This window comes from Kineococcus gypseus (assembly GCF_050871305.1).
In the GTDB taxonomy this organism is placed as follows: domain Bacteria; phylum Actinomycetota; class Actinomycetes; order Actinomycetales; family Kineococcaceae; genus Kineococcus; species Kineococcus gypseus.
In genome coordinates this window covers 1-95,886 of sequence record NZ_JBJLRD010000010.1, presented here as the reverse complement: position 1 = coordinate 95,886, position 95,886 = coordinate 1, and the positions used below count along the sequence as shown (strand labels likewise).

General features: G+C 72.2%; 112 protein-coding genes and 3 pseudogenes. 54 read left to right on the top strand and 61 right to left on the bottom strand.

Annotation, left to right across the window (positions count from 1 at the left end; genetic code table 11):
• Positions 1 to 208 precede the first annotated feature (208 nt).
• The 5 genes from ACRYMN_RS05905 to ACRYMN_RS05885 all read left to right on the top strand — a co-directional run bounded on the left by ACRYMN_RS05905 (position 209) and on the right by ACRYMN_RS05885 (position 3,108).
• Positions 209 to 388: a hypothetical protein gene (locus ACRYMN_RS05905; RefSeq protein WP_432492954.1), complete on the top strand. Its 180-nt coding sequence runs from the start codon at positions 209 to 211 to the stop codon at positions 386 to 388.
• A 76-nt stretch (positions 389 to 464) separates the two neighbouring features.
• A complete protein-coding gene (locus ACRYMN_RS05900; protein WP_432492952.1) occupies positions 465 to 1,496 on the top strand; it encodes a hypothetical protein in 1,032 nt (343 codons plus the stop codon).
• 23 nt (positions 1,497 to 1,519) lie between these two features.
• Positions 1,520 to 1,939, top strand: a complete 420-nt coding sequence (locus ACRYMN_RS05895; RefSeq protein ID WP_432492950.1) for a hypothetical protein — start codon at positions 1,520 to 1,522, stop codon at positions 1,937 to 1,939.
• Positions 1,940 to 2,190: 251 nt separating this feature from the next.
• Positions 2,191 to 2,676, top strand: a complete 486-nt coding sequence (locus ACRYMN_RS05890; protein ID WP_432492948.1) for a GNAT family N-acetyltransferase — start codon at positions 2,191 to 2,193, stop codon at positions 2,674 to 2,676.
• 27 nt (positions 2,677 to 2,703) lie between these two features.
• Positions 2,704 to 3,108, top strand: coding sequence for a hypothetical protein (locus ACRYMN_RS05885; protein WP_432492946.1), 405 nt, complete (start codon positions 2,704 to 2,706; stop codon positions 3,106 to 3,108).
• A gap of 233 nt (positions 3,109 to 3,341) precedes the next feature.
• On the opposite strand, the gene ACRYMN_RS05880 is transcribed toward ACRYMN_RS05885, so the two are convergent.
• From ACRYMN_RS05880 to ACRYMN_RS05845, 8 genes are all read right to left on the bottom strand, one after another.
• On the bottom strand, positions 3,342 to 4,016 hold the full coding sequence (locus ACRYMN_RS05880) for a hypothetical protein (RefSeq protein ID WP_432492944.1): 675 nt from the start codon (positions 4,014 to 4,016) through the stop codon (positions 3,342 to 3,344).
• Between the two features lie 424 nt (positions 4,017 to 4,440).
• The gene (locus tag ACRYMN_RS05875) at positions 4,441 to 5,394 is read right to left on the bottom strand and encodes a DUF1963 domain-containing protein (protein WP_432492942.1); all 954 of its coding nucleotides are present in this window, start codon (positions 5,392 to 5,394) and stop codon (positions 4,441 to 4,443) included.
• A 359-nt stretch (positions 5,395 to 5,753) separates the two neighbouring features.
• Positions 5,754 to 6,986, bottom strand: coding sequence for a hypothetical protein (locus ACRYMN_RS05870; RefSeq protein ID WP_432492940.1), 1,233 nt, complete (start codon positions 6,984 to 6,986; stop codon positions 5,754 to 5,756).
• A gap of 438 nt (positions 6,987 to 7,424) precedes the next feature.
• Complete coding sequence (locus ACRYMN_RS05865) at positions 7,425 to 7,655, bottom strand: hypothetical protein (RefSeq protein ID WP_432492938.1); 231 nt, start codon at positions 7,653 to 7,655, stop codon at positions 7,425 to 7,427.
• A 265-nt stretch (positions 7,656 to 7,920) separates the two neighbouring features.
• The gene (locus tag ACRYMN_RS05860; protein WP_432492936.1) at positions 7,921 to 8,289 is read right to left on the bottom strand and encodes a hypothetical protein; all 369 of its coding nucleotides are present in this window, start codon (positions 8,287 to 8,289) and stop codon (positions 7,921 to 7,923) included.
• Positions 8,290 to 8,491: 202 nt separating this feature from the next.
• Positions 8,492 to 9,064: a hypothetical protein gene (locus tag ACRYMN_RS05855; protein WP_432492934.1), complete on the bottom strand. Its 573-nt coding sequence runs from the start codon at positions 9,062 to 9,064 to the stop codon at positions 8,492 to 8,494.
• 394 nt (positions 9,065 to 9,458) lie between these two features.
• Positions 9,459 to 10,886, bottom strand: coding sequence for a hypothetical protein (locus tag ACRYMN_RS05850; protein ID WP_432492932.1), 1,428 nt, complete (start codon positions 10,884 to 10,886; stop codon positions 9,459 to 9,461).
• On the bottom strand, positions 10,883 to 11,461 hold the full coding sequence (locus tag ACRYMN_RS05845; RefSeq protein ID WP_432492930.1) for a sigma-70 family RNA polymerase sigma factor: 579 nt from the start codon (positions 11,459 to 11,461) through the stop codon (positions 10,883 to 10,885). Before ACRYMN_RS05845 ends, ACRYMN_RS05850 begins: the two co-directional genes overlap by 4 nt.
• Before the next feature lie 314 nt (positions 11,462 to 11,775).
• Between ACRYMN_RS05845 and ACRYMN_RS05840 the strand changes: the two genes are divergently transcribed.
• From ACRYMN_RS05840 to ACRYMN_RS05830, 3 genes are all read left to right on the top strand, one after another.
• Positions 11,776 to 12,300, top strand: a complete 525-nt coding sequence (locus ACRYMN_RS05840) for a SigE family RNA polymerase sigma factor (RefSeq protein ID WP_432492928.1) — start codon at positions 11,776 to 11,778, stop codon at positions 12,298 to 12,300.
• Positions 12,297 to 13,376 carry a hypothetical protein gene (locus ACRYMN_RS05835; protein WP_432492926.1) on the top strand — a complete coding sequence of 360 codons (1,080 nt, stop codon included), beginning with the start codon at positions 12,297 to 12,299 and terminating at the stop codon, positions 13,374 to 13,376. Before ACRYMN_RS05840 ends, ACRYMN_RS05835 begins: the two co-directional genes overlap by 4 nt.
• 286 nt (positions 13,377 to 13,662) lie before the next feature.
• Positions 13,663 to 14,193, top strand: a complete 531-nt coding sequence (locus tag ACRYMN_RS05830) for a GNAT family N-acetyltransferase (protein ID WP_432492924.1) — start codon at positions 13,663 to 13,665, stop codon at positions 14,191 to 14,193.
• Here the strand turns inward: ACRYMN_RS05830 and ACRYMN_RS05825 are convergent.
• On the bottom strand, positions 14,093 to 14,740 hold the full coding sequence (locus ACRYMN_RS05825) for a GrpB family protein (protein ID WP_432492922.1): 648 nt from the start codon (positions 14,738 to 14,740) through the stop codon (positions 14,093 to 14,095). The two genes, ACRYMN_RS05830 and ACRYMN_RS05825, sit on opposite strands and share 101 nt — an antisense overlap.
• Positions 14,741 to 15,120: 380 nt before the next feature.
• On the opposite strand from ACRYMN_RS05825, the gene ACRYMN_RS05820 reads away from it, so the two are divergent.
• Positions 15,121 to 15,615, top strand: coding sequence for a hypothetical protein (locus ACRYMN_RS05820; RefSeq protein ID WP_432492920.1), 495 nt, complete (start codon positions 15,121 to 15,123; stop codon positions 15,613 to 15,615).
• Between the two features lie 239 nt (positions 15,616 to 15,854).
• Here ACRYMN_RS05820 and ACRYMN_RS05815 read toward each other — a convergent pair whose 3' ends face one another.
• The 5 genes from ACRYMN_RS05815 to ACRYMN_RS05795 all read right to left on the bottom strand — a co-directional run bounded on the left by ACRYMN_RS05815 (position 15,855) and on the right by ACRYMN_RS05795 (position 19,723).
• The gene (locus ACRYMN_RS05815) at positions 15,855 to 16,244 is read right to left on the bottom strand and encodes a hypothetical protein (RefSeq protein ID WP_432492918.1); all 390 of its coding nucleotides are present in this window, start codon (positions 16,242 to 16,244) and stop codon (positions 15,855 to 15,857) included.
• 306 nt (positions 16,245 to 16,550) lie between these two features.
• Entirely contained in the window at positions 16,551 to 16,994 is a 444-nt protein-coding gene (locus ACRYMN_RS05810) for a hypothetical protein (RefSeq protein ID WP_432492916.1), read from the bottom strand.
• 321 nt (positions 16,995 to 17,315) lie between these two features.
• Positions 17,316 to 18,320, bottom strand: a complete 1,005-nt coding sequence (locus ACRYMN_RS05805; protein WP_432492914.1) for a hypothetical protein — start codon at positions 18,318 to 18,320, stop codon at positions 17,316 to 17,318.
• Positions 18,317 to 18,886, bottom strand: a complete 570-nt coding sequence (locus tag ACRYMN_RS05800) for an RNA polymerase sigma factor (protein ID WP_432492912.1) — start codon at positions 18,884 to 18,886, stop codon at positions 18,317 to 18,319. Before ACRYMN_RS05800 ends, ACRYMN_RS05805 begins: the two co-directional genes overlap by 4 nt.
• A 342-nt stretch (positions 18,887 to 19,228) precedes the next feature.
• Positions 19,229 to 19,723, bottom strand: a complete 495-nt coding sequence (locus ACRYMN_RS05795; protein ID WP_432492910.1) for a WapI family immunity protein — start codon at positions 19,721 to 19,723, stop codon at positions 19,229 to 19,231.
• A 333-nt stretch (positions 19,724 to 20,056) separates the two neighbouring features.
• Between ACRYMN_RS05795 and ACRYMN_RS05790 the strand changes: the two genes are divergently transcribed.
• On the top strand, positions 20,057 to 20,188 hold the full coding sequence (locus tag ACRYMN_RS05790) for a hypothetical protein (protein WP_432492908.1): 132 nt from the start codon (positions 20,057 to 20,059) through the stop codon (positions 20,186 to 20,188).
• A gap of 86 nt (positions 20,189 to 20,274) precedes the next feature.
• On the opposite strand, the gene ACRYMN_RS05785 is transcribed toward ACRYMN_RS05790, so the two are convergent.
• On the bottom strand, positions 20,275 to 20,505 hold the full coding sequence (locus tag ACRYMN_RS05785; RefSeq protein ID WP_432492906.1) for a hypothetical protein: 231 nt from the start codon (positions 20,503 to 20,505) through the stop codon (positions 20,275 to 20,277).
• 3 nt (positions 20,506 to 20,508) lie between these two features.
• On the bottom strand, positions 20,509 to 20,631 hold the full coding sequence (locus ACRYMN_RS05780; protein ID WP_432492904.1) for a hypothetical protein: 123 nt from the start codon (positions 20,629 to 20,631) through the stop codon (positions 20,509 to 20,511).
• Positions 20,632 to 20,761: 130 nt separating this feature from the next.
• Between ACRYMN_RS05780 and ACRYMN_RS05775 the strand changes: the two genes are divergently transcribed.
• On the top strand, positions 20,762 to 21,280 hold the full coding sequence (locus ACRYMN_RS05775) for a hypothetical protein (RefSeq protein ID WP_432492902.1): 519 nt from the start codon (positions 20,762 to 20,764) through the stop codon (positions 21,278 to 21,280).
• Between the two features lie 56 nt (positions 21,281 to 21,336).
• Here ACRYMN_RS05775 and ACRYMN_RS05770 read toward each other — a convergent pair whose 3' ends face one another.
• From ACRYMN_RS05770 to ACRYMN_RS05735, 8 genes are all read right to left on the bottom strand, one after another.
• A complete protein-coding gene (locus ACRYMN_RS05770; RefSeq protein ID WP_432492900.1) occupies positions 21,337 to 21,669 on the bottom strand; it encodes a hypothetical protein in 333 nt (110 codons plus the stop codon).
• 228 nt (positions 21,670 to 21,897) lie between these two features.
• Positions 21,898 to 22,572 (bottom strand): hypothetical protein, encoded by a 675-nt coding sequence (locus ACRYMN_RS05765; RefSeq protein WP_432492898.1) that lies wholly within the window; start codon positions 22,570 to 22,572, stop codon positions 21,898 to 21,900.
• Positions 22,573 to 22,898: 326 nt separating this feature from the next.
• Complete coding sequence (locus ACRYMN_RS05760) at positions 22,899 to 23,378, bottom strand: hypothetical protein (protein ID WP_432492896.1); 480 nt, start codon at positions 23,376 to 23,378, stop codon at positions 22,899 to 22,901.
• Between the two features lie 135 nt (positions 23,379 to 23,513).
• The gene (locus ACRYMN_RS05755; protein WP_432492894.1) at positions 23,514 to 23,804 is read right to left on the bottom strand and encodes a hypothetical protein; all 291 of its coding nucleotides are present in this window, start codon (positions 23,802 to 23,804) and stop codon (positions 23,514 to 23,516) included.
• An 89-nt stretch (positions 23,805 to 23,893) separates the two neighbouring features.
• The gene (locus ACRYMN_RS05750) at positions 23,894 to 24,211 is read right to left on the bottom strand and encodes a hypothetical protein (RefSeq protein ID WP_432492892.1); all 318 of its coding nucleotides are present in this window, start codon (positions 24,209 to 24,211) and stop codon (positions 23,894 to 23,896) included.
• A gap of 198 nt (positions 24,212 to 24,409) precedes the next feature.
• Positions 24,410 to 25,090, bottom strand: a complete 681-nt coding sequence (locus tag ACRYMN_RS05745; RefSeq protein WP_432492890.1) for a hypothetical protein — start codon at positions 25,088 to 25,090, stop codon at positions 24,410 to 24,412.
• 95 nt (positions 25,091 to 25,185) lie between these two features.
• The gene (locus ACRYMN_RS05740) at positions 25,186 to 26,046 is read right to left on the bottom strand and encodes a hypothetical protein (protein ID WP_432492888.1); all 861 of its coding nucleotides are present in this window, start codon (positions 26,044 to 26,046) and stop codon (positions 25,186 to 25,188) included.
• Between the two features lie 141 nt (positions 26,047 to 26,187).
• Positions 26,188 to 26,880 carry a hypothetical protein gene (locus ACRYMN_RS05735; RefSeq protein ID WP_432492886.1) on the bottom strand — a complete coding sequence of 231 codons (693 nt, stop codon included), beginning with the start codon at positions 26,878 to 26,880 and terminating at the stop codon, positions 26,188 to 26,190.
• Between the two features lie 247 nt (positions 26,881 to 27,127).
• On the opposite strand from ACRYMN_RS05735, the gene ACRYMN_RS05730 reads away from it, so the two are divergent.
• Positions 27,128 to 27,433: a hypothetical protein gene (locus ACRYMN_RS05730; RefSeq protein ID WP_432492884.1), complete on the top strand. Its 306-nt coding sequence runs from the start codon at positions 27,128 to 27,130 to the stop codon at positions 27,431 to 27,433.
• Between the two features lie 145 nt (positions 27,434 to 27,578).
• Here the strand turns inward: ACRYMN_RS05730 and ACRYMN_RS05725 are convergent, their stop codons facing one another.
• Both ACRYMN_RS05725 and lgt read right to left on the bottom strand, forming a co-directional pair.
• Positions 27,579 to 28,070: a hypothetical protein gene (locus ACRYMN_RS05725; protein ID WP_432492882.1), complete on the bottom strand. Its 492-nt coding sequence runs from the start codon at positions 28,068 to 28,070 to the stop codon at positions 27,579 to 27,581.
• Between the two features lie 127 nt (positions 28,071 to 28,197).
• Positions 28,198 to 29,070, bottom strand: coding sequence for a prolipoprotein diacylglyceryl transferase (gene lgt, locus ACRYMN_RS05720; RefSeq protein WP_432492880.1), 873 nt, complete (start codon positions 29,068 to 29,070; stop codon positions 28,198 to 28,200).
• A 212-nt stretch (positions 29,071 to 29,282) separates the two neighbouring features.
• Between lgt and ACRYMN_RS05715 the strand changes: the two genes are divergently transcribed.
• Positions 29,283 to 29,579, top strand: coding sequence for an antibiotic biosynthesis monooxygenase family protein (locus ACRYMN_RS05715; protein ID WP_432492878.1), 297 nt, complete (start codon positions 29,283 to 29,285; stop codon positions 29,577 to 29,579).
• Positions 29,580 to 29,732: 153 nt separating this feature from the next.
• Here the strand turns inward: ACRYMN_RS05715 and ACRYMN_RS05710 are convergent, their stop codons facing one another.
• Positions 29,733 to 30,296, bottom strand: coding sequence for a GNAT family N-acetyltransferase (locus tag ACRYMN_RS05710; RefSeq protein ID WP_432492876.1), 564 nt, complete (start codon positions 30,294 to 30,296; stop codon positions 29,733 to 29,735).
• Positions 30,297 to 30,477: 181 nt separating this feature from the next.
• Between ACRYMN_RS05710 and ACRYMN_RS05705 the strand changes: the two genes are divergently transcribed.
• From ACRYMN_RS05705 to ACRYMN_RS05695, 3 genes are all read left to right on the top strand, one after another.
• Positions 30,478 to 31,068 carry a GNAT family N-acetyltransferase gene (locus tag ACRYMN_RS05705; RefSeq protein ID WP_432492874.1) on the top strand — a complete coding sequence of 197 codons (591 nt, stop codon included), beginning with the start codon at positions 30,478 to 30,480 and terminating at the stop codon, positions 31,066 to 31,068.
• A gap of 139 nt (positions 31,069 to 31,207) precedes the next feature.
• Positions 31,208 to 31,897 carry a YdcF family protein gene (locus ACRYMN_RS05700; protein WP_432492872.1) on the top strand — a complete coding sequence of 230 codons (690 nt, stop codon included), beginning with the start codon at positions 31,208 to 31,210 and terminating at the stop codon, positions 31,895 to 31,897.
• A gap of 51 nt (positions 31,898 to 31,948) precedes the next feature.
• A complete protein-coding gene (locus tag ACRYMN_RS05695) occupies positions 31,949 to 32,449 on the top strand; it encodes a hypothetical protein (protein WP_432492870.1) in 501 nt (166 codons plus the stop codon).
• A gap of 286 nt (positions 32,450 to 32,735) precedes the next feature.
• Here ACRYMN_RS05695 and ACRYMN_RS05690 read toward each other — a convergent pair whose 3' ends face one another.
• The 8 genes from ACRYMN_RS05690 to ACRYMN_RS05655 form a co-directional block, all read right to left on the bottom strand.
• Positions 32,736 to 33,281, bottom strand: a complete 546-nt coding sequence (locus ACRYMN_RS05690; RefSeq protein WP_432492962.1) for an MOSC domain-containing protein — start codon at positions 33,279 to 33,281, stop codon at positions 32,736 to 32,738.
• A gap of 220 nt (positions 33,282 to 33,501) precedes the next feature.
• The gene (locus tag ACRYMN_RS05685; RefSeq protein WP_432492868.1) at positions 33,502 to 33,945 is read right to left on the bottom strand and encodes a hypothetical protein; all 444 of its coding nucleotides are present in this window, start codon (positions 33,943 to 33,945) and stop codon (positions 33,502 to 33,504) included.
• 181 nt (positions 33,946 to 34,126) lie between these two features.
• Positions 34,127 to 34,861: a hypothetical protein gene (locus tag ACRYMN_RS05680; RefSeq protein WP_432492866.1), complete on the bottom strand. Its 735-nt coding sequence runs from the start codon at positions 34,859 to 34,861 to the stop codon at positions 34,127 to 34,129.
• 227 nt (positions 34,862 to 35,088) lie between these two features.
• A complete protein-coding gene (locus tag ACRYMN_RS05675; RefSeq protein WP_432492864.1) occupies positions 35,089 to 35,865 on the bottom strand; it encodes an RNA polymerase sigma factor in 777 nt (258 codons plus the stop codon).
• Positions 35,866 to 36,347: 482 nt separating this feature from the next.
• A complete protein-coding gene (locus ACRYMN_RS05670) occupies positions 36,348 to 37,031 on the bottom strand; it encodes a hypothetical protein (protein ID WP_432492862.1) in 684 nt (227 codons plus the stop codon).
• A 201-nt stretch (positions 37,032 to 37,232) separates the two neighbouring features.
• The gene (locus tag ACRYMN_RS05665; protein WP_432492860.1) at positions 37,233 to 37,946 is read right to left on the bottom strand and encodes a hypothetical protein; all 714 of its coding nucleotides are present in this window, start codon (positions 37,944 to 37,946) and stop codon (positions 37,233 to 37,235) included.
• Positions 37,947 to 38,022: 76 nt separating this feature from the next.
• On the bottom strand, positions 38,023 to 38,202 hold the full coding sequence (locus ACRYMN_RS05660) for a hypothetical protein (protein WP_432492858.1): 180 nt from the start codon (positions 38,200 to 38,202) through the stop codon (positions 38,023 to 38,025).
• Between the two features lie 21 nt (positions 38,203 to 38,223).
• Positions 38,224 to 38,436 carry a hypothetical protein gene (locus tag ACRYMN_RS05655; protein ID WP_432492856.1) on the bottom strand — a complete coding sequence of 71 codons (213 nt, stop codon included), beginning with the start codon at positions 38,434 to 38,436 and terminating at the stop codon, positions 38,224 to 38,226.
• Positions 38,437 to 38,661: 225 nt separating this feature from the next.
• Between ACRYMN_RS05655 and ACRYMN_RS05650 the strand changes: the two genes are divergently transcribed.
• Positions 38,662 to 39,075, top strand: coding sequence for a PadR family transcriptional regulator (locus ACRYMN_RS05650; protein WP_432492854.1), 414 nt, complete (start codon positions 38,662 to 38,664; stop codon positions 39,073 to 39,075).
• A complete protein-coding gene (locus ACRYMN_RS05645; RefSeq protein WP_432492852.1) occupies positions 39,072 to 39,782 on the top strand; it encodes a hypothetical protein in 711 nt (236 codons plus the stop codon). Before ACRYMN_RS05650 ends, ACRYMN_RS05645 begins: the two co-directional genes overlap by 4 nt.
• Before the next feature lie 37 nt (positions 39,783 to 39,819).
• On the opposite strand, the gene ACRYMN_RS05640 is transcribed toward ACRYMN_RS05645, so the two are convergent.
• Positions 39,820 to 40,137: a hypothetical protein gene (locus tag ACRYMN_RS05640; RefSeq protein ID WP_432492850.1), complete on the bottom strand. Its 318-nt coding sequence runs from the start codon at positions 40,135 to 40,137 to the stop codon at positions 39,820 to 39,822.
• A gap of 328 nt (positions 40,138 to 40,465) precedes the next feature.
• Between ACRYMN_RS05640 and ACRYMN_RS05635 the strand changes: the two genes are divergently transcribed.
• On the top strand, positions 40,466 to 40,768 hold the full coding sequence (locus tag ACRYMN_RS05635) for a hypothetical protein (RefSeq protein WP_432492848.1): 303 nt from the start codon (positions 40,466 to 40,468) through the stop codon (positions 40,766 to 40,768).
• A gap of 65 nt (positions 40,769 to 40,833) precedes the next feature.
• Here ACRYMN_RS05635 and ACRYMN_RS05630 read toward each other — a convergent pair whose 3' ends face one another.
• A complete protein-coding gene (locus tag ACRYMN_RS05630) occupies positions 40,834 to 41,130 on the bottom strand; it encodes a cold shock domain-containing protein (protein ID WP_432492846.1) in 297 nt (98 codons plus the stop codon).
• 125 nt (positions 41,131 to 41,255) lie between these two features.
• Here ACRYMN_RS05630 and ACRYMN_RS05625 point away from each other — a divergent pair, with 125 nt between their 5' ends.
• The gene (locus tag ACRYMN_RS05625) at positions 41,256 to 41,525 is read left to right on the top strand and encodes a hypothetical protein (RefSeq protein ID WP_432492844.1); all 270 of its coding nucleotides are present in this window, start codon (positions 41,256 to 41,258) and stop codon (positions 41,523 to 41,525) included.
• 134 nt (positions 41,526 to 41,659) lie between these two features.
• On the opposite strand, the gene ACRYMN_RS05620 is transcribed toward ACRYMN_RS05625, so the two are convergent.
• Entirely contained in the window at positions 41,660 to 42,148 is a 489-nt protein-coding gene (locus tag ACRYMN_RS05620; protein ID WP_432492842.1) for an SRPBCC family protein, read from the bottom strand.
• 166 nt (positions 42,149 to 42,314) lie between these two features.
• On the opposite strand from ACRYMN_RS05620, the gene ACRYMN_RS05615 reads away from it, so the two are divergent.
• The 4 genes from ACRYMN_RS05615 (at position 42,315) to ACRYMN_RS05600 (ending at position 44,331) form a co-directional block, all read left to right on the top strand.
• Entirely contained in the window at positions 42,315 to 42,764 is a 450-nt protein-coding gene (locus ACRYMN_RS05615) for a hypothetical protein (protein ID WP_432492840.1), read from the top strand.
• Positions 42,765 to 42,922: 158 nt separating this feature from the next.
• Positions 42,923 to 43,378: a hypothetical protein gene (locus tag ACRYMN_RS05610; protein ID WP_432492838.1), complete on the top strand. Its 456-nt coding sequence runs from the start codon at positions 42,923 to 42,925 to the stop codon at positions 43,376 to 43,378.
• 176 nt (positions 43,379 to 43,554) lie between these two features.
• On the top strand, positions 43,555 to 43,902 hold the full coding sequence (locus ACRYMN_RS05605; protein ID WP_432492836.1) for a hypothetical protein: 348 nt from the start codon (positions 43,555 to 43,557) through the stop codon (positions 43,900 to 43,902).
• A 96-nt stretch (positions 43,903 to 43,998) separates the two neighbouring features.
• Positions 43,999 to 44,331 (top strand): hypothetical protein, encoded by a 333-nt coding sequence (locus ACRYMN_RS05600; RefSeq protein WP_432492834.1) that lies wholly within the window; start codon positions 43,999 to 44,001, stop codon positions 44,329 to 44,331.
• An 88-nt stretch (positions 44,332 to 44,419) separates the two neighbouring features.
• Here the strand turns inward: ACRYMN_RS05600 and ACRYMN_RS05595 are convergent, their stop codons facing one another.
• A complete protein-coding gene (locus tag ACRYMN_RS05595; protein WP_432492832.1) occupies positions 44,420 to 44,782 on the bottom strand; it encodes a hypothetical protein in 363 nt (120 codons plus the stop codon).
• 338 nt (positions 44,783 to 45,120) lie between these two features.
• Here ACRYMN_RS05595 and ACRYMN_RS05590 point away from each other — a divergent pair, with 338 nt between their 5' ends.
• The gene (locus tag ACRYMN_RS05590) at positions 45,121 to 45,675 is read left to right on the top strand and encodes a recombinase family protein (RefSeq protein ID WP_432492960.1); all 555 of its coding nucleotides are present in this window, start codon (positions 45,121 to 45,123) and stop codon (positions 45,673 to 45,675) included.
• Between the two features lie 206 nt (positions 45,676 to 45,881).
• Here the strand turns inward: ACRYMN_RS05590 and ACRYMN_RS05585 are convergent, their stop codons facing one another.
• From ACRYMN_RS05585 to ACRYMN_RS05565, 5 genes are all read right to left on the bottom strand, one after another.
• Positions 45,882 to 46,580 carry a hypothetical protein gene (locus tag ACRYMN_RS05585; protein WP_432492830.1) on the bottom strand — a complete coding sequence of 233 codons (699 nt, stop codon included), beginning with the start codon at positions 46,578 to 46,580 and terminating at the stop codon, positions 45,882 to 45,884.
• A gap of 254 nt (positions 46,581 to 46,834) precedes the next feature.
• Entirely contained in the window at positions 46,835 to 47,056 is a 222-nt protein-coding gene (locus tag ACRYMN_RS05580; RefSeq protein WP_432492828.1) for a hypothetical protein, read from the bottom strand.
• A gap of 351 nt (positions 47,057 to 47,407) precedes the next feature.
• The gene (locus ACRYMN_RS05575; protein WP_432492958.1) at positions 47,408 to 47,755 is read right to left on the bottom strand and encodes an anti-sigma factor antagonist; all 348 of its coding nucleotides are present in this window, start codon (positions 47,753 to 47,755) and stop codon (positions 47,408 to 47,410) included.
• Positions 47,755 to 47,907 (bottom strand): hypothetical protein, encoded by a 153-nt coding sequence (locus ACRYMN_RS05570; RefSeq protein ID WP_432492826.1) that lies wholly within the window; start codon positions 47,905 to 47,907, stop codon positions 47,755 to 47,757. Before ACRYMN_RS05570 ends, ACRYMN_RS05575 begins: the two co-directional genes overlap by 1 nt.
• A gap of 202 nt (positions 47,908 to 48,109) precedes the next feature.
• A complete protein-coding gene (locus ACRYMN_RS05565) occupies positions 48,110 to 50,422 on the bottom strand; it encodes a SpoIIE family protein phosphatase (protein ID WP_432492824.1) in 2,313 nt (770 codons plus the stop codon).
• 29 nt (positions 50,423 to 50,451) lie between these two features.
• Between ACRYMN_RS05565 and ACRYMN_RS05560 the strand changes: the two are divergent.
• From ACRYMN_RS05560 to ACRYMN_RS05550, 3 genes and pseudogenes are all read left to right on the top strand, one after another.
• Positions 50,452 to 50,646 (top strand): annotated as a pseudogene (locus ACRYMN_RS05560) (hypothetical protein); the annotation flags it as partial.
• 140 nt (positions 50,647 to 50,786) lie between these two features.
• The gene (locus ACRYMN_RS05555; RefSeq protein WP_432492822.1) at positions 50,787 to 51,464 is read left to right on the top strand and encodes a hypothetical protein; all 678 of its coding nucleotides are present in this window, start codon (positions 50,787 to 50,789) and stop codon (positions 51,462 to 51,464) included.
• A 208-nt stretch (positions 51,465 to 51,672) separates the two neighbouring features.
• Positions 51,673 to 52,140, top strand: a complete 468-nt coding sequence (locus tag ACRYMN_RS05550; protein ID WP_432492820.1) for a hypothetical protein — start codon at positions 51,673 to 51,675, stop codon at positions 52,138 to 52,140.
• An 84-nt stretch (positions 52,141 to 52,224) separates the two neighbouring features.
• Here ACRYMN_RS05550 and ACRYMN_RS05545 read toward each other — a convergent pair whose 3' ends face one another.
• Positions 52,225 to 52,527: a hypothetical protein gene (locus tag ACRYMN_RS05545; RefSeq protein WP_432492818.1), complete on the bottom strand. Its 303-nt coding sequence runs from the start codon at positions 52,525 to 52,527 to the stop codon at positions 52,225 to 52,227.
• Positions 52,528 to 53,103: 576 nt separating this feature from the next.
• Between ACRYMN_RS05545 and ACRYMN_RS05540 the strand changes: the two genes are divergently transcribed.
• Together ACRYMN_RS05540 and ACRYMN_RS05535 are read left to right on the top strand one after the other, a co-directional pair.
• Positions 53,104 to 53,607 carry an alpha/beta fold hydrolase gene (locus tag ACRYMN_RS05540; RefSeq protein WP_432492816.1) on the top strand — a complete coding sequence of 168 codons (504 nt, stop codon included), beginning with the start codon at positions 53,104 to 53,106 and terminating at the stop codon, positions 53,605 to 53,607.
• A 131-nt stretch (positions 53,608 to 53,738) separates the two neighbouring features.
• Positions 53,739 to 54,080: a hypothetical protein gene (locus tag ACRYMN_RS05535; protein ID WP_432492814.1), complete on the top strand. Its 342-nt coding sequence runs from the start codon at positions 53,739 to 53,741 to the stop codon at positions 54,078 to 54,080.
• A 453-nt stretch (positions 54,081 to 54,533) separates the two neighbouring features.
• On the opposite strand, the gene ACRYMN_RS05530 is transcribed toward ACRYMN_RS05535, so the two are convergent.
• From ACRYMN_RS05530 to ACRYMN_RS05520, 3 genes are all read right to left on the bottom strand, one after another.
• On the bottom strand, positions 54,534 to 55,652 hold the full coding sequence (locus tag ACRYMN_RS05530; RefSeq protein WP_432492812.1) for a PDDEXK nuclease domain-containing protein: 1,119 nt from the start codon (positions 55,650 to 55,652) through the stop codon (positions 54,534 to 54,536).
• 113 nt (positions 55,653 to 55,765) lie between these two features.
• The gene (locus tag ACRYMN_RS05525) at positions 55,766 to 56,131 is read right to left on the bottom strand and encodes a hypothetical protein (protein ID WP_432492810.1); all 366 of its coding nucleotides are present in this window, start codon (positions 56,129 to 56,131) and stop codon (positions 55,766 to 55,768) included.
• A gap of 742 nt (positions 56,132 to 56,873) precedes the next feature.
• On the bottom strand, positions 56,874 to 57,587 hold the full coding sequence (locus ACRYMN_RS05520) for a nuclear transport factor 2 family protein (RefSeq protein WP_432492808.1): 714 nt from the start codon (positions 57,585 to 57,587) through the stop codon (positions 56,874 to 56,876).
• A gap of 1,467 nt (positions 57,588 to 59,054) precedes the next feature.
• On the opposite strand from ACRYMN_RS05520, the gene ACRYMN_RS05515 reads away from it, so the two are divergent.
• The 3 genes from ACRYMN_RS05515 to ACRYMN_RS05505 all read left to right on the top strand — a co-directional run bounded on the left by ACRYMN_RS05515 (position 59,055) and on the right by ACRYMN_RS05505 (position 62,775).
• A complete protein-coding gene (locus tag ACRYMN_RS05515; RefSeq protein WP_432492806.1) occupies positions 59,055 to 60,041 on the top strand; it encodes a helix-turn-helix domain-containing protein in 987 nt (328 codons plus the stop codon).
• A gap of 14 nt (positions 60,042 to 60,055) precedes the next feature.
• On the top strand, positions 60,056 to 61,051 hold the full coding sequence (locus ACRYMN_RS05510) for an alpha/beta hydrolase (RefSeq protein WP_432492804.1): 996 nt from the start codon (positions 60,056 to 60,058) through the stop codon (positions 61,049 to 61,051).
• A gap of 191 nt (positions 61,052 to 61,242) precedes the next feature.
• On the top strand, positions 61,243 to 62,775 hold the full coding sequence (locus ACRYMN_RS05505) for an MFS transporter (protein WP_432492802.1): 1,533 nt from the start codon (positions 61,243 to 61,245) through the stop codon (positions 62,773 to 62,775).
• Between the two features lie 42 nt (positions 62,776 to 62,817).
• Here the strand turns inward: ACRYMN_RS05505 and ACRYMN_RS05500 are convergent, their stop codons facing one another.
• Positions 62,818 to 63,522: a TetR/AcrR family transcriptional regulator gene (locus ACRYMN_RS05500; RefSeq protein ID WP_432492800.1), complete on the bottom strand. Its 705-nt coding sequence runs from the start codon at positions 63,520 to 63,522 to the stop codon at positions 62,818 to 62,820.
• Between the two features lie 269 nt (positions 63,523 to 63,791).
• On the opposite strand from ACRYMN_RS05500, the gene ACRYMN_RS05495 reads away from it, so the two are divergent.
• Positions 63,792 to 64,538, top strand: coding sequence for a 3-oxoacyl-ACP reductase family protein (locus ACRYMN_RS05495; protein ID WP_432492798.1), 747 nt, complete (start codon positions 63,792 to 63,794; stop codon positions 64,536 to 64,538).
• Between the two features lie 146 nt (positions 64,539 to 64,684).
• Here the strand turns inward: ACRYMN_RS05495 and ACRYMN_RS05490 are convergent, their stop codons facing one another.
• Positions 64,685 to 65,530, bottom strand: a complete 846-nt coding sequence (locus ACRYMN_RS05490) for an alpha/beta hydrolase (RefSeq protein WP_432492796.1) — start codon at positions 65,528 to 65,530, stop codon at positions 64,685 to 64,687.
• Between the two features lie 267 nt (positions 65,531 to 65,797).
• On the opposite strand from ACRYMN_RS05490, the gene ACRYMN_RS05485 reads away from it, so the two are divergent.
• Complete coding sequence (locus ACRYMN_RS05485; RefSeq protein WP_432492794.1) at positions 65,798 to 66,481, top strand: NADPH-dependent F420 reductase; 684 nt, start codon at positions 65,798 to 65,800, stop codon at positions 66,479 to 66,481.
• 910 nt (positions 66,482 to 67,391) lie between these two features.
• On the opposite strand, the gene ACRYMN_RS05480 is transcribed toward ACRYMN_RS05485, so the two are convergent.
• Together ACRYMN_RS05480 and ACRYMN_RS05475 are read right to left on the bottom strand one after the other, a co-directional pair.
• Positions 67,392 to 68,186 (bottom strand): hypothetical protein, encoded by a 795-nt coding sequence (locus tag ACRYMN_RS05480; protein WP_432492792.1) that lies wholly within the window; start codon positions 68,184 to 68,186, stop codon positions 67,392 to 67,394.
• A gap of 1 nt (position 68,187) precedes the next feature.
• Positions 68,188 to 68,973, bottom strand: coding sequence for a hypothetical protein (locus ACRYMN_RS05475; RefSeq protein WP_432492790.1), 786 nt, complete (start codon positions 68,971 to 68,973; stop codon positions 68,188 to 68,190).
• Positions 68,974 to 69,487: 514 nt separating this feature from the next.
• Here ACRYMN_RS05475 and ACRYMN_RS05470 point away from each other — a divergent pair.
• Complete coding sequence (locus tag ACRYMN_RS05470) at positions 69,488 to 69,733, top strand: hypothetical protein (RefSeq protein ID WP_432492789.1); 246 nt, start codon at positions 69,488 to 69,490, stop codon at positions 69,731 to 69,733.
• 39 nt (positions 69,734 to 69,772) lie between these two features.
• Here ACRYMN_RS05470 and ACRYMN_RS05465 read toward each other — a convergent pair whose 3' ends face one another.
• Positions 69,773 to 69,964: a hypothetical protein gene (locus ACRYMN_RS05465; protein ID WP_432492787.1), complete on the bottom strand. Its 192-nt coding sequence runs from the start codon at positions 69,962 to 69,964 to the stop codon at positions 69,773 to 69,775.
• A 314-nt stretch (positions 69,965 to 70,278) separates the two neighbouring features.
• Here ACRYMN_RS05465 and ACRYMN_RS05460 point away from each other — a divergent pair, with 314 nt between their 5' ends.
• Positions 70,279 to 70,659: a hypothetical protein gene (locus ACRYMN_RS05460; RefSeq protein ID WP_432492785.1), complete on the top strand. Its 381-nt coding sequence runs from the start codon at positions 70,279 to 70,281 to the stop codon at positions 70,657 to 70,659.
• 2,988 nt (positions 70,660 to 73,647) lie between these two features.
• On the opposite strand, the gene ACRYMN_RS05455 is transcribed toward ACRYMN_RS05460, so the two are convergent.
• Positions 73,648 to 74,337, bottom strand: coding sequence for a hypothetical protein (locus ACRYMN_RS05455; RefSeq protein WP_432492783.1), 690 nt, complete (start codon positions 74,335 to 74,337; stop codon positions 73,648 to 73,650).
• A 1,338-nt stretch (positions 74,338 to 75,675) separates the two neighbouring features.
• On the opposite strand from ACRYMN_RS05455, the gene ACRYMN_RS05450 reads away from it, so the two are divergent.
• The 6 genes from ACRYMN_RS05450 (at position 75,676) to ACRYMN_RS05425 (ending at position 79,286) form a co-directional block, all read left to right on the top strand.
• Positions 75,676 to 76,788, top strand: a complete 1,113-nt coding sequence (locus ACRYMN_RS05450; protein WP_432492781.1) for a replication protein RepA — start codon at positions 75,676 to 75,678, stop codon at positions 76,786 to 76,788.
• Between the two features lie 451 nt (positions 76,789 to 77,239).
• Positions 77,240 to 77,377 (top strand): hypothetical protein, encoded by a 138-nt coding sequence (locus tag ACRYMN_RS05445; RefSeq protein WP_432492779.1) that lies wholly within the window; start codon positions 77,240 to 77,242, stop codon positions 77,375 to 77,377.
• A gap of 348 nt (positions 77,378 to 77,725) precedes the next feature.
• Positions 77,726 to 78,304 carry an Lsr2 family DNA-binding protein gene (locus ACRYMN_RS05440; protein WP_432492777.1) on the top strand — a complete coding sequence of 193 codons (579 nt, stop codon included), beginning with the start codon at positions 77,726 to 77,728 and terminating at the stop codon, positions 78,302 to 78,304.
• A gap of 373 nt (positions 78,305 to 78,677) precedes the next feature.
• Positions 78,678 to 78,968, top strand: a complete 291-nt coding sequence (locus ACRYMN_RS05435; RefSeq protein ID WP_432492775.1) for a response regulator — start codon at positions 78,678 to 78,680, stop codon at positions 78,966 to 78,968.
• A 12-nt stretch (positions 78,969 to 78,980) separates the two neighbouring features.
• Complete coding sequence (locus tag ACRYMN_RS05430) at positions 78,981 to 79,142, top strand: transcriptional regulator (RefSeq protein WP_432492773.1); 162 nt, start codon at positions 78,981 to 78,983, stop codon at positions 79,140 to 79,142.
• Between the two features lie 12 nt (positions 79,143 to 79,154).
• Positions 79,155 to 79,286, top strand: a complete 132-nt coding sequence (locus ACRYMN_RS05425) for a hypothetical protein (protein WP_432492956.1) — start codon at positions 79,155 to 79,157, stop codon at positions 79,284 to 79,286.
• Between the two features lie 62 nt (positions 79,287 to 79,348).
• Here ACRYMN_RS05425 and ACRYMN_RS05420 read toward each other — a convergent pair whose 3' ends face one another.
• Positions 79,349 to 80,599 (bottom strand): threonine aldolase family protein, encoded by a 1,251-nt coding sequence (locus ACRYMN_RS05420; protein WP_432492771.1) that lies wholly within the window; start codon positions 80,597 to 80,599, stop codon positions 79,349 to 79,351.
• 429 nt (positions 80,600 to 81,028) lie between these two features.
• Between ACRYMN_RS05420 and ACRYMN_RS05415 the strand changes: the two genes are divergently transcribed.
• The gene (locus ACRYMN_RS05415) at positions 81,029 to 82,636 is read left to right on the top strand and encodes a hypothetical protein (RefSeq protein WP_432492769.1); all 1,608 of its coding nucleotides are present in this window, start codon (positions 81,029 to 81,031) and stop codon (positions 82,634 to 82,636) included.
• Positions 82,637 to 82,916: 280 nt separating this feature from the next.
• Here ACRYMN_RS05415 and ACRYMN_RS05410 read toward each other — a convergent pair whose 3' ends face one another.
• The gene (locus ACRYMN_RS05410; RefSeq protein WP_432492767.1) at positions 82,917 to 83,591 is read right to left on the bottom strand and encodes a nucleoside/nucleotide kinase family protein; all 675 of its coding nucleotides are present in this window, start codon (positions 83,589 to 83,591) and stop codon (positions 82,917 to 82,919) included.
• A 103-nt stretch (positions 83,592 to 83,694) separates the two neighbouring features.
• Here ACRYMN_RS05410 and ACRYMN_RS05405 point away from each other — a divergent pair, with 103 nt between their 5' ends.
• Positions 83,695 to 84,141, top strand: coding sequence for a cytidine deaminase family protein (locus ACRYMN_RS05405; protein WP_432492765.1), 447 nt, complete (start codon positions 83,695 to 83,697; stop codon positions 84,139 to 84,141).
• A 102-nt stretch (positions 84,142 to 84,243) separates the two neighbouring features.
• Here ACRYMN_RS05405 and ACRYMN_RS05400 read toward each other — a convergent pair whose 3' ends face one another.
• Both ACRYMN_RS05400 and ACRYMN_RS05395 read right to left on the bottom strand, forming a co-directional pair.
• Positions 84,244 to 84,720, bottom strand: a complete 477-nt coding sequence (locus tag ACRYMN_RS05400; RefSeq protein ID WP_432492763.1) for a VOC family protein — start codon at positions 84,718 to 84,720, stop codon at positions 84,244 to 84,246.
• The gene (locus ACRYMN_RS05395; RefSeq protein ID WP_432492761.1) at positions 84,705 to 85,115 is read right to left on the bottom strand and encodes an NUDIX domain-containing protein; all 411 of its coding nucleotides are present in this window, start codon (positions 85,113 to 85,115) and stop codon (positions 84,705 to 84,707) included. The genes ACRYMN_RS05400 and ACRYMN_RS05395 overlap by 16 nt, the downstream gene beginning before the upstream one ends.
• 78 nt (positions 85,116 to 85,193) lie before the next feature.
• Here ACRYMN_RS05395 and ACRYMN_RS05390 point away from each other — a divergent pair, with 78 nt between their 5' ends.
• The 5 genes from ACRYMN_RS05390 (at position 85,194) to ACRYMN_RS05370 (ending at position 89,798) form a co-directional block, all read left to right on the top strand.
• Complete coding sequence (locus ACRYMN_RS05390; protein ID WP_432492759.1) at positions 85,194 to 85,958, top strand: hypothetical protein; 765 nt, start codon at positions 85,194 to 85,196, stop codon at positions 85,956 to 85,958.
• Positions 85,959 to 86,067: 109 nt separating this feature from the next.
• Positions 86,068 to 86,652, top strand: coding sequence for a Uma2 family endonuclease (locus tag ACRYMN_RS05385; protein WP_432492757.1), 585 nt, complete (start codon positions 86,068 to 86,070; stop codon positions 86,650 to 86,652).
• Between the two features lie 74 nt (positions 86,653 to 86,726).
• The gene (locus ACRYMN_RS05380; RefSeq protein ID WP_432492755.1) at positions 86,727 to 87,026 is read left to right on the top strand and encodes a hypothetical protein; all 300 of its coding nucleotides are present in this window, start codon (positions 86,727 to 86,729) and stop codon (positions 87,024 to 87,026) included.
• Positions 87,027 to 87,191: 165 nt separating this feature from the next.
• Positions 87,192 to 87,635, top strand: coding sequence for a DMP19 family protein (locus ACRYMN_RS05375; RefSeq protein WP_432492753.1), 444 nt, complete (start codon positions 87,192 to 87,194; stop codon positions 87,633 to 87,635).
• Between the two features lie 420 nt (positions 87,636 to 88,055).
• Positions 88,056 to 89,798, top strand: coding sequence for a diguanylate cyclase (locus ACRYMN_RS05370; protein WP_432492751.1), 1,743 nt, complete (start codon positions 88,056 to 88,058; stop codon positions 89,796 to 89,798).
• A gap of 107 nt (positions 89,799 to 89,905) precedes the next feature.
• Here the strand turns inward: ACRYMN_RS05370 and ACRYMN_RS05365 are convergent, their stop codons facing one another.
• The gene (locus tag ACRYMN_RS05365) at positions 89,906 to 90,358 is read right to left on the bottom strand and encodes a hypothetical protein (protein ID WP_432492749.1); all 453 of its coding nucleotides are present in this window, start codon (positions 90,356 to 90,358) and stop codon (positions 89,906 to 89,908) included.
• A gap of 190 nt (positions 90,359 to 90,548) precedes the next feature.
• Between ACRYMN_RS05365 and ACRYMN_RS05360 the strand changes: the two genes are divergently transcribed.
• The 4 genes from ACRYMN_RS05360 to glpX all read left to right on the top strand — a co-directional run bounded on the left by ACRYMN_RS05360 (position 90,549) and on the right by glpX (position 94,919).
• Entirely contained in the window at positions 90,549 to 91,301 is a 753-nt protein-coding gene (locus tag ACRYMN_RS05360; RefSeq protein WP_432492747.1) for a SigE family RNA polymerase sigma factor, read from the top strand.
• On the top strand, positions 91,291 to 92,289 hold the full coding sequence (locus tag ACRYMN_RS05355; RefSeq protein ID WP_432492745.1) for a hypothetical protein: 999 nt from the start codon (positions 91,291 to 91,293) through the stop codon (positions 92,287 to 92,289). Before ACRYMN_RS05360 ends, ACRYMN_RS05355 begins: the two co-directional genes overlap by 11 nt.
• A gap of 761 nt (positions 92,290 to 93,050) precedes the next feature.
• On the top strand, positions 93,051 to 93,377 hold the full coding sequence (locus tag ACRYMN_RS05350; RefSeq protein ID WP_432492743.1) for a hypothetical protein: 327 nt from the start codon (positions 93,051 to 93,053) through the stop codon (positions 93,375 to 93,377).
• A 498-nt stretch (positions 93,378 to 93,875) separates the two neighbouring features.
• The gene (gene glpX / locus ACRYMN_RS05345; RefSeq protein ID WP_432492741.1) at positions 93,876 to 94,919 is read left to right on the top strand and encodes a class II fructose-bisphosphatase; all 1,044 of its coding nucleotides are present in this window, start codon (positions 93,876 to 93,878) and stop codon (positions 94,917 to 94,919) included.
• Positions 94,920 to 95,504: 585 nt separating this feature from the next.
• Here the strand turns inward: glpX and ACRYMN_RS05340 are convergent.
• Positions 95,505 to 95,760, bottom strand: a pseudogene (locus ACRYMN_RS05340) (transposase); the annotation flags it as partial.
• A gap of 12 nt (positions 95,761 to 95,772) precedes the next feature.
• Positions 95,773 to 95,886: pseudogene (locus ACRYMN_RS05335) on the bottom strand (IS5/IS1182 family transposase); the annotation flags it as partial.

Here is a 95,886-nt window from a genome sequence, read left to right as displayed (position 1 = left end):
CCCGTGCGACGACCCGGCCCGTGCGACGACCCGGCCCGTGCGACGACCCGGCCCGTGCGACGACCCGGCCCGTGCGACGACCCGGCCCGTGCGACGACCCGGCCCGTGCGACGACCCGGCCCGTGCGACGACCCGGCCCGTGCGGCGGCAGGAGCCGCCAGGCGGCGGGCGGGCTCGCCGCCGCTTGCGGGGGCCCTACGGTCCCGGCATGGCCGAGGATCGATCACAGGTGCGGCGATCACGGGTGCGGCGGGCGACGGACTACCTGGTCCTGATCGAGGACCGTGCTGCGAAGCCGCGGGCCGGCACGGGTGCGTGGTGGCGCCGCGCGGGATGGATGCTCGCGCTCATCGTGCTCAGCGCCGTGCTGGCCGCCCTGGTGCGCTGAACAGCACACCGCACGGTGCAGTGAGCGGTGCACGGAAGTTCGCTCGAAGGGGCGGGCCGGAGGGCACCATGGGCCCGTGCCCACAGTGCTGCAGGTGCCGTGCGTGCTGGAGCAGGAGCTGAGCGATCCGATGCTGGCGCAGCAGGTGTGCGCCATGCTGCTGCAGCACCTCAGCTTCCGGATCGAGCGGGTGCACGTCGACGTCCGCCCCGATCGCCGCGAGGAGCTGGGAGCGGTGGTCGTGCAGGCGCTGGTGCAGCTGCGCCTGGCCGGCGGCCGCGGGGTCCGGCACCGCAACGACACCCGCGTGGCGCTGGAGGACCCGCAGGCGCACTGGCTGGCGCTGCTGGTCTACGCCGGCTCCTGCCGGCACATGGAGGCCTTCGACGCGGCCGGTGCCCGCCTGCTGCTCCTTCGCGACGCCGGCAGCGCCGTCCTCGCCGAGCTGGAGCCGCAGGAGATCCAGGCGCTGAACGAGCAGATCGCACCGCTGAGCCTGGCGCCGCTGCAGGAGGCTGACCTGGTGGTGCTCGAAGAACGCCGCCGCCGGCACCAGGCGTGGCGCGATGAGCAGCGCCGTGCGCTGGAGGAGGCGATCGCCGCAGCGGCCTCGACGCGCGAGCTCGACCCGCAACTGCACCCGCGGCCGGACCCGCAGCCGCAGCCGGTGCACCCGGCGGCCGCTCTGGCCGCGCACCTCAGCGTGGTCCTGGAGCCCTCTCAAGGGGAGAGCGTGCGGCTGCAGAGCGGCACGCAGAGCGTGGACGAGGGCTCGGCGAGCGCGCAGCTGCCCGCCCTGCCCGACGGCTGGCTGGTGGCCGAGGTCCCCGGCCTGCACCGCTGGGGCCTGGGCGACGGTGAACCAGAACGGCTGGTCCTGCACGACGGGCAGACGGAGGTGCTCGTGCAGCGCGGCGTCAACGGGTTCGCGTGCCCGGTGGGGGAGTCCGAGCCCACCCCACCGGCCGGGCGCACGCGCTGGCGCGTCGACGTCCGCACTGCCGCACCGGGCACCTTCACCTGGAGCAGCCAGCTGGACCCCGCCCGCACGATCACCTTCACCCTCGTCCTGTCGCCGGCGACCCCGGTGCCTGACCTGACCGCGTGAGTGGTGGGCGACGTCCAAGCGTCGTGCGCACTCGTCTCGTGGCCGCCGGCGCCGGCGTCGGCCTGCTGCTGCTGGCCGGCGCCTGCTTCGGCTTGGGCTCGGCGAAGGCGTGCACCGAGGTCGGCCCGCCCTTCGGGCTGACCTTCGTGCAGATGCGGGCGCTGAACGAGCCGCCCCTGGCGCCCGATGACCCCCTGGTCGTGGACTACTGCGCCGACGACGTGTGCCGGGGCGCCTACGTGCGCTCCTTCAGCACCGACCCGGCGATCACCGGGGGCGAGGAGGTGGGCGATGCGTTCATGTTCGACTTCTACATGGGGTCCCACTCCTACCGCGCACCTGCGCCTGCACGACGAGGGCGCTCCGGTGGTGCGGGAGGTGAGCGTGCCGGTGGCGGCTCTGGCGGTCAGCTCCGACATCAACGGACCGGGCTGCATCGATGAGGGGTACTGGGGGGCGGTGCGCGTGCAGCCCGACGGCACGTTGATCGACGTCACCGCCACCACGCCGCTGCCGGCCTCGCTGAAGCCACGCTGAGGCCGACTCGCGCGGGTGTGCGCGCACCTCCGCCGCCCGGCCGGGCATCTTATAACCCACCGTTTTTGAGATAATGACCGCGTCTGGACGGCGCCATGACTGTGATGTCGTCGCAGGGGCGCGACGACTGTGTGCTGCCCCGCGAGAGGCTGCTCCGGTGAGCAGCGCGGGCACCCCCACCTGGACCACCACCCCGGCCACCGATGCCGACCGGACCGCGTGGCAACGGCTGTACCTGGCCTACGGCGAGGTCGCCGGTGAGACCTTAAGTGACGAGCACCTCTCGCGCGTGTGGTCCTGGATCGTCGACCCGCAGGCCCAGACACGCTGCCTACTCCTGCGCGAGCACCAGCGGCAGGAGGTGGTCGGCCTGGCGCACTACCGCCTGTTCGAGCGGCCCCTGGCCGGCTCGGTCGGGTGCTGGCTGGACGACCTGTTCGTCGATCCCAGCCAGCGGGGGCGTGGCGGGGCTCGTGCGGTGCTGGAGCACCTGCGCGCGATGGCCGCGGGCGAGGGGTGGAGCACGGTTCGGTGGACGACGGGACAGGCCAACACTGCTCGGAAGCTCTACGACCGGCTCGCCGACCGCAGCCCGGTGATCACCTACAACATGGTCCCGCGCTCCTCCTCAGGCGCGCACTGAGCGCGGGATGACCGTGAGGTCGGAGCCATGATCAATCGCATGGCGCAAGCTCCGCTGGGCAGGGAACAGATCAGCAGGCCACAGCGTCCGAGGGGCGTGTGGCGTCGTCGAGCCTTCGCGGTCACCGGTGCGGTGGCTGCTGTGGCCGTGCTGGGTGGCTGTGCCAGTGGGACTGCCTGCGCTGAAGCCTTCACCGTCGACTTGCCCGCGGACACACCTGGCGCGTCCGACCCGCTGACCGCGCTGCAGGAGTGGCTGGACGGCACGTCGCCGGTGGGCCGAGCGCCGGAGGAGGCGCCGCCAGGCAGCACGTGGACGGAGGATGCCGGCGGCGACTCGAGCAGAGTCCTGTTCAAGAGCGGCGACTGGCAGGTGACCGCTTCGCGGACGACCAATGACGAGTGGATCGTGACCACCCTGGAGTGCCTCTGAACGGAGCTTCCAGTCCCCGATGAGGCTCGCGCGGGTCCGCAGAGCAGTGCAACGTCGGCGAACGCGATGTGCTGGTCATCGACATGACCGTGCGGTCAAGGCCTAGCCAGGCCATCTCAGAAGCGACCGTTTCTGAGACGGCGACCATGCCTGCACTACGCCGTGTGCGCACGCCGGTGAGGCCGTTGAGCTCCCCAGCCGGCGAGCGTGTGCTGGTGGCGGTTGGAGCGTGTTCAGCGGGGGGCTGCGTGCAGGTGCCGGCGGGTGCCGCGAACGGCGGCGACCGCGCCGACCGTCACCAGGCACACCAGCGCGGCGCCGAAGGTCAAGACCAGCCACGCGATGAACCACAGCGCGTCCGAGGTCGACAGCGGCGGCACGGCCAGCAGTGCTGCCGGCGCCAGCGCGAACACAGCGCCGCGCCACCTGCCGAGGGTGACCTCTCCCAGGGCGGTGGCGGTGATCAGCGTGCCGACTGCTGCGGCGAGCAGGGCGCCGGGGTGGGCCGGGCCGCTGTCGTCCAGCGGCCACCAGCCCAGCCACGCCACCCACGCCGCAGCGCCCAAGAGCGCGACCGCCCCGGCCCAGGGGCGTTCAGAGCGCGGCAGGCGCGCCAGGAGCAGGTGCAGGGCGCTGAACGCGGCGGCCAGCGCGGCGGCGGGGAAGGCGACGTAAGTGACGTCGAAGGCGCTGGAGGCGCCCAGCGCCCCGCGCTCACCGGTGAGCAGGTCCGCCAGGACCGCTGCCGCGGCCGTGGTCGCCACGCCCGTGAACGGGCGGGTGAGGCGGTCGGTGGCGATGGTGGCGGTGGCCGCGATCAGGCCCAGCAGCGTCCAGGGCAAGAAGGTGCCTTCACCGACGACGGGGGAGAAGCCCCAGCGCCATCCCGCGAACGCGGCCGTGCTCAAGGCTGCAGCCGCTACTGCCCGTGGCCACGTGCGCTGCTTCACCGGCGCAGTGTGGCGGCCCGAGTCGGTGCTGCGGGTGCTGACGGGTGGACTGCTGCCCGCTCGGGTGCAGGAGCGCACGCAGGGCCACAGTTCGTCAGCGCTGCGCTGCGCTCAGCGCAGCCGCGGATGGGTCCAGGGCTTGTCGACTCTGTAGCCATCGCCATGAATGGGGAGTCATCGCGGGCCTGGGTGCTCTCGGGAGCCAGCGATTGCGGATCGGTACACGGCAACGGTCGAAAGGCCGCGATACGCCGTCTCGCGACTGGTCCCTACAGCGTCCTTCTCACCGGTGGCCGGTCAGTGGCCCTTGAGCTGCTCCTGCTCGCAGCGGACCTGGCCCACGCCGGTGGCGCCCGCTTCGGGCATCGAGGTGGTCACCGGCTCAGTCCGTGCGGATCATGCACCAGGCGGCGTCGAAGCGGCGGGCGTGCAGGTCGCTGCGGCGCATCCACACCTGCAAGGTGCCCGCATCGCCGAACCAGCCGTTCAGGTGCGTCCAGCTCTCGACCTCCAGGACCAGGCGGTGGCTGTCGTCGCTCTGCAGGGGCAGGGCTTCGCGCAAGGTCGTCAGGGCCAGATCGGTGCCGTGTTGGCTGTGTCCGTACAGGTGGGTGGTGGGCAGGAGGTACTCGCTGCTCGGCAGGGCGCGCTGGAGCATCCACGCGCGGCGGTATTCACCGGTGAGCGCTTCGGCGGCGGCGAACTGCTCCTCGGGCGCGTGCAGCAGGTCCTCGGGGGAGGGGGTGCTCCAGCCGGGCTGGAACAACCCGGCCTGGCAGACGGACCCGGGGGTGTCCAGGTCGTCCGGTTCGGTGGCGAAGGCGCTGCGGTCGGGTTCGGGCAGCCAGCGCACCAGCCAGGCGGCGCTGTCGCCGTCGGCGGGGTCGGTGCCGAAGGTGCTCAGGTCGTGGAAGACCTCCAACGCGCCGGTGGTGGGCAGACCCTCGGCGTGCTGGGGCCAGCCGGCCTTGGTCTCGGCGTCGCCGGCGCGGTGGGCGTCGGCCAGGGCGATCGTGATGACGTGGGACAGTGCGGTACCTGCGCTGCTGCGCGGCCACGCTGCTTCGCTGCTGGCTGCTTCGCTGTGCGCCGCGGCGGGGGAGGTGGCTGATGGGCGCAGCGCTGGGCCGCCGAGCCAGGACAGGTCCGCGCCGGTGCTCCACAGCTGGTGCACCTCGGCGATGCCCGCAGGGAAGGACTGCTCGGAGAACGTGGGCGACCACGCCGCATCCCGGGTGAGGAAGGCCAGGTCATGGGGCTGGCCGGCGGCCCAGTCCTGCAGGGCCGTGAAGGGGGCGTTGACGGGCGCGGGTGCCGGCGCCTTCTTGCGACCCATGTCGGTCTCACTCCTCGATGTGCTGGTCATCGGCTGACGCCCTGAGCTGGCAGCTGCATTCAAACGCTCTTGCGCGGTGGGGACCGACCCGGCACGCCGGGTCGCGCCGATCGAACGCGCCGGGCTCGTGGCGCGCCGGGCTCGTGGCGTGCCGGGCTCGTGGCGTGCCGGGGTGTGGGTGCGCTGGAGGCATGGGCGCTGCCCTCAGCTCCAGGAAGCCACCCGAGAGCTGTGACTTGCTCCGGTGCCGGGGAGGGGCATCTTCGGCACCGGAGCGCTGTCTCAGCTGGTGCAGCGCGGCACCGGTGTCCTCGCACGCCTGTCGTTCAGGTGCCCGATCGCGCTGCGGGCTGGCTCGGTCAGATCTGCACCCCGCAGAAGCGCAGCAGCTCGACACCGATGCGGTGCTGGGTCGAGAAGGACGTCTGCCGGTGCACGGCGTCGCGCATCGTCTCACCGGCGCGGGTGCTGATGCCGAACTGGTTGACGTTCTTGCGGGCCATCCAGGAGTTGACGCACTTCTGGTGCACCTGGGTGGGGATCTCCACGAGGTTGTTCGGGTTGTGGATGCCGCGCGGGTCCCAGCCGCGCTTGGTGCCCGCGGACTGCTCGACGATGTGGTGCCACTGGTAGCCCGAGCGCGGGCCGCCAACAGCGCGCTTGAACGCCGTGAAGGTGGCGTGCCCGCCGCGGATGGTGAAGGCGGCGCCGGCGCGGATCGTCTGGACGGCGAAGGCGCGCACGAGGTGGGGCACCAGCGCGCGAGCGGCCACCCCCAGAGCGATCGCCACCAGCGGCAACGGGTCGGAGACGACGGGGAACGTGGCGCCGGTGGTGTCCACGACCTGCACCAGGGACCCGTCGTTGACCTCGTAGCGCGAGGGCAGCTGGGTGCCGTCGGCGTCGACCGCCCACGGTGCCTGGAACGCGCCCACGACGACCGGTGCCTCACCGGCGAGGGTGCCGCTGCCGGCGTCCAGGACCGCCTGCGCTTGCGTGGCCCTGTCGGTCTCGCTGACCTCGGGCAGCAGCGCGTCGAGGTCGACGGCCGCGATCTGCTCCGCGCTGAGCGTGTCCGGCACCTGCGCGCCCTGCTGCACCAGGTCCACGCCACCATCGGCGTTGGGCACCAGGCTCGCCCCTGCGGGCAGCGTCAGCTCGTAGGCGTACTCGTGGGTCGCGGACTGGCTGTAGGACTCCTCCGCCACGGTCAGCACGCGTGCGGTGCCACCGGCGATGCCCTGCACCTGCACGTGCAGGCCCGTCTCGGTGGAGGGGAAGACCAGCGTGCCGTCCGGCGCCAGCGTGGCGCTGTCGTTGGTCGCGATCGGCAGGGCGATGGTGATGTCGTTGCCACCTGCCAGGGTCAGGGAATCGCCCTGAACGCTGACCCCGTCGCGCGTGCCGACCTCGGCCTCAGCGCCGGCACCTGTGTCGGCGAAGGGGGTCGTGGCCAGTCCGGCCGCACCGGCGTCGATCAGCGCGTCACCGGTCAGTTCGCTGACCTCGGCGACGACCTCGGCTGTGACGTCCTCGGAGGAGGCGGGAGGGCTGGTGCTGGCGCCGGCGGGGTGCACTCCGACGGCGAGCATGCTGGCGGAAACTGCACCGATCAGCAGGCTCCGCAACGGCTTCTTGTTCAACGTTCACCCTTCTTTTGGGCTCATCTGCGACGCGGCAGTGCGCGACTCCAGCGCCGCGCCGCCACGTCACCGGGCGACACGGGCCAGGCGCGCAGAAGCTAGCAACGCACGCGGCTGCGCCGGGGCCAATCGAAGAGATTCCCCCGCTCGCAGTAGGGGTCTTGGTATTTCGATGCCTTCGTACACCAACGACTCGTGAGGGGTCGCTGGAGGCCCGGGCGCGATGGAGGTATCACCTCAATGCTCTAGCTTTTGCTCTGAGCAAGGTTCATGTGGGGGGGCTGGTGTTGAACTCCGACGCAACTTGCCTCACTCGTGCGTTCGGCGGACACCTCGGCCGGCGATTGTTACGATAGGTGAGCACTCATACTGATGAGCAGGTGGCACCTAGGGCGCGCATGTGGCCGAGGCTTCGAATAGCGGGGCGATGGCGACGTCCTCGTCCAGCCGCGCGAGCCCGAGGTGGCTGAGCTGGTCGTCATCAACGAGGAGTTGAAACACCGCTCCGAAGGTTAGGCCCTGCGGCACCACGCCCCCGCCGCTGGTCGGCGTGCGCCCGGTGGCGTCGATGAGCTCGATCGAAGGGCTGCTGCACCAATTCGAGGGCTGCTGCAGCACTGCTGAGCCCACTCGTCCCCCGTGAAGCACCACTGGTAGGTCGCTGCTGCCTGAAAGAACCGGCGTGCCGTCCTTGCGACGCCTGTCGCGTCACCGGTCCTATCATCGGCTGTGTCACCGGCTCCTGAAGCGGCCCAGCCTCCACCGAGCGGCAGCAGGCTCCTGGCGCCGGCCCTCGCGTCAGCAGCGCGAGCGTGCGCAGGCAGCACCGAGCGCGTAGCTGCGAGCAGCTCTCGGGTGCGAAGTGCAGCGCTGCCGCTCACCCTCACCAGCGCTGCCGGCGCCGACCTGTCTGCCACAGGTACAGCGTCGCGCCGATCGAGACGGACGAGGTCACCGCTGCCGGCAGCGCGACCCCGGGTGAGACCACCTCGACTTCTCTTCCCCCACCGATGCACGTCTTGCGGATGAGGGGGAAGAGCTGCTCGTCGTAGCGGGTCATCGGTGCGTGCAGTGCACGCTCGCACGCCTCGTCGATGCGCAAGGGGCCCGTTATCAGCGCCAGAAAGTACAAGCCCGCGGACAGCGGCACGCACGCCACGCAGATCAGGAGGAGGAGGATGTTGAGGCGGCGCCGAGCCCGCGAGATGGCGGGCTTGCCCGCTGCCGGTGCGTGATCGCCTTCTCGGTGCACAAGCTCATCGTGTGTCCACGCTCGTGCGCGAGCGTGCTGTTCACCGCTTCGCTGCACCATCAGGCTGGATCGCTCACCCGCACACACGAGTCGCCCATCACCGGCCGCAGCGTCTTGGAAGCCGCCACGTGCAAGACGGCAGCTGCGCCTAGACAGCGCTGTGACCGCGCGTCTCGGCGTACCTGCGGGGCGCCGTGTCAGCTCAGCCTGAGCACTGCAGGGGGACAGGGTCGTAGCCGATCGGCATGTCTTCGCTTCCCCAGATGTCCAGGTCCGCTGTGGAGCCGTTCCAGGTGAGCCGGTACGTGCCGGAGGTGATGGGGGCGTAGCCGTCGTCGGCGCTGAAGGTCGCGACCTGGCGCGGTGAGCGGGACCCGGGCGGGACGAGGAAGACGCGCCCGCTGCCGAGCAGCAAGAAGGTGTCCTCGGCGACCAGGACGCGGCACCCTTGGGCGCTGGTGGGGCTCAAGACGTGGTAGCCGGAGACGGCGTCCAGCAAGCCGATGCTCAGGGCGGCGATGCCCGAGGCCAGCAGCGTCGCCGTCGTGGCCAGGGCGAGGCCCACCGTGCGCAGCACGCGCCTCCCGGGGCGTCGAGCCGCGAGCTCGAGGGCGTGCACGCGGTGCACAGCAGCGCTGATCAGGGCGATGGTGCCGCCGATCGCCAGGGGAGCCACCAGGTGCCAGCGCCGCGGGACGTAGGACGCGAGGACGATGGGCTCGTCGACGTCGATGGTCGCCACCGCCACCGCGACGCTGGCCAGGCATGCAGCCACGCCGGCGACCCAGTGCTGTCTGGCCCGCCGAGCCAGGTCGGCGCCCGGGTCCTGGGCGTCGAGGCTGACCCGACGCCGACTCGGCCCGCGGGCGGGCACCAGGCGTCGACGCCTCGAAATCACGTCTTGACGGTAGGCGGCGTCAGGCGGCTCAGCGTGCTCGTTCATCACCCCTCACCTGGCCACCGCACGACCTCCTGACCGGCCTGCGCCACCGGTGCCAGCAGCCAGCACCCGCGCCGCATAGCAGGCCAGTGCGCCTGCATCGCGTAACTGCCCACCTGGCTGCAACACGAGCACAGGAGAGTGGTGCCTGTCTCGTAGAGCCGTCTTGAGACCGCAACCGTTTTTGAGACGGTGCCCGTGTCAGCCCCGCAGCACGTCGGCTGTGCGGTCAGGGTGCGGGCAGGGTCAGGGACGCTGCGGCGAGCTCCTCGGCGCTGCGCACGGGCTCGCCGTCCGCGTTGCGCTCCTCCAAGTGCACAGCCACGCCGTCGGCGCGCACGGTGAAGACGGTGACGATGCCGGCGCCTTCCGCGGCCACCACGGGGTGCCCCTGCACGCTGAGCACCCGGCACACCTGACCGGCGGGCGGCTCCTTCAGCGCGGGGGAGGTGGGCCACTGCGAGCACGGGTCCAGCTGCAGCCCGCTCAGCTGCGGACCCGGCGCCCACACGAAGGAGTCGAAGACGCCGGTGGAGCGGGCGTAGGAGATCTGCCCGTCGTCCCCGAGGTGCACCCCCAGCTCCTCGTTCCAGCCACCACCGAAGGTGGCCTCACGCACCTGCCGGTCCCAGGTGCTCAGCTCGCCGGGGACCTCGTCGAACTGCGCTCCCGTGGCCCAGGCACCGCCGCGGGCCGGGCCGGGCCAGGTCACGTTCGTGCCGTCCTGGTAGGTCACGGCCACCTCCGGCGCGGAGGCGCCTGTCGCGGCGGGGGTGGGCGTGTTCTCGCTGGCGGCGATGACCGCGCCGTCGGCGTCGGTGGCTTGCCAGGTGATGCCGGAGGCCGCCTCGTCGTCGGGCACGCGGGGGGTGGCCCACCACACCCCGGCGGTGACGATGGCGGGGAAGGTGCTGCCGGCGGCGGTGGTGACGGTGACGGCGGCGACCTCGGGGCTGGCGTAGCCGAAGTAGGACATCAGCACCGACCCGTCCGGCGCGGTGCCCATCCCGCCGGCCACGGCGCCTTGGGCGACCGCGCTGGGTCCGCCGTCGCCGGTGGGCACCTCACCGGAGGTCATCGACCCCGGCAGGTACGAGCACACCCAGGTGCGCCCGTCACCGTCGCGCACGGCCACCGCCTGCGAGAGCCCGCTGGAGGCGGTCATCACGGTGCGGTAGCCGTCACCTCGACCAGCGCGCCCACCCAGCCCGCCCTGGGCCGCGCAGTCGCGCGCCAGGTCCTCGAAGGAGCGCGACTGGTCCTGGCCCAGCAACGGGCCCGGCGCCGTGGGATCGCTCAGGTGCACCTGCGCGTCGGCGTCGCTGACCACGCCCTGCTCGGGCCCGGCGGGCAGCACCCGCACGCTGGAGCGGTCACCGCTGACGGCGGACCAGCTCAGCGCGGCCGCGGCCACGGTGCACGCCGCCACCAGGCTCAGGCCGATGCTCAGGCCGGCGGTACGCCGGCGCCGGCGCAGGCGGTGGTGCGCGTGCAGGTGCTGCTGGTGCCGGCTCCACTCCTCGGCGTTGGCGCGATGGTGCGCACCGGCCGCCTGGGCGGCCACGGCGTCCAGGCGCTGCTGCACGGTGTCCTCGCGCGGCGAGGGCTGTGCGTGGTGGGAGCTCGTGCCGCTCGGGCTGTCGCTGTTCGGGCTCATGCCAGGTCCTCCAATCGGGTCGCCAGGGCTCGTTGGGCGCGGGAGATGTGGGACTTGGCGGTACCGGTGGGGATGTCCAGGACGTCGGCGACCTCGGCGACGGCAAGGTCCATCCAGTACCGCAGGATCAGCACCTCGCGCTGGCGCTGGGGCAGGCGGCGCACCGCGGCCAGCAGGGCGTCCACCCGCTCGGCCTGCACGACGCTGTCCTCGGCGGAGGCGTGGTGCACCGGCCGGGAGGTGGGCGAGCGGCGCACCACCTTCAGGTGCCGCAGCCTGGAGGTGGTCAGGTTCGTCACGGTGCGCCGCACGTACGCCAGGGCCGCGGCGGGCTCGCGCAGCCGGCGGCGGTGCTCGTGCAGGCGCGTGAAGGCCTCCTGGGCCACGTCCTCGGGATCGTCCGCGCCCAGCAGGCGGGCCAGGCGCACGGTGGCGTGGAAGTGCTCCTCGAACAGGGCCCGGTAGCCGGCCTCCAGGACCTGCGCGACCGACGAGGCACCCGAGGCGCTAGAGGCACCCAGTGCACCCGCAGGGTCGCTGCGCGCCTGCCGCTGGGCGGCTTCGTCGGCTCTCATGCGTCGGCTCTCACACCGCTCAGACGCCTCACCCCACCAAACGTTGCACACCAGCGCCGACTTCTCCGGCACCGCGCACGCCGACGACGTCGGGGCCGCGCGCTTCCACTCCTCAACGCGGGCGGAAGATCGTCCCCCCGGACGTCACTGCGCGTGTCGATGGCCCGGCATCGCACAAGCCACCGTTCGTGAGGCGGTGACCGCGTTCGGACGGCGGCGTGAGCCGGCGATCCAGCACGGGTGCACGGGAGATCGAGGCAACCTTCTGCAGGGTCCAGCCGGTTGTAGCGGGTGAGGCACTGAGGAGGTCCTTGATGGATGCAGCGGAGGACTTCCGGCTGTTCGTGACCAGCAGGCAGCAGGCGCTGCTGGGCACGGCGTGGTTGCTGACCGGGGACTGGGCCACGGCCGAGGACCTGGTGCAGGCCGCGCTGGTGCGGGCCTGGCCGCACTGGCGGCGCATCGGCGGCACCCAGGGTGTGCAGGGGCGTGAGGGCGCTGACGCCTACGTCCGCCGGATCATGGTGAACCAGGCGCTGGACTGGCGCCGCCGGCGCTGGCGCGGGGAGGTCCCCACGGCCGACCTGCCCAACCTGCCCGTTCCCGCCGGTCTGGGGCGAGAGGTCCACCACGTCCTGCTCACCGCGGTGCGGGCCCTGCCCCCGCGTCAGCGGGCGGTCATCGTCCTGCGCTTCTACGAGGACCTCACCGAGGTCGACACCGCTGCCGCGCTGGACTGCTCCGTGGGCACGGTGAAGAGCCAGACCTCCAAGGCGCTGGCCGCGCTGCGCCGCCACCCCGCCCTGCACGAGCTCGACCTCCAGGAGAGTGCGCGATGAACCAGGACCTGCAGCGGTTGCTGGCCGAAGCCGTGCCGACCCCGCCGAGGCGGCTGGACCCCGACGACGTCCTGCACGCTGCCCGGCGCCGCCAGCACGCACGCCGCCGCGCCGCAGCCTTCGCCGCCACGGGCCTGCTCGCCGCCTGCACCGCCGCTGCGCTCGTCGTCACCGGCCCCGGCGTGGGAGGCGTCGTTCGCCTCCAGCCGGCGGCGCCGACTGCACCTGTCCCTCCCGCACCGGCACCTGCACCGCAGTGGCAGCCGCCGGGCATCGAGGCCACCGATCGCGGCATCAACGGCGTGGAGATCACCGCGCAGGGCTACGAGACGAGGGCCGCCTCGGCGGAGGCGGCCTGCGTGGCGCCTGGCGCGATCACCGTGGTGACCGCGCCGACGCTGAGCGTGGGGCAGGAGTGCGACCTCTCCCTCGACGAGCCCGGCGCCCTGCTGATGCCGTGGGTGGTGCGGCAGTGGACGGGAGGAGCGGGGGTCACCTCGGGGATCACGCTCATCGACGGAGTGCCCGTCCACCTCGACGACATCCCCCACGGGAAGGAGAGCAGCGCCGTCGTCAGCGTTCCCTCGCGCGGGGTGCGGGTGCAGCTGGCCGGTGACGAGGCGCAGGTGCGTGCCCTGTTGGACAGCCTCACCATCCAGCCCCGCCCCGAGGAGCGCCAAGCCCCGGCCCGCGCCAGCAGCAACCCCGTGGCGGGCGCGACGATCACGGAGACCACCGGCGCGTGGACGGGTCAGTCCCGCGACCCGGGCTTGCTCTCGCGCCTGCAGGAGGTGGTGGACGCCGCTGCCCGCGTGGACGGTGAGCCCGACTGCCTTCCCGCACCCGGGCAGCAGGCGCAGATCGACCTGCTGACCACACCGGACTACGAGCACGACCCCGACGGCACGCCCACCGAGCGGTACCTGCGCGAGTACACCTCCCTCCTCGTGGACTTCACCGGTCGCTGCGACCTCGTGTTCTCCAGCACCGGCGCCGTCCTGCAGCCCGACCCGGCCACCTTCAGCCCACTGGTGCAGCAGCTCCGCGACAGCAAGGACTTCAACGACGGCAGGTGAGGACCCGACGCGACGGCGGACGAGCGGTCTCCACGGCACACGTGAAGGCTGCTCGCCCCAGGACCACCCAACGCCCGACTTCCATGGGGCCGATCGGTGTCCCACGATCAATCAGCTTCCAGAGGATGACTGCGCACTGAGGTTGGCGCGACCGTGACGTGGCAGCCCAGCCGGGCATCTCAGAAGCGACCGTTCTTGAAATGGCGACGGCGCTTGGACGGCGTCGCGACCTGGCGCGTCGTGGAGTGCGCGGGCGACCCTAGGAGGTGATCCGTAGGGTCGTGGGGTGGCGCACCTGGTCAACCCCCGCACCGCTGTCGCGGCCTCGCTGCGAGCGGCCGCTGCTGAGCCGGGCTGGGAGGTGCGCCCCGGCTACGCCGGCGCCGCCAACCTCGACGACGACGCCTTCACCGCATGGGTCGAGGCGTTGATCGACGACGCGCGGGAGGGCTCTTCGCGCCGGGAGGGGTTCGTGCCCTCCACCAATCTGTGGTGGGTGGAGGGCGATCGGTACCTGAGCCGGGTGCAGATCCGGCACCGCCTGACCGCGCACTTGCGTGAGGCCGGCGGGCACGTCGGCTACTACGTCGTTCCCCGGGCGCGCCGACGCGGGCACGCCGGCGCGATGCTGGCCGCGGCGCTGCCGGTGGCGGCGGCGCTAGGCATCGAGTGTGCGCTGCTCACCTGCGACGTGGGCAACACCGCCTCGCGCCGGGTCATCGAGGCCAACGGGGGCCTGTTGCAGGACCAGTGGGGGGTGATGCTGCGCTACTGGGTGCCCACGGGCCCCACCCCGGCGTCGCCGCCCCAGCCGTAGCCGCACCTGGAGCGGCCGCACCTGGAGCGCCGCTGCGCGGCGCGCCGAGGACCCGCTGGATGAAGCCCGTCTTGCGCTGCGTGTAGGTGTACCGGTCTGCGGCGTGCGAGGCGGCCAGGGCCTTCTTCAAGGACTCGTACTCGTCCCGCAGGAGCGGGTCCGCTCGCAGGACGTCGCGGAAGCGCAGGTACGCCTGCCACCGAGGGCCGTCGACGACCACGACGTGGACCAGGTGCGTGCGCCAGCCGGGTTCGCGGCCGAAGACCCGCTCACCGGGGATGCCGACGTCGCCGGGGTAGTCGTAGCCGAGCCGGCTCATCTCCTCGGCCATGGCGTCGGCGTGCAGCAGGTCCTGGACGCCGAGGCAGATGTCGATGACGGGCTTGGCGGCCAGGCCGGGCACGGCGGTGCTGCCGACATGCTCGACGTGACTCGTCCAGCGGCTCAAGGCGGCCAGCAGCCTGCGGCACTCTGCTTCGCCGGCCTCAGCCCAGGCCGGCGAGTGCGTGACCAGGTGCACCTCTCCGTCGCGCAGCCCCAGCGTCATGGTGACGACGGTGCCAGGTGGGCCGGCCGCTAGGCCAGGGAGCACCAGCCGGCAGACCTGGAACGTCCATGCATCGATACGGGCGTGCAGTCCTCACTCGCTCAGGTGATCTCAGAAGCGACCGTTTTTGAGACAGCGACAGTCCCACTAGCGCCGCATCGCAGCGACGACATGTCCGTGGAGCGGCGCCTGGGCGTGGCCAGGTACCGCTCCTGACTCGACCAGCCGGCTGGCAGCGGCAGGCACATGCCGCTGCTGCCTCTAGTCGCTCGTCAGCAGTTGCCGGGAGTGCACTGTGCCGGCCGTGTCGGCGCCGGATCGATCACAGCGCCTCGTGCTGATCCGGCAGCTACCGTGGCGGGTAGGAGCGAGGAGCGTTCGTGAGCACTGCAACTACGCCAGGTCCGCGGCGGGCCGTCATGACGGTGCTCGCAGGGCTCGCAGGCCTGGCCGTGCTGGTGGCAGCGTGCTCCTCGAGCACCACGGGTGCTGCGGGCGAGGCGGTGAGCGCTTCGGTGCCGGCCGAGGATTGCGGCACGGCGATGACGATGAGCTACGGCGCCGAGTCCGGGTACGGCTCGGCCCGCGAGGCGGTCGAGGCGTTCGCGCGGTGGGCGAACGCACCGGAGACCTTCGCTGCCGTCGAAGGGGGACCTAGCGAGCAGGACCAGCACGCGCTGGCCGTGGCGGCGGCGGCGCTGGCCGCTGACCCGCGTCCTGGACCGGGCAGCAGCCTAGAGGCCCTCGACGAGCGCGGGGCTTACGTTGCCCGGGCGCTGCTGCTCGAGCACGAGAGCGGCACGGTGGACATCGCCACCTTCATGTACCCCTCGCTGCGCGACGGCTGCGATGCCATCGGCCCGTACCGGCCCTGACCGTCCCTGACCGGCCCTGAGCGCAGCCGCGTGCGTGCGGTGGGCCCGTGGTGAGCCCGTGGTGCGCGCCCGCCGGCGCACCGTGCAGCGCGTGACCTCACCGGCCTGCCACCTTCAGGACCTGCGCACCAGGACGAGCACGAGGCAGGCACCGCTGCTGCAGCGGTTGGAGCAGTCACCGTTCCCGAGGCGGTGACCATGCCTCCCGTGGTCACGGACGCGGTGCCGCTCAGTGCCGCTCAGTGACGCTCGGAGGCGAGGGTGCGGCGCAGCGCGAAGGTCAGCGCGCTGGTGCACCCCAGTCCCACGGCGGCGCCGACGACCAACACCGCCCAGGCGAACAGGCCGAAGGGGTCGAGGGTGACCATCGGCCAGAACGACACGACAGCGATGGGGGCCAAGGCGATGAAGATGCCCAGCCACTGGCGCACCAGCACGTCGGCGAAGACTTGGACGAGCAAGAGCATCGCGATCGTGGTGATGTCCTGCGTGGTGGGGCCATCGGTCGTAGGGGGCTGGTCATAGGTGAGTCCGGTACCGGCGAACCACGCCGCGGCGCTGCTGGCGCACAAGGCGGCCACCACCGCGAGCCTGCTGCTGCGGCGGCGTTGCTGGGCTTGCTGGGGCACCACGAGCTCCTCGGGTCGCTGCTGGGCGGGGCAGCGTCCTGCCCGGGGCGCCACAGTGTGCCCGCGGAAGCCGCCGGCGGTGGCCGGACGGGAGCTGGAGGACGTACTCGTGGGCGTGCACCACCCGGCTGGCCGAAGGAGGGCGATCGTCAGCGAGGCGGGGCTCACGAAGTGCTCGCTCACCGGCCGCAGGACCCGATCGCTGCTAGACAAGGCCATCTCAGAAGCGACCGTTTGTGAGACGGCCAGGCTCGTCTGAGCGCGAGCCCGACCATCACTCGCCCTCGATGGGCTGCGGCGCTGCCCTCAGCTGGTCCAGGTGCGCGCGTTCCACTCCTGCGCGGCGGCCTTGAAGGGGTGCACCAGTGTGGTGGTGGCCGCGGCGAGAAGGACGACGGCGCCCACGGTCGGCACCGAGAGCCACCACGAGCCCGGCAAGGTGGCGCTGTGGCTGCCCTGGCCGTCGTTGACGGTGCAGCGCACGCCCACCGGCAGCAGCGTGGGCGCGCTGCGGTAGCTGGCGCCCTCAGGCACCCGCCCGTAGCCGGGCAGGGAGCCGGTGCAGAGCTGGTCGTCCCACCAGCCGCCGAGCCAGCCGCTGGCCGTGAGGACCAGCACCGCCACCGGCGCCAGCAGCCGGCACCCGCGGCGCAGAGCGCGCCAGTGCGCCTGCACGGCGCGCTGGTGGATGCGCAGCACCCGGGTGGTGACCACCACGGCCAGCAGGTAGGTCAGCGCGCCAGCGATCACTGCAGCATCGTGCCCGCCGGCGGCGCCTGGCGTCGTGGCGTCCTCGGCTCCGCCCCGGTGGCGCACCGCACCTCCACGCGACCGTCACCGCAGGTGACGGTGCCGCAGGACCACGCACTTCACCACGGGGCCTGGCCATCTCAGAAGCGACCGTTTGTGAGACGAGGACCGGGCGCGCAGGGGAGTGCGCATTGTTGGCGCGTTGGGGCCAGCAACCTCACACGCATGGCTGGGCCGGTCCGCGGTGTGGTGCCCGGCTGCGCCTTCGTGGATCGCACCAGGAGCGCCTGCGGGCGGGCACACTTCGGCTCGCGCAGTGGGTCATTGCCGCTGGAACTGGCCGATGAGCGTGGTGCCCTCGGAGTCGTAGACGGGCACCAGCGAGGCGGGGCGCGCCTGCTGCAGCGCCTGCTGCTCGAGAGCCTCCTGCGGGGAGGAGGCCGGCGGTGCCGTCAGGCCCAGCTCGCTGGCGTAGGCGTAGCCGACCCGGCCGTTGGTGGCGGTGACCGCGACCAGGTCCGGAACGCCGTGCTCGTTGAGCACCCCGTAGCTCTGCCCGCGCGCGTTGATCGCCCAGGCGGTGTCCTGGCGCAGGGAGTAGGCCGTGCTCAGCGACCAGCGTGCCTTGGCGGAGGTGGTGATGGTGGTGCTGTTCTGCCCTTCAGCCAGCGGCAGGCTGTAGGTGGCGGTGCCGGTGCTGGCGTCTTGGCCTGTGCCCTGACCGGTGCTCTCGACGTCGCCGGGGGTGCAGGCCAAGCTGGCGCCGTCGGCGAAGGTGAAGGTGCCCGCGCTCAGGCAGGTGATGCTCAGTTCCACGCTGGTGGCTGTCGCCGGTCGCGGGCCCAGCTCGATGGTGGCGCTGCCGGTGCGCACCACGGTGCTGGGTGCGGACAGCACGCTGACCTGCTTCGCGCCGGGCAGGGGCAGCGCGCCGGTGGCCACCGCGACCCCGCCACCTGCCAGGGCGGCCAGCAGCACGCACCCGGCGGCGGTGGAGCGCCGCCGCCAGCGGCCCAGCGAGCCGGGAAGCACCTGCCAGCCCGAAGGGGCCTGCTGAGCAGCCGCTGCGGGAGCCAGCTGAGCGCGGGTGCTGGCCCTCGTGCCGGCCGTCGTGCTGGCCGGTGCGGCGTGCTCGACGGTGCGCACCAGCTCCGCGCGCAGCGCCTCGCGGAAGGCGGGGTCCAAGGCACCGGCGCTGCCGGCGCGCTGGAAGGGCCCGCCCGGGGCTGTGCCCAGCTGTGAGGTGGGCGCGGTGGGTGTGGCCTGGCGTCGCTGATCTTGGTGCTGGGGCGTGACGTCGTGCGCGGCGGTGGGCTTGTGGTTCATCGCTGTCCTCCAGCGGCGCCCAGCAGGCGCTGGGCCTCGGGGTGCTCGGCAAGTGCTGCGCGCAGGCGGGTGCGGGCGCGGTGCAGGCGCGTCTTGGCCGCGCCTTCACGAAGGCCCACCGCGCTGGCCGCCTCGGCCACGGAGAAGCCTTCGAGGGCGACCAGGGTGATCAGCTGCAGGTCCACCGCGCGCAGGGCGCGCAGCGCCACCGCCAACCGCTCATCGCCCACCTGCTGCGCCAGGGCGTCCTCGGCGGCATCGGGCACCTGCGCGCCGCGCGGGTGCTGGTGCAAGCGCGCCAGCAGCTCGCGGTAGCGGCGCCTGGCGCGCTGGGTGTTGCGCGCCAGGTTGGTGCACGTCACCAGCAGCCACGGCAGCAGTGAGCCGGCCACCAGGCGCACGTCCTCACGCCGGCGCCACAGCTCCAGGAAGGCCGCGGCAGTGACGTCCTCAGCATCGGTGGGCGAGTCCAGCAGGCGCCGGGCGTGCTGGTGCACGCGGGCGTGGTGGCGATCGAAGAGCACACCGAAGGCGGCGCCGTCACCGGCGCGGCTGGCGACCCACAAGACCTCCTCAGCAGCCCCCTCGAGGGCCCCGCCGTAAGCCCCGTCAAGGTCCCCGCCATGAGCCCCGTCGAGGGCCTCATCGGGGGCTGGAGGAGCAGCCTGCTGACAAGCCTCCTCGGTGTGCGCGTCCACACCCTCCAGTGTCCGCACGGGCCCGGATGGTTACACGGCAGCTGAGCGCGTCAGCGTCCTGCACCCGCTCAGCCGTGGAGACGCACGATCACCGCCTGACCCGTCGCAAAAGTCACCGTTTGTGTGACGGCTGCTTTGGCGGCTAGGGCGTGTTCGTCGGGGTAGCGGACAGTCGCTGCGGTCGTGCTTGAGCGACCGCTTGCGCAGCGCTCACCGGGCGGGGAACGGGGTGAGGTCGTCCTGCCACTGCGCTGCTGCTGCCCTCAGCTGTGCCCGCTCGAGGGTGAGGGGCACGCTGTACTCGTGCAGGGCGGGCCCGTCCCGGCCCGTCCAGGGCAGGTCCTGGGGCAGCGCCTCCAAGGACAGGTGCACGCGCAGGAGCGTCTGCGTGCCCAGCACCGCGGCCACGCTGAAGGCCAGGTTCGGCTCGGTGAAGGTGAGCAGGCTGCCGTCGTCCTCGTGCGGCTGCGCCGTCGCCTCGATCTGCCCTTGCGCTGCGCTGTGCAGCCAGCGGCCCAGCTCCTGGGCCTCCCACGTCGTCAAGCTGGGGTCGGTGAACGTCCAGGAGCGCCCGCTGGCGGTGCGCACCTGACCGCGCACGATCAGCCAGTTGGCGTCCCAGTCACCCGGCGTGCCGCTAGCGTCGAACTGGTAGCCGATCGGGCTCAGCTCGAAGGTGGCGCCGTCGGTGGAAGCCAGCTGCACGTGGTGAGCATCGCACCCGCACCGCGAGTGGGCCGCGCTTCGGGCCGGCATGTGGAGGGCGCCAGCCGCGGTGCCCCGGTGGTGGGGCACGAGATCGCGCCGTGGGTGGCGAGCGGAAGGTGATCCGGCGGCGTCACACTGCGTGGTGACGGCCCGGCATCTCAGAAGCGACCGTTTGTGCGACAGGGGCTGCGCTGATCACCAACGCTGGCGTGGCGGCACTTCCTCACCAGTGCCGCCTTGCACCGATCCCGCGTATGGACGCGCGAGGTGATCGCCACCCGGGCACGATGCCCAAGCACTGTTGACACCGCTGAGAGATGAGGAGCACCGATGCGCTGGGCCACGCCCATCAGGACCGGGCTGCGCGAGCCGGGAGCGCTGCCTGCGCTGATCGTGGCGGTCATCGTCGCGCTGGTGCTCTCCCTGCTCGTCAACTACTTGATCAAGCGCTTCAAGAGGTAGCTGCCGGCAAGGCGCACCAACAGCGGATCCGGCGGTGCGGCGCTTGATCGCGCAGGTCGATCACCGAGCGGCGCGGGACTGCGCGCTCACGAGAGCAGCGGGTGGGTGACCTCACCGACGAGCAGCGCCAAGGTGGTGCCGTCCTCGGCTTCCCAGTGCTGCAGCGTGCCGTGCGGCTCGGTGAAGCGCACGAAGCCGGCTGCTGCCAGGCGCCGGCGCGCCTTCTCACCGGCGATCGCCTTCGAGTCGCAGCGGCCGGTGCCCGGGCAGCAGTCCATCGCGTTGAGCACCACGACGTCGGCGCTAGAGAGCAGCACGCCCTAACGCTTGGCGACGTCGTCGTCGATGAGCCGGTACAGGCGCCGGCCGTCCCAAAAGCGCTCATCGTCGGTGTGCTCGGGCTCACCGCAGCGCAAGGGGGAGCCGCCGCTGTCCATCACCACGTCACCCGTGTGCGACCGGCGGTGCAGAGTCCAGTGCGGCTGGCGTCCCGCGACGCCATCTCAGAAGCGACCGTTTCTGAGACGGTGACTATGCCCGCGGCGCCGCGCGCTGCGATGGCAGGCTGGAGCAGTGGTGATGCGACTGCACGCCCCCGGCCCCCCGCACGTGGAGGCTGCACGGCTGCGTGAGCTGCTGCACGCCCTGGACGATCACGAGCACCTCGAGCAGCCGGCCGGCTTCGACGCCGGAGCGGTCAGCGCCCGCTTCGAGCAGCTGGTCCTGGACCTGGAGGCCGCGTTCGCGCACCGCTGCGAGGTGCACCGTCGCTTCCAGGACGCCAGCCACCACGGCGTGGTCATCGTCCCGGCCCAGGCCACGGCCACCGGCGAGCCGCTGCTGCTCGTGGTCAGCAACTTCGCCGACATGGTGGTGTGCGCGCTGGGCAACACCGGCCAGCGCAGCGACGAGCAGACCGATGCGCTCGTCGACGCGCGCAACGCTGAGCGGGTGCGCGGCGCGCTGGCGCACCTGGGGTACCTGCTGGTGCCCGAGGACCCGCTGTGGCAGCCCTACGACGGTGACGGCCCTCTCGGCTTCGGTGGCGGTGAGGGGCGCACCTGGTACGAGCGGTACTTCAGCCACCTGTGAGCGGCACCAGCACATGAGTGGCACCAGCACCCCCGCGACAGGCGCCGCGGTGCAGCTCAGCTGCGTGGCGCCTCAGCACCGGCGCCGGCGCCGGCTCGACGCACCCACGACAGCACGGTCAGCAGGGTGGGGAAGTCCAGCTCGTCGGCGAGCCGGTCGGCCACGGCCCGGTCGTGCTCACCGAGCACGACGCCGAGGCCCTGGAGGAAGTCCACGACATCGCGCCCCTGCAGCCCGGGGTACTTCGCGAAGCGGCGCGGCATGCCTCCTCGCCGCGCAGGAGCCTGCTCCAGGACCTCACCGGGTACCTCGAAGTCCAGGTCCACGCGCATGACGCCGTGGTCCTCGTTGCCCGCACCATCGCGCTCGGGGATGAACCCGCGCGTCATCGTTCCTCGTCCCGCTCAGCAGTCGTCACAGCTCGACAGTGGCACTACGGGCTGTTGAAGCACCTGCGGAGCGGCAGGCCGGTGTCTCGGCCGAGCCATCAACTGGTCATCTCACAACGGACCGTTTCTGAGACGGCGACCGTGCTGGCAGTGCGCTGTGTGCGCACGCCGGTGAGGCCGTTGAGCTCCCCAGCCGGCGAGCGTGTGCTGGTGGCGGTTGGAGCGTGTTCAGCGGGGGGCTGCGTGCAGGTGCCGGCGGGTGCCGCGAACGGCGGCGACCGCGCCGACCGTCACCAGGCACACCAGCGCGGCGCCGAAGGTCAAGACCAGCCACGCGATGAACCACAGCGCGTCCGAGGTCGACAGCGGCGGCACGGCCAGCAGTGCTGCCGGCGCCAGCGCGAACACAGCGCCGCGCCACCTGCCGAGGGTGACCTCTCCCAGGGCGGTGGCGGTGATCAGCGTGCCGACTGCTGCGGCGAGCAGGGCGCCGGGGTGGGCCGGGCCGCTGTCGTCCAGCGGCCACCAGCCCAGCCACGCCACCCACGCCGCAGCGCCCAAGAGCGCGACCGCCCCGGCCCAGGGGCGTTCAGAGCGCGGCAGGCGCGCCAGGAGCAGGTGCAGGGCGCTGAACGCGGCGGCCAGCGCGGCGGCGGGGAAGGCGACGTAAGTGACGTCGAAGGCGCTGGAGGCGCCCAGCGCCCCGCGCTCACCGGTGAGCAGGTCCGCCAGGACCGCTGCCGCGGCCGTGGTCGCCACGCCCGTGAACGGGCGGGTGAGGCGGTCGGTGGCGATGGTGGCGGTGGCGGCGATCAGGCCCAGCAGCGTCCAGGGCAGGAAGGTGCCTTCACCGACGACGGGGGAGAAGCCCCAGCGCCACGCCGCGAACGCGGCCGTGCTCAAGGCTGCAGCCGCTACTGCCCGTGGCCACGTGCGCTGCTTCACCGGCGCAGTGTGGCGGCCCGCCTCGGTGCTGCGGGTGCTGACGGGTGGACTGCTGCCCGCTCGGGTGCAGGAGCGCACGCAGGGCCACAGTTCGTCAGCGCTGCGCTGTGCTCAGCGCAGCCGCGGAGGGGTCCAGGGCTCATCGAACTCGTGGTCATCGGCATGAGACTGCGGTCGTCGTCTGCTCGGGTCATCTCACAAGCGACCGTTTTTGAGATGGCCACCGTGCGACGTCTGCGCCATGAGCGGTCAACGTCGGCCCCAGCTCGCCTAGTCCGGAGCACTCAGCTCTCTGCGCGCCGCCACGGTGCCCACCGGCGCCGGGCAGGCAGGTCCAGCAGGCGCAGGCGGTGCGCGCCGATGAGCGCTGCCAGGCGCTCGTGCTGCTCGCCGTCCAGGTGCAGCACGAGGGTGCCCTCATCAGACAGTGAGGCGATCTCGGTGCCGTGCGCGTCGCGGACCTCGGCGTCGTAGGCGTGCGGGGCCACCAGCACGAAGGCGTCCCACAGGTGCGGGTGGGTGCGCACGTCGGCGGCGGCGTAGCAGTAGCGCCCCGGCTCGGCTTGGGGATCGCTGTGCCGGCGCAGCAGGTCGGCGGCGGCCTCGACGTCGGCCGGCCAGGTGCCCGGCTCGTGCTCGGGCAGGTCGGTCTCGACCGTGGCCGCACGTGGCGCCAGGTGGGCCAAGACGGAGCGGTCCAGCGCCTGCAGGTCCTGCTGCGTCAGGTCACCGTGCTCGATGGCGTAGGTACCGGCACCACTCATCTGGTGATCGTCTCAGAGGGCAAGCGCCTCGTTCGCTCTTCAGCCCGTGAGTGTGTCGTCTTGCCGACTGGGTCATCTCAGAACCGACCGTTTCTGAGACGGCGACCGCGCCCGGACGGCGGCACGACCGCGAGATCACGGCCCCGCGACAACAGTGGTGATCACCAACATCGCCGGTAGCAGCAGCGTCGCGAGGGCCCCTGCCACGATCAAAGGGGTCGACCGGGCTGCACCTCCGAGGAACGAGGCACCCACAGCGAGCAGGACCGCCGCGGCACCGACGACCAGGGGCCCCATCGACCCGAGCCGGTAGGCCCACGGGAAGCAGGCCGCGCACACCAGGGCCAGCACCAAGGCGGTCACCGAGAGCCGCCCGGCAGACGATCGGCTCAGCACCTGCCCAACCTGCCACGTGCGCTCGTCCACGCCTGCCGGTGACAGGCCGTGTGATCCGCGGCCCGACCGGGCGCCCCGATCCTGGTCAGGCGGTGGGTCGGTGCCAGTTCGGTCCTGGCTCAGCACTGCCCCAGCACGCTGAGCAGCAGCAGCGGAGCGCACAGCACCGCCTGCGGAACGGCGACCAGCAGCACGCTGACGCGCACGGCGGCGCGCTGCCGCGCGGCGATGAGGGCTGTCACCGCCACCGGGGTGCACGTGGCCACGGCTGCCATCGCCACCAGGACGGCAGCGGGGACCGCGCCGGGGTCGAAGACCGACCACAGCACGGCCGAGGAGAAGACCGGCACAGCGATTACCAGCAGGCCGCCACCGACGCCGGCGGCCAGCAGCGACGCCTTGGCGGCATCGGCCGGGTGGGGGCGGTGATCGCTCACCTGGCCAGGATGCCGTCGTTACGACGACTCGCGCACCACCCTCGACGGTCGATGAGAGGACCGGACATCGACATGCGAGTGCCTGCGCTCCCTGACCGGACCATCTCAGAACCGACCGTTTTTAAGACGACTGTGGGCCGCGGCGTGGCACGGCTAGGTGCTGATCACCACTGTGCATGAGAACGGCTCTTCAGCGGGTCAGCTCCACGTCGACGTGACGACCTGCGGTGTCAGCAGCCGCAAGCTCGAGGGGGCTTCGCTCTGCGGGCCGTGGGTGCTGAGCAGCGCGAAGCCCACGTCCGCGCACGCGGCGAAGCCTGTCGTGCCGTGGTGGGTCCACATCGCGTAGGCGCGCCCCTCGATGCTCACCGCGCGGCGCGTCCAGGTCTGCGGGTCGTCCAGGCGATCGGCGGTGCGCTCAGCCAGCTCCGCGACTTCCTGCACCCACGCCTCCAGCTCCTGGTGGGCCTGCGCGGTGCCTGGGGTGGTGGTCGAGGTGGTGGTTGAGGTGGTGGCTGAGGTGCTGCGCTGGCTGTGGTGCAGGTCGCGCACCGCCGCGGCGGCCGCGGCGTGCAGGTCCGGATCGACGGTCGAGGCGCCGATGCGTGCTGGACCGGTGGGGCGCACCCCGCGCCGGAAGAGCGTGCGCACCGTCGCCCACGCGCCCTCGTGCACCGGTGCCACCGTCACGGCGGACCAGAAGTCCTCATCGACGCCCTCGCCGCTGTGCTCGTGCTGGACCTCCACGACGTGCAGCTCGCTCAGCGGCGCCTTATCGGGTACCAGCACGGCGGTGTCCAGACCGTCCAGCGGAAGGCTCATGGCCCGTGCATAGCGCACGAGGGTCAGCGGGCGCAGCTGCTCGCCGGCACGGTCCACCTCTCATCGACGCAGCGTGTGGCTCGCCACGAAGGTCCGCACATTGCCTGGTTGGGCCATCGCAGAACCGACCGTTTTTGAAACGAAGGGTTGTGTCAGCGGTGCTGGACCCAGATGCCCGGCTCGCTCAAGCGCCCGATGTCCGCGTCGAGGTCGATGTGCACCACGTCCGGTGCACCGGCGACGACGTAGGTGCCGCTGGTGGGCATCGCCAGCCCGGACCAGGACCGCCACTGCTGCACGCCGGCTTCGAAGACCTGCGAAGCGGGCGTGGTGGCCAGCACGTGCGCGCCCATGCGCTCGTGGGTGCGCACCCACGCATCCACCGCCTGCCCGTCGGGCTGGCGCCAGCGCGCGTACTGCTCGATGCCCATCGCCGGGTGCTCGTGCTTGCCGGTGGGCCGCAGCAGGGCGATCACGCGATGCAGGCCGCGCGCGGCGCCGGCGTCGATCACCGCGTGCAGCACCCGCGCGGCCAGGCCGCGTCCGGTGGCGTCGGCGCGCACTTGCGCGGCGCAGATGACCAGGGTGTCCACCGCTGCGCCTACGGCGTGGTCGGCCACGGCGCGGGCCAGGGTCTCGCTGTAGCCGGCGGGCAGGTCCGCCACGGTGCCGTTCCAGCGGATCGGCACTCCCCACGCCGCGGCGGTGAGCACCTCACCAGCGGAGTCGAAGGCGGCGCGGTCGTGGGCGCGGTCTTGAGCGGGGTCGTGAGTGGTGCGGTCCTGGGCGGCGCCGTCCTGGGTGGTGCGCTCGTCCATGAGCAGGGCCACCTGCAGGTCAGCGAAGACGGCGCGCACCGCGGGCAGGTGCTGCGCGGCCAGGGCGTCGGCGTCGATCCACGCCGGCCAGCCGCCGGCGAAGAGCGCGTCCCGCTGCTCGGGCGGGTGGGCGCGGGCGCCGAACGCCTCGATGAGCACGCGCTGCGCTGGCTGCTCATCCACGGGCTCCCGCACGCCTTCACGCTAGCCAGCGCAGCGGCCGGTGGGCCACGACGTCGACGTGGCACCGGCGGTGCGGTGAGTTGAAGGTGACCGCTTGGGTGAGGACCGCGCCTGCAGCGGCTCGTGTCTGGGTGGTGCTGAAGTGTCGGCGCCTCACAGCTGGCCGCGGGCCAGCCGCTCGCGCCGGCCGGCGTTGGCATCCAGTGCTGCCACGACGGATGCCTCCCGGTCGGCGGCCAGCACGGCCACCACGTCCTCGGGCAGCTCGTCCTCCCCGGCCAGGTACCAACGGGTGAGCGCCGAGCCGTCCCGGGCCAGGCGGCGGGCCAGCTGCGGGTCCAAGGCGGGCTTGTGCACCGGGCTGTCGACCCGCTGGATGTGCAGCTGCACCAGCCCAGGGACCAGGTGGGTGTTCACCCGCTGCTCCTCACCCTCGTACAGCGAGAGGCGCACCCGCGCGTTCGACCAGGTGCTCCAGCCGTGCTGCGCCCGGCCCGCCCGCATGGCGCCGACGCGCCCGGACTCGATCAGGGCGTGCAGCGCGGCAGTCAGGTGCAGCAAGCGTTCGAGCTCGCCGCTGGTGAAGATGCCCACGATGGGCTCGTGGGCTGCGGACTGCACCGTCCAGGAGGGGTCGGCGCGGTACGCCCACGCCCCGCTGGGCACCTGGCGCACCCAGCCGGTCTCGGCCAGGGCCGCAGCCATCGCCTCCACGCTGTCGAGCACGCCGGGGCCCACGGCGGCGTCCTCGGTGCGCCTGGCGCCCATCGCGCCCACGGCGCGCTGCAGCAGCCGCACGACACCGGCGGGCACCTCACGGGCCTCACGGGGCGAGGCGGTGCTCACGGTGCTCCTCCTGACAGCGGCACTGTCCGCACCAGCTGATCGTGCGCGAGCCCGCGCTGCGCTGTCGAGACGCTGCGGTCGTGCACCGTGAGCGTTCATGCACCCCCCAACGCAGTCGTCGTGGAAGGGATCCCACACGAGAAGGCGGTCAAGTGGCCACAAGGAGCCAGCGATCAACGTCGGTGCAGGACACGCCGTGGTGGCCGGAGGAGCCTCTGCGCCATGAACAAGTCGTCAGGATGCTGCGGTGAGCAACGCGCAGGCGGTCGAGGCCCTCTTGCACCTGGTCCGAGTGATGGAGGCTGCTGAGCAGGCTGAGCGCGCGTACCAGCAGCAGACCGTGCGCCGAGTGGCGCCAGGGGCTGGCCACTCAGGAGATCGGAGTCAGGCGGATGAGCAGGCGTGGGAGGTGCTGCAGCGCTGGCAGGACGAGATCGGGCGAGCACAAGGTGAGGTGATGTGGGAGCTGGGCTCCCGCGACGAGCGGTGGAGTCAGTGGCTAGCGCGGTGCACCAGCCTGCACGGTCTTCCGCGCAACTTCGATTACACCTGATCCGGCACCGGTGCACAGCCGGCCGCGGCATCACGGTGGTGTCCGTGGATCGGTGCGTGGGCGCAAGCGCCGTACCGCGTGGGCACCGCAGAAGCGACCGTTTTTGAGACGGGGCTTGCTTTTGGCCCGGTGTGAGGGAGGTGGCTCAGGCAGGTGGGGCTTGGGCGGTGACGGTGCTGCCCGGGGTGAAGACGGCCACTTCACCGGTGGCGCCTGCGCAGTCGGTGAGCACGGTGGCGATGCGCTCTTCGCCGTCGTAGCGCAGCGCGCTGGTGCGCTGGTAGGTGCCGCCGCCGTCGATGAGGGCACCTGGAGCAGCGCGGGTGCCGTCGGGCAGGGTCAGCGAAGCGCTCTGCTCGTCCCAGGTGGTGCCCTGCGGCCACACCGCGGGGTACGGGCCCACCGTCAGGCAGGAGCCGTCGTGCCCCAGCTCGCCGCTGATGCCGGCGGCACCTCCCAGCTCGCTGTAACCGACGGAGGTGATCACGGGGCCCTCGAGCGCCCAGGCGGCCGGCACCGACGCCACCTCAAGACCTGAAGGCGCCTGCGGTGATGTGGAGCAGGCAGCGACCTGCAGCAGCAGCAGCGCTGCGCTGGGCAGCACGATCGGCCGGTGCAGGCGCGAGGAGGTGGGCACGCTGCTTCGACGCTGCGCGCGAGGCGCTGCTCGCACCATCGTCGACGCCATGGCGCGAGCGTAGGTCCACCACCTAGCCGCGGTCGCCGTAGCGATCCGTCGGCAGATGGCGGTCACCACGTGGTGATCAGGCTCGAGCGGGGGCGGTAGACCGCTTGAGCTGCTCCGCCTGCCCATCGCGGCGCCGGCGCCGGGAGCGGATCAAGGCGGTCAACGCGATGAGGAAGATGACCGCGGCCACCCACTGGTTGACCCGCAGCTCACCGATCACGGTGGCCTCGTCGATGCGCAGGGCCTCGAACCAGGAGCGGCCGGCGGTGTAGAGGATGACGTACAGCAGGAACGACTGCCCGTGCCGCAAGCTCCAGCGCCGATCGGCCACGACGATGAGCACGGCCGCGGCCAGGCACCACAACGACTCGTACAGGAAGGTCGGGTGGAAGGTGCCCACCACTTGCGGGGCACCGTCGGCGTCCACCACGGCCCGCCCGCTCGTGGCGACCCCCTCGTAGATGGTCAGCGCCCACGGCAGGTCGCTGGCCCGGCCGTAGACCTCGTTGTTGAACCAGTTGCCCCACCGGCCCAGAGCCTGGGCCACCAGCAGCCCGGGCGCCATCGCATCGGCCAGCGGCGCCAGGCGGTACCCACCGCGACGGCAGGCGATCCACGCTCCGGCAGCTCCACCGGCGATGGCCCCCCAGATGCCCAGGCCGCCCTCCCACACGAACAGCGCCCGCAGCGGGTCGCCGCCCTGCCCGAAGTACGCCTGAGGAGAAGTGATCACGTGGTAGACCCGCGCCCCGACAACCCCCAAGGGCACGGCCCACACCGCCACGTCGAGGACGAAGCCTTCTCGACCACCCTTGGCCCGCCAGCGACGTTCAGCGACGACGACGCCGGCGACGATGCCCGCGAGGATGCACAGGGCGTAGGCGCGCACCGGGACAGGTCCCAGGTGCCAGACCGCCTGGGTCGGGCTGGGAAGGCCGGCAGGAAGCACACCAGGACCGTAGTGCGCCCACCTCGACCCAGGCAGGCGCTTGATCCCACCACCGCGCCTCAACACCCCGGCATGTGCACCAGTCCATCACCCGGCTGCCCATCTCAGAAGCGACCGTTTGTGAGACGACGATCATGCCCAGATGCGCGAGGACCGGGCGGCCGGCACACCTGCTGCGCTGGCGCCCCGGCACACCGGCGAGGATGGGCAGCATGATCCTCGAGCAGGCGGTCCTGGACGTGCGACCCGGCCAAGCCGCCGACTTCGAAGCCGCCTTCTCGAAGGCCAAGGCGATCATCTGCTCGATGCCCGGCTTCCAGGGCTTGACGCTCTCGCGTTGCGTGGAGCGCCTCGACACCTACCTGCTGCTGGTGCAGTGGGACACCCTCGAGCACCACACCGTGGGCTTTCGCGGCTCCGCGCAGTACCAGGAGTGGAGGCGACTGCTGCACCACTTCTACGACCCGTTCCCCACCGTGGAGCACTACCGGCAGGTCACCACCGCGTGAGCCGGCATGGCCCAACACCGGTCAGCGCCATGAGCGTGCGGTCCTCGTCCCCCCGCGCCACCTCAGGAGCGAGCGCTTCCAAGCCGGTGACCGCGTCTGGAGGTGTCCCGGCCGGGCGGATCAGGTCGGCGTGGCAGCGCTGGTGCGCGCCGCTCACCGAAGCGGGCTCAGCAGCTGGTGCATCACGTGGTCCTGCCACCGCCCGGCGATCTTCAGGTACTGCGGCGCCAGCCCGTAGCGGGTGAAGCCGTTCTTCTGCAGCACCCGCTGCGAGCGCACGTTGTCCACCAGGGTCTCCGCCTGCACCCGGTGCAGCCCCAGCTGCCCGAAGGCGATCTCGGTCATCTGCGCCACGGCCGCGGTGGCCGCGCCGCGTCCGCCGGCGGCCTGGGCGATCCAGTAGCCGATGCTGCACGAGAGCAGCGCCCCGCGCACGATGCCGCTGAGGGTGATGCGCCCGATCAGCTGACCGCCCTCGTCGAGGACGACGCGGGGCAGCCCGGCGCCGCGCTCGTGGGCGTCCAGCGCGGCGTGGATGTCGGCTCGCTGACCGGCGGGGGTGAAGTAGGACTGCTCGCGCAGCGGCTCGTAGGGCGCCAGGAAGTCGCGGTTGACCACCAGCAAGTGCGCCAGCGCCTCGGCGTCACGGGACTCGATCAGGCGGGTGGTGACCACGGCGGCCAGTCTTCCAGCATGGCCGGTGGTGCTTGCGGGCACGTCATGGTCACCGATCGCTGTGCGGTGGACGGAAGTGTCATCGACCTGCTGGCCAGCTCGAGGACGGTGCGACGGGCGCGTGACTGGACCATCTCAGAAGCGACCGTTTGTGGGACGGTGACCGAACACGCAGCACGCCATGTCATGAGCGGCTCTGCGGGTGAGCTGACACGCTCGGTCGGTGAGCGGAACCGATCAGGACGCACCCGCACCGTTGGACGCGCTCTCGTGGCCGGTGCGCACCGCCCGCTTGAGCCTGCGGCGGGTCAGCGCGGCCGATGAGGAGGCGGTGTGGGCCTACCGGCGCCTGGAGCAGGTCAGCCGGTGGGGCTCGTGGCGCCCTGCGGACCGACAGGACTGGCGGGCCATTCTCACCGCGCGGCTGCGCGACCTGCTGGTCATCGAGCTTCAAGGCCGGGTGGTGGGTGACGTGATGGTGAAGGTGGAGGATGGCTGGGCCCAGCGCGAGGTGCGCCAGCAGGCGCGCGGGGTGCACGCCGAGCTGGGCTGGGCGTTGGATCCGGCCTTCGGTGGGCGCGGCTACGCCAGCGAGGCGGTGCGCGAGGTGCTGCGGGTGTGCTTCGAGGGCTTGGGGCTGCGGCGGGTGACGGCCAACGCCTTCGCCGCCAACGTCGCCTCGATCCGGTTGATGGAGCGCGTCGGGATGCGCCGCGAGCTGTACACGGTGGCCGACTCCCTGCACCGCGACCTGGGCTGGGTCGACGGGGTCGGCTACGCCCTGCTGGCGCAGGAGTGGGCCGCCGGCCGCTGAGCGTGTCCGGCGCCGCCACCGCGCCGGTGGCGCCCCGGCCGAGGGCGCCGCAGTGGGCCGCGAGCAGACGCACCCGTGGGGCGGCACGACCGTGCGTGTCGCCTGAGCCAATGGCGGTGCCCGAGCGGATGCTCGCCACGTGCCCCGCTCGCTGCACCTGCCGCTCCCGGTGGCCGTCGCGTCGTCCGCTGCGGTCCTGCCCGTGGCGCTCGTCCTGATCGCCGAGCTAGTGCAGCGGCACGCCTCCCGCCACGGCTGGCCCGCGGGTTCCCGGCGCAGTGCTCAGAGCGGTGCCCCGAGGGGCGCTCAAGGTGGTGCCCGGCTGGTCCCGGGCCCGCAGGTGGTGCTGGTGCTCGGCTCTCCCAGCCGCCCCGGTGGCCGGCTGCACCCGGTGCAGCGCTGGCGCACCGACATCGCGGTGCGCTCGATGCACCCGGTGCACGGCCGGCTGCTCTTCACCGGCGGGTGCACCGGCGCCCCCGGTGACCCCAGCGAGGCGCACGTGATGGCCCGCTACGCCCGCGAGGTCTTGAAGGTGCCGCAGGAGCGCATCGAGCTGGAGGAGGCTTCGCGCAGCACGTGGCAGAACGTGCAGCACTGCCTGGAGCGCCTTGAGCAGGCCGGCAGCATCACCATCGCCTCCGCGCCCACGCACGCGCGCCGGGCGCGGCGCTACCTGGCCCGGGCGCGCCCGGACCTGGCGCAGCGGCTGGTGCCGGCCGTCGACTACCGCTTCGGTGAGCGCAGCGGGTGGAAGGTCGCCACGCTGGCCTACGCGCTGGCGCGCACCGCCGCGCGCGTCCTGACACCGAGGACCACTGCTGCATGAGGGCGGCAGGAACAGATGGTCGGGCGGGGAGACGGGCGTCTCCTGTTGGATGTGCGCACGGCGCTGATCGGGTCCTGCCACCATCGGTGGATGAGCCGGGGTGCGGTGTCCGAGGGCGCTGTGCGCCAGCGTCCCTTCGACGCGGTGTTCGGCTGGGGTCTGCTGCGCGGGGCGCTGTGCGGAGCGGCCTCGGGTGTGCTGCCGGGCGCAGCGCTGGTCGCATTGGGCCTGCGCGCCGGTGGCGGTGAGCTGGGGCTGGGTCTGGGGCTCATCGCGATCGGCGCCGTGGCCGGAGCGTTGTGCGGGGTGCTGGCAGCGGCTGGTGCGTTCGCAGTGCTCGCAGCTGCTGAGCGTCGTAAGCAGCGCCGCGCGTGGAGCTGGAGCATCGCCTCCGCTGCCGCGGCGGCGCTGGTCGCCGTCGTGGTCTTCGGTGCGGGCTGGTGGGTCGCCCAGGGCGTGGTGCTGCCTGCTGCGGTCATCGTGCCCGGCGCCCTGTTCAGCGGCGCGGTGGCGTTGTGGCAGGTGCGCCAGCTGGTGCGTCCTCTGGGTTGAGAGCGGCCAAGAAGACCGCCAACTCCGGGCGGTGATCGCTTGCTCATCGGCCTGAGCGTGCCGTCGTCGTCCGCTCGGGCCATCTCAGAACCCACCGTTTATGAGACGGCGCCTGCTCACGGACGGTGCCATGACGGGACGCGCCGCAGTGCGCTTCAGCGCGCCGTGGGCGTGACGGCGCGCCTGGCGGGATGACCGGTGCACCGGCGGGCGGCTATCCACTGGTGGGTCGTCGCCCGGGCCGGGGTGTTGAGCTTCGTGCGCCGTGGTGGTCGGTAGCCGCCGCTCAGACGCGCTGCAGGGCCTCCCACGGCTGCGCTGGCACCTCGATGCCGATGCGGTCCCCGGCGCGCACCTGACCGCCCGCGAGGACGATGCTCATGATGCCGGCCTTGCGCATCACGTTGCCCTCAGCATCGCGGGGGGTGAGCGCTTTGAGCAGCCCGGGCTGGAAGGCGTTGATCTGCGCGCACGGGTTGCGCAGCCCGGTGACCTCGAGCACGGCCTGCTCGCCCAGGTGCAGTCGCGTGCCGCGCGGCAGGTTCAACAGGTCCACGCCGCAGGTGGTGATGTTCTCGCCCAGCTGGCCGGGGCCGACCTCGAAGCCCTGCTGGCTGAGCTCGTCGTGCAGCTCGCTGTGGATCAGGTGCACCTGGCGCAGGTTGGGCTGGGTGGGGTCGGCGGCCACGCGGGAGCGGTGCTGGACCGTGGTGCCGGCGTGGGCATCGCCTTCGACGCCCTGACCGGCCAGCAAGGTGATCACGTCGGTGACGTCCTTGCTGAAGCGGTGCGTGCCGTCGCGACTGACGGCGATCACTCGCCCTGCCTGGATGCCGCTCACCGCCGCATCATGGCGCAGCGTCGGGCCGTGGGGAGGCGGAGTCTTGACCAGAAGCGGTGAGGAAGCTCCTCAGCGTGTGCCGGGATGAGGAGCGGGACCGGTGGGTGGGCACCTCGGCCAGGGTCATGAGTGTGAGGTCGGCGCCTGGCTGGGCCATCTCAGAAGCGACCGTTTATGAGATGGCGACCACGCCCGGACGGCGGCATGAGCGTTAAGTCGCTCCAGGTGGGACCAGTGCGCCGACCAGGGCGGACGACGCGCCCTCGGGGGTGCGGCCGCCGGGGCTGTCGGCGCCGCCGCACGCCTCAGCGGCTTCGGCTCCCTCACGGCCCAGCGCCTGCTCCAAGTCGGGCACGGGGGAGGAGTTGACGGTGATCGGCTCACCGATCCGCAGGCGCGCCCCCTGGGGAGACACCACCTCCTGGGTCTTCTCGTCCCAGGTGGTGCCCTTGCCCCAGACCAGCACGCCCCCGCCGGCGCCGAAGCGCAGGCAGCCGTCTTCGAGCGCGAGCACCGGGCCCGCCGTTCCTTGCATCGTGGAGCGCAGCTCGCCGGTGATGACGATGACCGGGCCGTCGATCTCGGAGGGCGGTGAGCCGCAGGCGCCCAGCAGGGCCACGCCCATCCCGAGCAGCACCAGGCGACGGGGTGTCATCGGCACTCACCTCGAACGCAGGTCACACGCTGACGGTTGCACCCGGTCAGGCGTGCAGGAGGCAACATCCGCAGATCGATATGAGTGTGCGGTCGTCGTCGGCTCGGGTCATCTCACGACCCACCGCTTTTGAGACGGTGCCGCACCGACTGAGCAGGTGTGGGGAAGTGATCGCGAGGGATCACGGCCAGGTGGTGCCACTGCCTCCGTACTGCTCCCAGGGCAGTTGGATGGTGCGTGGGTCCACTTCGTAGCTGGTGCCGTCGGCGGTGTGCACGCTCAAGGTGCTCACCCGGGCGGTGCTGACGCGCCCGGGCCACCACGCGGCCCAGAAGTCTTGGTGCACGGTGGTGGTGATGCGCGTGCCGTCGGCGAGGTTGATGTCCACCCCGCTCACTTGCGGGCCCAGGGACCCGACGAGGGAGTAGTTGACTCGCACCGGGTCCTCGTCGGCGACGGCGTAGGGACTGCCGCCCAGGACGTTGACGTCGGTGCCGGTCGGCCAGGTGTAGGGCTTGTCCCACACGGTGGCGCCCCCGCCACCACCGGCGGCGCCGTTGAGGCCGTAGAGCACGATGAGGGGGTCGTCGGCGGTGCCTGAGCCCTTGGTGATGTCCACGCAGTAGGTCCAGTCCCCGCGGCGGTCCACCAGCACGCTGCGCGCTGCGGCGTCCTCCGGGCGGGCGGACACCCCGCCGACGCCGACGGAGGCGCCGGTCAGCTCGGTGCACTTCGAGGCCTGGGTGGCGATGTCGTCCTCGGACTGGCGGGCGGCTTGGGCGGTGGTGCTGGCGCTGGCCGGGACCGCGCTCCAGCTGGCGTAGCTGGCCGGGGCGGTGGGGTCCCCGGCCAGCATCACCGCGGAGGTGACGGCCACCGCGCTCACCGAGGCCAGCGCCAGCCCCACTCGGCGCACCTTCGGGCGCTTCCACGCAGGCGGCCGGCTACTGGGCTGGCGCCCCTGGGGCCGGTGACCTGGTCGCTGGTGGCCCGCAAGGTGGCCGTCTGCTCGATCGGCACCGTGGGCAACGGATGCAGCGCTGCTCCTCGCGGCGGTGCTGGTAGTAGTTGTGGTGGCCTGCTCGATGAGCAGGGCGCGCACGGCGGCGTGCCGGCGGCGGTCCATGCCGCCCAGGGTCGAGGTCATGACAGCTCCGTAGAGGCGGTACGCGGGCGAGAGGCGCGAGAGGCGGGGGAGGACGCAGCGGTAGTAGCTACGGGTGGGTCCTCGCCGGTGTGCAGGTGGGCGCGTTGCAGGCGGGCCCGTGCTCGGGACAGCCGGGAGCGCACGGTGCCGATGGGCACGCCCAGCGCCAGCGCCGCGGAGGCGTAGTCCAGGCCCTGCCACACGCACAGCGTCAGGACCTCCTGCTCGGCTGGGCGCAGTCGGGCGAAGGCGGCTTGCAGATCGGCCAGGTGGCGCTGGTCGTCCAGGCGGGCGGCGACGTCCTCGGCGTGGTCGGGCTCGTGCGCGATCGCGGGTAGGCGCTGCAGGGCGGCGCGGTGCCGGCGGGTGGTGCGCCAGCGCCGCTGCAGGGTGCGGGTGGCGATGCCGTACAGCCACGGCAGCGCCTTGCCCTCGATCAGCTCCACGTCGCCGCGCCGGCGCCAGGCCTCGAGGAAGACGATCGAGACCAGGTCGTCGGCGGCGTCCAGGGAGCCGGTGCGCCTCGCGCAGTAGGCGTGCACCGCATCGCCGTGGCGGTCGAAAAGGACCCCGAAGCTGTCGGCGTCGCCTGCCACCGCCCGGCGCCACAGCTGCCCGTCATCGAGCTGCCCGTCATCGAGCTGCCCGTCATCGAGCTGCCCGTCGTGGAGCTGCGCGTCGTCCAGCGGCACCGCCTGACGACTCGAGGCCGTCTGGGGCTCTCGGCCGTCGGGCTGCTCGGGCCCGTGGGGGGTGCCGCTCACCTGGCTCACACCCCCTCATGCCCGAAGCGCGCCTCGAGTTCCCGATCTTGGCCAACTTTCTTCTGGTCCGTCACCGGATGCACCTGGCTGGAGCTGGCGGAAGGAGCAGCGCCGTGGATCGCGACGCAGTGATCGACTGCTCAGCGACCCGGAGCGCACGGTTGCCGGAGCATCGAGCCATCTCAGAAGCGACCGTTTTTGAGACGGTGACCGCGTCTGGACGGCGGCATGACCGGATGGAGCCGCCTCGGTCCTTGGCCAGCACTACCGTGTGAGGTAGTCGTGCGCGGCGGACATCCGGAGGTACTCGTGCCTGATACGACCAACGGCGAGAAGTGGCGCTCCGTCGGCAGTGAGGCGGCGCCGATCATGCTCGCCTTTGCCGCCATTGCAGCGATCGCCCGTCGCTTGCGCCGGCGTAGCTAGGCGCCTACGTCTAGGAGGTGAGCCCGAGCCGCGGGATGGGCGTGCGGTGGTGAGGTGCCTGCGCCTTACGGCTCGTCGCGCGTGAGGCGCCATTGCTGCTCGCTGCGCCGGTGTTCCTTGTTGGCATCTAGGGCAGCCACGACGGCTGGGTCCTCGTCGGCGGCGAGCAGAGCTACTACGTCCTCGGGCAGGAGGTCCTCACCGGCCAGGTACCAGCGGGCGATCGGTGAGCCCTGCCGGGCCAGGCGGTATGCCCGCGACAGGTCGAAGGGCAGTCCCTCTGAGGGAGTGTCAGCCCGCTCGACGGCCAGGTGCAGCAGAGCGGGCAGGCGGTACCTGCCCAGCTCGTCCAGCTGGCGCTGTGGTGTCACATTCAGCATGAGGACCACGTCGGCGCCGGACCAGCTGCTCCAGTCCGGGTCCGGCTCGCCGGGCTGCACCGCTCCCACCTCTCCGGCGTCGATCAGGGCGCGCAGTGCGCCGGCGAGGTGGAGCAGACGCTCGTACTCCTGCTGCTCGTTTCCCTGCGTGAAGATCGACAAGCTTGGGGCGTGGTCGGCGGACTCCACCGTCCAGGAGGCGTCCGCGGCGTAGGACCACGAGCCGCTAGTGGTGCCGCGCACCCAGCCGGTCTCAGTCAGCGCGGCGGCCATCGCCTCGATGCTGCTGAGCAGGCCGGCGCCGGTAGCGCGCTGCAGCAGCAGCAGCACACCCTGCGGGATCTCGTGGGTGTGGGCTGCAGTGGTCACGGTGGCCCTTCAGAACGCGGTGGCGCGCGGACCCACTGATCGTGCGCGACCTGCCGCGCAGCTGTCGAGGCACGCCCGCAGATCGGCACGAGCGTGCGGTCGTCATATCTTCGGGCCATCTCATAACCGACCGTTTTTGAGACGGTGACCACGCGTAGAGGACGGGATGTCCGAATGTTCGCCCGGCTCTGACGAGCCGACTCAGGTGGGGCCGGGGTAGCCGATGCGGGCGATGTCCTGCGTGAGGTCTGCCAGTCGCCGCTCGTGGTTGAGCCGGCGCACCAGCTCCTCGCTCAGCGGCTGCAGAGTCAGCACGTGCTCCACGTCCTGCGGGTCCACCTCGATCTCGTAGCTCTCCTGTAGGTAGGCGACGTGGGCCGCGTCGTCACCTTCGAGCTCGGCGAACAGCCAGTCCGAGCCGTCGGGGGTGTCCGCGGCGACGCCGCTGCGCAACCGCACCGGGTGCCAACCCTCGTCCTCGCGCAGCCGCCAGCACGCCACGCTCACCAGCGGCAGGTCATCGCCGGTGAAGGCCGGCTCCGCGGCGGCCTGGCGCAGCGGCTCGGGCACCGCGGTCAGCCAGTCGAAGTCGTGCTCCCCGGCCCACGGGCTCATGGGGCTCTCGTGGTCGAAGCCGCGCAGCCACACCCCGACCGGGGTGAAGGTGATCGACCAGGCGTTGCCGCTGCCGTCGTCCATCGAGGCCAGCTCCTCGCTCACGCCCCAGCCGGTGTCGAAGTCGAAGGTGCGGCTGTCACGGTCCTCGATCAGCACGGCGTCCAGCATCGCCAGGCCCTTAGCGCGTCGGCGCAGCGCCTCAGGGTCGGGCAGTCGCTGCGCCAGCTGCACCGCAGCAACCGGCAGCTCGGCCAGCGGGCTGGCGGGGACGTGTCGTCGCCACGGTGGCCACCTCACAGCGCCAGCATGCCCGAGCCCCGCCATGCCCGAGTCCCGCACGCGCCCGGGGCGCCGTGAGCGGGCAGGCGGGTGCTCAGGCCGAGGCAGCGTCGAGCAGCGCCCGGCCGTCGGCGTCGTAGACGTCGGTGCGGTGCACGTCCAGGTGGGGCGGGGGGGCCAGCACCGCCCAGCGCACACCGGCGCGGCGCGGGTCGTCCACGACGCGCAGGTCCTCGCGGGTGCCGTCGGACAGGTGCACCACCACCGCGCGCACGTCGGCGTACAGCTTGATCAGTCAGGTGGCCGGCTCGTCGGCCTCCCCGCGACTCCAGGCGCCGCCGATGACCTGCCCGAGCGGCAGCGGGGTGCTGCGCTCCGTGGCGCTCCAGCAGCGTCCCTCGGCGGTGCGCACGTCGAGCACCACGCCCGGCCCGCGGGGAGTGTCCTCGGCATGCAGCGTCCACTGCGCGCCGTCGACGGCGGTCTCGCTCAGCAGGAGGGAGTCCACCCAGCTCAGTGTGCGCTGGGACGGGTGCCGCGTCACCCACCACCTACGGGCGCCGGAACGGCCTCTGCGCTGCGGCATGAGCCTGCGGTCGTCGCCCCTTCGGACCATCTCAGAAGCGACCGTTTTTGAGACAGCGAGTGCCTTGGAGCGGTGGCGTATGCCGTGGCTCGTCAGCGTCTTCGTGGGGGGTCGATGGTCTGGTTCTCGATCGCTACTGTGTGATGCATGACAGTAGAGTCGCAGGGCACTGCGGGTGCTGAGCGGCGGGCTCAGCTGCTGCGCGGCTCGCTGGACCTGTGCGTGCTGGCCGCCTTGGAGCAGCAGCCCGGCCACGCCTACGAGTTGGCCGCCCGCCTGGCCGAGGCGGGGCTGGGGGAGGTCAGCTACGGCAGCGTCTACCCGTTGATCACCCGCCTGCGCCGCGCGGGTCTGCTGGCCGAGCAAAAGCAACCCAGCCCGCTGGGACCGGCGCGCACGGTCTTCTCCCTCACCGACGCCGGCCGCGCAGCGTTGGGCGAGTGGCTGACCCAGTGGCAGCGCAGCACCGCCGAGGTCGAAGCGGTGCTGCGCGCCACCGGCGCCTGGAGCGGTGCCTGGCCCGGTGCCCGGACAGGTGCCCAGACCGGCGAGCCGCGATGATCATCCCGTCATCCAGGGGCGGTGATGAGGTGCCCGCCGCGGTGCGCTCGGTCATCGACGCCTTGCAGGAGCACTGGCGCGCTCTGGGTGTGCCGCGGGTCCTGCGCGAGCCGGTCGCCCGCGAGGTCGGCGCCGACCTGCACGCGGCGTACCTGGACGGGCGCACCCCCGAGGCGGTGCTGGGGGTGGCGGTGGACGTCTTCGCCGAGCAGGTGGCCGGCGAGAACGGCTGGCTGGTGCCGTGGCCGATGTACGGCCGGTTGCTGGGCGCCGCGGCGATCGGGGCCGTGGGCGCGATCGCCGCCGGGCTGGTGGTGGTGCTGCCGGCGATGGCCGGTGTGCTCTGGGCGGTCGGGCAGGTCTTCGTGCGCGTCGCCGCGCCGGGCGCGGTGTACGGCGAGAGCACTCTGTACGCGGTGATCGTGTGCATGGTCTACGCGCTGTTCGGGGTGGGCTTGATCGCCGCGGTGCTGGCCGCGGTGCGCCGAGGGCTCACAGCGGCGCAGCAGCTGCGCCGCACGCTGCGCGCCGGTGCGCTGCTGCTTCCCCTCTCCGCGGCGCTCTCATTGCCCTCGGCGGTGGCGGTGGGACGTGCCAGCGGCTACAGCACCGCACCAGCGGTGGTGCTGGTGGAGGCCGCCCTGGTGCTGGGGCTGGCCGCCGTGGCCCTGCTCACCGCCCGCGCGTGGGCCCTGCGCGTGCCCTGACCTTCTCTCGCGGCGCCGTGAGCGGGCGGGTAGGTACTCAGGTCAAGGCGGCGTCGAGCAGCGCACGGCCGTCGGCGTCGTAGACGTCGGTGCGGTGCACGTCCAGGTCGCGCGGGTAGGCCAGCACCGCCCAACGCACGCCGCTGGCGTGCGGGTCGTCCACCACGCGCAGGTCCTCGCGGGTGCCGTCCGAGAGGTGCACCACCGCACGCACGTCGGCGCGCAACTTGATCAGCCAGGTGGCCGGCTCGTCGGCCTCGCCGCCACCCCAGCCGCCGCCGATGACCTGCCCGGGTGGCAGCGGGGTGCTGCGCTGCGCGGTGCTCCAGCAGCGGCGTGCCTCTGCGGTGCGCACGTGAAGCACCACGCCCGGCCCGCGGGGGGTGTCCTGAGCGTGCAGCGTCCAGTGGGCGCCGTCGAGGGTTGTCCCCGCTCAGCAGCAGGGTGTCCACCCGACTCAGTGTGCGGCTGCCTCGCGGGCCGCGTCACCCACCGCGGACCGGCGCCGGAACGGCGTGCGCGCTTCGGCACGTCAGCGCGGTCGTCGGCCGGCTCGACTCATCTCAGAACCGCCGCTTGTGAGACGGTCGATTGCGCCGGTTGTGCGGCCTGGTCGATCACGCATGCGCTCCTCGTGAGAGCCGGGTCGACCTCCTCTGGCCGGTCGGAGCACAGTCGTGGGCATGACCCCCCTCGAGGCGGAAGTCCTGGCGCGGGCACACCAGGAGTGGGTGACGATCGCCGAAGCTGCGTCCATCGCACGCGATCAAGGCGCCGAGGACCCCCTCGAAGCGGCCCTCTCGTGCGCGCTGGCTCTGGCCGGGCAGCGCGTGGCCCGGGTCGGTAGGTACGTCCCGGGGCCCGGGTTCGTGCCGTGGCCGCAGATGGGAGGGGAGCTGTCGAACCGGCTGCGCGCAGAGCTCGCTGATCCGTCTATGAGCGATCCACTGGAGGCGCAGTCCGACATCATGATCGACGCCGTCTGAACCGCGAGGGCGTCGTGCCGCCGGCTCACGCAGCAGGTGAGCAGGTGAGCAGGCCGGTGCGGCGCTCAGTCCTCGTCGAAGCTGAGCGTCAGGCTGCTGGTGTAGGCGGTGCCGTCGTGGCGGACCACCGGGTCGACGGGCTCGGTGCCGGCCAGCCACATGCGCACCGCGCGGTAGGCGAAGCCGTCCTGCTGGGCGCTCTCCCACTGCAGCAGGTACTCATCGCCAGCCTCGACGTTCCAGGGGCCGGGCCGGGCGATGCTGGAGACGTGCGCCCAGCAGCCACCGGGGGTCTGGGGGCTGTCCAGCACACCCCACGCCCGGTGGGTGTTCCAGCTACGCACCACCGCTAGGACCGCCACGCGCTCAGTGTGCCCGCCGGCGGCTCGATCGGCTGGCGCGATATACGGGCGACGAGGGCGCTGTGAGCGCACGGACGGTGGCGTGGAGGGTGCCTCCGTCAGCTGGCGCCTGGCATCGTCGCCGGATGCGCGCAGAAGCGGTGGATCCATGTGACACCAGCTGGGAGGTCGAGCGGCCGGTCTACCGCGTGCACTTCTGGTGGCGCCCGGCGCCAGGCCCGCACGTGATGTGGCACTGCCAGGAGCACCGGCTGCACGACGCCCACGACGTCGGCGAGGTCCTGCAGTGGGCAAGGGAGCACGCCGAAGGTCGCAGCGCCGTCATCTACGTCGAGGCGGTCGACGACAGCCGGCTCGGGCTGCTGCGCCTGCACGGCGAGGACCCCAACGCTTGAAGATCTCAGTGCTGCGGCGCCCGGTGAGCAGCGGGCGTGAACCGCCATCAGCGGCTGACCAGCGCACCTGGAACGCCACCGGGCACGCCAGCCCAAGGACGTCCGAAGTGCACTTGAGCGAGCACTCCGAGGGCTCAGCCGGGGCGACGGTCGCAGGAGCAGCCATCGCCTGCTTCGGCGGCGTGCTTGACGTGAGCTGCGCGCTGCCGCAGGAGCCGGCGCAGGTAGGGCGCCAGCAGCAGGTGGGTGACCGCCGTCCCCAGCGGGCCGGCGGGGGCGGTGATGCCCATGCGGTCGGTCATCCGGGTCCGCTGTGCGCTCAGGGCCTCGAAGAGGTGCTCGTGGCGCAAGGTGCGGAAGGGACCGCGCACCTGCTCGTCGACGAAGCGGTGCGGTCGCTCGTACGCGGTGACGCGGCTGGTCATGCACCAGCGGCGCCCCAGGTGGCGGGCGGAGAAGGTGACCTCGTCGTCGGGGCCGAGGCGGCGCCGCCCGGTGCTGGTGGTGGCCGTCTCACCGCTGCCGGCCAAGGAGGCGGCGTGGACGTCGACGTCCAGCTCAAGGTCGAAGACGACGGTTGCCGGGGCGTCGACGACGGTCACGATCTCGATCACCACGGGCACGCGCGCAGCCTACGAGGCGACTGGCTGACCAGCTGCTCCTCGAGACGAGCAGGCAGTCGACACCCGTCGCGCCATCTCAGATCCGACCGTTTTTGAGACGGCTGTCGCGCTCACCCAGCGGTGTGCAGGTGGTCAACGGCGTGAGTGCTCGAGCCCGCTGGTGGCCGTGCCGATGACGTTCGTCCTCATGGCCTGCTCTGGCTCTGCAGCGATGGAGCAGGAGTCCTCGATCGGCCCAGTCGCGGCGGATGGCCGCGACGCGGCGGTGGGCGTGCAGCAGCATGCTGATGTGCTCTGGATGCTGTGGCTGGTGCCGGCGGCCGCCTTCTCGGCCGTCTCGGCCTGGGGGGAGGCTCGCCGGCAGCGGTGGCGGGTCCCTGGCGCGAAGAGCTCGAGCAGGAGCGGGTGGGTCAGGCTCTTCGAGGTCGCCGCCTTGTTCTGCACGGTGATGGCGGGCATGGACTCCACGGGCTCGTCGATGCCTTGGTGGGCTCGGGTGGCGGTGATCGTGCTGGCCGTCGCCGTGCCCGCCCAGCTCGCCACCGTCGTCACCAGGCGCAGGAGGCGTCGCGCGGTGCTGAGCGAGGGTGAGGGGCGGCGTGATGCAGCCGCGTGACGCGCCAGGGAGTCCAATCCCGGTCAAGGCGGGTAGTCCGACACCCACCCGAGGGCGTGGCTGAAGCGACCGTTTGTGAGATGCGCCGACCGCAGTCCAGGGGCGGACGCCGAGCTGAAGCAGCTTTGCCGGTGCTGCCGATCGGTCACGCTACATGCATGAGCAGCAGCACAGCCGGCGCGCGGCCAGTACGCCGGTCCCCCTCGACCGCGGCGGTGCTCACCGTGGCGTTGCTGGTCTTCGCCGTGGCGATGTCGTCGTGGGTGGTCTGGCAGCTGAGCGCCTCGAACCGGGCGCCGCGGGCCTTCACCGAGCGCGAGGCGTACCCCACGTGCCCGCCGGTGGCGGTGCCGCAGGGGCAGGTGAAGCCGGCGGCGGTCCGCGAGTGCCTGACGGCCCCGGGCGCGCGGCGTCAGGGGGCCGAGGTGCGGGTGACGAGCCTGACCGACGAGGGCGACCCGATCAGGACGTACTACCGGGTGGCGCCCGCCGGCGCCGGCGTGGAGGTCTTCGTCGACGCCACCGACGCCGCCTTCGGCTCCGGGGAGTGGGAGCACCTGCACTGCCCGGACGTGGCCGCGCTGCAGACGGGGGACGGCTGCCGGCCCCGGTGAAGGATCGACCACGCGCAGCGGTGCGCGGAGTCACCAGCGCCTGGACACCTCAGCGTCCGCATGCCTCGGCTGGCTGACCTGGTCCTCACAAAACCGACCGTTTCCCAGACGGTCACAGCGATCGGACGGCGGCATGAGTGCGTGGTCCGGTGTCGGCCGCGGGGCATGCTGGTCCGATGGCTCAGAAGGTCTCGCACAACCGGGTGCACGGTGAGCGCCTGTGGGACGAGGGCGGTCAGGTCTGGCAGCGATCCCTGGGCTCGTGGCTGAGCGCAGCTGAGGTCGATGAGTTGGTCCGGGCCGGGCACCCGGTGGTGGTGCAGAGCTTCGAGGGGCCGATGCGGTGGCTGACGCCGCAGGCCGCGCGGGAGGAGTGGGCCCGGGTGCGGGGGCACTTCCAGCAGCCGGGTGCTAGTGGCGGGGGTGCTGGTGGCGCGGTGCCGGATGCGCGGGGGCGTGTGTACGCGGGCATCGCCTGGCATCGTCAGGGGCAGGTGCTGGTGGGGCTGCAGGAGAGCTGCTGAGCAGCTGCGACAGCGCCACAGCGACCGTGTGCGACGGCGATGGTGATGTCCCCCGCGGGGTGCCGGGACTGAGCAGCTCTCGTTCATGCTGGGGTGGTGCGAGCGAGCTTGGCCGAGCAGCAGTGGGACGCGGTGGGGGATGGGCAGGTCAGCAGCCCGGCCGGGGTGCGCTTCCAGCGCCGCTCCAGCCGCCTGAAGCGCGCAGCCGCCGATGCGCTGATCGCAGGTGGCGCCCCGCTGGTCCTGTACTGGTACGGCGGCCGGCAGCTGGACTACTTCGACGGCCCGGACGCGGTGCAGCAGTGGCAGGGGGCGCGCCGTGCCTTCACCAACCAGGAGCCGCAGCCGAGGGGCGACGTCGTGTGGACCGGCGGGCGCTGGGTCAGCGATGACGAGCAGGAGATGCTGCTGCTGACCGGGCAGTGCTGAGCGCTGGCCAGGCCGCGGCGCACCGGTGAGCCTGCTGCGCGCCGGGGACGCCGTGCCGCGCGCGAGGCGGGGAGGCAGGGAGGCGGGCTCAGGGCAGGCGCGGGCTGCGCACTTCACCGATCAGCAGGGCCAGCACGGTGCCGTCCTGGCTCTGCCAGCGCTGCAAGCACCCCTCGGGCTCGGCGAAGCGCACCAGGCCGGCCTCGAGGATGCGGCGCTGCTCGGCGGGGCTGGCGCGGCGCTTGGAGCCGGCGTGAGGGCTGCTGGGGGAGCAGTCCAGCAGGTTCAGCACCATCACGTCGGCTTCGCTGAGCAGGCGGGCCTGGCGCTTGCGCACATCGGGGTGCGTCAGGCGGTACAGGCGCTGCCCGTCCCAGAAGCGCCCATCGTCGGTGTGCTCGGGCTGCCCAGCCAGCAGCGGGTAGCCACCCCAGTCACGCGCCTCGCTCACCGGGCCAGTCTGATGTGGCCAACGAGGGTGGGCGGGGTGGACCAGGCGGCGTGAGCCGTTCGAGCGCTCGTGCGGCCATCGACCTGAGCGAGTGATCATCCGCTCAGGCCATCTCAGAAGCGACCGTTTTCGAGACACCCCGCGGCAGGGGCGCCAAGGCCACGACACGCCGTCTCACAACCCGTGTCCGAAACGTGCGTCTCACCAGCAGCCGGTCGGTGCCTTCTGAGACGGTCCCGTGCGTGTCCACCCGCGCACCCGCCACCGCCTCCAAGATCACAGCCACTGCTGCACCCACCCGGGCATCTGATCAACAGCCGACCCGGCGGCCCGGTCACCTGCTCGGCTACGCCCGCGTGTCCACCACCGCGCAGGATCCCGCTCTGCAGCACGACGCCCTGAGCGCGGCCGGGTGCTACCGGGTGTGGACCGACACCGCCTCCGGCGCGCTGGCCGCCCGCCCGGCGCTGGACGACGTCTTGGCCCGCCTCGGTCCCGGTGACGTGCTGGTGGTCTGGCGCCTGGACCGCCTGGCCCGCTCCCTGCGCCACCTGCTGCAGCTGATCGACGACCTCGACGGCAGGGGAGTGGGCTTCCGCTCCTTAACGGAGTCCATCGACACCACCACCGCCACCGGCCGCCTGGTGCTGCACCTCTTCGGCGCCCTGGGCGAGTTCGAGCGCGACCTGCTGCGTGAGCGCACCGCCGCAGGCCTCGAGGCGGCCGTCGCCCGCGGCCGGCGCGGAGGCCGGCCGGCGCTGATGACCCCGGCGAAGCTGGCCGCCGCCCAGTCCCTGCTGGCCACCGGGCGCCCCGCCGGTGAGGTGGCTCAGGCGGTGGGCGTCTCCCGGGCCACGCTGTACCGGGCGCTGACGACCAAGGTGAGCACCTGACGCTGATGCGGGCACCCGCACCTCGCACGTGGTGTGAGACCACTGCACGATCAAGACACCGGCCCGTCGAAGAGGCGCCGACTCGCCGTGGAGGCGCCGACTCGCCGTGGAGGCGCCGGCCCGCCGTGGACGTACCCAGCGCCGGTGGGCCGGGATCGCGCGACCCCGGCCCATCGACGCAGCACCTTCAGCGCGGCGGGCGGGCCTCAGCGCGGCGGGCGGGTCCGGTAGATCGTGACGGTCTCGAAAGAGCCGTAGACGTACTGCGCGTCTCGGTAGGGGTTGATCAGGTCGTCGGCGTCGACGGCGAAGTCGATGCCCCCCAGCGAGCCCTCGGGAACGGTGTTGGAGCTGGTCAGCAGCCGCTCCCAGGAGCGGTAGGTGATCTGCCCGTCGCTCCACGACTGATCACGCAGGAACTCCTGCATCCCCTCGGGGCTGTGCAGGCGCAGCGCCAGCGGCCAGGTGCTCGAGCGCCCGGCCTCGTCGGTGACCAGCACGTCCGCCGTGGCGGTGGCGGTGGCGCTCTTGACGTCGATGCTGAAGCGCACCTGCGTGCTGCTGAACGACACGTACCCCAGGTAGTGGGGCAGCAGCTGGCCGTCGGGCGTCTCGTCGTCCGGGTCCGTGTTGGGCACGAGGGAATCCACGTTCATCCCGCCGTTCAGGCGCGTGCCCTGCGCGTCCTCGGTGATGAAGAAGCCGCCCTCGTAGAAGTCGCCGGGCAGGCCCAGGGCATCGGTGGAGTCACCCTCGATGAAGGATACGGACGCGGAGCGGGTGGTCCGCTCGGCCTTGGAATTCTCCCGGGGCGGGGCGGCGGCCGCGGTCCCAGCGTGGGTCAGCAGCAGCGCGGGCAGCGCCAGGGCGGCGATGGCCCCCAGAGCCCGGGTGCGGGACGTCATCAGCGGTGTCTCTCCTCGGTGCCGGCAGCCGGGCAGCCCTGCCCGGCACGTGGATCGCTCGATCCAGCGCGGCGCGAGTCTTCCAGCAGCACTGCAGCAGCGTCCCCGCTTTCGCCCAGCTCACAACCCCCAGCCCCCCAGCCCGCTGCGCCCCCTACGCCCGCTGCGCCCGCACGTGCCGGGTGCGCACGACCCCACCAGACGCCCAGCGGACCGTTGCGACGAGGGACCAGGTCACCTCCAGAGGACGTGCCCTACCTCACCCCTGAGCGCTGCCGCCGGCGCTGCTGGCGCAAGCCTCGGGTGATGCCCGCCACGGCCATGGTGGGGATGGACAACAGCCCGAGCACCGCCAGGACCTTGCCTTGCGGGCGGGTGACCCACCCCGCCTCGATGGGCACGAAGAAGGCGGCGATCAGCAGCGCGGACAGCACCCACGCCGTCGTCTCCAGCGCCACGGAGCGGCGATCGCTCATGCCTGGACGCACCGGTGGTCCTCCTCGAGATCGGCGTGCGGGCAGCACCTTCCCGCAGAGGCCATCGAGGCGCCAACCGCGTGGCAGGCATCACCGCGAGACAGCATCCGCTGGCAGGCCAGCCCTGGGCGCATAACGGTCGATTACTGCCGAGACTTGAGCTCTTCCTTCCTCGATCAGGGCCGTTGTGCTCGTGCCCGTGGTGCCCACAGCAGGTGATGAAGGCACGACCGCGTCACGACGCGAAGGGAGTCCTGCACGATGTCGAACCAGCTCACCGAGCCGTCAGTGGCGTTGCCGACGTGACGTCGGAAGACCGCGACCTCCTCATCGGCGCCCTCGATGGGCTGCTCAGGCGGAGGCAGGTCGACCTAGCGCTGCGACCGCGGCGGCCACGTCGGGGTGCAGCGGCATGCTGCGGGCCAGGCCGGTGACCTCGAACATCTTGGTGATCAGGGAGCTGGTGGCGACGACCGCGTACCCCTGCTGGTGGAGGCGGGTGAGCTTGTAGCCGTGGACCAGGACCCCCAGGGCCGAGGAGTCCATGAAGGCCACCTCACGCAGGTCCAGGATCACCCCGCGCAGCCGTTGCCCGACGCCGGCCGGGTCCGGGGTGCCGGTGGTCGCTGGTTCCAGCAGGTCGGTCAAGGTCTGACGCAGCCGAGGGCTGGTGCGGATGTCGAGGTCACCGCTGACCATCACCACGACGAGGCCGTCAGCCAGACCGCCAGCCAGACCGCCAGCCAGACCGCCAGCCAGACCACCAGCCAGACCACCAGCCAGACCACCAGCCGGGCCGTCAGCGCCGCGGGCAGCGTGAGGGGTGTGGCCCTCGTGCCGCAGCCTGCCATCGGCTGGTTCCACGGCGATGTCCATCGATCTTTCCCCCGCCCCGGGCATCGGGGAGGTAGGGCCCTGCTGGCCGAAGGCCCTCCACCTGCTGCGATGCGTCCTCACCGTCGCACCCGCTGCTCGGTCCTGCACCCTGACCAGCGGCTTCCTGCCCGCAGCGTGCATCCCGGCTGCCTTGGGCCGGTCCTCGTGGACTCGTCCTCACAGGTCCGGTGAGGCGTCCTCAGCTGGCGGCAGGCCGGCCGGGACGTGAGCGGGGCCGGCTCCGGGGGGTCGGGGGGCGTCTTCGGGGTGGGCGCGCAAGGCCAGCAGCGCCACGTCGTCCTCGAGGTGCCCGGCGACCGCGGCCAGCAGGCCGTCGCACAGCTGCTCCAGGTCAGCTCCGGCGCGTGTCAGGCTCGCGGCGGTGGCCGCCAGCCAGTCCAGGCCGTCGCTCAGGTGCGCGCCGCGGCGTTCGACGAGCCCGTCGGTGAACAGCAGCACCGCAGACCCCGGCGCCAGCAGCTGCTCGTGGTCGTGGCGTTCGGCCTCGGGGTCGAAGCCCAGCAGCAGGTCGGCGCCGGTGTCCAGGTACCGGGTGCTGCCGTCGGCCTCGATCAGCAGCGGCGGCAGGTGCCCGGCGTTGGACCAGCGCAGCAGCCGGGTGCCGGCCGCGCGGTGGGCGCCGTCCTGCTCGATCTGGGCGACGAGGGCGGTGGCCACGGCCTCCAGGCCCAGCCCGGCGCTGGCCCGGTCCACCGCCGACAGCAGCCGTGCGGGTGGGTCTCCCAGGGTGAAGCCGATGCCGCGCAGCAGGTTGCGGACCTGTCCCATGACCGCGGCGGCGCTCATGTCGTGCCCGGTGACGTCACCGATGACCAGCGTGGTCATCCCCGCGCTGGTGATGAAGGCGTCGTACCAGTCCCCACCGACCTCGGCGTGGGCGGCCGAGGCGGCGTAGCGCACCGTGATCTGCAGGTGGTCCGGCTCCGGCGGGGCGGTGAGCATCGAGCGTTGCAGCGTCTCGGAGATCCCCGCCGCAGCGGCCAGGGCCACGCGTTCGGCCTCGTGCGCCCGCAGGCGCTGCAGCGCCTGGGCGCACTGGGCGGCGAAGGACTCCAGCACGCTGACCTGCTCGGCGGGGAAGGTCTGCGGGCCGGACCACCCGGCGGTCAGCACCCCCAGGACCTGCCCGCCGGCGCGCAGCGGGATGGAGGCCCACGCCTGGCAGCCGGTGGCGGCGTTGGCCTCCACGGTGTGCTGGGAGAACGCCGCGCACGCTGCCGCATCGCTCAGCAGCACCCGCGTACCGGTGCGCGCCGCGGCCGCCACGGGCAAGGCGGCGTCCAGGGGCAGGCGGCCGAAGTCGGCGCGGGTGTCCTCGCCGAAGTCGGCGGTGATGTAGGACAGCAGCTGCTGGTCGTCGTCGGGGTCGGGCACGGCCATCGACCCCCCGTCAGCGCCCAGGGCGCTCAGGCCCTGCTCGACCATCACCGCGACCAGGTCGGGGATGGTCTGCGCGTCGGCCAACGCCAGCGCCACCTGTCCCAGGGCGGCCAATCGTGCGGCGGAGCGGACCGCGGCCGCTTCGGCCTCGTGGCGGGCGGTGACGTCCAGGAAGTACAGCGCCAGACCCCCGCCTCGGTGCGCGGGGGTGGGGGTGGCGCGGATCTCGAACCAGGCGTCCAGGGGGGCGGGGTAGTAGGCGTCGAAGGCGACCACCTCGCCGGTGTCCACCGCGCGGCGGTAGTTGGTCTCGTACAGCGTGCCGACGGTGGCGGGGAACAGCTCCCACAGCACCTGCCCGGTCAGGTCGTCCCCGGCCGCGCCCAGCACCCGGCGGCCTTGGGCGTTGACGTAGGTGATGCGCCACTCGGGGTCCATCTGCAGGTAGCCGATGGCCATCTGCTCACTGACCTGCGCGGCGTGCTCGAGCGCTGCCTGCTCGGCCTGCTGAGCGGTGGCGACCTGGCGGTGAGCCCGGCGCAAGGTCAGTTCCCGGCTCGCGGTGGCGGCCAGATCGGCCAGGACGTCCAGCTCGGTCTGCGTCCACTCCCGCGGGGCGGTGTCGATCGCGCACAGCGCGCCGACCGCGAGGCCGTCGGGGTCGTGCAGGGGGAAGCCGGCGTAGGCGATGACCCCAAGGTCGTCGATGGCCCGGTTGTCCGCCAGCACCGGGTCGCGGCGAGCGTCGCGGACCACCAGGGGGGCATCGCGGGCGACGACGTGCTGGCAGAAGGAGTGCGACAGGCCGGTGCAGCGGGCCCGCTGCCAGAAGGGGGGCAGCCCGACCGCGCCGGGAAGGGTCTGCCCCTGGCGGGTGACCAGGCTGACCAGCCCGACCGGCACCCCCAGGGCGGTGCGGATCAGGCGGGCGTAGCGGTCGAAGACCTCATCGGGCTCACCGGCCGCCGGCACCTCGCGCGGAAGCCGCCCAGGCAGCGGCAGCGGCAGGTCGAACCCCGAAGGGACGGGAGCACCCGAGGTGGCCAGGTCGGGCCGTTGCTGCGCAGGCGGGTCCACGGGCGGGTGCACCGGCCCATTGTGTCTTCCACCACCGCGCCGATCACGCCCTGCACGTCACCACCAGCTGCTGCTCCCGCCCGGCGCAGGCCCTGGCTGCCAGCAGCGTCGTGCAGCTGATCGACCGCGCCTCGCTGGCCACCTGGATGGCCGGCCACCCCTCGACCGTGAGCAGCAGCCCCAGTGCCGGCACCGGGACCGGGACGCGCACCGGCGCCCGCAGCGCCCGCCGCTGACACCGGCCCGCTCACAGCAGAACGGGCACTACGGTGTCGATCGCGCAGCTGCCGCAGCGCACCGGATCATCACCACCCCCGCACCCACGAACGGCCCCGCAACCGCCCGGCGGCGCGGGCTGCGCACTTAGGCTCCCGTTGTGATCACCAAGGCGCGGGTGGGGCTGTGCGCGGCGGTGGCCGCGGCCGTGGTCGTGGTGCTGGCCCCACCGCTGGTCCAGCTGTACCTGTCGCTGCTGCGCGAGGTCCTGCACGTGGGCTGCTCCCTGGGCGATGACCAGCTCGGCGATCAGTACCCCGCGGAGTGGACGTGCGCCGACGGCATCGGCTACGTCCTGCCCGCGCTGGCCTACGCCGCCGCCGTGGGGGTGCTGGCCTTCAGCGCGGCGCTGGCGGTGGCGCTGCGCCCCGCGGGCCAGCACAGCGATCAGGGGCGCGGGGTGCTGCGCGCGGCGCTGTGGGGGCAGGTGCTGGCCCTGGCGGTGCTGGTGCTGCCCGCTGCGCTGGCCGGCGTGCCCGCCCTGGGGCCGGCGCCGCTGGTCTCGCTGACCGCTCCGGTGCTGGCCGTGGGCACAGCGGCCGTGGTGCAGCTGGCGTGCTGGCGGCGGGCGGTGGCGGTGTGGGTGGCGCCGCTGCTGTGGGTGCTGGCCGCCCTGGTGGTGCTGATCAGCGTGCCGCTGCTCTTCAACGCCGCACCCGCGGCACAAGTGGGGATCTGTGCGCTGGCGGTGCTCGCGGCGCTGTCCACCCAGCAGCGCTGGCAGCCGTGGCAACCGCGCCCCTGGCCGCCCGCGGCCGGGGCTAGAGCGGAGCGCTGAGCCGACACCGCTGACGCACCCGACTGGAAGCTGGGCCCTGCCGCCACACGGGTCTGCACGCATCCGGTGGTCTCTCAGGCGCAGATAACGTCCTTTATCTGCGGGTCCGGCGGCCGCTTGGACTCCCCGCTCACGTCGAGGAGCGCACAGCTCCTCCGAGCGCTGCTCGGGCGTCGGGCGCACCGGCGCCGTGCAGCACACTCGCCTCATGCCGCAGCGCGAGGAGTCGAGCACCGTGGCCCGGCTGCAGGAGAGCATCGACGCCGTCCTCATCCCGCGCGGCTTCGCGCCCGGCTCGGCCGGCGCTTCCAATGGGCGGCGCCAGATCATCTGGTGCGCGGCTGCTGACGCCTTCGCGGCTCGCTTTCCCGCGCTGCCGGTCAGCCAGGAGCCGCCGGAGGGATGGGCCGGCATGTGCACCGACGTCGTCATCGACCTCGTCGATGTCGTCGACGAGGCCGCTGACGCCGAGGACGACGAGGACGCCAGCGGCGACTGGCGCGTGACCGGCGTGAACGTGGAGGGCTATCCCCTGGACCGGTTGTTCGCCGGCCTCGGTCTGAGCGCCACCGCCGAGCGCGCCGGCGCCCTGATCGGCTCCAGCGCGAACGACAGCCTCGCCTCGCTGACGCCGCTGTTGCTCGAGCTGCTGGAGGGGTCCACCCCGCAGCGTTGATCGCCCTGATGCCACTGGCGGGCGCACGGTCATCACGCTGAGCTGGACCTCGCGCAGAGCTGTGCGCGTGCGCGGGGCCCTCGCTCAAGCCGCTGGTACTGCACCTCGCCGGCGCAGCTTGGCCACAGCGACCGCGGCCGGCATCGTCAGCCCCGCCACAGCACCCTGGGCGAACGGCGCGAAGAGCAGAGCGAGCACCGCGGTGGAGGACTGCGAGCTCAGCATGCTCCACAGCCCCCACACGGTCACAGCCACCAGTAGCGCGTGCCCGGCCAGCGCCCCCACCACCGGCAGCCCCACCAGGGCCAGCACCACGGGCTCGCGCAGCGACGAGAGACGGCGAGGCCCGGGACGGCGGGACGAGGGACGACCGGACGCAGTGCTCACCCGCCCACGCTGGCACCCCGCACCGCGTGCGCGGAACGCCTCGGCCCGCCGTCCACCGGAAGGCGCACGCTCGTCGCGTTCAGCGACGCACCGATCGCGCACCGATCGCGCACCGATCGCGCACCGATCGCGCACCGATCGCGCACCGATCGCGCACCGGCCCGCACCGGCCCGCACCGGCCCGCACCGGCCCGCACCGGCCCGCACCGGCCCCGCACTGGCCCCGCACTGGCCCCGCACTGGCCCCGCACTGGCCCCGCACTGGCCCAGCACTGGCCCAGCACTGGCCCAGCACTGAGCCGAAGCTCAGCGTTCCAGCGCCCGCTCGGGCACCACCATCGCTGGTGCTGTGGCAACGCAACCGGCCTAGACGGCAGGACCACAGGTGCCGCACTTCACCCGCGAGCAGCTGAGGTGCCTTCGGCCGCGCGTTCGCGCCACAGAGCGAGCGGCCCGGCCTCGTAGAGTGCCCGGCACCGGCGAGGCAGGAGCGCGATGGCACCGCAGCAGGCACCGCGACAGGCACCGCAGCCAGCGCTGCTGCAGGTTTCCACGCACGACGGTGACAGCGACCGCGTGGCCACCGTCCTGCCCGGGCGCGGCTACAGCTGCGAGGCTCCGCTGCTGCACTACACGCGCCTGCTGCTGCGCACCCGCGGCTGGACGGTGCGCACCGTGCGCTGGCCGATCCCGCCCACGCCTGAGCAGCTGCTCGACCTCGCCCCCGACCTGCTCGACGCGATGCACGCCCGCACGCACCTGGTGGTGGCCAAGTCGCTGAGCACCCGGCTGCTGCCCCTGGCCGTCCAGCGGGACTTGCCGGGCATCTGGCTGACCCCGCTGCTGCGCGAGCCGGCAGTGCGCGACGCCGCCGAGCGGGCCAGCGCGCCGACCCTGCTGATCGGCGGCACGGCCGACCCGTACTGGGACCCAGACACTGCCCGCCGCTCGGGGCAGCAAGTCGTGGAGGTGACCGGCGCCGACCACTCGATGGAGATAGCTGGGGACCTCGATGCCTCGCTGCGCGTACTGCAGACGGTCCTCACGGCAGTGGGCGACCTCCTGGACGACCTTCCCTGAAGCTCGCGCGCTTGCCTGAACCACGCACAGTCATGGCGCTGTCCTGGTGCGTCCCGGCGCAGGGCTCACGCCAGCGAGTGATCGCTCTTCAGATCTCCGGGGCAGGTCCCGATGCGCTGACGGTGATCCCCGTGGAGCCTGGCGTGCGGCTGCTGCCGATCGAGGCGCGCGACATGGTGCCCTCGGCGGTGCGCTGGGCCAGGGCCGTGCACACCGCGGTGGCGGCGGTGCCGCGGCAGGTGATCCTACGCCCGGCGCGGGAGTCGATGAGCGCGATCGTGTGGGTGCTGGCCGCCGCGGCCGACTACGAGGACCGCATCCCGCCCGCCTTCACTGCCGCGGTCCTGGCCCGGGAGGCGGGGGTGGGGGCGCGGGTGTGGCAGAAGCGCACCGCGTGGCTGCGCCAGCACGGCTGGCTCGAGCACGACGGCCAGCACGAGCACTCCGGCTGGCGGCTGCGGGCCCCGGCGTGAGGCACTCGCACCCAGGCACATGGCACCTAGTCATGTGGCAGTCAAGCGCGGGGCGCGCAGGCGCAGGTGGCGAGGCGCCGGCGCTACGGGTGAGGTGCCCGTGAGAGTCAGGTGCGCGTGAGACGAGGACTACAGCACCCCGAGGGGGAGTGGGCCTTCACGCTGGAGCAGACCCACGCCTTCGGGCACCAGGTGTGTCCCGGGTGCGGGCAGCGCAGCGAGTAGTGGACCTGGTGGCGCCACCGGGGCGAGGGCGCCTGGTACCTCTCGCTGGGCCGCTGCCTGCAGTGCGACCGCACGAGCAGGAGTGCTCGTCAGCCGCCCGGGCCGGGCGCCTCGCGCGCCGCGGCCGGCGCGCGAGGCGGTCTCGAGATCGACCTGAGGCACCGCTACGAGCGCTGGTGTCCGCACCCGTCACGTCGTGGGCTGTTCACTGCTTGAGGGGTGACCGGGTCACTGCTCTGGAGCCTGCTGCGAGGTGTTCTCGTGCGAGGCGCTCTCGTCGGGGGCGTCGAGGGCGTCGGTGAGCACCGCGCTGACTTCGCTGGTCAGCTCCATGCTCAGCAGCGCCGGGTCGGGCAGCCCGGCGCGCTGCTCAGGCGGCAGGGTGTCGTAGGTGGCCACCGCCACCGGAGCCGCGGCGCTGGAGAGGGCGTAGCGCACCAGGGTCTCGTTGCGCCCGGCGACCAGCAGGATGCCGACGGTGGGGGAGTGCTGCGCTCGGCGCAGCTTGTCGTCGACCATGGCCACGTAGGTGCCCAGCTGGCCCAGGTAGCCGGGCTCGAAGCGGCCGATCTTCAGCTCCACGACGACGTAGCGCAGCTGCTCGACGTGGAAGAAGAGCAGGTCGACGACCAGCTCATCACCGCCGACGGTGAAGTGCACCTGCCGGCCCACGAAGGCCATGCCGTGCCCGAAGGCGCTCAAGGTGGCCTGCAGGCGGTCCATCAGGGCCTGCTCCAGGCGCTTCTCGCTGGCGCGGTCGGTGGCATCGAGGTGGTCGAAGACGTACGGGTCGCGGGTCAGCTGCTGGGCCAGGTCGGAGTCGGCCGGGGGCAGGTGGGTGGTGAAGTTGGACGGGGCGGCGCCTTCGCGCTGGTGCAGGCGGGTGGCGATGTGGTGCTCCAGGACGTTGCGCGACCAGCCGTGCTCTAGAGCGCGGCTGGCGTACCAGTCGCGGGTGGCGGGCTCGTCGAGGCGGTCCAGCAGGGCTCGCACGTGGCCCCAGGGCAGTCCTGCCACAGGCTGTGGCAGAAAGTCCGCCTCCTCGGGCCAGGCGGTGGCCAGGGCCCTCATGTAGTGCAGGTTGCGCACCGAGAAGCCGCGCTGGTCGGGGAAGGCGGCGCGCAGGTCCTCGGCGAGCCGGTCGATGATCTTCGCGCCCCACCCGTCGCGCTGCTGGCGCACGACGATGTCGCGGCCGATGGAGTGGTACAGGCGTAGCAGCTCGGTGTTGGCCGCGCGTGCCGCGCGCACGCGTGAGGTGCGCACCCGCTCCTTCAGCGCCTCGAGCAGCTCGCTGTAGCCCTGCGGCAGGACGGGCTCGATGTCACGGGCAGGCACGTCGAGCATCCTGCCGCCCGGCCCGGACAGCCGTGCAGCACCCCCTGCGAGCGCGGCACTCCGGCACGCACCCCGTGACCCTAACGTGCCACCGGCAGCGGGGGGCAGCCCTGCGGCGTGCTTCAGAACTGGTGGGCGGTGCCGGCCCGCGCGCCCACCGGCGCAGCTGACGCGCCGGTCAGCACAGCGTCCGGCGCGGTGGTCGGTGCCGGCCGGGTGGGACCGTAGGCGTCCTCGAGCAGCTGCGCGGTGGTGATGACCCGGTCGGTGGACTCCCACAAGGTGTCATCGCGCAGCCGCCACAAGCGCCCGCAGCTGTCGAGCACCGCGCTGACCCCTGCGGCGGCCCCTGCGCTGGAGCGCTCACAGTGCGCCGGTTCCGGGCGCCGGACGCACAGCGCCTCAGGCGCCGGCACCATCTGGCGCACCAGCGGGGGAGCGGGCTCCGGCAGCATCTGACCGGGTGATTCGTGCAGGGTGTGGGACACCGTCTCCTCCTGACGTGCGCAGGCCTGCCGCACGGGCACCGGCACCGCACCGTCCCGACTGCGGCGCCACAGCCCGTGCCGAGCACGCTAGGTCAGAAGTGCACGCACGCCTGGAACCTCCGGCGGCGTGTCGGGCGCCTTCGCGGCAGCCACGCGTACCTCGGGTGAGGTCCTCCGGCTTACCGGTCTGGGTCACTGCCGCGGTGAGTGTCCTCGCCGGGCGCCTGCCCAGCGTGCCGGCGGGCCCGCGCGGCGTCGGCGCGCTCAGCGTCGGCCCGGCGCAGCTGTTCGAACACCGCGGCGCGGATGGCGTCGAAGCGGGCGCGCAGCTGTTCATCGCCGCCGGGTACGGGGGAAGTTGTCTCGGACATGCCCGGCACCATGCCGACCACCTCCGACACGCACGGTGGTGGGCGCGGTGGTGGGCACGGTGGTGGGTGTGGTGGTGGCCGTTCTCGTGCAAGCCGAGTTGTCGCTCAGGCAGTCGATCGAGCCACATCGATGACGCACTTCTGCGCCGCCTGTGCGCATCGGCTCGCAGGCATGTCCCGCCAGGCGCCCGGCACGACGTCCAGGGTCCAGGCTGAGGGGGCCAGGAACACCTTCCACAGCTGTTGCCAGCGCCGTTGCCAGTGCGTTCAGTGCTTTGCGGGCGTTCCAGCGTGCCTTCAGGGCTTGCCCCGCCGGCGTTCGTCCCGTGCACCCTGCGGTCGAACGTGTTGCTGATCGCCGGTCTCTGCCGTCACACCATCGGGTTTCCGCTCACGGTCTTACTGTCGGCCACGTGTTCCTGGACGACGTCCCAGTGCTCAACGATGCGTGCGTCGTGGATGCGGAAGACGTCCGCAACCGCCAGGGGCACGGGACCCCAGCCCTCGACGACGCTGTGGGCGATAACCAGGTCAGCCTCGGCCACCATGCGACGCGGCTGCCAGGAGAAGCCCTGCAACGACGGCACAGCCGCTCGGAGGCCATCCAGGCCGTTGGGCAAGGTGGGGGTGTGCTGGATGTAGGGCTCGGCCCAGTACCGGTCCAACGCTGTGAGATCACCCAGTTCGAAGAGCTCGTGCATGGCTCGTCGGACGAGTTCCTTGTTGGCGGTCGGTGTGCTTGCTCCTGCGAGGTGCTGCTGCCCGTCCATCGGTGTCAGGGTTCCGCGCATGCGAACGAGTCCTGCGCCGCCAGGAAGGGTGGCGTTGGAAAGCAGGCGCCCGCTGCCGAAGTCCTCGAGGTGGGTGACCGTAGCTCCGGACTTCTCCTCCCAAGAGGTGAAGTAGACCTGAGGAGCCACTTCGACCATGTCAGTGTCGACCGTCTCGGAGTAGCCCGGCTCCGCCAAATCACCGCCCTCACGGATGGTGAAGGTGAGTTGGGTCTGGGAGTTGAAGTACAGCTCGACGATCAGCGGGCTCAGGTCAGCCAGGAAGCGGTGGCCGACGATCTCGAAGACGGACATGCTCTCTCCTTGTCAGTGGGTGGTGCGCTTGCGGGTAAGCGCGGGGATGCCGCCGGCCCGCGGTGGGGATGGGCCCGTGGTGGGGATGGGCCCGTGGTGGGGATGGGCCCGTGGTGGGGATGGGCCCGTGGTGGGGATGGGCCCGTGGTGGGGATGGGCCCGTGGTGGGGATCGCCTCATGCTGGACGTGGTCAGCAGGTACGCCCTGCGGTCTGTGAGAGGAGCCGTCGCTCAACGGGTGAGGGCCGCGGCGGGGCGACGGAACCCGTTCCAAACGCCATGCGGCTGCGCCTGGCGAGTTTGTCCGCGTTGCGCACGGTGCGGTGGGGGCCGTGTCACCGTACGGGTGCACGGTCCCCGTGAAAGACGTACGCCAGCGCCGTGCCTGGCTGCAGCGATGGGCTGCGGTGGCGTCGAGTTCCGGTGCTGGTGGGGTCCAAGGCTAGCCCGAGCTGTGTCGCCCTGGTTGCCTGAGCGAGCACTGGCGCTTGACGGATCCGTCCGGGGTTGTGCGCGCAGGTGTCCACGGCTCGCAACATCACCGCGAGATTTCGTGGTTGCGAGCATCCGATCCTACCTCGACCGTTGCATCAGCATTTGGCGCGAACAGCACCCGTGATGGGCGCCGCCGCTAATTGACGCGTGTGCGGTGCTGTCAGCGTCATGGTCGTACCGGTGCGCGGGTGGGCGTGCCGGCGTTGGTGATGAAGCACCCGGGCTCTGGCCCACTCGCGCCGCGGAGTTCGTCGCGCTGGTTCTGGCCCGTCCACCATCGCCCATCACCTGCTCATCCGCGTGCTCAGCGCTGCGCGCCCTCGCGCGCCCCCTTGTCCGTGCTCGTGTGCGTCTTCGCTCGTGGGCGCGCTTTAGGGCGTCCTCACGTGCTCGTAGCGGAGGTAGCCGGCGGCCCTTGGAGCGTCACCTGAGGCGACGAGGCGACGAGGCGACACCCGGGGCACACGCCATGTCGCAGGTGGGCCCTGTGAGCGCCGGGTGCACGAGGTCTGCCCACCTGGCAGCAGCGAGTCGGGACGTGCGTCGCCGACCGCCGTCTCCTTGAGCGTCGTCGCCTACACCTGGCGCCGCGGACACGCTGGCACGCTCGTAAGCACGTCATCGTGGACCTGATCAGCCCGTCCCCTCCGTCGCTGGGCCCTGACCCTGCAGGACCCTGACCCTGCAGGACTCTGTCCCTGCTGACCCTCGCCTGCGCTGCCCGTCGGAGGTGCCGGCGGCAGGCAGGTCAGCGCAGTCGGGTGAGCACCCAGGCGGGTGAGCAGCGGTGCTTGCAGCGAGCGAGAACGCGCGGGTCGATCGCCAGGAGAGCGGCGGAGCTGAGCGGTGCGCTGTCTCGACCGGGACGCGCGGCGCTCGATCTTGACGATCCGTGCACGCTTGAGCACCAGCTCTGGCGGCCCGGTCGGTGGCGGGCGTAGCGTCCAGCGCTGGACGTGGAGGAGAGCCGACATGGACGAGGCCGAAGCGCTGCCACCGACCTTCCTCCACGTCGAGGTGCGCGAATCTTGTGCTGAGCGCCCTGAGCGGGCCGGTGCGCACGCGCCAGCGCAGGCGCCTGCGCGGGCGCGCACCGTTGCGATCACCGAGCTGGGCTCGTTGCGGCTGGCGGTGGTCAGCGGTGAGGGTCTGCTGGTGCGTCGGGGCCTGGAGCACGTCCAGGCCGACGCCACCGAGCAGGAGCGCTTGCTGCTGGCCTTCATGGACCGCGGGCGCGCCGTCATTCGTCAGGACGGGCACGAGGCGTACATCGAGAGCGAGGAGTTCACCCTCCTGGACAGCGCCCGCCCGTTCACCTCGGCGATCGAGGTGCCTTTCGCCAGCCGGGTGTTTTCCTTCCCCAAAGCCGCCCTGGGTGTGGCCGATCGCGACCTGGCGCAGTTGACCGCCGTGCCGCTGCGCCGCGATCACGCGCTGAGCCCGTTCCTGCTGCCCTTCCTCGGCAGGCTCTCCAGCAGCGGCGCGAGCTTGCACCCCTCCACCCGTGAGCAGCTGGCTCGCAACGTCACCGACATCCTCGCGACCTTGATCAGCGACCACCTCACCGACGCGCCGCTGGAGGACGCTGCGCGGCGCACCCTGCTGCTGCGGGTGAAGGCCTACGTGCAAGCGCACCTGGACGACCCCGAGCTGTGCGCGCAGTCCATCGCCGTGCACCACCACATCTCGGTGCGCTACCTGTACAAGCTCTTCGCGGGGGAGACGACCTCCCTGAGCCGGTACGTGCTGCACTGCCGGCTCGAGCGCTGCCGCCGCGACCTGACCACCGTGGACCCGCGCTCGGCCTCGGTAGCGCAGATCGCCTACCGTTGGGGCTTCAGCAGTCCGGCGCACTTCAGCAGGGTCTTCCGCGACGCCTACGCGATGAGCCCTCGCGAGTACCAGGCCCGCCACAACCTGTGCTCTGGTGAGCGGGCACGGCGAGGTGGCCGGGGGTGACGGGGTGGACGCACGTGAGTGAGTGGGTCGCCGCCGAGGACCCCGTCGGGCCCAACCCGCACGGGTTGCCCCTCGAGCCCGCCGCGCAGGCCTTCGTCGAGGCGTCCGAGGCGCTGCCGTACCTGTACCGCCTGCCCGTGGCGCAGGCGCGGCGGATGATGGAGGAGCTGCAGAGCAGCAGCGCTGCGCGCCCGGTGGTGCAGGAGCAGACCCACCTGCTGCAGACCGGCGCCCACGGTCCCATCGCCGTGCGCGTAGTGCGACCGCCCGGTGCGGTGGGCGCCCTGCCCGTGCTCGTCTTCGTGCACGGCATGGGATGGGTATGGGGCAACGCCCAGACCCACGACCGGCTCGTGCGTGAGCTGTGCATCGGCACCGGCGCAGCCGTGGTCTTCCCCGAGTACGACCTCGCTCCCGAGGCGCGCTACCCCACGGCGCTGGAGCAGTGCTACGCCACTGCCCGCTGGGTGGCCGCCTGCGGCGGCGAGCTGGATCTGGACCCCACGCGCATCGCGGTGGCCGGTGACCAGATGGGCGGCACGCTGGCCGCCGCCCTGACCCTGCTGGCCGCGCAGCGGCGTGAGTTCGACTTCTGCCAGCAGGTCCTGCTCTACCCGGCCACCGACACCGACTTCGACACGGGCTCGTACCGGCGCTTCGGCCGCGGGTACGGGATGCGGCGCATCCAGTACCAGTGGTTCTGGGACCAGTACGCCCCCGACCCCCTCGACCGGCAGCTGCCCACCGTCGCCCCGCTGCGTGCCGGTGAGGACCAGTTGCGCGCGCTGCCTCCGGCGCTGGTCATCACCGCCGAAGCCGACTGCCTGCGCGATGAGGGTGAGGCGTACGCCCGCCGCCTGCGCGAGGCCGGCGTGCCGGTCCTGGCCATCCGGTACGCCGGCATCACCGGCGGCTTCGCCATGCTGGAGACCCTGCGCGGCACCCACGCGGCGCGTTCGGCCCTGCTGCAGGTCACCCACACCCTGAAGGAAGCCTTCCAGACGTCATGACCACGCAGACCCCGGCGCAGACCCCGGCGCAGACCCCGGCGCAGACCCCGGCGCAGTCACAGGCTCGAGCTTCCCGCGCTCGATCCCGTGACGGTGCCCAAGCCCGAGCCCGAACCCGAGCACGCACCCGTCGCCGTGTCGAGGAGACCGCGCCCGGCGCCCGGTTGATCGTGCGGCGCACCCCCTGGCGCGTGCTGCTGCTGTGCTGGGCCGTGCTGGTCCTGGAGGGCTACGACGTCGTCATGTACGGCACCGTGGTGCCTTCCCTGCTGCAGGTGCCCGGGTGGGACCTGGACAAGAGCGACGTCGGGCGCATCGGGTCGCTGGCCGTGGCTGGGATGCTCGCCGGCGCGTTGGCCGCAGCACGCTGCGCGGACCGGCGCGGCCGCCGAGTCGTGCTGATGGCCAGCGTGGTGCTCTTCAGCACCGGGATGCTCGTGTGCGCCTTGGCGCCGCACCCGGCCGCCCTCGCGCTGGGACGCTTGCTCGTCGGATTCGGGGCCGGCTGCCTGCTGCCGACGGTCAGCGCGTTCAGCGCGGAGTACTCCACCGCCGCCCAGCGCCACCTGGCGCAAGGGGTCGTCTTCAGCGGCATCGGCGTCGGGGGAGCTCTCAGCGCGGCAGCGGCGCTGCCGCTGGCCACCGATGGCGGCTTCCGCGCGATGTTCGCTCTCGGTGCGGCACCGGCCCTCCTGCTCATCCCCCTGCTGCTGCGCCACCAGCCTGAGTCGGCGGTGTACCTGGCAGCCCGCGGCGAGATCGCGCAGGCGCGTCAAGTCCTGGCCCGCCACGGCATCGACGCCGAGCTGCGCGACGCCGGCCTGCGTGACGGCCTGCGTGACGGCCCGCGTGACGGCCCGCGTGACGGCCCTGGTGGCGACGCCGACCGGGATGCCGCCCGCCGTTCGCTCGGTGGCCGCCTTGACTGGGCGCGAAGGGCTGTCGGGCCAGGACGCAGCGCTGATCGGCCGCTACCGGGTGGCGCGAAGACCTGGAGCGCGTGGCGCATGCTGCTCGGCGCTGGCGCCCGTGGGCGCACCTTGACCTTGTGGGCAGGCACCTTCTTCAGCCTGCTCGTGCTCTTCGGCGCCAACACGTGGTTGCCGGTGCTGATGACCAGCGCCGGCTACGACTTGGGCTCGGCGCTGGGCTTCGTCGTCGTCTTGAACGCCGGTGTCGTCGCCGGCTGCCTGCTCGGTGCCCACCTGGCAGACGCCGTCGGTGCACGCTTGATGATCCTCGTGTCGTTCGCGGGCGCCGCGCTGGCGTTGACGGCGCTGTCCTTCAGCCCGCCGCTGGCGCTGGGGTACCTGCTCATCGCCGTCGTGGGAGCGGGAGCGATCGGCACCCAGGTGCTGGTCAACGCGCGCATCGCCGCCGCCTACCCTCCCGCCGGGCAGGCCACCGCCTTGGGTGCCGCCTTGGGCGTGGGGCGCCTGGGAGGCGTCCTCGGACCCCTCTACGGGGCCTGGCTGCTCAGCGACGCCCTGCCGGACGGCGCTGGCTTCTACGGCCTGGCCGTGCCGGCGCTGCTGGCGGGAGTGGTCGTCAGCGCGGTGCGCTTGCCGCGCGAGGCTGCGGCGGCCACCGACAGCACCCACGCGAAGGACCGGTTGGGCGGCGAAGCGGGAACGTCGGCTCAGGTGGAGGCCGAACCGCAGGCGCAGGTGGTGACCGATCCGAACGTCGAGGTCGAGGCAGCGGTGCACGCGAAGCTGGGCTAGGACTCGCCGGACCCTCCTGCTGCAGCTCTCAGAGGTGGCTCGTCAGCTCGTCGGCTCGTCAGCCAACGCACTCACCGACAAGTCCTCCAGCGGCTCTGCTCGTAGATCCTCGACCCGCGGGTCCTCGAGCTTCAGGTCCTCGACTCGCAAGTGCCCGACCGGCGGTTCCTGTGGCGGCAGCACGGGCAGGTGCGACAGGACGCCGTCGGCCACGGCGCGCAGGTCCTCGCGGCTGGCGCCACCGACCGCTTGCACTGACATCCCCTGACCCACGATCACCAGGTACCGCGCCAGGTCCTCTGCGCTGGCACCCGTGGTCAGCTCGCCGAGCTCGCCGGCGCGCTCCAAGCGCTCTTGCAGCTCCTGCTGCGCCTGGCGGCGCAGCGCCGCCAGGTGCTCGCACGCGCCGCCCGCCTGAGGGCCGGCGGCCAGCGCGGCCCGGGTGAGCAGGCAACCGCGCGGGGTGTCCTCGCAGGTGTAGGCCCGCGCTGCCCCGTGCAGGAAGGCCGAGCACACCGCGAACGCAGTGGGCTGGCGCAGGGCGTGAGCGGGGAAGGCGCCGGGCCCGGCCAGGTAGCGGCGCACGGCCACGGCGAAGAGCTGCTCCTTGGCCCCGAAGGTCTCGTACATGCTCCGCCGGTTGATGCCCATCGCGGCGGTGAGCACCGCGATCGAGGCGCCCTCGTAGCCGGCCTGCCAGAAGGTGCGCATCGCCGCCTCCAGAGCCAGGTCGGGATCAAAGCTCAAGGGCCGACCCGCCATCGGTGTCCTCCTCCATCCTCCTGCGCGCCGCCCGGACCTCGAGCACCGCCGCCGCGGCCGGCCGACGCCGCCTCAGCAGTGAGGGAGCCGCCCGAGCATCCCCGGAACAACCCCTCAGCGACCCTGTCGGCGGCCGCTCGGCGCGGGCGCTTGGCGTGGGCAGCACCAGCTGCTGCCCACTGGAGGGAAGAAGAACGGAGCCGTCCCTGTTCCGACACCATACCGAAACGATCGGTTCGAAATGGGAGGCTCGCATGTCTGCTCGAACGCTCCACGGCAAGGCGGCGCTAGTGACCGGCGGCTCGCGCGGCATCGGTGCGGCGATCGTGCGCCGCCTCGCCGCCGAGGGCGCATCGGTGACCTTCACCTACACCAGCGCCCACGAAGAGGCCCAGCAGCTGCTCAAGCAGGTGCACGCCGACGGCGGGCGCGCTCGTGCGGTGCGCGCCGACAGCGGCGATCCGCGAGCGGTGCAGCAGGCGGTGGCACAGGCGGTCGAGGCGTTCGAGCGCCTCGACGTGCTGGTCAACAACGCGGGGATCGCGCACGTGGCCGCGTTGGCGGACTTCCCCCTCGACGAGGTCGACCGCATGCTCGCGGTCAACGTGCGCGGCGTCTTCGCCGCCATCCAGGCCGCCTCTGCGCACCTGCGCGAGGGAGGGCGCATCATCACCATCGGCAGTGTGAACGCCCAGCGCGTGCCCGTGGCCGGCTTGGGGGTCTACGCCATGACCAAAGCGGCGGTCGCCGGGCTCGGGCGGGGACTGGCGCGCGAGCTCGGTCCGCGCGGCATCACCGTCAACACCATCGCGCCGGGTCCGACGGCCACCGACATGAACCCCGACGCCGGTGACTTCGCCGATGCCATGCGCGCGATGCTGCCGCTGGGGCACTACGCGAGCCCGGCGGACATCGCCAGCGCCGTGGCCTACCTGGCCAGCCCCGAGGCGCGCTTCATCACCGGCACCACCTGGCACGTCGACGGCGGCTTCGCCGTCTGAGCCGCCCCGCCACCCGCGGCCGGCGTCGTCGGCAGCCGGCCGCGGGGGAGCGGGCCCCTGAACACGGCCCGTGGGTACGGCTCGTGGGTACGGCTCGTGAGTACGGCTCGCGGGTACGGCTCGCGGGTGCCCGCCAGGCGTACGGCTCAGCGAGACGCGCTGTGCGGCCGTGCGGAGATGCCCTGCTGCACCAGCCACTGCAAGGCCTTCGTCGCGACGTCGGCCCAGCCGGCATCGATGGTCAGGCAGTGACCACGGCCTTCGAAGACGGCCCAGTCCGTCGCCGCACCGGACTTGCGCTGCAACCGGTAGGAGGCTCGCACCGAGGCGTAGGGCACCGTGTGATCGGCCTTGCCCGCGATGATGAGCAGGGGCGCCCGGTCCGCCGGTCGAGGCACCGCTGCGGGGGAGGAGGGGCTGAAGTTGGCGGTGCCGGCTTCGAACAACGGCCGTCCCGGTGAGGGGATGGACCACTTCTCGTGCAGGAGGTCCGACTCCTCCTGGGAGAGCGCGTTGCCGAACGCGTAACGCCACTGCTTCCGGCTCAGCGCCACCGCCCGGTGCCGGTTGGTCGGTCTGCTCAGCACCGGCCACGCCGAACGCAGCTGCGCCGGCGGCAACGGCAGGACCCCGCGCATGGGGGCCGGGCAGATCGTCACCGCCGCCCGACCCGTTCCCCCAGCCAGCAGCTTCTGAGCGATCAGACCCCCGAAGGAGTGCCCGACGAGGATGGGAGGGCTCGGCAAAGCGGCGGCAGCGGCGGCGTAGTGCTCCGTCAGCGCCTCGATGCCCTGCCCAGCTTGAGCGCCAGCATCGGAGCGCGCGGACTGCACATCCAGCGCCTCGCCGGGATAGCCGGGAGCGGAGGTGGTGAAGCCCTGCCGCTCGAACATCGCCTGCCACGGCTGCCAGGCCAGGGTGGACACCCACAGCCCGTGGATGAAGAGCACCGGCACCGCTGCACGATCCGGCTGATCGATCGATTCCGACATGACGTTCTCCTCACTTCGGGGGTGGGGTCGGCCCGACGCTAGTGAGAGCGGTCTCGCAGAGCTTGCCCCAGCGCGCACGAGTTCTTGACCTCTGGCCGTGGGCAGCGGGGGAGCACTCGCCGGTCACGCCTGGAGAACCCCACCCGCGTGCGGTGAAGGGGGAGGCGACGGTCAAGCAGTCGTGCACGCATCCTCAAACGCTCCAGCACGCGGGCGCCTAGCCTGCCGGACGGCACTGCAGCCCCGGCCGGTGCGGGCCTGCCGAAGATGTCTGGCACCCGCACCAGGGGCGCTCGTACACCCCATCGCCTCGCAGCCCATCCACAAGCAGACCACGTCCAGGAAGGACACCCCATGACCGTGGGCATCATCGGTGCCGGCGCCATCGCCTCCGCGCTCGCCCTGCGCTTCGCGGCCGCTGGCCAGGCAGTGACCATCAGCAACAGTCGAGGACCTCACACCCTGACCGCCCACGCGAGTCGCTTGGGCTTCCAGGTGGCGGCGGGCACGGTGCAGGAAGCCGCCGCCTCGGAGTTCGTCGTCCTGGCGGTTCCCTGGCGCAGCGCCCCGGATGCCCTCGCCGGGGTTTCCGACTGGTCCGGGCGGATCCTGATCGATACCACCAACCCTCTGGGGCCACCCGACTTCCGCGTCGCCGACCTCGGGGGCAGGCCATCCACGAGCGTCATCGCCGACATGGTGCCCGGTGCGGCCGTGGTCAAGGCCTTCAACACCTTGCCGCCTGCCGTCTTGGCCGAAGACCCGCGCCACAGCGGCGGCCGGCGCGTCATCTTCCTCTCAGGCGACGATGCCGTCACGAACAAGCGAGTGCAGCGCCTCGTCGAAGGTGCCGGCTGGGCCGTCATCGATCTGGGCAGCCTCCACCTCGGAGGCCGGCTGCAGCAGTTCCCCGGCGGCGTCCTGCCTACCCTCGACCTGGCCTTGCGTTAACGACGGCGAGGTCCCAAGCCGTCATCTCAAGCGGTGATTCCATCGGCCGCAGTGCCCGGGCCAGCGAGCCGGAACGCACCCCGGCGACGCCGCTCTTACGCCGAGGGACGATTCGTGCCTGGCGCCGACCAGGCGCGGCACGGCCCAGCCCGTAGCACCTGAGCGGTGAAGCGGTGCAGCAGTCAACTCGTCGTTGCGTGAGCGCCCGTCGCCCTCTCGCAGACTGCATCGCAGATCCCGATGTCGAGCGAGCCGGGCGCGTGCCCATCAAGCACGAGCAGCACCGCAGACCCTGCACGCAGTCACGCCCGCCGCGGGCATTCAATCGAGCCGGCGATCCGCGCGGTGAGCGTTGCTCACGCGGCTGCGAGTCCAGCAGGCGGCCCTTGCTGCACATCCGGCTAGGCCCCACGGATGATCCACCTGCCGATGCGGCCACCCGGGCGATTATGAGCCCGTCGCTTCGCAGTCGACGCGGGCAGCCCCCGTAGTCACACATCCACGCCGTGGTGCCAGGGCGGGCGCTTGGCGGCCCGGCGCGCACGCTGGTGTGCAAGCCCAGCGATCCAGGGGCCTGAGGGTTTGGGGTGACTAGGGCCCCGGCGCGACCCTCGCGACGAAGTGTCCAACAAGGATCGCCGACGTGGTACGCCCAGCGGCGACGACGCGGCCCGCACTCGCGACGCGCCATCATGCGCGCCGTGCGAGTGATCGCGCACTGGTCGTGCGTGCCAGCGCTGCACCGCTCGCACAGCACTGCAGGCAGCACTGAGCGAGTCGGGTCCCACGAAGCCGGATGAGGCGGCCGAAAGATGGGCGCGGTCAGCGTCAGCTAGGCCGCTGCGCCCCTCCTCCACAGCCGGTTAAAGCATAACGTTGAATATGCTGAAACATGCGCCATCAAATGGCCCTAGTAAATGGTCAAATCAACGCCGACGATGTCGCGATCCTTGGGGTAAAAGTCGGCGTAGCGAGCTTGGATCTCCCCGTTCAGCCAGGCGAACGGGTCCTGACCCTCGGCGCGTGAGCGTGCCAGCGCTGCGGAGACGGCGTAGCCGCCCTTGTCGCCGATGGTCACGGCCCGCCCGTCCTTCAGGTGCACGGTGAAGCGCACGTTCTTGCGTCCTGCGCGCTGACCGCGGGCGGCCGCGCGCAGCCACGCGTTGACCTGCTGGCGGCCGTCTTCGCGGCCGCGACCACGCTGCGGGACGCGCACGGAGTGCTGGCGCGCGCCGCCGGGCAGGTACGTCGTGGACTGCGGCGGCTCGGGCGGTGTGCTCGGCTGCGCTGTACCGGTGCCCGGCGGGCCGGTGCGCCGACGCCGTCCGGTGGGGGCGGCTCCCGCGGCCGGCGGTGGTGTGGCCGGTGCAGGGGTTGGCTCTGCCGGCCGGATGGTGGTTGTGGCCGAGCCGCGGGGTGCTCGTACGGGCACCACCTGACCTGTGCGGTCGCGCCGGCGTGGGGGGCGGGTGGTGGCACGTCCGGTGTCGACGAGCTCGGTCAGGGTCGCGCGGTAGGCCTCGCCGCTGGTTTCTCCTCGTACGATCTTGCGGACCATGCGGGGGGAGCGCTCCAGCTCGTGCGCGATCTCGGCGATGGACATGCCGTAGGCGCGCAGGTCGGCGACCAGGTCGACGGGGCTGCGCGAGCTCGACGACGCAGGGTCCGGCGTAGTGGAGGCTGGCGTGCTGGGGGTGCGGGCCACCTCAGTTGTCCTCGTCCTGCTGGTCGCCCCCTGCGCCGGCGTGCTCGCCAGGGCTGTCGGCGCTCATGCTCTGGGGGATGGCGTGATCAGGATCGGCGCTCGGCGGCTTGGCGCGGTAGGACTGCGAGATCAGCTGTGAGATGCGTCCCGGCGTCAGCCCGCTCCACTGGGCCAGCAGGCTCTGGCTGAGGCCCTCGGGGTTGACCATGGTGGCCGGGTTCGCCCGGTACACCTGGCGGACGAGCTCCTTGCGCAGCTCGCGCAACGCCCGCACCCGCTCCTCGAGCATGATCAGCTCCGCCGCCAGCGCGGGCAAGGTGAGCATCGCCTGCGGGTCGTGGGCGATGCCGCGCTCAAGGGCGCGCTGACGCACTTGCTCGGGGCTGGCCGAGCTGAGCCAGGGGCCCTGCACGTCCAGCGCCTGCCGGCGGCGCACCATCCACGAGGGTCGAGAGATCTGCAGGTACCGGTTGGCCAGGGGAGCGGCGCCGTCGTAGAAGGCCAGGGAGAACGCGGCGGCGTGTGCGCGCTGCCAAGCCTGCTCGAGCTCGTTCTCGGTTTCGGTGAGCAGGTCGCGCACCCGCTGCAGCTTCTCGCTGTCGGGCTCGGCTGCGTGGGCGGTCAAGACGTCGCGTGCCTCCTGCTCGGCCAGGGCGCGCACCTGCGCGCGTTCGGCCACCGGGGTCGTGTCGGCAGGTGTGCCGGCGGCGCGCTTGGTGGCGTGGTCGGCGCTGCTCCTGCGCGCCGGCGCTCGGGAGGTGGCGGGGGTGTCGCCGCTTCGGCTCATGGGGATGACGACTCTCCTCAGGGTCGGGTGCATGCGGGCCAGACTGGGGCGGGTGCGCGCCGGCGTGAGCAGGCGTGAGGGCGTGCCCGTGATGGTGAGGCGGGGCGCCGGTGCGGTCGTCGCTGGGGACATCAGGCTCTCCTTCGGTGTCGTCGTGTCGATCTACCCGATCGCTGTTCGGGTGAGCGATAACCTTAGCATGTTAACGCTTCTTGGATGGGCAGTCGAGAGCGGGCCGTGTCGGTATGTGCTGCTTGACTTGAATATTGCTCCCACTCCTGATGTAGTCATGGTCGCTGTCCCTGTGGCTGAGCAGGCGCAAGCCCTCCGCCGCGCACGGCCACAGCACGCGGTGCAGGCGAGCTGCCGTGATGCGACCTGACTCGCCAGGGTGTGGGCAGCCGCAGTCAGTGGTGATCCTCTACCGGTGCGGCTGTGCACTGCCGAGAGGCCATGACAGGAGTTGCTCGAGGGCTTTGGCCTGTTTCGCCGAGTCAGACACAGCGTAGGTTGGATGGTCACCGACGGCCTCGTTCAACCTCGCTCGCTGGTCAGCGATCGATTGTGCGAGCTGCTTACCCTGCCGATGCCGCTATCGCATCCATCGGTGCACGGACGCGCGAGCTGTTCGCGCCGGAATGACCGTGCCGCGCTCGAGCGCATGGTCCTCGTGCTGCGCGCGGGCATCTGCATGGCCGAGGTGCTGCTGGAGTTGAACCATGGCTTGGGCTGGATGTGCTGGCGCCGGGTACGCCAGTAGCAACACGTCGGCGTGTGGTGGGGCCCGCGCGATGCCGCTCTAGCCCAGCTCGGTCGGCAAGAACCGCCCGATTGATTCGGAGCCAGCGCTGACCTTGACTGCACCTCGTTCACCGTGCGGTTCGGTGCGCGCGTCGAAAGGCGCTTCCGCATCCGAGGCTTTGCTGATCATGGAGGAGCGGGTCGGGTCGATCTTCCGCTCATCGACCCCACCCGCCCAGGACAGCATCACGCACATCCCCTCGCCTGTCAGCTAACGGTTGGGGGTGCTGGCCGCGGCGCCGGCCTGGGGTGCTGTGCAGGGTGTCGGCTGGAGTGCGTAGAGCACCGAATGGTGGATGCGATGAGGTGAGAAAGGCAGCTGTGGCAGAAAACGTCGGTGATCGATCCAAGTGTCCAAAAGCCCGGAAGGCACCACGGCGGGCAGGTCGTACTCTCTAGCCTTCGCCCACCACCTCGCCGAGAAGGAGCCGCCCGGTGTCGATGGACCGTGTACGCCCAGCCGTGCTGCTACGTGCTCCCAAGGCTAGCGCCCAGCATCTGGCCGTGCTGTGGAGGCGGCGCCGGCTGCGCCACGAGGTCGAGCGGCTGGTGGCCGGCTACGTCGGCGCCCTCGACCCCTACCAGGGCGTCGCGCAGGGCTGGCACGCTCAGCGGCGCTGGTCGGTGCTGCCCACCAGCACCGGCACGGTCAGCGTGAGCGTCAGCGTGGATCACGTCGCCACCACTGGGTCCTCCCTCGGTGACGACTCCAGGAGAGCCGGTGCCTCGGTGCCCGCCTCCGCCGACTCCAGCGAGCGCATGGCGCGCCCGGACTGGGAGTACGGGTTGCTGCAGGAGCTGCGCACGGTGCTGGCCGAGAACGGGCACGCGGTCAGCGAGGTCAAGACCGACTGGCGGGTGACGAGCCTGCAGGTGCACTCCTGAGAGTGCTTGCACGCCTCAGCGACCCGGCTCGGCCCTGCTCAGCCCCTGGGGCGCTCGCGGGAGTCGGTGCCGGCGGCGGGCCGTGAAGGACAGGCGCTCAAGCAGCTGCTGGTTTAGCCGTCGATCGAGGCGTTGACCCGGCTGTCGATCACGCCGTCGATCAGCACCCCAATGCCGCTGTTGCTCATGCCGCCAGATCGGCAGAAGCTGCCTCGGCGCCGAGCTTGCCGTGCAAGCCCGGTACGGCACTGGTGCTGGGCGGCGCGGCAGGTCCGAGGTCAGCTCTCGACGGCACCTGCTCATGCCGTTGGCCGACTCGCGCGCCCGATCGTGAGCCCGGTTGTGCGGTGCTCGTCCACCTCCTCGGCTGCGGCCGCGTGCCGGTGCCGTCCAGCGCTGCTGCACCTGCTGCCCCTGGTGCGCTGCGGGATCCCGCTCGCGAGAGTGTCAGCTGTAGACGTGCCCGGTGTGCTGCGCAGGCGCAGCTGTGTGCCCTGCGGCCAGGGCGGCCTTGACCTCTGCGGGCAGCTGGGCCCAACTGACCATCTGCGTCGTGGGCGGCGGTGCTGATGCTCGGCGTCCGTCAGGTGGTGCAGACGCTGGCGTGGTCTGCAGGCGTGTCGCCGGCCCGCTCACCGTCGATGCCGTGCGCGCAACTGGTGAGGTCGCAGCGGCGCCGAGGGTCGCGCTCGTCGGCTGGGCGGGGCAGGGGGGTGTCCATGCGGCGAGGGCGCCGAAGAGGACTGCCAGGGGCAGCGCCCCGGCCACGAGCAGCACTCGCTGGGTGCGGCTGGCTTCGACGGCGAGGGGGATGAGCGTCATGGAGGCGAAGGAAGCCGCGGCGACGCTGAGCGCCTTGCGGGTATGGATGCTCGACATGTCCGCGCGCCCTTCCTCGGCCGGTGCCCTCGGCTGCTGTGTCCTGACCTGCTGTCTCGTGCCGTCCAGCTGACCTGCTGTCTTGCGCGCCATCGTGCTGTGCTCGGCGCCCCGCAGACTGGGCAGCGGGAAGCCGCCGCGCGCAGTCGAGAGGCTCAGCATCGCCCATCAGGGCCTTCCAGCGCGAGAGGACAGGCGCCACGCTCGCGTGTCATGCCTACCGTGACGGCCGCAGACGCGCGATGGCCGCAGACGTCACCGCGGCTTGCCGTCACTGTGCGCAGTGAGCCGGCAGGAGGCGAGCGCAACAGGGCGCGGCCGGGCCCTGCTCGGTGGAAGCTAGAAGGCGCAGCGCAAGGAGCCGCGGCCGGTGGACCCACCTCACGCGCGAGGCCATGGGTGCGGGTGCGGGTGCAGGTCTGAGTGCGGATGCAGGCCGGTGCGCGTAGTGCCTATGGCGCGCGCTGAGCCCCTTGAGAGGTGAGGCTCGCCCAGCCCTCATGCGCGTGGGTGCCGTCGCCCCGGGGCGCGCGCTCACCGCTGGGTGAATGGCCGGTCAGCGACTGGCGTCGATCAGGACGCTGCTGCGCCCGATGTCAGGAGCCCGGTGCCGGCGGCGCGGGCGTTCACGAGGCTTGCTCTTGGGGATGGGGAGCGATCGTCCGGCCGGCGCTACCGACGCCGGGGTGCAGCATGCGTACGGGGTGAGTGCCGTCAGGCCCGTCCAAGGCAGGGTGCGTGGCACTGGCGGAAAAGCTCGTCGTGGAAGGTGTCGATCAGTTCGAGGGCGGCGGTGACCTCGCCGATGCACTTGGCACACGCGGGCATCGAGTGTTGATCAGTCAAATCGGGGTGGCGGCAATCTAAGAGCAGCTTCCTGCTCGGTGAGCACACTTGGGGGCGCCGATGTCCTCGTGGGCGGTCGGGGCCAAACCATGGCCTCCCTCGCGGAGCATCGCCGGCCTCGATGTGGCTCGCCAGAACCGAGGGAGCCCTTAACAATAGCAAGCTAACAAAGATTGGTGTGAGGGGTCTCATGCTGCCCGTGCTCGTCTTCCGACCATCGCTGAACCGTCATGCCGCGTGCCTTCACCTGACTCAGGATCGAAAGTGCATCGATCGCACGTGGCACACCCGCACCAAGCACGTGGTGAGGCGGCTACCTGCAGGAAGTTGCCGTCTCGCCACCTCGCCCTTGCGAGCGCGTTGCCCTCAAGTGCAGGCCCGGTCCTCCCGCGACCGACGTCTTCATCGATGTCCTCATCATCGAGGTCGGTCAGGTGCCACCTGGCGCGGTCACCACCACCATCCGGCAACAGGATGACCCAAGGACACGTCCCGGTATCGATCACGTCTCGGTTCCTCGAAGGGAGCTGTTCGTGTAGCGCCGGGAACACTCGCGTGGCTCCATGGAAGACGCGCACCCGGCGCGGCGAGACCGTGATGAGGAGGACGCGATGCCCCGAGCACTCACCAGCAGTCAGCGGCCGAAGAATCGCCACCGCTTACCCGATCCGCTCCCACAAGCCGGCGCCCACCGCGGCGCCGCGTGCGACCGAGCTCCACACCCCAGCGAGGCATGGCCGCAGACATGGACAGAGGCATGGTCGACGGCCGACGACGAAGTAGCAGCGTTGCGCGGTAGCGACGGCCTGACGGCCGTCGAGCGTGATGCGCTGGCCCACCGCTACGACGTCACGCTCCGCATCGCCCTCTGATCCGTCCGGACCGCTGCGATCGCTGTGTTCCTCGACCTCCCCACCGGCCCTGCAGGCGATCGGCGTACCGCTGACAGCCCAGGCTCTTCCTGCCGGTGGGGACGACACTGCACCAACTGCATCCCGTGAGCTCGCGACGGCCGGGTACGTCGCTGGCGTAGCCCGTCGCTGACGTGGTCCCCCGCGGTCGTACGCGGCGCTATCCTGGGTCGGCGCAGACGTGGTTCGCAAGGGTCCAAGCCAGCTCGCCGTAGCCTGCACGCCCCTGGAACAGCCCACTCGCACCACCTCGATGCCACAGCATGAGATTGCCGAGTGTTCTGCGAGCACTGTGACTCCGTGAGCGCCGTGCCGTCGATCGGCGCCGGCTGTCAGGCCGCGCTCCTGCACCTCAGCCCGGTGGGCGGCGCAAGGCGGCCAGGGCGTGCGCGGCTGCGCGGTCCCAGTTGCCGGTGGCCAGCGCGGTGAGCACCTCGCGTGCCGACAGGCCCGCTTCGGCGGCCAGCAGCGCATCGGCCACCGGCACCTCAGCCCACGCGACGTCGATGGCGCAGGCTCGCCCCGAGGCCCGCAGAGCCTGCGCCCCCCAGCGTCCAACAGCTCCTCCCGCCACGGCGGCGTCCCTGTCTGCGCCCGACTGCGCGCCGAGGGTGCGCGCCAGCTGCTGATGCTCACGCGCGCTCCACCCCGCCCGAGCGAACGGCAGCAGCCATGCGCCGGGAAGTGCCGGGTCTTCCACCAGTGGGCCAGGGTGCGGGCCGCGCCAGGTGGCCAGCAGAGCGGGACTGAAGCCGGCGAGGTGCCAGTAGGCGATGGCTGCCACGCTGGGGCGGTGCAAGACGCTGGCGGTGTACGGCAGGTGCTCGCGCAGCTCCCGGCGCCAGTGGTGCACCAGGTCCATTCCGATGCCGTGCATCGCCGCCTGCAGCATCTCCAACTGGGCGTGGTGCTCAGCCGCCATCGTGGACGCCGGCACCCGCTGCCGGTAGGCGCTGAGCAGCTGCTCGGCCGGCTGCGCCAAGGCCCACGCCTGCTGCACCATCCGCTCCCAGCGCAGCGCGAAGCGCACCAGCTCACCCACGGGCTCACCCTCGGGCTCGCCGCTGGATCCGCGGGCCGCTTCGGTGAGCAGCTCATGGGCGAAAGCGGCATCGTTGAAAGCTGCCGCCAGGACGCTGACGGCAGACTGCCCAGGCGCGCGGTCCAAGATCAAGTGCAGCACGCGCGGCAGCGCCCGCGCCGGTGCTGCGCCTCGTCCACCGGCGCGAGCTCCCGATGGCCACCGCGTCCTCTCCGCAGCAGCCGCGTCGACGTCCTCCTCCAAGCGCACGGTGAGGGTGTGCCACCAGCGGTCCACCGGCTGCCCGGTGGCACCCAGCGCCGCCCTGAGCGCCGGCGACTGCTCGTCCTCGTGCAGGTGCACGCTCCACCGTGCACACCGCCAGCCCGGCCCGTGCGCTGCCGCCAGCGGCAGGCGGGCCAGCGGCCGCATCGACAAGTCCAAGATGCGCACCCGCGCATCAGCCCCACCTCCTGCAGCCCGAGCACCGACGCTCGATGCCGCCCCTGCACGCGCGCGCTCCTGCCCGGGCGCAGGGACGTCAGCGGCACTCATCGCCACATCCTCCCCGTCCCCCGCCGCCACCTGCGGCACAGGTGCCCAGTGGCCCCCTGCTGGCGCCCTCCACTCCCACGCTGTTCAGCCCAGTGCTTCTGTCCGATCGACCCGTGCTGCTGCCCGAAGCAGATGCGTCGCTGAACAGCCGGGTGCACTCGGGCAGCGCGCAGCTTTGGCCCTCGAGCTGCAGCTCGCGCACCCCGCGCGCGTGCAGCACCCAGGAGCGCTTCATCCACAGCCGACGACGCCGACTACAGGTAAAGATCTCTACAGGGACAGCTACAGGGGGACCCGCGCAAAGCGGCCCTGACCTGCAGTGATGCTCTCCAGGGCGGCGCCAGAAATACGTGAGAGCGGCGCCAGAAATACGCGCCCTCCTGCACCAATGCCCACCCGAGGGCGGCGCCAGAAATACGTGACTGACGCCCGCCATCCACCGGCTCCTGTGAACACCCGCCGGGGCCGCAGACGAGCGCCTGCCCACCCTTCCAGCGCACCTCAGCCGCCATGCGCAGCCGGCGCTCGCGGGCACCTCGTGCACCTCGGGGCACAGCATTCGGCGCGCTCGCGGCAGGCGTGTGCGCGCACCTCGGCGTAGGCCGATCAAGCGGGCGCCCGTGCGGCTCGCCAGCGCAGGGCAGTCGGCAACCAGGGGCATCGGGGACCAAGCTCGTCGGGGACCAGGCGCGTCGGCGAGCAGGCGGCCCCTCCGCGCAGCCATCGGCGGCATCGCCGGTACGCCCCCTCGGCTGCTGAGTGCACCAACACACCCGCGCAGGTGCGTGACCGGCGCGTGCCTAAGTGGAAGGCTTCGCGTTCGTGACCCGCAAGGCCGGTCGACCGCCGCGCGATGACCTCGCCTGGCTGGATGAGGCCGCCCAGCTGTGGGACCAGGCCCACGCCGACATCGGCTACCTCGCCCGCGTCTTCGCCCAGACCTCCCTGCCCTACCGCGACCCCGGCGAGATCCCGCTCTGGCAGCGCCGCAACGGCGGCTTGACCCTCACCCTGCAGCCCGGCGTCCCGCTACCCGCACCCGACGGCACCGTCTCGCCCATCGGCTACCCCTTCGGCACCCTGCCGCGGTTGCTGCTGGCGTGGCTGACCACCGAGGCGGTGCGCACGAAGTCCCGCACCATCCCGTTGGGGGAGTCCCTCAGCGACTTCTGCCGCCAGCTGCAGCTGCCCATCACCGGCCTGCAGATCCGACGCCTGAAGGACCAGGCGCGCCGGCTGTTCAACGCGCGCCTGTCGGTGCACTACGTCGAGCACCTGCACCTCGAGCAGCGCCGGCAGGTGCGCCAGGAAGCCGGGCAGAACCTGATCATCGCCTCGCGCTATGAGTTGTGGACTTCCACCCAGCGCAGCCCAAAGGCCACCAGCGATTCCACCGGTGCCCCCACTGGGGCTACGCGGCCCGCGGGCGAGGCTGCGGTAGGGATCAAGGGCGCCACCACGCGCAGGTCGAAGCCGGAGGGCAAGCGCGCCGGCACGGTAGGCGCACGGCAGGACGTGCTCGCCGTCGAGGTCGCCTTGCCCTCCAGCGTCACCCTCAGCGCTGAGCTGTACGAGGAGGTCACCCACCGTCCCGTGCCCGTCGACATCGGCGCGCTGCGCCTGCTGCGCGGCTCTCCGCTGCGCCTGGACGTCTACACGTGGCTGACCTACCGGATGAGCTACCTGCGAAAGCCCGTGGTGGTCACCTGGGAGCAGCTGCGTTTCCAGTTCGGCACCCAGGTGAGCACCCCGCGCGGATACCGGCACTTTCGCGCGGACTTCTCCGAGGCGCTGCGCTGGGTGCTGGCCATCTACCGCGAGGCCAAGGTCGACGAGGTCGCCAACGGCATCCGCCTTCGCCCCTCGCCGCCGCACGTCAGCCGAGGCACGCGCCCCGCCCTCGACCGGCGCGACTGACCCGGCATCACGTTCGCCAGCACCACCAGCCAGTCACGGGCACGGCCCCGCGAGCCAGGCACTGCCCGCCGCCCGGGTCGACGTCCTGACACCAATGCGCAGGATGAGGCCGCGCGCCCTGCACACCGGCTAGGGCAGCGATGCGTCTCGCGCTACTCGCAAGGCAGCAGAGCGATCCACCGGCATGTGCGCCACGTCAGCTCCCGCGCTCGGGTTCAACGGCAGGGAGGTGGGCCAGACATCACTTACGCAGCTCGCGGCGCCCAGCAGCAGGTCGGCCGTGCCACCGCATCGGCCCGTGAGCGTGATGGACGCCGACCGAACCGGCGGCGAGCGGGGAGGGGCCAGTAGTAAGCGGTACCGCTTGCGCTCGATCACAGTTCTGCGTTCACTAAGGGCGGCGCACAATTCCCGCGGCTAGCGTGCCGCGCATCAGAACCGGAGCCCTCTCATGGCCAGAGCTGAGCACGCCGTCTCGCTGAACACCCCCACCCCGATCGCTGTCGGCTCGCGCGCGGTGGAGCTGCCCGTGCGGCGAGGTGGGCGCCGCATCGGTGTGCTGACCATCACCGACAAGGGCGTGCAGTGAGACCCGGCGACGTCCAAGCCGGCGGTCGACGTCAGCTGGGAGGAGCTGCCCGCCGCCTTGGCCTCGGCAGCCTCCACTCCATCCACCACCGGCGGCGTGGGCGCGACGGCTGCACCCAGTGCCCGCAAGCGGACGACGAGCGGGGCGAGCAAGGCGAGCACCTCGAACGCGGTGAGCACCTCGGGCGCGGTTGCGTCTGCACCCGCTGACGGAGCAGGCGGCAAAGGCGCCACCACGAAGCCGCGTGTGGCTGGAGGAAGCGCTGCACGTCGCAGCTCGGCCCGCGCTGCTCGTCAGGCGAGCGGGCGTCCCGACGCGGTCATCGCCGGTGCACCCGAGGAGCATCGTGTGGACTCGACCGGCGCAGCGCCGAGCGCGAGCACCGACGCGGGCAGCAGCGCAGACCTTGTCGCAGGCACCAGCGAAGCAGGCACCAGCGAGGCAGGCGGTATTGATGCGCGCGCCAGCGAGGCTGTGCACGTGCCCGGCCAGCCGCTGCTGCCTCGAGAAGACGAGAGTGCTCCGGACATCGAGGAGTCCGGCGTCGGGGCCTCCTCCGACGCGCAGGAGTCGCCCGGCACCCCGGTGGTTGCTGCAGCGGACCCGGCAGCTGAGCCGGCGCCGATCGTGGACCTGGCCGCCTCTGCGAGCGCCGCCGCACCAGCGGCCCGGGGCGCGAAGCGCGGCAGCGCCACCCGCAAGAGTGCGAAGAAGGCGCCGCCGCGCCGGGCCGGGGAGCCGGCCGCGCAGGAGGTCACCTCTGCGCCGGCCAGGGCGAAAAGCTCCACCGTGCCCGCTGAGGGCGCCGATACCGCCCGCCTGGACGCAAAAGCGGTACGCCAGTGGGCGGCGACCAACGGCATCACCGTGCCTGCCCGGGGACCGTTGAGCACCGCCGTGCGCGAGCAGTACCTGGCGGCCAACTGATCTTCGCGGCAGCGGCAAGGCTGAGGCTGCCGCCTGATGCCGCCGCTGGCGGCGCTCTGGATCGTTGCGGTCTGCAGGCTGCCTGCGTGGTCGGTCACGGGCTGACCGCCCTGGCGCTGGAGCTGAAGGTCACCTCTGACCACGCCGCGAGCGCCGGGGGTCCACCTGCGGGTGCGCAACGACGACCGGGGCGACGGCCGGGGCGAACGGTGACCGTGATCGAACCACGGCCCCAGCGGCGTAGCCGAGCGCGTCGGGGACGTCGGCGGCGCGGTTCCCTTCGCCATCGCACCCGGATCTGGTTTCACGGTCGAGCTGCGGGTAGGCGCGTGAGCGCCCCGGTCCGCGTCAGGGTTCGGGCGACCTAATTCTGGTGCGCCGGAAGAACCGCAGCTTGCTCGTGCTCAGTGACGAGGTTGACGTGGTGGGCGAGGCGGGGGACGGCCAGGAGGCGCTCGAGCTCGTCGCCCGCGGTGGCGTCGACGTGCTCCTGCTGGACCTGCGCATGTCCCAGTGTGACGGCATCGCTGTCCTGCAGGTCCTGCGCGAGCGCGGTGCCGCCGTGGCCGCGCTGGTACCGACGACGTTCGACGACGAGCTGGTGCTGGCCGCGCTGCGCGCCGGAGCCCGCGGTTATCTGCTCAAGGGTGTGAGTCTCACGTAGCTGGTCGGCGCCGTGCGCACCGTCGCGGCCGGCGGCACGATGCTGCGGCCCGCGCTGACGGAGCGGTTGCTGCGCGCCGTGGCGGCCCGGTCGGCGGCGCCCGTCCACCTCGGCGCCCGCGAGCATCTGACGCCGCGGGAGCTGGACGTGCTGCGCCTGGCGGCGGCGGGCTAGCCGAACGAGGAGATTGCCGCGGCCCTGCACTTGGCGTCGGGGACCGTGAGGGACCACGTGGCCGCGGTGCTGGTGAAGGTCGGCGTCCGCGACCGCACGCGCGCGGTGGTGCGGGCCCGGGAACCGGGCCTGCTGGACGGTTGAGCCGGACGGTTGAGGGCGCAGCGTGCTGCCCGGGCAGCAGCGGTGAGCGCCGTGGTGCGACTTCAGCGCGGTGGCGTCCCGGTGAGCGCGCGCAGGACGTCGAGGTACTCGCGCAGCGCGGTGCGCACGTCCTCGGCGCTCCAGCTCAGACCTTCCTCGCCCACGGTGACCTCGGTGAAGGCCAGGCCCGGCGGCAGGCCGGGTTCGCGCCAGGTCCCGGTGAAGAGTGCGGTGCCGCTCTGCTCGGCGTGCCGGGTGGCGGCTTCGGTGAGGACATCGGCGCGGTGGGGCAGCCACACCTGGAACTGGTGGGTGTGCGGGACCGCGGGGTGCACCGCGGACCAGGCCAAGCCGGACGCGGCCAGTTCCCGGCCCAGGGCGTCCGCGACCAGCCGGGCGTGCTCGACGTGGGCGGGCAGGCGGGGCAGTTCGCGAGCGAGGCCGTGCAGGGCGGTGAGCACCGCGGGGTGCTGCTGGAAGATGTTGCCGCCGTAACGGTGGCGCTCCAGCCGCGCCTGCTCCACGAAGTCCGCGGGACCGGCCAGCGCTGCTCCGGACAACCCCCGCAGGGACTTGTAGAAGGAGACGTAGACGCTGTCGGCGAGGGCGGCGATCTCCTCCAAGCGGTGCCCGAAGTGCGTGGTGGTCTCCCACAGCCGGGCTCCGTCGAGGTGGACGCGCATGCCCCGCTCGCGCGCCGCGTCGGTGACCTCGACGAGTGCGTCCCAGCTGGGCAGCAGGAACCCCGCGTCGCGCAGGGGGAGTTCGAGCATGAGCGTTCCAGCCGGCTCGGGCAGGGCCCGCACGTCGTCGGCGGTGGTGGGGCGCGGCTGCGTGGTGACGGGGACGGTGCTTAGACCGGCGAGGCGGATCAGGGCGTCGGACTCGTGCACCTGCGGGTGGGACAGGGCGTGCAACGCCACCGTGCCCGGTCGGCTGCCCCGCCATGCGCCCCGCCCCGCACCCTGCCCTGCCCCGCGTCCCGCACTCGATGCGGCGTCGTTGGCCCAACAGCGCAGGGCGGCCTGCTGGGCCGTGGTGCCGGAAGGGAAGAAGGCGGCGTCCTCGGTGCCGAGCAGGGCGGCGACGCGTCGCTCGAGGTGGCCGACGACGCCGCTGCCGTAGAGGTCGCTCGGGGCCTCGAGGTCGACGCCCAGGTCGCCGGCCGCACCGGCGGCCTCAGCCAGGGCGTCCAGGCGCTGGCGCAGCGTGGCGGTGGTGGTGGGGCGGTCCAGGACGCGGGTGGCGCGCTGGACCGCGCGGATCTCGCGTTCGCCGCGACCGGCACGCCTGCTGCTGTTCACAGCGATCATCGTACGTGGGGAGCCGGCAGGTGATCTGGGTGCTGTGGGTGGTGCTGCCGGTGGTGGACGTGCTAATCCCCGCCATCTGCGCGCGCTCGCCCACGACCTGGCTACCCGTGATCTGGCCACCCGCCACCTGGCGGCGCAGTGCCGGCAGCCCACCGGCCCGTCAGCGCAGATGTGGCCCTGGTGTCCTCGCCACGGGTCTCGGACGAGGACGACGGCATGTCCCACCGTTCACACGGTGCATCTGCCAGCGCCAAGACCCTGCGCGTATGCGCCACCACCGCCTACGTTGGGTCACTGCACGCCGGCGTAGTCAGGCCAGCTCAGGGGCGTGCCGTGGGTGCGGATGTGACGGCTCGGCAAGGCGGCACCAGCGCGTGCCGGGGTCTTTCGTCCGCACCGGCGCGAGGCGTTCAGCGACGGAGGACGACGATGAACCAGCACGCGGGCCAGCCGGACAGCGGGGTCCCCTTGTCGGCGGACCACGGCATCGGGCGCGCACACGGCCCCGAGCGCGTATACGGCCTCGAGCGCGTGCACGGCGCCGGGGCTTCTTCGATCCACCGAGAGTGCGCCCAGCAGTTGGCCGCGGTGCAGGAGCAACTCGACCACCTGCAGGCGGTGCTCGCCCGGGTGGGAGTCCTGCCGCCTGCTGGGCGAAGCGTCTGCACCGAGCAGGCAGGCGGCGATGTCCCGTCGGCAGCGCGTGCCGCCGGGCCCGTGCGCACCTCACGCAGGGGGCTGCTGGGTGCTGGAGCCGCGGCGTTGGGCGGCCTGGCGGCCGGCCAGATGCTCACGCCCGTGGCCGCTTCCGCAGCCACCGGTGGCCCCGTCGTCCTGGGACGGGCCAACACCGCCGATGCCACCACCTCCATCGCTGGCCCGGCCGGCAAGGCAGCGCTCACCCTGCTCGGAGGAGCCAACGAGAACGGGTTCAACCGGCAGGCCCTCGACGCTCAAGGCAATGTGAGCATCCAGCAATCAGCTCCCGGAACGGGCCTGTTGATCGAAGGCGGATCGTGGGAGTCCTCGAGCTCTTACGAGTACACCAGCGGAGCGGTACCTGGCACCACGGTGATCATCAACGGCGCCCACTCTGCTAGCGGCGGCTTCACGCACGAGGCTGACTTCAGCAGTGAGGGGGGTGCCGTTGGGTTGGAGGTCACGGCCAAAGCCAACATCGCCATCAGCGCCTACGCTTCCAATGGAGTATCGACGCGGCTCGACGATTCCGGCAGGAGCAGCGAAGCGCTGCCGGGTACCGCCTTGCACGTGAAGACCGATCCCGGTGGCACCGGCATCCTGGTGGAGAGTGGCGGAGTGTCCGTCACCAAGGGCAAGACGGTCGTGAACGACGGACTGGAGGTCCGCGCCGGGGGAGCTACCGTCACGGGCTCCACCGCCCAGGACAGCATCACCGGCACGGCTGCCGGCTCAGGCCGGGCCGTGTACGGCTTGGCGAGCAACGCCACGAACTCCAACGGGGCGATCACCGGTGAGCACCGCGGCAAGGGCGCGGCGGTGTGGGGGCACCAGGCCTCCGCCTCGGCCGCAGCCGAGGCCGCCGTGGTGGGGTACTCCGTCAACGGGCGCGGTGCCCGCTTCCGCGGTGCCCTCGCCCAGGTGCAGTTGACCCCCGCCGCCGCCGCGGCACCTCCGGCCGGCGGTGCCGCCGGCGACGTCTTCGTGGACAAGACCCACAGGCTGTGGTTCTGCCGCAGCACCAGCACCACGGCGGTCGAGTGGCAGCAGGTGCAGATCGGCCCAGCCCGCCGAGCCGTTCGGGTCGGCGCTGCAGTTACCGCTGCAGTGGGCGACGTGGTGCTCGCTGACGCCACGGCGATGGCGCTGACCATCACGCTGCCGGCTGTCGTCCCGGGCGCCCAGGTGAGCGTGAAGAAGATTGATGCCAGCGCCCGTGTCGTCACAGTGAGGGCGGCAGGCACCGCCGTCATCGACGGCCTCGCCAGCCGCACCTTGAACGCGCGTTGGCAGAGCCTCAGCTTGATCTCCGACGGCAAGGACTGGTTTGTGGCATGACGCTGATGTTCGCGCAGTAGTACCTCGTCAGGTCGGTGTGAAGGATCGCGTCCGTGGGGCGGGCGCCAGACGGGACTGTTGACCTCGTGCACGCGACGGATGGGGGAGTGCTGATGCCGATCTAGCCGTGGGTGCCGCTGCGCCGGGTCCGCAGCAGCCGCTCCGCCCTGCCCCGCCTCGATCAGGACTGCCACGACGACCCGGTGTGCCGGGTGAGTCCAGCACAGCCCATGCGAGGTGCGCGGTGGGTCGGGCGTACCGCGCTCAGCGCTCCGCCGGCTCAGCGCAGCAGCACCGGAGCGGCCAGGTCCTCGTTGTCGATGACGTGCGTGGCACGCAGCTGCGGGGCCGCCTCACGTACGTACAAGCGCTGACCTTCCACGTAGCGGCGGTTGGAGGCCGCCGCCGGATCCGGCGAGCCGGCACCATCGCGCGCCACGCACCGGCGCAGCGAGGTGGCCCGCTGCACCTGCAGCCACAACGACAGGCTCCAGCACCCCCGCAGCTCGGGCCGGTGCAGGAAGATGCCGTCCACGATCAGCACCGCACCCGCCACCGCCACCTCCTGTTCCGCGACATCGGCGCGGTCGCCGGCCACGTCGAGGACGTGCCGGCGGTGCATCCCGTGCCCACTCGGGCCCAGCGGCTGAAGCAGCTCGCGGTGCAGCGCGGCCAGGTCGTGGGAGTCGCGGTAGAAGCCTTCCGGGTCATCACGCCCACGCGCGTAGCGCAAGGCGCGCGGGCGGTGGAAGCCGTCGACCGAGGCGCGCACCACTTCCCGGCCCCGCTCGCGCAGCACCGCGGCCAGCTCATCGGCCAGCACGCTTTTGCCCGCCCCGTCCACCCCGTCCACACCCACCCGCACGAACGGATCCGGCACGACGGCCTCGACCTTCTCGGCCAGCAGCTGCAGCAGCGCGCTGCGCGCCGCGCTGGCGCGAGGAAAAGCAGGCACGAGCCGCAGTCTGCTCCAGCCAGCACGCTCAGCGAGCACCATCTGCAGCGCCACCTGCAGCGCCGTTGGCAGCGCCATTCGGGGTGGCACCACACTGACGAGGGTGAGCCTTCCTGCTTCCGCGCGTGAGCTGGATGCCGGCGAGCTCGAGCTGATCGAGCTGGTCCGAGCCGTCATCGACGCCACCACCGACGCCGGCCCCGGCCAGGACGGGGTGCACACCATGGGAGCTGCCGTGCGCGCCAGCGACGGGCGCACCTTCACCGGCGTGAACCTCTACCACTTCACCGGCGGGCCCTGCGCGGAGCTGGTCGCCCTGGGCGCCGCCCGCGCCCACGGCGCCACCGCCATCACGCACATCGTCGCCGTCGGCAACCACGGCCGCGGCCCGATCGCCCCCTGCGGGCGCGACCGGCAGGTCCTGCTGGACTACCACCCCGGCATCCGCGTGCTGCTGCCCACCGGCGAGGGCCTGCGCAGCGTGGCCATCGAGGACCTGGTGCCCCTGGCGATGCTGTGGAGCATCGACGGCGGCGCCCAGACGGCCTGAAGCACCCGCACCCGCACCTGTGCTGCGCGTCCTTCCGTAGCGTGCTCGAGGAGCGGACTCAGGAGGTGCGCTCCGCCGGTGTGGGCTCACCGCGGTGTGGGCTCACCGCGGTGTGGGCGGCGGCTGCTCGGCGACCAGCTCGACCTCGAAGCCGGCCTCGTCCTCCAGGTAGGCCGCGTAGTGCCCAGGCCCGCCGGCGTGCGGGTGCCGCTCGGCGAACAGCAGCCGCCAGCCGTGACCGGGCGCCTGGGCGACCAGGGCGTCCACCTCGGCGCGAGTGCCCGCCCAGAACGCGAGGTGGTTCACCCCGCTGCGCAGGCGCTGGCTGCGCCCGCGCACGTGGTCCGCGCCGGACTCCAGCACCACGTACGCCCCAGCGCCCCACCCGCCGTCGGACCCGCCACTAGACCCGCCCTCGGGCTCGCTCGGCGACCAGCTGCACCCCGTGGCCCAGGTATCGGTGCGCACGTAGCCCAGCTGCTGCAGCAGCCACGGCCAGGGGCCCTCGACGGCGGTGGCGTCATCGCGCCAGACCTCCACGTGGTGCAGCCACCCCCGCCGGCTCACGACACGTGCCACGCGAGCAGGGCGCGCACCAGCTCACGCTCCTGCGCGTGCGCCCAGGCCGAGCCGTCCAGCTCGTCCAGCTGATCCAGGCGCAGCCACGCGATGACCTCATGCTCGCCCGGGCACCGGTTGGTGGCGGTGCCCGTCCAGCGCTGCACCCGCCACACGCTCAGCTGCACCTGCTGCCCGGCCGCTGCGGCAGGCAGGTCCCAGCGCGCCAGCGGTTGCTCCTCGTGCGCGGTGACGCGGACGCCGAGCTCCTCGGCCAGCTCGCGGCGCAGCGCCTGCTGCTCGCTCTCACCGTCCTCGACGTAACCGCCGGGCAGGGCCCAGCAGCTGGGGTAGGCGCTGCGGGTAGCGCTGCGCCGGGTCAGCAGCACCCGCCCCGCCTCGATCAGCACTGCCACCACGACCCGGTGCACCGGGGCAGTCCAGCACGGCCAAAGCCCTCGCGCCGGCAGCGCCACCGACCCCAGGCTGCAGCGGTGCAACGAGCAGAGCGCGCGGGGCTGGGCTCGCTGCAGCCGGTGCCCGAGGGCGTGGAGGCGGCCGGCTGGATCCTGGCCGCGGTGCGCGACTTCGACCACACCGTCGGCTCGCTGGTGCCCCCGCTCTTCGCCGCCTACGCGCGCGTCTTCCACCCCGCTCGCCTCCAGCAAGACACAGCCGACGCGCGAGACGCGGTGCAGGTCAGCTGGGCGCAGGTGGCCGCGGCCAACGCCCGCCGCGCCCACGCCGGGATGCAGTGGACCTCCATCACCGGCTCCTGGCGCCACCACCACGGCGGCGCCACCCAGCCGGGCGTGTGGGACACCGAGCCGGAAGAGGGCACCTTGCCCGCGGCCCAGGCGCAGGCGCTGGTGGACGTCCTGACGCGCTTCACCACCACGCCGGAGTGCTTCTACGCGGTCTGGGACGGCTTCGGCGCCCTGGACGTGCCGCTCGAAGCGCAGCTCGTGGGGATGCCCGGGCGCGACATGCGGCTGCTGCGCGGGCCGCTTGCGGAGGCGGCCGGCGTGTCGATGGAGTCGCCTCCCTGGCAGCAGAGCCCGAGCCTGTGGTGGCCGGCGGATCGCACCTGGTGCGTGGCCACCGACGTAGACCTGATGAGCACCTACCTCGGCGCCAGCGAAGCGTGCATCGAGGCGGTGCTGGCCGCAGCCGACCTCGAAGCCTGGCCCGTCACCGACCGCCAGGGCCTGACCTGGGACAGCGACCACCTCAACCCCCTGCCACCCCAGCCCACCTGACCCCCAGACCTCACCTGCGCCCGGCTCAGACCCGGCCCAGAGCCGGCTGGGCCCGTTGGGCCCCGCGGAGCCCAGCTAGGTCAAGCGGCCCGCGGCTACCCTGGCGCTCATGAGCCTGAGCGCTGCGCGCCCGGGAGTCGCGCTGGCCACCTGGACCTCCGCCACGGCCGAGGTCGGTCAGCGCATCGAGGTCGTCGACGCCGAGCTCGTGGCCGAGAAGGTCGGCGGCAACCCCCACCACCGCATCGCCACCCGCCTGGCCCTGGCCTTCGAGGAGCAGTGGCCCGGCAGCTACGCCGCCGCCCCCGGCAACTGGGCCCTCACCCTGGCCCCCGACGGCAGCGTGCTGAGCGGGCGCATCCCCGACGTGCTCGTCGACGGCCCCGCCCTGAACGAGGACTCCGTGTGCACCGAGGTGCCCCGCGCGGCGGTGGAGGTGCACTCACCGGGCAACACGCTGGCGGAGATGAACGAGAAGCGCTCGGAGTACCTCAAGGCCCACCTGCCGGTGCTGCTCGAGGCGTACCTGACCGCCGAGCAGCAAGTGCACCTGGAGTGGCTGGACAACGCCGGGCACAGCTGGCGCACCGCCGCCACCGCCGTGGGTGAGACCCTCCTGGACATCCCCGCCAGCGACGCGCACCCCGCCTTCCGCGTCGTGCCCAACGACCTGCTCGGCCGCGGCCGCTCCTGAAACCACCCCTCCGCGGTGCCTTGCACCAGCTGCCCTCGCACGCCTCCCCGGGTGATGGCGCCGATGACGCGCAGGTGATCGTGCGAGTGGTCGAGGCCGTCGGGCCGCTGCTGGTGGCGTTGAGCGTGCTGGTGCTGCCGCTGCTGCTGGCGGCCGTGCTGCGCCGATGGAGTCGGCCGGCGGTGGTGCTGTACCTGCTCAGCCTGGCGCTGCTGGGCACTTGGACAGCCAAAGCCATCGCCATCGCCGACAGCAGCTACGACAGTCCACCGCCGTGGCCGGCGCTGGCGTGGATGCTCGCCGCCCTGGCGGGCACCGCAGCGAGCGTGACCGCCCTGCTCCTGGTGCGCACGCGTCGCCGGCGGCAGCGCTGAGCAGGCCCGCGCAGCCGGCGCTCACGGTGCAGCCCACAGCACCGTGAGCGCGGCACCGTGAGCGCGCCCGTGCAGCAGCTGCGCGCAACGTCCGGGCGTGAGCGTCCGGGCGAGCGCACCTGTGACTCCACCGGTGACCAGCTCGTCCCGGCTACGGTCGAGGACGTGAGCGATCCCGTCACCAGCCCGGTCAGCGACGCGGACTTCGACGCCCTCTGGAACCGCGCCAGCCAACCGATGCTGATCACCGACCCCGAGTACGACGGCGACGCGGTGCTGCACGTGGCGCTGACCTTCCACGGCATGGTGATGAACGCCGGCCTGCTGGGCACGCTGGATGCCTACGAGGACGAGCTGAACTATCCCTTGCCCTGGGTGCTGCAGGCCTACCGCGCGCTGGGCCTGCCCATCACCGCCGCCTTGATCGAGCAGGCCCAGCGCGAGCACCACGCCCTCGCCGCCCTGCCCGAGGGCGATCAGGCCGCGGCGCGCTGGGACGAGGCCGAGGCGCGCATCGATGCCACCTACACCCTCGACGACGCCGCCCTCTCGCGCGCCGCGCGGGCCCTGATCGACGCCGAGCCGCACACCTTCGCGCCCCTGCCCTGAGCACCAGCAGGCGAGCACCACTGCGGCGAGCACCACTGCGGCGAGCACCACTGCGGCGAGCACCACTGCGGCGAGCACCACTGCGGCGAGCACCACTGCGGCGAGCACCACCGCGGCGAGCACCACCGCGGCGAGCACCACCGCGGCGAGCACCACCGCGGCGAGCTCGTGATCACCCTGGCGGCGCCCTCGCGTAAACGCGCAGGACGCCATCAGGGCCTGGGCAGGGGTGCCGTGACGCTCTGAGTCCGCACGCGGAGCGTCCCGCGGTCGGCACTGAGGGTGTCCCCTATCGTTGACCGCTCCACCGCCCAGGTGGTCAGCACCAGCGCCGGTGCCTGAGCGCTTCAGGTGCCAGCTCTGATCGTCGAAGTGCTCACAGGGCTGCGGCGTGAGCTGTCGCACGGAGCAGGAGGTGCGGTGACATCGCTCCTGGCGGTGGTGTTCGCCTGCTCCGCCGTGGTGTGCGCGCTGACCGCCGTGCTGGCCTGGCGCCGGCGCGCCAACACCCCCGCGGCCGCGAGCCTGGCCGCCTACACCGCCGGTATCGCGCTGTGGTGCAGCGCCGGCATCGTGGTGCAGCTGTCCACCAACCTGCTCGTGCAGTGGGTCAGCAGCATCTTCATGTACACCGGCGTGCACGTGACCGTCACCGGCTTGTGGTGCCTGAGCCGCTCGGTGGCCGACCGTCGCTGGCGCCTGCGCCGCGCCGTGGCGGCGCGCCTGCTGGCGGCTTCCGCCCTGCTGGTGGGCGCGGTGATCACGAACCCCTGGCACGGGCTGTTCTTTACCGGCATCGAGGCCACCACGTACGAGAGCGCCAGGTCCGTGCAGGTGTCGCGCTTCGGCCTCGGACCGCTCTTCTGGATCCACGTCGCCTACTGCTACCTGCTGCTCAGCTGGGGGGTGCAGCGCCTGGCACGCGCGTGGTGGCGCGCCAGGTCCGTCTTCCGCGCCCAGCTGAGCCACGTGCTGCTCGCCGCGTGCCTGCCGCTGCTGGGCAACATCGCGGTCCTGCTCCTCGCGCACAGCGAGGACCAGGGACCCCCGGTGGACTACACCCCCCTCTTCCTCGTCCTGACCGGCCTGATCGACGCACGCGCGATCTTCCGCCACGGCCTGCTGCGCCTGGTGCCGGTGGCGCGCTCCCACGTGGTCGACGCCATCGAGGACGCGGTGCTGGTCGTCGACCCCGACGGGCGGGTCGTCGACGTCAACCCCGCCGCGGTGACCCTGCTGACACGCACCACTCCCACCCCGGCGCCGACCGCACCCGACGCGCCCGACGCGCCCGACGCGCCCGACGCGCCCGACGCGCCCGGGGTACTAGGTGTGCTGAAGGAGGTCGTCGGGCTGCCGGTGGCGCAGGTCCTGCCCGCTCAGCTGGGCGCCCTGCTGGATGGTGGGGCGGTGCGCGAGCACGTCGAGCTGGGCGCCGGCGTGCACGTCGATGCGCGCATCAGCGTCCTGCGTGATGCGCGCGGGCGTGCACTGGGGCACGTGCTGGTCTTGCGCGACGTCAGCGAGCTGATCACCCAGCGCGAGCTGGCGCGGCAGGCCCACCAGCGCCTGAGCGAGCAGCTGGAGCTGACGCGGGCCCTTCAAGAGCGCCTGGCCGAGGAAGCCGTGCGCGATGCGCTGACGGGGCTGCACAACCGCCGGCACCTGATGCAGGTCCTGGAGGCGGCCGTGGCCCACGCGCGGCGAAGCGGTGAGCCGCTGAGCGTGGTGCTCCTCGACGTGGACCACTTCAAGGCCGTCAACGACACCCACGGCCACCACGGCGGCGACGCGGTGCTGCGGGCGGTGGCCGCCCAGCTGCAGGAGGGCTGCCGCGCGCAGGACACCCTGGCCCGCTACGGCGGGGAGGAGTTCGTCCTGCTGCTGCCGGCCACCAGCGCCCCCCAGGCCGTCCAGCGCGCCGAGCAACTGCGCCGGCGCTGCGCGCAGACCCTGCTCAGCCTGCCGCTCTTGCCCGCAGCCGTGCCCTCCTCGCACCGGGGGACCTCGAGCTCAGGGACCTCGATCTCGGTGACCTTCTCCGCCGGCATCGCCACCTTCCCCGAGCACGGCGCTCACGCCGACGAGCTGCTGGCAGTGGCCGACCAGGCCCTGTACGCGGCCAAGGCCGCTGGGCGCAACCGGGTCATCACCGCACCCTGACGCCGGCACGACCGGGAGCAGCGCTAATGCTGACCTGTTCACAGCGCCCAAGCGGCGGGTGAGCACTACTCCTCCGCAAGTTTGTAGCGGGCGGTGCGCTGCTGGCCTCAAGCGAGGGGCGTCTCGCACACCCAGTCCTCCAGGTAGTGGGCCAATTGGGCGGCGACCTCCACCTCCGTGACCAGCGCCTCGCTGGCCTGCCCTTGGCCCAGCGGACCCGCCGAGTCAGACGGGGCGCTTTGCCACGGCCAGGGCAGCCACTGCTCGTAGCGCTCACCCGCCACGTCGAGGCGCCCCCACACGTCCCCCTCGTCGCCGTCCACGCCCCAATGCACGCTCAACGCCTCCAGCTCGCCCGGCACCAGCAGGCTGTGCACCACCGGCTCGACCACCCGCCGGCGCAGAGCGGCCAGGCGCTCGTCCTCGACGTCGGTGACCGGACCCGGGCGCGGAGAGCTTTCGCTGGGCAGAGGTGTGGTGCCCACCTCCACCCGCAGCCAGGAGCGGTACGGGCCAGGGTCCGCCGGATCCTCGAGGCGGTGGGGGGAAGGCTCGCTCATCCGATCAGGATGCTGCTGCGCAAGCTCTTGGGCGTTGAGTCGATGCGTACCGGCTGCCCCAGCTGCGCCGTGAGCGAGCACAGCGTGCGGGCTGTGGTGCTCCAGCTCACGAGGGCACCAGGCATGCACCGGGGCGCTGACAACCTTTCGGCGCCGCAGCGCGTCGTACGGGGGTGATGGGGTCGGAGCGGTGAGCCGCCAGGGTCGTGCAGGCCACGACAGCCATGGCGGCAGCGATGGCCGCGCAGGTCGTGCGGATCGTGAGTTCCGCCCGAGCCGTGAGGACGCCTTCAGCGCGTGGGCTGCCGGGGCGGTGCCGCGCCTGGTGGGCATCGCGCGGCTGCTGACCGCCGACGCGCACGCCGGTGAGGACCTGGTCCAGGACGTGCTGGAGAAGATGTACGCGCGCTGGCCGCGGGTGCACGAGCCCGACGCGTACGCCCGCCGCGCCCTGGCGAATGCCGCCACCTCGCGCTGGCGCCGGCGCGCTGCGCGCCCGGAGGTGCTGTGGGAGCTGGACCGCGACGCCTCCGCCGGGCACCCGGGGCACGATCCGCACGCCGGCACCGAGCAGCGCCTGGACCTGCTGGCGGAGCTGGCGCGCCTGCCCGCGCGGCAGCGGGGGGTGGTGGTGCTGCGCTACCTCGACGACCTCAGCGAGCAGCAGGTCGCCGAGCTGCTGGAGATCAGCGTGGGCACCGTTAAGAGCCAGTCCTCGCGCGCACTGGCGCGCCTGCGCCAGCCGGCCAGCCAGTCCCCCACCGAGTCCCCCACCGAGCACGAGCACCGGCACGAGCATCCAGCCGACGGCGGCGGGGACGGCCGCAGAGCAAGCCGCGAGAGCGGTCCCGCGGCTCGAGTCATCACCACACGGGCCGGCGCCGCGCAGCACGCCGAGGCCGTCCCCGAAGCAGGAGCAGGAGGCAGCACCCATGCGCGATGACACGCTCAGCGATCGTCACGGCGATGTCCCCGATGACATCCACGGCGACATGCACGACGACGTCCACGGTGAGAGCGCGGGTGAGCTGGCGCTGCGCCGCCGCCTGCGCCAGCAGGCCGGCACCTTCGACGGCTCGGCAGCCCTGATCGCCCGCTCGGTGCACGGCGGGCGCCGCCGGTTGCGCCGGCGGCGCGTGGGCACGGCAGTCGGTGCGCTGGTGCTGGCAGGTGGCGCCTTCACCGGGGTGGTGCTCGCCGGTGCGCACCTGCCCGGCGGAGACACCTTGAGCACCGTGGCCGCTCCTGAGCGCCCCCGTGAGGTCGTGCCGGTACCGGTACCGATGCCGTCCTCAACGCCTCCTTCCGCGTCCGCCGACGAAGCGCGCTCGTTGGAGCAGTTGAAGGCGCAGGAGCTGGCGCTTCACGAGCAGGCGCTGCGCGAGCGGGCGGCGGCCAGCGCGCACACCGATGAGCTGGCCGAGTCCTTCAACGCCGCGCTGGCCGCCGCCCTGCCGGGCTGGCAGGTCGCCAGCGTGGGTGAGATGGACGATGTCCACGGCACGCAGGTCGGCTGGTCCCTGACCGGCAGCGACCCGCGCCCGGTGGGAGAGCCGAAGGTGGTGGCCGAGGTGCGGGTGTACGTCACCCGCCCCAGCAGCAACGGGCTGAGCGCCACCCGCGTCACCTGCAGCGCCGGTAGGTGGGTCAGCTGCCAGGAGCGCACGCTGGCCGACGGAACGATCCTGCGCAGTGGGCTGGCACAGGTGAGCGACGGGAGCGAGACGGCCGCCACCGTCGTCTCCACCACGCCCTTCGCCTTCGCGGTCTTGCCCGATGGGCGGGTCGTGGACGCCACTTCGAGCGTGCAGGGCGTCCCAAGTGCGAGCACGAGCGGGGAGCAGGCGGTGCCCGCCGGCTCGGGGCTGAGCGTGCAGGCCCTGGAGCAGCTGGTCACTTCCCCTAAAGTGGCGCAGATGCCGCTGTCCTGAAGCCGCGCTGTCGTATGTGCGCTGTTGCGGTGCACGAAGACCGCCCCGTATGAGGGCTTGCCGCACCAGCCGGCCAGATGGGGGAAGTGGCTGGGGAGGTGGTGGTCGCACCTCTCGTGGGTGCTGGTGCGAATCTGCTCCTAGGGGACGACGGTGCGGCTGGTACGCCGGTCGGCGCTCGCGGGCGTGGTGCTCAGGTGTCTGATGCTCGGGCGTACGAGGCTCGGGTGGTCTGTGTGCGGCACGGGCTGGCTGCTGCGGGTGGAATGCGGTTTGTGGTCGGGGCGCTGCTGGGGGCGCTCGCGAGCGCCCCATGCCTTACCTGGCGCTGCCTCACAGCTCTGCGCGGATCTCCCCGTCGCAGTAGTAGCGGGCGAGATACCAGCGGGCGCGGCTAAGGGCCTCCTCGGCGTCCACCACGACCTGCTCGCGCTCGTGACCGGGTGCGTGAGCGTTGCGCTCACGGGGGCTAACGGTGTTGGCCAGGCGCAGCAGATTTACGAGCAGGTCGGCTAGGGCGCTGACAGGGTCGTTGTCAGGGTCGTTGCCACCTCGAAGCTGGCGTGGGGGAGGTGGTAGTGCTTGGGGTAGGGCTTGAGGTGGTGCTCAAGGTGCCGGGCTGCTGGTGCGAGCGGGCGTGGTGACCGGTGGTGACCGGCTGGGTACTTCGGTGGGTACCGGCAGGTGCCGGTGGGTGCTCCTGCGCTCAACCGGGGCAAGCAGGTGGCCTGGTGTGAGCGTCGCGTGGCAGCGTGCGTGCCATGGAGATCGACCTGCGCGAGAGCGCGCGCGGTGTGAGCGCCTTCGCCGGTGGGCTGCTGACCGTGCTGCTGGTGCCCAGTGAGCACTCGCTGCAGGAGTGCATCGCCGTCCTGCAGGAGCAGGGGGTGCGGGCCTGGACGGAGCACCTGCCCGTGCCGGCGGATCTGATGGTCGTCACCGCGGGGATGCCCGTCGAGGAGGCGCCGAGCACGGACGCGATCGCCGAGGTGCGCCGGCACGTCCTGGCCGTGCTGGAGGCCGCCGGCATCGATGTCGACGTGTACGGCAGCGGGTACCTGGACGCCACGGCGCTTAGCAGTCACTAATTAGCTTGCACTGACCCGGGGCCGGATCAGGACCGGGCCGCCGCGGGCGGCACACCGTGGTGCCGCGAGCGCCATGAGGGTGGCGGCCAGGCGCTGGGCGGGATCGCCGCGGCGCCCGGCCACGCCGCGGCGGTGGGCGAGTACCTGGTGGACGACTCCACTCCGCACGAGCTGGCGACCCTGGAGCGCATCGGCACCGCGATCGAGGCTGCCATCGCCCGCGGACGCGACGGCACTACCTGAGCAGGGGTGGGCTGTACTGACCACGCAGGTCAGTGACACGCCGGGGACCTCGAAGGTCCCCGGCGTGTCAGCAACGTCCATGCTCTGTACAGCCAGGGCAGTCCCTGCCCGGCGCGATCAGCTCGTAGCATCAGCAACCCGGGCAACGGTGCACCCGTGCCCGGGTGGGTGCGTCACCAGTGAGGTTCTCGTGTCCGGCAGGATGACGACCCGCTGCCGTCGCTGGCGGAGGTACCCACGTCGAGAGGTGAGGCCGTGACCGAACGCGCTGACCAGCCGCTGCGCTACCAGCTGCCCGACCGCAACCTGGGCTTGGACCTGATGCGAGCCACCGAGGCCGCCGCGATGGCGGCCGGGCAGTGGGCCGGCAGGGGGGACAAGGAGAGCGGGGACGGCGCCGCTGTCGATGCCATGCGCGAGGTGCTCGCCGGGGTAGGCATGCGAGGGCGCATCGTCATCGGGGAGGGGGAGAAGGACCAGGCGCCCATGCTGCACAACGGTGAGCTCGTCGGCGATGGCACCGGCCCGCAGATCGACATCGCCGTCGACCCCGTCGACGGCACCACGCTGCTGGCCAAGGGCATGCCCAACGCCATCGCCGTCATCGCCGCCTCCGACCGCGGCAGCATGTACGACCCGCGCGACGTCTTCTACATGCACAAGCTGGTCGTCGGGCCCGCAGCCGCCGGCCACGTCGACATCGACGCCCCCGTGGGGCACACCGTCGCGACCTTGGCCAGGATCAAGGGCGGCACGAACTCCGACGTCACCGTCGCGGTCCAGGAACGAGCCCGCCACGCCGAGCTGATCGCTGCGGTGCGCGCCGCCGGTGCGCGCATCAAGCTCTTCTCCGACGGCGACGTGGCCGCCTCCATCGCCGCGGCCAGCCCGGACTCCGCCATCGACGTCCTCATCGGCATCGGCGGCACTCCCGAGGGCGTCATCACCGCCTGCGCGATGAAGGCGATGGGTGGGGAGATCCAGGCGCGCCTGCACGTCGGCGATGAGGCCGCCCGCCGCCGCGCCCTGGACGCCGGCCACGACCTGCAGCGCGTGCTGCACCTGGACGACCTCGTCTCCGGGGACAACACCTTCTTCGTGGCCACCGGCATCACCGATGGCGACCTGCTCGCCGGTGTGCACTACGTCCCCGGCGGTGCGCGCACGCGCTCGCTGGTGATGCGCTCGCGCAGCGGCACCGTGCGCTCGGTGACCAGCGACCACGTCCTGAGCAAGGTCCAGCGCTACGGCGCCACCCCCACCCGGCAAGGCGTCGTCGAACCGGGTGCCCGCCGCTGAGGCAGTCGTCTCAGGCGATCGGCGCTCAGCGGCGCGCTGGGCACCGCGTGCCGTGCCGGGCACCGCGGTAGCTGCGTGGTGGTGCTTCCTGACGGGTGGAAGACCACCAGCACGCTCTGCACTGGGCGGGGGATCGCCGTGAGCACCCCCTCGGACCGCGGTCCTTCACCAGGGTGCGCCGCTAGGCGGCGAGCAACCCCTTCGCCTTCGTCGAGGTGGATCGAACGGGCCAGCCGGTGCACCCAGCACGTCCCGCGCTGCGGTGCTGCGCCTTGGCAGCGGCAGCACGCAACGAGATCGCAACCCGGTTGATCGGGTCAGGACCAGTCGGGGTGTCGGGGTGTCGGGGTGTCGGGGTGTCGGGGTGTCGGGGTGTCAGTGGGGTTGGTCAGCGCACGCGGTCGGTGGCAGCCTCGACGAGGGTCTGCGCGCGGCGCAGGACCGCGGTGCAGTTGGCGGTTGAGACGTTGCTCAGCCCGTAGTGCCCGGCGTCTTCGAGATCGAGCACCTCGCGCAGGGCTCTGGCCAAAGTGGCCTGGCCGGTGACTTCCTGCAACAAGGCGATGGCCTGGCGGTGGTCCTGCCCGCGCGAGCGGGTGCCCGAGTACTGCCGCTGCACCCCCGCCGAGCAGGTGCCCTTTCTCAGGAATCCGGTCTCATCCACGATCAACACGCCCTCAGCGGCACCGAGGTGCTGCACGACGTAGTCGCGGACGTCGTCACGGACCCCGGCCACGTCCCACTCGGCCTTGCGCAGCAGCCGCTGCATCCTATCCGGCGAGACCTCACCGGCCTGCTCGGCCAGCGTCCAGCCGTTCTTGCGCTCCAGCCCCGCGGCTAACAAGCCGTTGCATTAGTTCGTCGGAGGTAGTCGACGGGCACAGATCAGCGTGATCGCCAGGCGGGCCAGCGCGGTGATCGTGGTGTTGCTGGTGTCGTAGCGCAGCGCCAGGCGCTTGTAGTTGAG

Excerpts from the sequence above, each read along its gene's own strand:
- ACRYMN_RS05905 (WP_432492954.1), top strand. The coding sequence starts at position 209 with ATGGCCGAGGATCGATCACAGGTGCGGCGATCACGGGTGCGGCGGGCG.
- ACRYMN_RS05885 (WP_432492946.1), top strand. The coding sequence starts at position 2,704 with ATGATCAATCGCATGGCGCAAGCTCCGCTGGGCAGGGAACAGATCAGC.
- ACRYMN_RS05875 (WP_432492942.1), bottom strand. The coding sequence starts at position 5,394 with ATGGGTCGCAAGAAGGCGCCGGCACCCGCGCCCGTCAACGCCCCCTTC.
- ACRYMN_RS05870 (WP_432492940.1), bottom strand. The coding sequence starts at position 6,986 with ATGCTCGCCGTCGGAGTGCACCCCGCCGGCGCCAGCACCAGCCCTCCC.
- ACRYMN_RS05850 (WP_432492932.1), bottom strand. The coding sequence starts at position 10,886 with ATGAGCCCGAACAGCGACAGCCCGAGCGGCACGAGCTCCCACCACGCA.
- ACRYMN_RS05845 (WP_432492930.1), bottom strand. The coding sequence starts at position 11,461 with ATGAGAGCCGACGAAGCCGCCCAGCGGCAGGCGCGCAGCGACCCTGCG.
- ACRYMN_RS05840 (WP_432492928.1), top strand. The coding sequence starts at position 11,776 with ATGGATGCAGCGGAGGACTTCCGGCTGTTCGTGACCAGCAGGCAGCAG.
- ACRYMN_RS05835 (WP_432492926.1), top strand. The coding sequence starts at position 12,297 with ATGAACCAGGACCTGCAGCGGTTGCTGGCCGAAGCCGTGCCGACCCCG.
- ACRYMN_RS05825 (WP_432492922.1), bottom strand. The coding sequence starts at position 14,740 with ATGACGCTGGGGCTGCGCGACGGAGAGGTGCACCTGGTCACGCACTCG.
- ACRYMN_RS05805 (WP_432492914.1), bottom strand. The coding sequence starts at position 18,320 with ATGAACCACAAGCCCACCGCCGCGCACGACGTCACGCCCCAGCACCAA.
- ACRYMN_RS05790 (WP_432492908.1), top strand. The coding sequence starts at position 20,057 with ATGCGCTGGGCCACGCCCATCAGGACCGGGCTGCGCGAGCCGGGAGCG.
- ACRYMN_RS05770 (WP_432492900.1), bottom strand. The coding sequence starts at position 21,669 with ATGACGCGCGGGTTCATCCCCGAGCGCGATGGTGCGGGCAACGAGGAC.
- ACRYMN_RS05760 (WP_432492896.1), bottom strand. The coding sequence starts at position 23,378 with ATGAGTGGTGCCGGTACCTACGCCATCGAGCACGGTGACCTGACGCAG.
- ACRYMN_RS05715 (WP_432492878.1), top strand. The coding sequence starts at position 29,283 with ATGATCCTCGAGCAGGCGGTCCTGGACGTGCGACCCGGCCAAGCCGCC.
- ACRYMN_RS05685 (WP_432492868.1), bottom strand. The coding sequence starts at position 33,945 with ATGACACCCCGTCGCCTGGTGCTGCTCGGGATGGGCGTGGCCCTGCTG.
- ACRYMN_RS05650 (WP_432492854.1), top strand. The coding sequence starts at position 38,662 with ATGACAGTAGAGTCGCAGGGCACTGCGGGTGCTGAGCGGCGGGCTCAG.
- ACRYMN_RS05645 (WP_432492852.1), top strand. The coding sequence starts at position 39,072 with ATGATCATCCCGTCATCCAGGGGCGGTGATGAGGTGCCCGCCGCGGTG.
- ACRYMN_RS05635 (WP_432492848.1), top strand. The coding sequence starts at position 40,466 with ATGACCCCCCTCGAGGCGGAAGTCCTGGCGCGGGCACACCAGGAGTGG.
- ACRYMN_RS05625 (WP_432492844.1), top strand. The coding sequence starts at position 41,256 with ATGCGCGCAGAAGCGGTGGATCCATGTGACACCAGCTGGGAGGTCGAG.
- ACRYMN_RS05610 (WP_432492838.1), top strand. The coding sequence starts at position 42,923 with ATGAGCAGCAGCACAGCCGGCGCGCGGCCAGTACGCCGGTCCCCCTCG.
- ACRYMN_RS05605 (WP_432492836.1), top strand. The coding sequence starts at position 43,555 with ATGGCTCAGAAGGTCTCGCACAACCGGGTGCACGGTGAGCGCCTGTGG.
- ACRYMN_RS05585 (WP_432492830.1), bottom strand. The coding sequence starts at position 46,580 with ATGACGTCCCGCACCCGGGCTCTGGGGGCCATCGCCGCCCTGGCGCTG.
- ACRYMN_RS05580 (WP_432492828.1), bottom strand. The coding sequence starts at position 47,056 with ATGAGCGATCGCCGCTCCGTGGCGCTGGAGACGACGGCGTGGGTGCTG.
- ACRYMN_RS05575 (WP_432492958.1), bottom strand. The coding sequence starts at position 47,755 with ATGGTCAGCGGTGACCTCGACATCCGCACCAGCCCTCGGCTGCGTCAG.
- ACRYMN_RS05570 (WP_432492826.1), bottom strand. The coding sequence starts at position 47,907 with ATGGCAGGCTGCGGCACGAGGGCCACACCCCTCACGCTGCCCGCGGCG.
- ACRYMN_RS05550 (WP_432492820.1), top strand. The coding sequence starts at position 51,673 with ATGCCGCAGCGCGAGGAGTCGAGCACCGTGGCCCGGCTGCAGGAGAGC.
- ACRYMN_RS05530 (WP_432492812.1), bottom strand. The coding sequence starts at position 55,652 with ATGCTCGACGTGCCTGCCCGTGACATCGAGCCCGTCCTGCCGCAGGGC.
- ACRYMN_RS05520 (WP_432492808.1), bottom strand. The coding sequence starts at position 57,587 with ATGTCCGTCTTCGAGATCGTCGGCCACCGCTTCCTGGCTGACCTGAGC.
- ACRYMN_RS05515 (WP_432492806.1), top strand. The coding sequence starts at position 59,055 with ATGGACGAGGCCGAAGCGCTGCCACCGACCTTCCTCCACGTCGAGGTG.
- ACRYMN_RS05495 (WP_432492798.1), top strand. The coding sequence starts at position 63,792 with ATGTCTGCTCGAACGCTCCACGGCAAGGCGGCGCTAGTGACCGGCGGC.
- ACRYMN_RS05490 (WP_432492796.1), bottom strand. The coding sequence starts at position 65,530 with ATGTCGGAATCGATCGATCAGCCGGATCGTGCAGCGGTGCCGGTGCTC.
- ACRYMN_RS05485 (WP_432492794.1), top strand. The coding sequence starts at position 65,798 with ATGTCTGGCACCCGCACCAGGGGCGCTCGTACACCCCATCGCCTCGCA.
- ACRYMN_RS05475 (WP_432492790.1), bottom strand. The coding sequence starts at position 68,973 with ATGAGCCGAAGCGGCGACACCCCCGCCACCTCCCGAGCGCCGGCGCGC.
- ACRYMN_RS05470 (WP_432492789.1), top strand. The coding sequence starts at position 69,488 with ATGGTCACCGACGGCCTCGTTCAACCTCGCTCGCTGGTCAGCGATCGA.
- ACRYMN_RS05445 (WP_432492779.1), top strand. The coding sequence starts at position 77,240 with ATGGCCAGAGCTGAGCACGCCGTCTCGCTGAACACCCCCACCCCGATC.
- ACRYMN_RS05420 (WP_432492771.1), bottom strand. The coding sequence starts at position 80,599 with ATGATCGCTGTGAACAGCAGCAGGCGTGCCGGTCGCGGCGAACGCGAG.
- ACRYMN_RS05415 (WP_432492769.1), top strand. The coding sequence starts at position 81,029 with ATGAACCAGCACGCGGGCCAGCCGGACAGCGGGGTCCCCTTGTCGGCG.
- ACRYMN_RS05385 (WP_432492757.1), top strand. The coding sequence starts at position 86,068 with ATGAGCCTGAGCGCTGCGCGCCCGGGAGTCGCGCTGGCCACCTGGACC.
- ACRYMN_RS05365 (WP_432492749.1), bottom strand. The coding sequence starts at position 90,358 with ATGAGCGAGCCTTCCCCCCACCGCCTCGAGGATCCGGCGGACCCTGGC.
- ACRYMN_RS05355 (WP_432492745.1), top strand. The coding sequence starts at position 91,291 with ATGCGCGATGACACGCTCAGCGATCGTCACGGCGATGTCCCCGATGAC.
- ACRYMN_RS05350 (WP_432492743.1), top strand. The coding sequence starts at position 93,051 with ATGGAGATCGACCTGCGCGAGAGCGCGCGCGGTGTGAGCGCCTTCGCC.